The 115,343-nt window shown below is 57.1% G+C and carries 112 protein-coding genes, 1 other RNA gene, 1 pseudogene and 1 other annotated feature (2 of these 115 running past the window's edge); of the genes and pseudogenes, 91 read left to right on the top strand and 23 right to left on the bottom strand.

Annotation, left to right across the window (positions count from 1 at the left end):
* From H8709_RS04845 to H8709_RS04815, 7 genes are all read left to right on the top strand, one after another.
* Positions 1-1,119, top strand: partial view of a V-type ATP synthase subunit I gene (locus H8709_RS04845; RefSeq protein WP_262397236.1) — the 3' portion only. It extends 813 nt beyond the left edge of the window; 1,119 of the gene's 1,932 nt are visible here — the last part of the coding sequence; its start codon lies off the left edge, out of view; the stop codon is at positions 1,117-1,119.
* A gap of 71 nt (positions 1,120-1,190) precedes the next feature.
* Positions 1,191-1,628 (top strand): ATP synthase subunit C, encoded by a 438-nt coding sequence (locus tag H8709_RS04840; protein ID WP_262397322.1) that lies wholly within the window; start codon positions 1,191-1,193, stop codon positions 1,626-1,628.
* A 34-nt stretch (positions 1,629-1,662) separates the two neighbouring features.
* A complete protein-coding gene (locus H8709_RS04835) occupies positions 1,663-1,971 on the top strand; it encodes a V-type ATP synthase subunit F (protein ID WP_262397235.1) in 309 nt (102 codons plus the stop codon).
* Between the two features lie 113 nt (positions 1,972-2,084).
* Positions 2,085-2,681, top strand: coding sequence for a V-type ATP synthase subunit E (locus H8709_RS04830; RefSeq protein WP_262397234.1), 597 nt, complete (start codon positions 2,085-2,087; stop codon positions 2,679-2,681).
* 24 nt (positions 2,682-2,705) lie between these two features.
* Positions 2,706-4,454, top strand: a complete 1,749-nt coding sequence (locus tag H8709_RS04825) for a V-type ATP synthase subunit A (protein ID WP_262397233.1) — start codon at positions 2,706-2,708, stop codon at positions 4,452-4,454.
* A 21-nt stretch (positions 4,455-4,475) separates the two neighbouring features.
* A complete protein-coding gene (locus tag H8709_RS04820; RefSeq protein ID WP_262397232.1) occupies positions 4,476-5,870 on the top strand; it encodes a V-type ATP synthase subunit B in 1,395 nt (464 codons plus the stop codon).
* A gap of 30 nt (positions 5,871-5,900) precedes the next feature.
* On the top strand, positions 5,901-6,530 hold the full coding sequence (locus H8709_RS04815; protein ID WP_392391656.1) for a V-type ATP synthase subunit D: 630 nt from the start codon (positions 5,901-5,903) through the stop codon (positions 6,528-6,530).
* A 243-nt stretch (positions 6,531-6,773) separates the two neighbouring features.
* Here the strand turns inward: H8709_RS04815 and H8709_RS04810 are convergent, their stop codons facing one another.
* The 3 genes from H8709_RS04810 to H8709_RS04800 form a co-directional block, all read right to left on the bottom strand.
* Positions 6,774-7,235 carry a GNAT family N-acetyltransferase gene (locus tag H8709_RS04810; RefSeq protein ID WP_262397230.1) on the bottom strand — a complete coding sequence of 154 codons (462 nt, stop codon included), beginning with the start codon at positions 7,233-7,235 and terminating at the stop codon, positions 6,774-6,776.
* Positions 7,236-7,266: 31 nt separating this feature from the next.
* Positions 7,267-8,622, bottom strand: coding sequence for a PFL family protein (locus H8709_RS04805; RefSeq protein WP_262397229.1), 1,356 nt, complete (start codon positions 8,620-8,622; stop codon positions 7,267-7,269).
* Between the two features lie 372 nt (positions 8,623-8,994).
* Positions 8,995-9,264, bottom strand: a complete 270-nt coding sequence (locus tag H8709_RS04800; RefSeq protein ID WP_262397228.1) for an ACT domain-containing protein — start codon at positions 9,262-9,264, stop codon at positions 8,995-8,997.
* Positions 9,265-9,533: 269 nt separating this feature from the next.
* On the opposite strand from H8709_RS04800, the gene H8709_RS04795 reads away from it, so the two are divergent.
* The 5 genes from H8709_RS04795 (at position 9,534) to ispE (ending at position 14,260) form a co-directional block, all read left to right on the top strand.
* Positions 9,534-10,355, top strand: coding sequence for a histidinol-phosphatase HisJ family protein (locus H8709_RS04795; protein WP_262397227.1), 822 nt, complete (start codon positions 9,534-9,536; stop codon positions 10,353-10,355).
* Between the two features lie 150 nt (positions 10,356-10,505).
* Positions 10,506-10,985, top strand: coding sequence for an Lrp/AsnC family transcriptional regulator (locus tag H8709_RS04790; RefSeq protein WP_262397226.1), 480 nt, complete (start codon positions 10,506-10,508; stop codon positions 10,983-10,985).
* The gene (locus H8709_RS04785; protein WP_262397225.1) at positions 10,982-12,154 is read left to right on the top strand and encodes an aminotransferase class I/II-fold pyridoxal phosphate-dependent enzyme; all 1,173 of its coding nucleotides are present in this window, start codon (positions 10,982-10,984) and stop codon (positions 12,152-12,154) included. The genes H8709_RS04790 and H8709_RS04785 overlap by 4 nt, the downstream gene beginning before the upstream one ends.
* A gap of 27 nt (positions 12,155-12,181) precedes the next feature.
* Positions 12,182-13,354: a DUF362 domain-containing protein gene (locus tag H8709_RS04780; RefSeq protein ID WP_262397224.1), complete on the top strand. Its 1,173-nt coding sequence runs from the start codon at positions 12,182-12,184 to the stop codon at positions 13,352-13,354.
* Positions 13,355-13,384: 30 nt separating this feature from the next.
* A complete protein-coding gene (ispE, locus tag H8709_RS04775) occupies positions 13,385-14,260 on the top strand; it encodes a 4-(cytidine 5'-diphospho)-2-C-methyl-D-erythritol kinase (RefSeq protein WP_262397223.1) in 876 nt (291 codons plus the stop codon).
* Between the two features lie 212 nt (positions 14,261-14,472).
* Here the strand turns inward: ispE and H8709_RS04770 are convergent, their stop codons facing one another.
* Positions 14,473-15,357 carry a mechanosensitive ion channel family protein gene (locus H8709_RS04770; protein WP_262397222.1) on the bottom strand — a complete coding sequence of 295 codons (885 nt, stop codon included), beginning with the start codon at positions 15,355-15,357 and terminating at the stop codon, positions 14,473-14,475.
* A 395-nt stretch (positions 15,358-15,752) separates the two neighbouring features.
* Between H8709_RS04770 and H8709_RS04765 the strand changes: the two genes are divergently transcribed.
* From H8709_RS04765 to H8709_RS04755, 3 genes are all read left to right on the top strand, one after another.
* Positions 15,753-17,072: a galactokinase gene (locus H8709_RS04765; protein ID WP_262397221.1), complete on the top strand. Its 1,320-nt coding sequence runs from the start codon at positions 15,753-15,755 to the stop codon at positions 17,070-17,072.
* Between the two features lie 181 nt (positions 17,073-17,253).
* Complete coding sequence (locus tag H8709_RS04760) at positions 17,254-17,625, top strand: OadG family protein (protein ID WP_262397220.1); 372 nt, start codon at positions 17,254-17,256, stop codon at positions 17,623-17,625.
* A 51-nt stretch (positions 17,626-17,676) separates the two neighbouring features.
* A complete protein-coding gene (locus tag H8709_RS04755) occupies positions 17,677-18,825 on the top strand; it encodes a sodium ion-translocating decarboxylase subunit beta (RefSeq protein ID WP_262397219.1) in 1,149 nt (382 codons plus the stop codon).
* 125 nt (positions 18,826-18,950) lie between these two features.
* Here the strand turns inward: H8709_RS04755 and nadA are convergent, their stop codons facing one another.
* Entirely contained in the window at positions 18,951-19,865 is a 915-nt protein-coding gene (gene nadA, locus H8709_RS04750) for a quinolinate synthase NadA (protein ID WP_262397218.1), read from the bottom strand.
* Between the two features lie 141 nt (positions 19,866-20,006).
* Between nadA and H8709_RS04745 the strand changes: the two genes are divergently transcribed.
* Positions 20,007-20,459, top strand: a complete 453-nt coding sequence (locus H8709_RS04745) for an RrF2 family transcriptional regulator (RefSeq protein ID WP_262397217.1) — start codon at positions 20,007-20,009, stop codon at positions 20,457-20,459.
* A gap of 185 nt (positions 20,460-20,644) precedes the next feature.
* Here H8709_RS04745 and H8709_RS04740 read toward each other — a convergent pair whose 3' ends face one another.
* Positions 20,645-21,241 (bottom strand): LptM family lipoprotein, encoded by a 597-nt coding sequence (locus H8709_RS04740; RefSeq protein ID WP_262397216.1) that lies wholly within the window; start codon positions 21,239-21,241, stop codon positions 20,645-20,647.
* A 265-nt stretch (positions 21,242-21,506) separates the two neighbouring features.
* Here H8709_RS04740 and ylxM point away from each other — a divergent pair, with 265 nt between their 5' ends.
* The 6 genes from ylxM to trmD all read left to right on the top strand — a co-directional run bounded on the left by ylxM (position 21,507) and on the right by trmD (position 25,270).
* The gene (gene ylxM, locus H8709_RS04735; protein WP_262397215.1) at positions 21,507-21,878 is read left to right on the top strand and encodes a YlxM family DNA-binding protein; all 372 of its coding nucleotides are present in this window, start codon (positions 21,507-21,509) and stop codon (positions 21,876-21,878) included.
* A gap of 28 nt (positions 21,879-21,906) precedes the next feature.
* Positions 21,907-23,259 carry a signal recognition particle protein gene (gene ffh / locus H8709_RS04730; RefSeq protein ID WP_262397214.1) on the top strand — a complete coding sequence of 451 codons (1,353 nt, stop codon included), beginning with the start codon at positions 21,907-21,909 and terminating at the stop codon, positions 23,257-23,259.
* 79 nt (positions 23,260-23,338) lie between these two features.
* The gene (gene rpsP, locus H8709_RS04725; RefSeq protein ID WP_262397213.1) at positions 23,339-23,581 is read left to right on the top strand and encodes a 30S ribosomal protein S16; all 243 of its coding nucleotides are present in this window, start codon (positions 23,339-23,341) and stop codon (positions 23,579-23,581) included.
* Between the two features lie 38 nt (positions 23,582-23,619).
* Entirely contained in the window at positions 23,620-23,853 is a 234-nt protein-coding gene (locus H8709_RS04720) for a KH domain-containing protein (RefSeq protein ID WP_262397212.1), read from the top strand.
* Positions 23,854-24,024: 171 nt separating this feature from the next.
* Positions 24,025-24,543: a ribosome maturation factor RimM gene (rimM, locus tag H8709_RS04715; RefSeq protein ID WP_262397211.1), complete on the top strand. Its 519-nt coding sequence runs from the start codon at positions 24,025-24,027 to the stop codon at positions 24,541-24,543.
* Positions 24,533-25,270, top strand: a complete 738-nt coding sequence (gene trmD, locus H8709_RS04710; protein WP_262397210.1) for a tRNA (guanosine(37)-N1)-methyltransferase TrmD — start codon at positions 24,533-24,535, stop codon at positions 25,268-25,270. The genes rimM and trmD overlap by 11 nt, the downstream gene beginning before the upstream one ends.
* Positions 25,271-25,275: 5 nt before the next feature.
* On the opposite strand, the gene H8709_RS04705 is transcribed toward trmD, so the two are convergent.
* Positions 25,276-25,596, bottom strand: a complete 321-nt coding sequence (locus H8709_RS04705) for a hypothetical protein (RefSeq protein ID WP_262397209.1) — start codon at positions 25,594-25,596, stop codon at positions 25,276-25,278.
* 97 nt (positions 25,597-25,693) lie between these two features.
* Here H8709_RS04705 and H8709_RS04700 point away from each other — a divergent pair, with 97 nt between their 5' ends.
* The 22 genes from H8709_RS04700 (at position 25,694) to H8709_RS04595 (ending at position 49,024) form a co-directional block, all read left to right on the top strand.
* Entirely contained in the window at positions 25,694-25,957 is a 264-nt protein-coding gene (locus H8709_RS04700) for an HPr family phosphocarrier protein (protein WP_191481716.1), read from the top strand.
* 171 nt (positions 25,958-26,128) lie between these two features.
* Complete coding sequence (gene uvrC, locus H8709_RS04695; RefSeq protein WP_262397208.1) at positions 26,129-27,952, top strand: excinuclease ABC subunit UvrC; 1,824 nt, start codon at positions 26,129-26,131, stop codon at positions 27,950-27,952.
* 238 nt (positions 27,953-28,190) lie between these two features.
* Entirely contained in the window at positions 28,191-28,760 is a 570-nt protein-coding gene (gene rsmD, locus H8709_RS04690; protein WP_262397207.1) for a 16S rRNA (guanine(966)-N(2))-methyltransferase RsmD, read from the top strand.
* A gap of 55 nt (positions 28,761-28,815) precedes the next feature.
* Entirely contained in the window at positions 28,816-29,307 is a 492-nt protein-coding gene (gene coaD / locus H8709_RS04685; protein ID WP_262397206.1) for a pantetheine-phosphate adenylyltransferase, read from the top strand.
* A 90-nt stretch (positions 29,308-29,397) separates the two neighbouring features.
* A complete protein-coding gene (locus tag H8709_RS04680) occupies positions 29,398-29,850 on the top strand; it encodes an ATPase (protein WP_262397205.1) in 453 nt (150 codons plus the stop codon).
* 212 nt (positions 29,851-30,062) lie between these two features.
* A complete protein-coding gene (gene mraZ, locus H8709_RS04675; protein WP_262397204.1) occupies positions 30,063-30,482 on the top strand; it encodes a division/cell wall cluster transcriptional repressor MraZ in 420 nt (139 codons plus the stop codon).
* Between the two features lie 16 nt (positions 30,483-30,498).
* Positions 30,499-31,428: a 16S rRNA (cytosine(1402)-N(4))-methyltransferase RsmH gene (gene rsmH / locus H8709_RS04670; RefSeq protein WP_262397203.1), complete on the top strand. Its 930-nt coding sequence runs from the start codon at positions 30,499-30,501 to the stop codon at positions 31,426-31,428.
* A gap of 28 nt (positions 31,429-31,456) precedes the next feature.
* Positions 31,457-31,939 (top strand): hypothetical protein, encoded by a 483-nt coding sequence (locus H8709_RS04665; protein ID WP_262397202.1) that lies wholly within the window; start codon positions 31,457-31,459, stop codon positions 31,937-31,939.
* A 113-nt stretch (positions 31,940-32,052) separates the two neighbouring features.
* Positions 32,053-34,269, top strand: a complete 2,217-nt coding sequence (locus H8709_RS04660) for a penicillin-binding transpeptidase domain-containing protein (protein WP_262397201.1) — start codon at positions 32,053-32,055, stop codon at positions 34,267-34,269.
* 138 nt (positions 34,270-34,407) lie between these two features.
* Positions 34,408-35,877 carry a UDP-N-acetylmuramoyl-L-alanyl-D-glutamate--2,6-diaminopimelate ligase gene (locus tag H8709_RS04655; protein WP_262397200.1) on the top strand — a complete coding sequence of 490 codons (1,470 nt, stop codon included), beginning with the start codon at positions 34,408-34,410 and terminating at the stop codon, positions 35,875-35,877.
* Between the two features lie 12 nt (positions 35,878-35,889).
* On the top strand, positions 35,890-37,302 hold the full coding sequence (locus H8709_RS04650) for a UDP-N-acetylmuramoyl-tripeptide--D-alanyl-D-alanine ligase (RefSeq protein WP_262397199.1): 1,413 nt from the start codon (positions 35,890-35,892) through the stop codon (positions 37,300-37,302).
* Positions 37,296-38,309, top strand: coding sequence for a phospho-N-acetylmuramoyl-pentapeptide-transferase (mraY, locus tag H8709_RS04645; RefSeq protein ID WP_262397198.1), 1,014 nt, complete (start codon positions 37,296-37,298; stop codon positions 38,307-38,309). Before H8709_RS04650 ends, mraY begins: the two co-directional genes overlap by 7 nt.
* 52 nt (positions 38,310-38,361) lie before the next feature.
* Positions 38,362-39,489 carry a putative lipid II flippase FtsW gene (gene ftsW / locus H8709_RS04640; protein ID WP_262397197.1) on the top strand — a complete coding sequence of 376 codons (1,128 nt, stop codon included), beginning with the start codon at positions 38,362-38,364 and terminating at the stop codon, positions 39,487-39,489.
* Positions 39,490-39,543: 54 nt separating this feature from the next.
* A complete protein-coding gene (gene murG / locus H8709_RS04635) occupies positions 39,544-40,674 on the top strand; it encodes an undecaprenyldiphospho-muramoylpentapeptide beta-N-acetylglucosaminyltransferase (RefSeq protein WP_262397196.1) in 1,131 nt (376 codons plus the stop codon).
* A gap of 437 nt (positions 40,675-41,111) precedes the next feature.
* A complete protein-coding gene (gene murA, locus H8709_RS04630; protein ID WP_262397195.1) occupies positions 41,112-42,365 on the top strand; it encodes a UDP-N-acetylglucosamine 1-carboxyvinyltransferase in 1,254 nt (417 codons plus the stop codon).
* Between the two features lie 51 nt (positions 42,366-42,416).
* Entirely contained in the window at positions 42,417-43,376 is a 960-nt protein-coding gene (locus H8709_RS04625; protein WP_262397194.1) for a cell division protein FtsQ/DivIB, read from the top strand.
* Positions 43,377-43,583: 207 nt separating this feature from the next.
* The gene (ftsZ, locus tag H8709_RS04620) at positions 43,584-44,669 is read left to right on the top strand and encodes a cell division protein FtsZ (protein ID WP_262397321.1); all 1,086 of its coding nucleotides are present in this window, start codon (positions 43,584-43,586) and stop codon (positions 44,667-44,669) included.
* Positions 44,670-45,058: 389 nt separating this feature from the next.
* Positions 45,059-45,988 carry a magnesium transporter CorA family protein gene (locus H8709_RS04615; protein WP_262397193.1) on the top strand — a complete coding sequence of 310 codons (930 nt, stop codon included), beginning with the start codon at positions 45,059-45,061 and terminating at the stop codon, positions 45,986-45,988.
* 58 nt (positions 45,989-46,046) lie between these two features.
* Positions 46,047-46,475, top strand: coding sequence for a hypothetical protein (locus H8709_RS04610; RefSeq protein ID WP_262397192.1), 429 nt, complete (start codon positions 46,047-46,049; stop codon positions 46,473-46,475).
* Positions 46,476-46,638: 163 nt separating this feature from the next.
* Positions 46,639-47,397, top strand: a complete 759-nt coding sequence (locus H8709_RS04605) for a hypothetical protein (RefSeq protein ID WP_262397191.1) — start codon at positions 46,639-46,641, stop codon at positions 47,395-47,397.
* Between the two features lie 270 nt (positions 47,398-47,667).
* The gene (locus tag H8709_RS04600; RefSeq protein ID WP_262397190.1) at positions 47,668-48,234 is read left to right on the top strand and encodes a FumA C-terminus/TtdB family hydratase beta subunit; all 567 of its coding nucleotides are present in this window, start codon (positions 47,668-47,670) and stop codon (positions 48,232-48,234) included.
* A 178-nt stretch (positions 48,235-48,412) separates the two neighbouring features.
* Positions 48,413-49,024, top strand: a complete 612-nt coding sequence (locus H8709_RS04595) for a hypothetical protein (protein ID WP_262397189.1) — start codon at positions 48,413-48,415, stop codon at positions 49,022-49,024.
* Between the two features lie 65 nt (positions 49,025-49,089).
* On the opposite strand, the gene H8709_RS04590 is transcribed toward H8709_RS04595, so the two are convergent.
* Positions 49,090-49,281 (bottom strand): alpha/beta-type small acid-soluble spore protein, encoded by a 192-nt coding sequence (locus H8709_RS04590; protein WP_262397188.1) that lies wholly within the window; start codon positions 49,279-49,281, stop codon positions 49,090-49,092.
* Positions 49,282-49,434: 153 nt separating this feature from the next.
* Positions 49,435-49,974: a hypothetical protein gene (locus H8709_RS04585; protein ID WP_262397187.1), complete on the bottom strand. Its 540-nt coding sequence runs from the start codon at positions 49,972-49,974 to the stop codon at positions 49,435-49,437.
* A gap of 120 nt (positions 49,975-50,094) precedes the next feature.
* On the opposite strand from H8709_RS04585, the gene H8709_RS04580 reads away from it, so the two are divergent.
* Positions 50,095-50,262: a hypothetical protein gene (locus H8709_RS04580; protein WP_262397186.1), complete on the top strand. Its 168-nt coding sequence runs from the start codon at positions 50,095-50,097 to the stop codon at positions 50,260-50,262.
* On the opposite strand, the gene H8709_RS04575 is transcribed toward H8709_RS04580, so the two are convergent.
* The 5 genes from H8709_RS04575 to pheS all read right to left on the bottom strand — a co-directional run bounded on the left by H8709_RS04575 (position 50,259) and on the right by pheS (position 55,817).
* Complete coding sequence (locus H8709_RS04575; protein ID WP_262397185.1) at positions 50,259-51,461, bottom strand: amidohydrolase family protein; 1,203 nt, start codon at positions 51,459-51,461, stop codon at positions 50,259-50,261. The two genes, H8709_RS04580 and H8709_RS04575, sit on opposite strands and share 4 nt — an antisense overlap.
* Positions 51,462-51,469: 8 nt before the next feature.
* On the bottom strand, positions 51,470-51,778 hold the full coding sequence (locus H8709_RS04570) for a hypothetical protein (RefSeq protein WP_262397184.1): 309 nt from the start codon (positions 51,776-51,778) through the stop codon (positions 51,470-51,472).
* 192 nt (positions 51,779-51,970) lie between these two features.
* On the bottom strand, positions 51,971-52,216 hold the full coding sequence (locus H8709_RS04565) for an IreB family regulatory phosphoprotein (RefSeq protein ID WP_191481739.1): 246 nt from the start codon (positions 52,214-52,216) through the stop codon (positions 51,971-51,973).
* A 115-nt stretch (positions 52,217-52,331) separates the two neighbouring features.
* Positions 52,332-54,707 (bottom strand): phenylalanine--tRNA ligase subunit beta, encoded by a 2,376-nt coding sequence (pheT, locus tag H8709_RS04560; protein ID WP_262397183.1) that lies wholly within the window; start codon positions 54,705-54,707, stop codon positions 52,332-52,334.
* A 90-nt stretch (positions 54,708-54,797) separates the two neighbouring features.
* Positions 54,798-55,817, bottom strand: coding sequence for a phenylalanine--tRNA ligase subunit alpha (pheS, locus tag H8709_RS04555; protein ID WP_262397182.1), 1,020 nt, complete (start codon positions 55,815-55,817; stop codon positions 54,798-54,800).
* 386 nt (positions 55,818-56,203) lie between these two features.
* Positions 56,204-56,441 (bottom strand) — a binding site (T-box leader).
* 134 nt (positions 56,442-56,575) lie between these two features.
* Between pheS and acpS the strand changes: the two genes are divergently transcribed.
* From acpS to H8709_RS04535, 4 genes are all read left to right on the top strand, one after another.
* The gene (gene acpS, locus H8709_RS04550; protein WP_262397181.1) at positions 56,576-56,965 is read left to right on the top strand and encodes a holo-ACP synthase; all 390 of its coding nucleotides are present in this window, start codon (positions 56,576-56,578) and stop codon (positions 56,963-56,965) included.
* A 1-nt stretch (position 56,966) separates the two neighbouring features.
* Complete coding sequence (locus H8709_RS04545) at positions 56,967-58,502, top strand: NAD(P)H-hydrate dehydratase (protein ID WP_262397180.1); 1,536 nt, start codon at positions 56,967-56,969, stop codon at positions 58,500-58,502.
* Positions 58,503-58,819: 317 nt separating this feature from the next.
* Entirely contained in the window at positions 58,820-59,368 is a 549-nt protein-coding gene (locus tag H8709_RS04540) for a hypothetical protein (RefSeq protein WP_262397179.1), read from the top strand.
* 206 nt (positions 59,369-59,574) lie between these two features.
* Complete coding sequence (locus tag H8709_RS04535; protein ID WP_262397178.1) at positions 59,575-59,937, top strand: type II toxin-antitoxin system PemK/MazF family toxin; 363 nt, start codon at positions 59,575-59,577, stop codon at positions 59,935-59,937.
* 224 nt (positions 59,938-60,161) lie between these two features.
* Here H8709_RS04535 and H8709_RS04530 read toward each other — a convergent pair whose 3' ends face one another.
* On the bottom strand, positions 60,162-60,395 hold the full coding sequence (locus H8709_RS04530; RefSeq protein ID WP_262397177.1) for a helix-turn-helix domain-containing protein: 234 nt from the start codon (positions 60,393-60,395) through the stop codon (positions 60,162-60,164).
* A 170-nt stretch (positions 60,396-60,565) separates the two neighbouring features.
* Entirely contained in the window at positions 60,566-61,945 is a 1,380-nt protein-coding gene (gene murC, locus H8709_RS04525; protein ID WP_262397176.1) for a UDP-N-acetylmuramate--L-alanine ligase, read from the bottom strand.
* Between the two features lie 263 nt (positions 61,946-62,208).
* On the opposite strand from murC, the gene spoVG reads away from it, so the two are divergent.
* The 9 genes from spoVG (at position 62,209) to H8709_RS04480 (ending at position 71,511) form a co-directional block, all read left to right on the top strand.
* A complete protein-coding gene (spoVG, locus tag H8709_RS04520; RefSeq protein WP_262397175.1) occupies positions 62,209-62,505 on the top strand; it encodes a septation regulator SpoVG in 297 nt (98 codons plus the stop codon).
* Positions 62,506-63,347: 842 nt separating this feature from the next.
* Entirely contained in the window at positions 63,348-64,232 is an 885-nt protein-coding gene (dpsA, locus tag H8709_RS04515) for a dipicolinate synthase subunit DpsA (protein WP_262397320.1), read from the top strand.
* The gene (locus H8709_RS04510; RefSeq protein WP_262397174.1) at positions 64,219-64,791 is read left to right on the top strand and encodes a dipicolinate synthase subunit B; all 573 of its coding nucleotides are present in this window, start codon (positions 64,219-64,221) and stop codon (positions 64,789-64,791) included. Before dpsA ends, H8709_RS04510 begins: the two co-directional genes overlap by 14 nt.
* Before the next feature lie 211 nt (positions 64,792-65,002).
* Positions 65,003-65,893 carry a MurR/RpiR family transcriptional regulator gene (locus H8709_RS04505; protein ID WP_262397173.1) on the top strand — a complete coding sequence of 297 codons (891 nt, stop codon included), beginning with the start codon at positions 65,003-65,005 and terminating at the stop codon, positions 65,891-65,893.
* Positions 65,894-65,908: 15 nt separating this feature from the next.
* Positions 65,909-67,132: a BaiN/RdsA family NAD(P)/FAD-dependent oxidoreductase gene (locus H8709_RS04500; protein ID WP_262397172.1), complete on the top strand. Its 1,224-nt coding sequence runs from the start codon at positions 65,909-65,911 to the stop codon at positions 67,130-67,132.
* A gap of 84 nt (positions 67,133-67,216) precedes the next feature.
* The gene (gene cmk, locus H8709_RS04495; RefSeq protein WP_262397171.1) at positions 67,217-67,891 is read left to right on the top strand and encodes a (d)CMP kinase; all 675 of its coding nucleotides are present in this window, start codon (positions 67,217-67,219) and stop codon (positions 67,889-67,891) included.
* 40 nt (positions 67,892-67,931) lie between these two features.
* Positions 67,932-68,528 (top strand): lysophospholipid acyltransferase family protein, encoded by a 597-nt coding sequence (locus H8709_RS04490; RefSeq protein ID WP_262397170.1) that lies wholly within the window; start codon positions 67,932-67,934, stop codon positions 68,526-68,528.
* A gap of 158 nt (positions 68,529-68,686) precedes the next feature.
* Positions 68,687-70,720, top strand: a complete 2,034-nt coding sequence (locus H8709_RS04485; RefSeq protein WP_262397169.1) for a bifunctional 4-hydroxy-3-methylbut-2-enyl diphosphate reductase/30S ribosomal protein S1 — start codon at positions 68,687-68,689, stop codon at positions 70,718-70,720.
* A 275-nt stretch (positions 70,721-70,995) separates the two neighbouring features.
* The gene (locus tag H8709_RS04480; RefSeq protein ID WP_262397168.1) at positions 70,996-71,511 is read left to right on the top strand and encodes a DUF1648 domain-containing protein; all 516 of its coding nucleotides are present in this window, start codon (positions 70,996-70,998) and stop codon (positions 71,509-71,511) included.
* A gap of 171 nt (positions 71,512-71,682) precedes the next feature.
* Here the strand turns inward: H8709_RS04480 and mnmA are convergent, their stop codons facing one another.
* The 4 genes from mnmA to rnhA all read right to left on the bottom strand — a co-directional run bounded on the left by mnmA (position 71,683) and on the right by rnhA (position 74,988).
* On the bottom strand, positions 71,683-72,723 hold the full coding sequence (mnmA, locus tag H8709_RS04475; protein ID WP_262397167.1) for a tRNA 2-thiouridine(34) synthase MnmA: 1,041 nt from the start codon (positions 72,721-72,723) through the stop codon (positions 71,683-71,685).
* Positions 72,716-73,141, bottom strand: coding sequence for a Fe-S cluster assembly scaffold protein NifU (gene nifU / locus H8709_RS04470; RefSeq protein WP_262397319.1), 426 nt, complete (start codon positions 73,139-73,141; stop codon positions 72,716-72,718). The genes mnmA and nifU overlap by 8 nt, the downstream gene beginning before the upstream one ends.
* Positions 73,142-73,200: 59 nt before the next feature.
* Positions 73,201-74,382 (bottom strand): cysteine desulfurase NifS, encoded by a 1,182-nt coding sequence (gene nifS / locus H8709_RS04465; RefSeq protein ID WP_262397166.1) that lies wholly within the window; start codon positions 74,380-74,382, stop codon positions 73,201-73,203.
* A 156-nt stretch (positions 74,383-74,538) separates the two neighbouring features.
* Entirely contained in the window at positions 74,539-74,988 is a 450-nt protein-coding gene (rnhA, locus tag H8709_RS04460) for a ribonuclease HI (protein WP_262397165.1), read from the bottom strand.
* Between the two features lie 275 nt (positions 74,989-75,263).
* Between rnhA and H8709_RS04455 the strand changes: the two genes are divergently transcribed.
* The 11 genes from H8709_RS04455 to secG all read left to right on the top strand — a co-directional run bounded on the left by H8709_RS04455 (position 75,264) and on the right by secG (position 93,482).
* Positions 75,264-77,615, top strand: a complete 2,352-nt coding sequence (locus tag H8709_RS04455) for a sugar phosphate nucleotidyltransferase (RefSeq protein ID WP_262397164.1) — start codon at positions 75,264-75,266, stop codon at positions 77,613-77,615.
* 395 nt (positions 77,616-78,010) lie between these two features.
* The gene (locus tag H8709_RS04450; RefSeq protein WP_262397163.1) at positions 78,011-79,993 is read left to right on the top strand and encodes a ribonuclease J; all 1,983 of its coding nucleotides are present in this window, start codon (positions 78,011-78,013) and stop codon (positions 79,991-79,993) included.
* Between the two features lie 46 nt (positions 79,994-80,039).
* Positions 80,040-82,016, top strand: coding sequence for a DHH family phosphoesterase (locus tag H8709_RS04445; RefSeq protein WP_262397162.1), 1,977 nt, complete (start codon positions 80,040-80,042; stop codon positions 82,014-82,016).
* Between the two features lie 201 nt (positions 82,017-82,217).
* A complete protein-coding gene (gene rplI, locus H8709_RS04440; protein WP_262397161.1) occupies positions 82,218-82,667 on the top strand; it encodes a 50S ribosomal protein L9 in 450 nt (149 codons plus the stop codon).
* A 159-nt stretch (positions 82,668-82,826) separates the two neighbouring features.
* Complete coding sequence (gene dnaB, locus H8709_RS04435; RefSeq protein ID WP_262397318.1) at positions 82,827-84,164, top strand: replicative DNA helicase; 1,338 nt, start codon at positions 82,827-82,829, stop codon at positions 84,162-84,164.
* Positions 84,154-85,737, top strand: a complete 1,584-nt coding sequence (tilS, locus tag H8709_RS04430; protein WP_262397160.1) for a tRNA lysidine(34) synthetase TilS — start codon at positions 84,154-84,156, stop codon at positions 85,735-85,737. The genes dnaB and tilS overlap by 11 nt, the downstream gene beginning before the upstream one ends.
* A complete protein-coding gene (gene hpt, locus H8709_RS04425; protein WP_262397159.1) occupies positions 85,734-86,270 on the top strand; it encodes a hypoxanthine phosphoribosyltransferase in 537 nt (178 codons plus the stop codon). Before tilS ends, hpt begins: the two co-directional genes overlap by 4 nt.
* 190 nt (positions 86,271-86,460) lie before the next feature.
* On the top strand, positions 86,461-88,362 hold the full coding sequence (gene ftsH / locus H8709_RS04420) for an ATP-dependent zinc metalloprotease FtsH (protein ID WP_392391661.1): 1,902 nt from the start codon (positions 86,461-86,463) through the stop codon (positions 88,360-88,362).
* 282 nt (positions 88,363-88,644) lie between these two features.
* Complete coding sequence (locus tag H8709_RS04415) at positions 88,645-90,627, top strand: DNA gyrase/topoisomerase IV subunit B (protein WP_262397157.1); 1,983 nt, start codon at positions 88,645-88,647, stop codon at positions 90,625-90,627.
* 22 nt (positions 90,628-90,649) lie between these two features.
* Positions 90,650-92,881, top strand: a complete 2,232-nt coding sequence (locus H8709_RS04410) for a DNA gyrase/topoisomerase IV subunit A (protein WP_262397156.1) — start codon at positions 90,650-90,652, stop codon at positions 92,879-92,881.
* A gap of 352 nt (positions 92,882-93,233) precedes the next feature.
* Positions 93,234-93,482, top strand: coding sequence for a preprotein translocase subunit SecG (gene secG / locus H8709_RS11870; RefSeq protein ID WP_392391655.1), 249 nt, complete (start codon positions 93,234-93,236; stop codon positions 93,480-93,482).
* Here the strand turns inward: secG and H8709_RS04405 are convergent.
* A complete protein-coding gene (locus H8709_RS04405) occupies positions 93,386-93,685 on the bottom strand; it encodes a hypothetical protein (RefSeq protein ID WP_262397155.1) in 300 nt (99 codons plus the stop codon). The genes secG and H8709_RS04405 overlap by 97 nt on opposite strands.
* Before the next feature lie 41 nt (positions 93,686-93,726).
* Here H8709_RS04405 and rnr point away from each other — a divergent pair, with 41 nt between their 5' ends.
* The 5 genes from rnr to H8709_RS04380 all read left to right on the top strand — a co-directional run bounded on the left by rnr (position 93,727) and on the right by H8709_RS04380 (position 97,694).
* Positions 93,727-95,850 (top strand): ribonuclease R, encoded by a 2,124-nt coding sequence (gene rnr / locus H8709_RS04400; protein ID WP_262397154.1) that lies wholly within the window; start codon positions 93,727-93,729, stop codon positions 95,848-95,850.
* 167 nt (positions 95,851-96,017) lie between these two features.
* The gene (locus H8709_RS04395) at positions 96,018-96,317 is read left to right on the top strand and encodes a YaaL family protein (protein ID WP_262397153.1); all 300 of its coding nucleotides are present in this window, start codon (positions 96,018-96,020) and stop codon (positions 96,315-96,317) included.
* A gap of 43 nt (positions 96,318-96,360) precedes the next feature.
* Positions 96,361-96,573, top strand: coding sequence for a pro-sigmaK processing inhibitor BofA family protein (locus tag H8709_RS04390; protein WP_262397317.1), 213 nt, complete (start codon positions 96,361-96,363; stop codon positions 96,571-96,573).
* A 50-nt stretch (positions 96,574-96,623) separates the two neighbouring features.
* Positions 96,624-97,049, top strand: coding sequence for a GNAT family N-acetyltransferase (locus H8709_RS04385; protein ID WP_262397152.1), 426 nt, complete (start codon positions 96,624-96,626; stop codon positions 97,047-97,049).
* Between the two features lie 222 nt (positions 97,050-97,271).
* Positions 97,272-97,694, top strand: coding sequence for an Hsp20/alpha crystallin family protein (locus tag H8709_RS04380; RefSeq protein ID WP_262397151.1), 423 nt, complete (start codon positions 97,272-97,274; stop codon positions 97,692-97,694).
* Between the two features lie 105 nt (positions 97,695-97,799).
* Here the strand turns inward: H8709_RS04380 and rnpB are convergent.
* Positions 97,800-98,158, bottom strand: an RNA gene (gene rnpB / locus H8709_RS04375) — RNase P RNA component class A.
* 308 nt (positions 98,159-98,466) lie between these two features.
* On the opposite strand from rnpB, the gene gdhA reads away from it, so the two are divergent.
* The 17 genes and pseudogenes from gdhA to H8709_RS04290 all read left to right on the top strand — a co-directional run.
* Positions 98,467-99,819, top strand: coding sequence for an NADP-specific glutamate dehydrogenase (gdhA, locus tag H8709_RS04370; protein ID WP_262397150.1), 1,353 nt, complete (start codon positions 98,467-98,469; stop codon positions 99,817-99,819).
* 195 nt (positions 99,820-100,014) lie between these two features.
* Entirely contained in the window at positions 100,015-101,085 is a 1,071-nt protein-coding gene (locus tag H8709_RS04365) for a branched-chain amino acid aminotransferase (protein ID WP_262397149.1), read from the top strand.
* Positions 101,086-101,349: 264 nt separating this feature from the next.
* Complete coding sequence (locus H8709_RS04360; RefSeq protein ID WP_262397148.1) at positions 101,350-102,240, top strand: RluA family pseudouridine synthase; 891 nt, start codon at positions 101,350-101,352, stop codon at positions 102,238-102,240.
* Between the two features lie 115 nt (positions 102,241-102,355).
* Positions 102,356-103,117: a transporter substrate-binding domain-containing protein gene (locus H8709_RS04355; RefSeq protein ID WP_262397147.1), complete on the top strand. Its 762-nt coding sequence runs from the start codon at positions 102,356-102,358 to the stop codon at positions 103,115-103,117.
* Between the two features lie 173 nt (positions 103,118-103,290).
* A complete protein-coding gene (locus H8709_RS04350) occupies positions 103,291-104,001 on the top strand; it encodes an amino acid ABC transporter permease (RefSeq protein ID WP_262397146.1) in 711 nt (236 codons plus the stop codon).
* Complete coding sequence (locus H8709_RS04345) at positions 103,988-104,710, top strand: amino acid ABC transporter ATP-binding protein (RefSeq protein WP_262397145.1); 723 nt, start codon at positions 103,988-103,990, stop codon at positions 104,708-104,710. Before H8709_RS04350 ends, H8709_RS04345 begins: the two co-directional genes overlap by 14 nt.
* Before the next feature lie 707 nt (positions 104,711-105,417).
* Positions 105,418-106,968 carry a LysM peptidoglycan-binding domain-containing M23 family metallopeptidase gene (locus H8709_RS04340; RefSeq protein ID WP_262397144.1) on the top strand — a complete coding sequence of 517 codons (1,551 nt, stop codon included), beginning with the start codon at positions 105,418-105,420 and terminating at the stop codon, positions 106,966-106,968.
* A 212-nt stretch (positions 106,969-107,180) separates the two neighbouring features.
* Positions 107,181-108,017: an amino acid ABC transporter substrate-binding protein gene (locus H8709_RS04335; RefSeq protein WP_262397143.1), complete on the top strand. Its 837-nt coding sequence runs from the start codon at positions 107,181-107,183 to the stop codon at positions 108,015-108,017.
* A gap of 196 nt (positions 108,018-108,213) precedes the next feature.
* Positions 108,214-108,873, top strand: coding sequence for an amino acid ABC transporter permease (locus tag H8709_RS04330; protein WP_262397142.1), 660 nt, complete (start codon positions 108,214-108,216; stop codon positions 108,871-108,873).
* Between the two features lie 42 nt (positions 108,874-108,915).
* The gene (locus H8709_RS04325; protein ID WP_316248744.1) at positions 108,916-109,659 is read left to right on the top strand and encodes an amino acid ABC transporter ATP-binding protein; all 744 of its coding nucleotides are present in this window, start codon (positions 108,916-108,918) and stop codon (positions 109,657-109,659) included.
* A gap of 203 nt (positions 109,660-109,862) precedes the next feature.
* Entirely contained in the window at positions 109,863-110,621 is a 759-nt protein-coding gene (locus H8709_RS04320) for a GntR family transcriptional regulator (protein ID WP_262397141.1), read from the top strand.
* 218 nt (positions 110,622-110,839) lie between these two features.
* Complete coding sequence (locus H8709_RS04315; RefSeq protein ID WP_262397140.1) at positions 110,840-111,166, top strand: PadR family transcriptional regulator; 327 nt, start codon at positions 110,840-110,842, stop codon at positions 111,164-111,166.
* Positions 111,153-111,710 (top strand): DUF1700 domain-containing protein, encoded by a 558-nt coding sequence (locus H8709_RS04310; protein WP_262397139.1) that lies wholly within the window; start codon positions 111,153-111,155, stop codon positions 111,708-111,710. The genes H8709_RS04315 and H8709_RS04310 overlap by 14 nt, the downstream gene beginning before the upstream one ends.
* Positions 111,707-112,747: a DUF4097 domain-containing protein gene (locus tag H8709_RS04305; protein ID WP_262397138.1), complete on the top strand. Its 1,041-nt coding sequence runs from the start codon at positions 111,707-111,709 to the stop codon at positions 112,745-112,747. Before H8709_RS04310 ends, H8709_RS04305 begins: the two co-directional genes overlap by 4 nt.
* Positions 112,748-113,041: 294 nt before the next feature.
* On the top strand, positions 113,042-113,260 hold the full coding sequence (locus H8709_RS11825; protein ID WP_316248743.1) for a spore coat associated protein CotJA: 219 nt from the start codon (positions 113,042-113,044) through the stop codon (positions 113,258-113,260).
* The gene (locus H8709_RS04295; protein ID WP_262397137.1) at positions 113,253-113,510 is read left to right on the top strand and encodes a spore coat protein CotJB; all 258 of its coding nucleotides are present in this window, start codon (positions 113,253-113,255) and stop codon (positions 113,508-113,510) included. The genes H8709_RS11825 and H8709_RS04295 overlap by 8 nt, the downstream gene beginning before the upstream one ends.
* 5 nt (positions 113,511-113,515) lie before the next feature.
* Positions 113,516-113,704, top strand: a pseudogene (locus H8709_RS04290) (manganese catalase family protein); the annotation flags it as partial.
* Between the two features lie 169 nt (positions 113,705-113,873).
* On the opposite strand, the gene htpG reads toward H8709_RS04290, so the two are convergent.
* Positions 113,874-115,343, bottom strand: the 3' portion of a protein-coding gene (gene htpG, locus H8709_RS04285) for a molecular chaperone HtpG (RefSeq protein WP_262397136.1). Its footprint extends 444 nt past the window's final position; only the last 1,470 of its 1,914 coding nucleotides appear in the window; its start codon lies off the right edge, out of view; its stop codon occupies positions 113,874-113,876.

Below are 115,343 nucleotides of genomic sequence, written 5' to 3'. Positions count from 1 at the left end.
CTCCGGGGCAAGTTCCACATCCTGGGCTTTATCCCCGAGAAGGAGTACGACGAGTTCATGCTCTCCTTCCTCGACCTGTACAAGGTGGAGGTGCAGAGCCGGCCACTGGACCAGACGGCCCAGGTCAACGTGCCGGTAAAGCTCAAGAACAATCGCTTTGTCCGGCCCTTTGAAATGTTCGTCACCATGTACGGATTGCCGGGCTATCACGACATTGACCCGACGCCCTTCGTGGCCTTTACCTATACCTTCCTCTTCGGCCTGATGTTCGGAGATTTGGGCCAGGGCTTGGTCATCTCCTTGGTGGGATGGCTGATGTGGAAGCTCAAAAAGATGATGCTCGGACGGATCATGATGCGCATCGGCGTCTCCTCCGCGGTCTTCGGCTGTGTATATGGCTCGGTGTTCGGCTTTGAGCACCTGTTAGACCCGGTGTACAAGATGCTGGGATTCGCGGAAAAGCCTATTGAAGTCATGGCGCCCGCCACTACCACCAACATTTTGCTGGTGGCCATCGGCCTAGGTATCTTCATCATCCTGCTCTCCATGGTGTTTAACATCATCTTGGGGCTCAAGCAGAAGAACCTGGAACGGGCCCTCTTCTCGCAAAACGGCCTGGCGGGCTTCATCTTCTACGGCGCCGTGATCTACGCCGCCGTGGGGACCCTCACCGGCATGAACGTGATGAATCCCATCTACGTCATCTTCCTGATTGTCATCCCGCTGCTCGTCATCTTCCTCAAGGAACCTTTGGGCAAGATGGCCGCCAAACGCAAGGGACTCTTCGAGGAGGGAGTCGGCAACTTCATTGTGGTCGGCTTCTTCGAGATGTTTGAGATCCTGCTTAGCTTTATCAGTAACACCATGTCCTTCCTCAGAGTGGGCGGGTTCATCCTCAGCCACGCGGGCATGATGGCCGTGGTATTGACCCTGGCCGAGATGGTCGGCGCGGGGGCGAGCCCCTTGGTCATTGTCATCGGCAACGTCTTTGTCATGTGCATGGAGGGACTCATCGTGGGCATCCAGGTCCTGCGTCTGGAATTCTACGAGATGTTCAGCCGCTTCTTCGAGGCCGAGGGCGATCCCTATGAGCCCATGAAGGTCAGCTACCAGGCATAGAAGCATAAGCCTTCCGCGCCTGTACTTCACATAAATAGAACATTATATTTGGAGGAATTATGATGAGTAAAATGGTAATGTTTTTAATTCCCGCAGCCATCGTCGCCCTTGCAGCTATGGTCATGATGCCCATGTGCAAGCGCTCCATTGATAAGAAAAGTGCCAAACGCCGCGTCGTCATCAACCTTTCCGTCTTTTTCGGCGCCATCGCTTTGTTTGCCGCGACCCCCATCGGCGGCATGATCGCCTCCGCCGCTGAGCCCGCCGCCGCGGCAGCCGCCACCGGCCTCACCGTCGGTTCCGGTCTCGGACTGCTGGCCGCCGCCCTGGTAACGGGACTGTCCTGCGTGGGCGCCGGTATCGCCGTCGCCGCCGCCGCTCCCGCCGCCATCGGCGCAGTCAGCGAGGACCCGAAGGCCTTTGGTAAATCCATGATCTTCGTGGTTCTGGGCGAAGGCGTCGCCCTGTACGGCCTGCTTATCTCCATCCTGATCATCAATAAGCTCTAATGCCTGCGCATCCCGGGAAAGGGGAAAAGGTCCTATGAAATTCTTTCTCATCAGCGACAACGTGGATACCAGCGTGGGCATGCGCCTGTGCGGTATCGAGGGCGTTGTCGTCCACGAGGCACAGGAAGTGGAGGAGGCGCTACAACAGGCCTCCCAGGACGAAGAGGTGGGCATTATACTCATCACCTCCAAGCTCATGGAGCTGTGCCCCGACACCATCTACGACATGAAGCTATACAGCAAACGACCGCTGATCGTGGAAATTGGAGACCGCCACGGTTCCCAACAGATTTCCGACGCGATCACGCAATACGTACGGGAGGCCATCGGCATCAAGATTTAAGCCGGGCTTTCCATGTCCGCCAGGACCCAGGGCACAGGCAAACTGTCTGCGGCCGGGGAAGGCGAAAGAAATTCCGCCTGCATCGGGCAGGCAGACCATTGGAGGTGGTATAGATGGCTTCCCTGCAAGAAAGAGCCAAAAAAATCGAAGCGGATATCATGGAACATGCCAATGAAGAAAAGGCGAAATACCTCCAGGAAGCGGAAGCTTATAAACGCAGCGAATTGGAAAAGGCTGAAAACGAAGTCCTCAATGAGTCCTATGAGAGAATCCAGGAGGCCGTGGCGGACATCCGCGTGCGGACCGCCCATTTGATTGCCAAAAGGGACTACGACGCCAAGCGCGAATTGTTCATCAAACGCCAGCAGCTCGGAGACCAAGTCTTTGACGCGGTCAAGGGGCGGCTGCGCTCCTATACAAAGACCCCTGATTACGAAAAAAAGCTCGTGGAGACTGCGGCAAAGCTGGGGCGGGAATACCCCCTGGCCCAGAGCGAACTGCGCTTTGCCCCAGGGGATGCAGCGCTCATGGCAAAGGCCGCCCAGGCCTTCGGCCAGCCCTGCGCCACCGCCGCCGACCCGAATATTGAAATCGGCGGCGTGGTCCTTGTCAACCTCGAAAAGGGAATCTATGTAGACGAGACGCTGGACAATACCTTGGAGGAACAGAAGGACTGGTTCTATCAGCATTCCGGCTTGTCCATCGACTAGTTTTCCGTCAGAGAGGTGAAAAAATTGAGCAACACTGTATATTCGATCAATGGACCGGTTGTCACCGTCAAGGAGACCAAGGACTTTTCCATGATGGAAATGGTCTATGTGGGGAACAAAAGGCTCATCGGAGAGGTCATTTCCATCACCGACGCCTTCACCACCATCCAGGTCTATGAGGTGACCACAGGCCTTCAGCCCGGCGAGCCGGTCTATTCAACCGGCAGCCCCATGTGCGCGACCCTGGGCCCCGGCATCCTGTCCAATATTTTCGACGGCATTGAGCGTCCGCTTAAACAGCTGGAACAGATGTCCGGCGCCTTTATTGGGAAAGGGTGCAACGTGGACGCCCTGGACGATGAGAAACTCTGGGATGTCAAGATCACCGTCAAGAAGGGCGACGCCCTCTCCGGCGGCCAGATCTACGGCACCACCCAGGAGACTCCCCTCATCGAGCACCGCTTTTTGGTCCCGCCCTCCCTGTCGGGAGAGGTGGTGGATACGGCCGAGAACGGAAAATATAAACTGAGCGACTGCATTGTCAAGCTAAAAGACAAAAAGGGCGCCATCCACGAGTTGACCCTCTGCCAGAAGTGGCCCATCCGGATTCCCCGTCCGGTGGATAACCGCCTGCCCATCGCCATGCCCCTCATCACCGGCCAGCGTGTCATCGACACTCTGTTTCCCATCGCCAAGGGCGGCACGGCGGCGGTCCCCGGGGGCTTTGGCACCGGCAAGACCATGACCCAGCATCAGCTGGCCAAGTGGTGTGACGCGGACTTAATCGTCTACATCGGATGCGGGGAGCGCGGCAACGAGATGACCCAGGTCCTCGAGGAGTTCTCCGAGCTCATCGACCCGAAATCCGGCAAGGCCCTCACCGACCGGACGGTCCTCATCGCCAACACCTCCAACATGCCGGTGGCGGCCCGTGAGGCCTCCATCTACACCGGCATCACCTTGGCCGAGTATTACCGAGACATGGGGTATCATGTGGCCATCATGGCCGACTCCACCTCCCGCTGGGCCGAGGCGCTCCGCGAAATCTCCGGACGATTGGAGGAGATGCCCGCGGAGGAGGGCTTCCCGGCTTACCTGCCCAGCCGCCTGTCCGAATTCTACGAGCGCGCGGGCTTCATGGAGACCCTTTCCGGCAACGACGGCTCGGTGTCCATCATCGGCGCCGTTTCCCCCCAGGGCTCCGACTTTTCGGAGCCTGTCACCCAGAATACCAAGCGCTTTGTCCGCTGCTTCTGGGCGCTGGATAAGTCGCTGGCCTACGCCCGTCACTATCCCGCCATCAACTGGACGTCCAGTTACAGCGAATATATCGACGATTTGTCCAAGTGGTACAAGGAAAACATCGACCCCACTTTCCTCAGAAAGCGACAGGAGCTTTCCAGCATCCTGCAAGAGGAAAGCAAGCTCATGGAAATCGTCAAGCTCATCGGTTCCGATGTGCTGCCCGACGACCAGAAGCTGGTAATTGAAACGGCCCGGGTCATCCGCGTGGGCTTTTTGCAGCAAAACGCTTACCACAAGGACGACACCTATGTCCCGCTGCAAAAGCAGTTAAAAATGATGGAGGTCATCCTCCACCTCTATAACCGCTCCAAGGAGATTGTGGCCACCGGGCTGCCGCTGTCGAGCATCCTGCAGACGGGACTCTTTGAAAAAGTTTCCAAGATGAAATATGATATCCCCAACGACCAGCCGGAACTGTTTGACGAGTACATGGCGGATATTGATAAACAGCTCAGTGAAGTACACTAAGACAAGAGGAGGAATAACAAGATGAGCCTTCAATTTGTTGGACTCAAAGAGATTAACGGCCCCCTTGTCGTGCTGGATCATGTGCCACAAGTCAGTTTCGAGGAAATGGTGGAGCTGACCCTGGAAGACGGCAGCAGCAGAATGGGCCGCGTCGTCCAAATCCAGGGGGACCGGGCCATCATCCAGGTGTTCGAGGGAACCAGAGGTCTTTCATTAAAGAATACACGCACCCGCTTCTTAGCCCATCCTATGGAGATGCCGCTGGCCAAGGAAATTTTGGGCCGCGTCTTCAACGGCTCTGGCCGTCCCATCGACGGGCTGGGGGAGGTCTATCCGGAGAAGTTCGCGGACATCAACGGCAAGCCCATCAACCCCGTGGCCCGCAGCTATCCGAGAAACTATATTAACACCGGCATCTCGTCCATCGACTGCCTGATGACCCTGATCCGCGGCCAGAAGCTGCCCATCTTCTCGGGCTCGGGCATGCAGCACAACAAGCTGGCGGTCCAGATCGTCCGCCAGGCCCAGATCGCCAAGGACTCCGGCCAGGAGTTCGGCATCGTCTTTGCCGCCATGGGCGTCAACAACGACGTGGCCGATTACTTCCGGGCGTCCTTCCAGGAGTCGGGGGTTATGAAGAACGTCACCATGTTCTTAAACCTTTCCAACGACCCCATCATCGAGAGAATCCTGACCCCCCGCTGCGCCCTGACCGTGGCGGAGTATCTGGCGTTTGAGCAGAACATGCACATCCTGGTCATCCTCACCGATATGACCTCCTATTCCGAGGCCCTGCGGGAGTTCTCCTCCTCCAAGGGCGAAATCCCCGGAAGAAAGGGCTACCCCGGCTACCTCTACTCCGACCTTGCCTCCCTGTATGAGCGGGCCGGCGTTATCGAGGGATCCCAGGGCTCGGTGACCCAGATCCCCATCCTCACCATGCCCAACGACGACATCACCCACCCGGTGCCCGACCTGACCGGCTACATCACCGAGGGACAGATCGTTCTGGACAGAAGCCTCGACCAGATGGGCGTCTATCCGCCGGTTTCGGTGCTGCCCAGCCTGTCGCGTCTGATGAAGGACGGCATCGGCGAGGGCTATACCCGGGCCGACCATCCGGCCGTTTCCAACCAGCTCTTTGCCGCCTACGCCAAGGTGCAGGACGCCAGAAGCCTGGCGTCGGTCATCGGCGAGGATGAGCTTTCGCCGCTGGACAAAAAGTACATGGAGTTCGGCAAGATGTTCGAAAAGCATTTTGTGGGTCAGTCCTTCGACGACAACCGGACCATCGACCAGACCCTGGACCTGGGCTGGACGCTCCTGTCCATGCTGCCGGTAGAGGCATTGGACCGCTTGGATCAGGCCGATATCGACAAATACTACGACCCGGCCAAAGCGGAAAACCTCAAATAAGGAGCGCCACATTCCATAGAAAGGGGGCCTATGATGAGAAACAATGTATTTCCCACCAAGGGAAACCTACTCAGCACCAAAAAATCGATGGCCCTTGCCAAGATGGGCTTCGAACTGCTCGACCGCAAACGCAATATCCTGGTGCGGGAGATGATGCAGCTCATTGACAAAGCAAACTCGCTCCGCAGTGAGATTAATGACGTTTACAATCAGGCATACAAGGCGCTGCAGATGGCCAACATCACCTTGGGCATCTGCGAGGACATTGCCAAGTCCGTGCCGGTGGAGCAGGGGGTGCAGATCACTTACCGCAGCGTCATGGGGGTGGAGATTCCCACCGTGACCATCGACACCAGCGAGCTGCAAATGCCCTATGGCTTTTTAGGTTCCAACTCCCAGCTCGACAAGGCCTATATTTCTTTTTATAAGGCGAAGCTTGTCACGGTGGAGCTGGCGGAAATTGAGAACAGCGTCTACCGTCTGGCCAACGCCATCAAGAAGACTCAAAGCCGCGCCAATGCCCTCAAAAACATCATCATTCCCAATTTCGAGGAGACGACCAAGTTTATCACCGACGCCCTCGAGGAAAAGGAGCGGGAGGAATTTTCCCGGCTCAAGGTCATCAAGAGCAGCAAAGAGCGGAAAAAAGTCGAACAATAAGTATTATTTGAAGAAAGAAATACAATTTGTATTTCTTTCTTCTTGCTTTTTGACGAAAAGTAAAAGAAGAAGGGCCTCCCCTTGCCGGGGAAGCCCTTCTTTTTATGGTAGGGGAGGCAGGCAAGGCGTATCCCTGTTGCCCAATACCGCGCGCTCAAAATGGGGCGCGCGCCCCGCTTTGTGCGCAAAAAAACAGCCGCTGAAAGCGGCTGTTAGAAGTATCGAAGTGGAAAGGCTTTGTCTTTACAGCCCCAGCCGCATCCGGTGCATGGTGGGGGAGAAGCCGGCGCGCTCATAGAGGCGGATGGCGCCTTTGTTTTCATCCAGCACATTGAGTTCCACATAATCGAGCCCCCGGGTCCTGGCCCAGTCTTTCACGGCGGAAAGGAGGCTGGAGCCGAGGCCCCGGCCCCGGGCCTCGGGATGGACGCACAGGTCCATGAGATAGGCAAATCGGTGGGGGACGATGCAGCAAAAGTCGGGGGTCTCCTGCTCTTGGAGCAGTGCAAAGCCCAGGACTTGCCCCTCCTCTTCGGCCACCAGAACCGCGGCGGTGCCGTCGGACAGGGCCACTTCCAGGAAGTGGCGGTCGGGTCCCGCGGCCCGGCAGCTCTCGGGCTGAAGACGCGCCATTTCGGCAAAGAGCAGCTGATAGAGGGTATCGATGGCGTCCAGGTCGCCGGGCGCGGCAGGTCGAATGGGCATGGAGTCCTCCTAAAGATACCGGCGGACCGGCTTAGTTTTTTAAGCTGTGGATGGGGGCGGGAATCTGTCCGCCGCGGGAAATAAATTTGAGGGGGGAAGCGGCATTGACCTTCATGACCGGTCCGCCGCCCAGCAGTCCGCCGAAGGAGAGTTCCTCGCCCACCGTCTTCCCGATGGCGGGGATGAGGCGGACGGCGGTGGTCTTCTGGTTGATCATACCGATGGCGGCCTCATCGGCGATGATGGCCGATATGGTCTCGTCGGGGATGTCGCCGGGGACCACGATCATGTCGAGTCCCACCGAGCAGACGGCGGTCATAGCTTCCAGCTTTTCGATGGTCAGCGCGCCGGAGCGGGCGGCGCTAATCATGCCCGCGTCCTCGGTGACTGGGATAAAGGCGCCGGACAGTCCGCCCACATGGGAGGAGGCCATGACGCCGCCCTTTTTGACCGCGTCGTTTAAAAGGGCCAGGCAGGCCGTGGTGCCGTGGGCGCCGCAGCTCTCCAGACCCATCTCCTCCAGAATGTGGGCCACGCTGTCGCCGATGGCCGGAGTGGGGGCCAAAGAGAGGTCCACGATGCCGAAGGGGACGCCCAAGCGGCGGGAGGCCTCAAAGGCCACCAGCTGGCCGATGCGGGTGATCTTGAAGGCGGTCTTCTTAACGATGTCAGCCACCTCGGTGATGTCACAGTCCCCAGCCTTTGCGAGGGCCGCGCGGACCACGCCGGGTCCGGAGACGCCCACGTTGATGACGCAGTCCGGCTCGCCCGCGCCGTGGAAAGCGCCGGCCATGAAGGGATTGTCCTCGGGGGCGTTGCAGAAGACCACCAGCTTGGCGCTGCCGATGCAGTCCCGGTCGGCGGTGAGGAGGGAAGCCTCCTTGACCTTGTGGCCCATGAGGGCGACAGCGTCCAGGTTGATGCCGGTCTTGGTGGAGCCGATGTTGACCGAGCTGCAGACATGCTCGGTCCGGGCCAGCGCCTCCGGGATGGAGTTGATGAGTTCTAAGTCGCCGGCGGCAAAGCCCTTGTGGACCAGCGCCGAGTAGCCGCCGATGAAGTTGACGCCCACGGCGTTGGCGGCCCGCTCCAGTGTCAGGGCATACTTGACCGGGTCGCCCTTGGAGGCGGCGGCCAGCATGGCGATGGGGGTGACGGCGATGCGCTTGTGGATGATGGGCACGCCGTACTGGGTTTCCAGATCGCACCCCACCTTGACCAGGTTTTGGGCGCAGCGGGTGATCTTTTCGTAAACCTTGCGGCAAGAGGTGTCGATGTCCCCGTCGCAGCAGTCGAGCAGGGAGATCCCCATGGTGATGGTGCGGATGTCCAGGTTCTCGTCCTGGATCATGGTGATGGTTTCCAGTATATCACTGACATTTAACATCAAAGAATTCGTCCTTTCCCTTTGCGATAAAACTCTAGGCGCGGAAAAGATTTCCTGCGCGGCGCCGGTCTCTTGCGGCGAGAGTGTTCCCGCGCGCAGCGGCGTTTTGGCATGGCCCAGGCCCTTTTTGAGAAGCGGCCCACCTGCACTGTGAGAAGGCCTTTCCGGGAAGCGGTGTCCTCTGCATGCCGCGGGACCCGCGCGGAGCATTGGGCGCGCCGCTATGGCCCCGTATGGTATCTAGGAGCGAGAGCCCACTTCGTTGCGATGCGGGGCTTGTGATGGCGCTTGCCCCATCCTTAAGGGGATTCACTTTCCGAGAAACAGGATCCGTAATGGGCCTTACCTGTCTTTGGTGCGCGGGCCAAAGCGCTAGATGCGGTGCATGGTGTTGAAGATGTCCTCATGCATGACGTGGATGGACAGGTTGAGGCTTCCGCCCAGCTCGTTCATCGAGTCGACCAGATGGGTGAAGCTGCCGGTGAGCCCGGTGATGTCCACGAGCATAATCATGGCGAACATGTCCTGCAGGACGGACTGGGTCACCTCGATGACATTGGCGTTTTGTTCGGCGCAGATGTTGCTGACTTTGGCGAGAATTCCGACCATATCTTTACCGATGACTGTGATAACAGCGCGCATAAATCATTCCTCCATTGTTTTTCCTCTTAACCGCGGCCTCCGATTTAGGACCGGCGGACATTTGTTTCTATTTTAACATATCTGGGCAGGAGATAACAGGGCGCAGGGGATAAATTTTTGCGCGGGTGAGTTTTCATTTTTTGTGTTCTATGTTATGATAAGGCTATCGGGCGAGGCGGAAATTCCGCCCCGCCCAAAGGGATTGCCCAGCGGCATACCGAGTGAAGGAGAAGAATTCGCGTAGTGACGGCGAAGAAAGAGGGAATATGATGGCCACCAAGATTTACGACAGCCACACCCACAGTGATAACTCCCCGGATGGTTACCATTCGGTCACGTTTTTGTGCGAGAACGCCATCCGCAAGGAAATGGCGGGTTTTGCCCTGACCGATCACTGTGACATCAATGTCTATTTCCAGGATAAATACGACAAGACCATCCGCCAGTCCAATTTCGAGATGCTCAAAGCAAAGTCCATCTTTTCCGACCGGTTGGAGCTCTCCGCCGGGGTGGAGCTGGGGCAGCCCTTGCAGGCGCTGGAAAACGCCGAGCATGTGCTCTCCTCCTACGACTTTGACTTTGTCATCTGCTCGCTGCACAATAACCTCAACCAACAGGACTATTACTTCATCAACTATAACGACCCGGATTTGGACATCAAGGCCCTCTTCGACCGCTATTTTGAGGAGCTCATGGAAACCATCGCCTGGGGCAAGTTCGACGTGCTGGGCCATCTGACCTACCCGCTGCGATATATGAACGGCATTTATAAAAAGAATTACAGCTTCCTCGACCACTACTACGACGAAGTGGTGGCTGTCCTCAAAGGCCTCATCGAGCGGGGGAAGGGCATCGAAATCAACACCTCCGGGCTGCGCCAGCCGGTGGGAGTGACTCTGCCCGACCTGCCCTATCTGAAGCTCTACAAGGAGCTGGGCGGCGAAATTCTCACCATCGGTTCCGATTCCCACACGGCCCAGGATATTGGCGCGGGCATCAGGGAGGGCATTTTGCTTGCGAAAGAGGCGGGATTTACGCACTATACCTTCTTCCACGAGAGAAAGCCCAAGATGATCAAAATAGAAGATTAACCGGAAAACACCGGCGCTTGGAAGGCAAGCGTCCGGTGTTTTTTGCAGGAAACAGAGGGGCTCCCTTGCGTTTCCTGTTAAAAATTGATATAATATGAGCCAAAATCTTCGTGCTAAGCGCGGAGGAAAAAAGAAAGAGGAGTGGTATGCATGGATAAGCTGCTGAAAATTTTAAACGAGAACGCCAGGCTCTCCAACGCGCAGATCGCCGCGATGTTGGGCCGTACGGAGAGTGATGTGGCAGCCGCCATCGATCGCTATGAAAAAGAGGGCATCATCCGTGGATACCGCGCCGTAGTCGATTGGGACAAGACCGACCGCCAGTTTGTGACCGCCCGCATCGAGATCAAGGTCACCCCGAAAAAGGGGCAGGGCTTTGAGGAAATCGCCGAGGCCATCACCCAGTTCGACGAGGTGGAGACGGTCTACCTCATGTCCGGCGGCTATGACATCGCCGCCACCGTCACCGGAAAGACGTTCCAGGAAGTGGCCATGTTTGTGGCCCACCGTCTGGCTCCACTGGACTCGGTCCAGTCCACCGCCACCCATTTTGTCCTGCGCCGGTATAAAGAGCGGGGTATCATGATCAAGGATGAGCCGGTGGACGAGAGGGGGATGGGTTCGCTGTGAGGGACTACAAGGACATTCTTTCCCCCAAAATCCAGGCGCTCAAACCCTCGGGCATCCGACGGTTTTTCGACATCGCCAACGAGATGGAGGGGGTCATTTCCCTGGGCGTGGGGGAGCCCGATTTTAAAACGCCCTGGGCCATCCGGGAAGCGGGCATCCGCTCTCTGGAGCAGTCCAAGACCTGGTACACGGCCAACGCCGGGCTCCAGGAGCTAAAATCCGAAATCTGCCGGTATCTGGAGCGCCGGTTTCATTTGTCCTACGACGACCGCCGGGAGATCATGATCACCGTGGGCGGCTCGGAGGCCATCGACGCGTGCATCCGCGCTTTTGTAGAGGAGGGGGACGAGGTCCTCATCCCAGAGCCCAGTTTTGTGGCCTATCACCCCATCACCGTCCTGGCGGGCGGCGTGCCGGTGGCCATCCCAACTAAACAGGAGGACCATTTCCGGCTGACACCGGAGGACCTCAAAGCCCACATCACCGAGAAGACCAAACTCTTGGTCCTACCCTATCCCAACAATCCCACCGGCGGGGTCATGCGCCGGGAGCACCTGGAGGCCATCGCCGAGGTGCTGCGGGACACCGATATCATGGTGCTCTCGGATGAAATTTACGCGGAGCTGACCTACGGCTCCCGCCATGTGTCCATCGCCAATATCGAGGGGATGAAGGAGCGCACCGTGGTGGTCAACGGCTTTTCCAAGACCTACGCCATGACCGGCTGGCGGCTGGGCTACGCCGTGGGCCCGGCGCCGGTGATGGAACAAATGCTCAAAATCCACCAGTACGCCATCATGTGCGCCCCCACTACCAGCCAGTACGCGGCGGTGGAAGCGGCGAGAAACTGCGACGACGCCATCGCCAGCATGGCCGACGAATACGACATGCGCCGGCGGCTGATTGTGGACGGTTTCAACCGGATCGGGCTGCCCTGCTTTGAGCCGGAGGGGGCGTTTTATGTCTTCCCCAGCATCCAGTCCACCGGTATGACTTCCGAAGAGTTCTGCGAGAGCCTTCTCTACCACGAGAAGGTGGCGGTGGTGCCGGGAACGGCCTTCGGCGAAAGCGGGGAAGGATTCTTTAGAGCCTCCTATTGTTACAGTGTCAACCATATCGTAGAAGCCCTGAGGCGCATCGAACATTTTTTACAGGGCCTTCAAAAATAACCGCGAAGCGCTCCGGCCGGACGCCGGGTGAGCTTTGCGAAAGGCGGGGAACGCAAGTTGGAAAAGGTCAGCGTCATCGAAACGCCCTCCTATGACCAGACGGTGGTGAACGCCGCGGTGGCGCGCCACTTTCAGCTGCACGGCATGGAGGAAAAGCTCCATCCCGGCATGAAAGTGCTCGTCAAGCCGAACCTTCTGCTTAAACGGCGGCCGGAGGAATTCACCACCACCCATCCGACGGTGGTCGAGGCGGTGATCGAGGCGCTCAAGGGGTACGGCGTCACCGATATTGTCATAGCGGATAGCCCCGGCGGGCTCTATACGCGGGTCCAGCTTGCCGCCATCTATCGGGCGTCCGGCATGGAGGACGTGGCCCGGCGCCAGGGCGTGGCCCTCAACCTGGAGACAGGCTCCGGGGAGGTGAGCGCGCCGGGGGCCAGATGCTGCGCCCGTTTTACCCTCATCGACCCGGTGCGCCGGGCGGACATGGTCGTCAGCGTGGGCAAGGTGAAAACCCACGGGATGACGGGCCTCTCCGGCGGCGTCAAGAACCTGTTCGGCTGTATTCCGGGGCTGATGAAGCCGGAGCTCCACTGCCAGTTTCCGGAAAAAGGATCTTTTGGCCATATGCTCGTGGACCTGTGCGAGTGCGTGCGTCCCGGCTTTACCGTCATGGACGGGGTGGAGGCCATGGAGGGGGACGGCCCCTCCGGCGGCACCATGCGGCGGGTGGGGCTGACTTTCGCGGCCGAAAATCCCTATGCGCTGGACTTAGGGCTCTGCCGGCTGATGGGGCTCGATGAAAGCAGCGTCCCCACCATCGCGGCGGCCAAAGAGCGGGGGCTCTCGGGCGGCTACGGCGAGGGAATGGAGATCGTGGGGGATTTTACCGACATCGCCCCCATCCCCGGCTACCAAAAACCCCGGAGCGCTTCGGTGGACTTTTCCGCCCATGTGCCCAGGATGTTTCGGCGCCCGGTGGCGTGGCTGGAAAAGAAGGCCTCGCCCAAGCCCGTCATCCGCAGGCAGGGCTGTATCGGCTGCGGCAAATGCGCCGAGAGCTGTCCGCAGAAGACCATTGCCATCGTGGAGAAGAAGGCGCGCATCGATTATAGCCGATGCATCAAATGTTTCTGCTGCCACGAGATGTGCCCGGTTAAAACTATCGACATCAAACGAAATCTCATTTTGCACCGCTAAAGGCGAGGGAAGGAAAGGAGTTCAAAGCACTTGGACGCAATCAAAATCAAAGCGCCGGCCAAGATCAATCTGTCCATCGACGTGGTGGGGAAGCGCTATGACGGCTACCACCTGCTCAGGATGATCAACCAATCCATCGACCTGATGGACACCGTGACGGTTTCCTTGGGGGAATTTGACGGCGTGGTCATCGAATGTGAGGACGAGCGGGTGCCCAAGGACGAGCGCAACACCGTTTACAAAGCCTGTCGCGCCTTTTTTGCCCATACGGGCAGGGAGCCGGTGGGGGTCAGGGTGGAAATCGAGAAGGAAATCCCCATCGAAGCGGGCCTCGCGGGCGGGAGCGCCGACGCTGCGGCCGTACTGGTGGCCCTCAATCACCTATTGGAAACGGGGCTTTCGGTGGAGGAGCTTTGCGGCATCGGTGAAAAGGTGGGCGCCGACGTGCCCTTCTGCATCCAGGGCGGCACCGCCTTCGTGGAGGGGATCGGCGAGGTGCTCAGCCCCCTGCCGCCCCTGCCCAAGTGCTATTTCGTCGTTTCCAAGCCCGACCTCTCCATCCGCACGGCGGACTGTTTCCGGGCCTTTGATGGGGAGGGCATCTCCCGCCGGCCCGACATCGACAAGATCACCGCGGCGGTCATCGCCGGGGAGATCGGGGAGATGGCGTCGAGCATGTGCAATGTGCTGGAAGAGGTGGGCCATTACGAGCAGATTGAGAGCCTCAAGGCCCTCATGCTCCGGGAGGACGCGCTGGGCGCCGTCATGAGCGGCAGCGGCAGCGCCGTGGTGTCCGTCTTCGAGGACAAGGGCGACGCCAAGCGCTGTGTGCGGGAGCTGGAGGCAGCCGGATATGCGGATACCTTTCTGTGTAAGCCTGTGGAGTACGGCTGTACCATTAAATAAAAGAAATCAAAAAAGCAGTCGCAAAAGCGGCTGCTTTTTTGTGGCGGGCGAAGGCCCGGAAGCCCTTTGCATGGAGATTTGCGAGTGAAACAATGCAAAGCCGCCCCTTTAACGAAGGGGCAGCTTTTTTGCACATGGGGGCGAAGTCCGGCTTTCCAGTTGTAAGCATCCATCCGGCCAATGCCGGATGGATGCTTTTGGCCTGCGGGGGCTCAGGACGATTTTTCCAAATCGTCCTTTTTGACGTGCAGGTCGATCTGGTTAAACGGGATCTCAATGTGGTTTTTGTCAAACTCCTTTTTGACCGCCTCATAGAGGTCGAAGTTTAAATCCCAATACTTGTCGCTGTCCACCCAGACCCGGCAGGCAATGTCGATGGAGCTGGCCGAATGGGCGCAGACCCGGATGACAGGCTCGGGTTCTTTGAGGGCCAGGGGATTTTCCTCCACCACCCGGCGCAGGATGTCCTTGGCCTTTTCCAAATCGCAGTCGTAGCCGATGGAAAAGGTCAGATCCAGCCGCCGGTGGTCCTCGGCGGAATAGTTGATGATCTTGGCGTTGGAAATCTGGCCGTTGGGGACAAAGATGCGCTTGTTGTCCGGGGTATTGAGCCGGGTGTAAACAAGCCCGATCTCACACACGGTGCCCGAGACGCCCTGTGCCTCCACCTCCACATAGTCGCCGATGGTGAAGGGACGGGTGAAGAGGATGAGCATGCCGCCCGCCAGGTTTTTTAAGCTGTCCTGGAGGGCCAGGGAGACGGCCAGTCCGGCGGCGCCTAAGATGGTAACGAAGGTGGTCACGGGGATGCCCAGGGTGCTGGCCACCGTGATGAGCAGCAGGGTCAGCAGCGTGACGTGGAGGATGGAGCGGATAAAGCCGTGGAGGGTGATGTCCAGCCGGCTCTTTTTGAGGCCTCTGGCGATGAGCTTCATGAGAATTTTGACGATGATGTAGCCTACGATGAAGACGATGACCGCATAGATCAGGGTGGGGAGATAGTCCACCACTTTATTGGAAAATGCTTTCCACATGGCGGAGAATTTGGACGTGTTTTCCGCCATGGTTTCCATAATGTTTTCCGCTGTGCTTTCCATGGGGGAGCCTCCTTTTCATGGATATAGGTCCGGTTTCCCGGCGCGATTTCATTATAATGGTTTTCGTTTTGAATTGCAATGAGCGCAGCCACCCGAAAAGTAGGGAAGTGGCACTAGTGCTATTTATAAAAAGTGTTGATTTTATTGGTTATCCGTATTACTCTATAAGAAAGGGTATGTCCATAATGGCGGATATTTCGGTGAGAGTTTGGCAATTTTCGCTAATTGCCGCCGTTGCGGGGGCATGTACATCACCATGATCTAAGGGAAAATTGGTGACGGCCCTGTGAATCTATGTGCGAGGAACGCTGTTTCCGCCGATAAAATTGGACGGCCCGAAGGCCATTGCAAGTTTGGTGACAGGGAGGGAATCCCAAAATAAAGGAGGACGCCTGATGCCATCTTTTTATAAGGTAAAAGATCAACTGCAAAAGGGGAAATATGCTTCCCAATTTGCTCGTCTTTACGCCCCCGACGCGGTGGGGAAGCAGGTACAGCGGTACTTGGCCGCTCTGGACCGCTTTGCCAGCCTTTTCGGGGACAACGGGGAGGTCTACCTCTTCAGCGCGCCCGGCCGCACCGAAATCGGCGGCAATCACACCGACCATCAGTGCGGACGGGTGCTGGCCGCCGCGGTAAATCTGGATATGATTGCGGTGGTATCCCCCAACATGAGCCGCACGGTGCGGATTAAATCCCACGGTTTTAATATGGACGTCATCGACATCGACCAGTTGGAATTCCAGCAGATCGAGTCGGGCACCTCGGCCTCCATCGTCCGGGGCATCCTGGCCCGCTGCAAGGAGCTGGGCTACCAGATTGGCGGCTTCGACGCCTACACCATCTCCGACGTTATCAAGGGATCGGGGCTCTCCTCCTCCGCGGCCTTTGAGGTGATGGTGGGCACCATTGTCAGCGAGCTCTATAACGGCGGCCGGATTCCGCCGGTGGAGGTGGCCAAAATCGGCCAGTATGCCGAGAACACCTACTTTAAAAAGCCTTGCGGCCTTATGGATCAGATTGCCTGCGCCCTGGGCGGATTTGTGGTCATCGACTTCGAGGACATGCAAAACCCGAAAATTCAGCGCATTCAATGCGATTTTTCCCGCTATGAACACGATCTGTTCATCGTGGATACCGGAGGCAGCCACGCCAACCTGACGACGGAATACGCGTCGGTAGCCCGAGAGATGTGGGCGGTGGCCCACGTCTTTGGAAAAAAGGTGCTCCGGGAAATAAAGCCGGAAGACTTTGTCAATTCCCTCTATGACGACCGCATCAATCTGCGCCGAAAGGTCAGCGACCGGGCCATTCTGCGGGCCATGCATTTCTTTGATGAAAACGAGCGGGTGCTCGACGAAGTGAAGGCGCTGCAAAATGGCGACTTCGAGCGATTCAAAGAGCTGGTCATCGCGTCGGGACGCTCCTCCTCCATGCTGCTGCAAAATATTTATGTGAGCCGGGAACCTGAGCGGCAGGGGCTGAGCCTCGGCCTTGCCATCACCGAGCAGGTGCTCCGGGGAAGGGGCGCCTGGCGGGTCCACGGCGGCGGCTTCGCGGGAACCATGCAGGCCTTGGTCCCCTATGATCTCTCCAAGCACTACAAGGTGACCATGCAACAGGCCATGGGGACGGGGAGCTGTCACGTCCTTTCGGTGCGAAAGGAAGGGGCGATTCGCCTCTCCCTACCGGAGGAAGAGGGGATCCATACGTGATTTTGGTAATAATTTAACAAAGATCTGCTCATAATTCGTATAAAAATAATGGGTTTCGTCGTTGAAAAAAAATGCAATCTATTGTATAATAAGACCCGATATCGTTTTAAAGCGGACAGGTAAACAAACCATTTTTCCTGGTTCTGTTTTAAAGAGAATTTTAGCCGAGGAGATAAAGAGTATGGATTGGAATTTAGCTTTATCAGTCATTTTGAGCGGCATTGTCATCGTTTTTCTCGCGCTGGTCATCTTGATTGCGGCGGTGCTGATCGTTGGTAAGATTATGACCTCCATCCAGGGCGGGGACAAAAAACCCAAAGCGCCCAAAACGGAGAAAAAAGCGGAGGAAGCAAAACCTGCCGCCAGCGCACCCCAAGCGGCAATGAAGGTAGAAAGAGGTATCCCCGGCGAGGTGGTCGCAGCGATTTCCGCAGCGGTGGCCAGTATCATGGGTTCCTCCTCCAACTTCACCATCCGCAGCGTCAAACGGGCGCGGGAAGCCCGTCCTGTCTGGAGCCTGGCAGGAATGATGAAAAACACAAAACCATTCTAAGGCCAAGGCGAAGATTTGACTGCATCATTAGAAAGGACGGGAATGTAATTCATGGAAGTTTTTGCAACATTTTGGGATTCGCTGCAAACAATGGCGGCGACCTCCGGTTTCGCCCAGTTCTTTGTGGGCGACGGCTGGAAATACGCGGTGATGATCGGCATTGCCTGCGTTCTTCTCTATCTGGCGATTGTCAAAAAGTTTGAGCCCCTGCTCTTATTGCCTATCGCATTCGGCATCTTGCTTGCCAACCTGCCTCTGGCAGCGCTGGGCGCACACGACGAGGGCGGCTTGCTTTACTATTTGTACTTCGGCGTCAAGAACGTCATCTATCCGCCGCTCATCTTCCTGGGCGTCGGCGCTATGACCGATTTCGGTCCCCTGATCGCCAACCCCAAGAGCTTCCTGCTGGGAGCCGCGGCACAGGTCGGCATCTTCTTGACCTTCTTGGGCGCACTGCTCATCGGCTTTACTCCCGCTGAGGCCGGCGCCATCGGCATCATCGGCGGCGCGGACGGCCCGACCGCCATTTACGTCACCTCAAAGCTGGCGTCCCACCTCTTAGGGCCCATCGCCATCGCGGCTTACTCGTATATGGCCCTGGTGCCCATCATTCAGCCCCCGATCATGAAGCTACTCACCACCAAGAAAGAGCGCATGGTCGTCATGGAGCAGCTCCGCCCGGTATCCAAGACCGAGAAGATTCTCTTCCCGATCCTGGTCACCCTGGTTGTCTCCTTGATGGTTCCCATGGCGGCTCCACTGCTGGGTATGCTGATGCTTGGTAACCTCTTTAGAGAGTCCGGCGTCTGCCAGCGTCTCTCCAGCACGGCGCAGAACGAGCTGATGAACATCGTCACCATCTTCCTTGGTATTTCTGTCGGTTCCACCGCTTCGGCGGACACCTTCCTCAACCTGCAGACACTGGGTATCATTGTCCTGGGTCTGGTGGCGTTCAGCGTGGGTACCGGCTGCGGCGTCCTGTTCGGTAAGATTATGTATAAAGTCACCGGCGGCAAGGTCAACCCCCTCATCGGTTCCGCGGGCGTTTCCGCCGTTCCCATGGCGGCCCGTGTTTCCCAGAAGGTGGGCCAGGAGGCCAACCCCGGCAACTTCCTGCTCATGCACGCTATGGGCCCCAACGTGGCCGGCGTCATCGGTTCCGCTGTGGCGGCAGGCGTTCTGCTGAGCATCCTTTCCTAGTCTCTTTTCGGCAAAATAACGGCGCGGAAATTTCCGCGCCGTTTTTGTTTACCGATCAACGAAGGCCCTGCGCCTCCATGAAAAAAGGACCGCCCTTCCGGGACGGTCCTTTTTTCATTGTATCGTTACTTACCCAGGCGGATCATTTCGTCAATGGCCCGACGGGCTTTGCGCCGCAGGCTTTCCTCAATCTCGATGACCTCGCCGCCGGTGCCCAAAAGGGCTTTGTAGACGTGAGCCAGGGTAGTCAGGCGCATGTCGGGGCAGATGAGCTTTTTGGAGAGCAGATGGAAGTTCCGCTTCGGGTGGCACAGGGAGAGGTAATCCCCCACGCTTTTTTCCGTGCCGATGATGACGTCGTCCTGGGTGCTCTCACAGTCGCGGATGATGTCCGCCGTGGAACCGATGAGATCAGCGTGGCGCAAGGCAGCCGCGGGACACTCGGGGTGCATCAGTACCCGGCAGCCGGGGTGGAGCGCCTTAGCGTCCAGTACGTCGTCCTCGGTGATCTGGTTATGGACCGGGCAGTAGCCGTCCCAAAGGATCACTTGCTTGGAGGGCACCTTCTCCCGAATGTAAGCGCCCAGGTTTTGATCGGGAAGGAAGAGGATGGTGTCGGCGTCCAGCCGCTCCACAATCTTCTGGGCGCTGGAGGAGGTGACACAGACATCGCTGACCGCCTTGAGCTCGGTGGTGGTGTTGACATAGGCCACCACCCTATGATCCGGGTGCTCTTTTTTATAGGCGATGACCCGCTCGGGCGGAATCTGCTCCGCCATGGGGCAGGTGGCCTCAGGGCAGGGGAGAATCACCTTTTTTTCCGGGGAGAGGATTTTTACCGTGTCCGCCATAAAGCGCACACCGCACAAGATCACGGTGTCGTAAGGGAGGTCCCGAGCTTTTTCGCTCAGGGCGAAGGAATCGCCCCGCAGATCGGCGATCTCCAGAATATCGGAGGACTGGTAGCTGTGTGCCAGAATCCCCACATTCTTTTCTTTTTTTAATTTCAGGATTTCTTCCTGCAATTGACGCACGCTCATGTTGTCACGCCTCTTCCCCATAAATTTAGAATTCCTAGAAAATTCATATGATTTTATTGATGTGCAAATTATTATATGATATAATGGGCCAAAAGTCAAGAAACGGGCCAGATTGGCCCTTCGATATATGAAGGTGAAAAAATGAAAATATCGACCAAAGGGCGCTATGGACTGCGCCTCATGCTGGACCTAGCCCTCTCCTATGAAAAGGGGCTGGTTTCTTTGCGGGACGTGGCGGCCCGGCAGGAAATTAGCGAAAAATATTTGGAACAGATCATCATGCCCCTGGGCCGGGCGGGCCTTGTCAAAAGTACCCGGGGAGCCCAGGGGGGCTACCGTCTCCAACTGCCGCCGGAGGAAATCTCGGTGGGGGATGTGCTCCGGGTGACCGAGGGAAGTTTGACGCCAGTGGGCTGTCTGGACGACACCCCCTGTGCCCGGAAGGACCAATGCGTCACTTATTCGGTATGGGGCCGGGTGCAGGAGGCCATCACCGACGTGGTGGACCACATCACCCTGCAGGACCTGGTGGAGGACTATCACCGCAAAAACGACCCGGAAGAAAAGGCTTCCGCCGCCGGTCAACAGGGATAGGGGATCAGGCTAGCCGCTTGCAATGCACGAGGATGCCCCTCGATGGGTCCGGCCGCGCGGCTATCGTCCGATGGGCGGCAATTTTGCGCATGGGTAATGCCAAGGCGCGCTATAATCCATCGCTGAGGCTTTAATGGGAGGCAATAAAAAACACGCGGCTCATTGAGCCGCGTGTTTTTTTAAGGTCAGTCTAAAAACTCCACGTTTCCGATGCGCCAGCCGTCTTCGGTGGCGGACAGGGTCATCCTGCAGGGATTCTTTCCGCCGTAGCCGTCGGCATGGGTGATGTTCACGACGATGCTGTCCGCCTCCTGGCTGACGATCTCGGCGGTGTCCGTGAGCCAGTCGTTGCTGCCACCGCCCCCCTGGTTGACGTCTTCATAGAGGACGCCGTCCACGTCTTTGAAGCGGGCGTAGGTGCCGTCAAAGACATACTGATAATAGGCTTGCTGCAAATAATCGACAGTGAAGACCTGCTCCGCCGCATCCTTGATGTCCTGGACCGAATGGTAGGTATCGCTCTGTACCGGGACAAAGATCTGGCCGTTTTCGTCCTCTGTCGCGGCGTCTGCGGCGCCGGGGTCCACAGGCAGGCCGTCGACGCTGAAGATGCCGATGACCTCCACCGCTTTGGGAATCATAGCGTCCAGATAGTCCTTGACCTGCTCGATGGTGGCTTTCTTTCCGTCGGAGGGAAGATCGCCTTTTTCCACCTTTTCGCCGCATCCGGCCAGGGAGCAAAGCATAAACGCGGCCAAAAGCCCCGCAATCCAGCGTTTCATTTCGCGCACCCTTCTTTCCTTGTTAGTTGTCTTTATTATACAGGACTTGGGCAGAAAAATCTATGGAAGAAGGGACCTTTAATGGGCGCGGCGAAAAATTGCGTCCTTTGGAGGGTCAAACGGCGGGGCAGGACCGAGGCGAAAGGGGAAAAAGGGCGAAGAGTGTAAAGAAAAAAGCCTTGACACAGTGAGCGCGATTGGCTATAATAAGAAAGCATTCTTGTAAAGAAAGTAGCTTTACAGATTGGGGCAGAGGAGAGCGGATATGAGCAAGGATCTTTCAGTTTCCATATTGCTGGATATTTACGGCGACATGCTCACCGAAAAACAGAAAGAGGTCATCGAGCTCTATTATAATGAAGATCTGTCCCTGGGCGAGATCTCCGAGCTTTCCGGCATCACCCGGCAGGGAGTGCGGGATTCCATCAAAAGGGGCGAAGCCTTTTTGATGGAGATGGAGGACAAGCTCCACTTCGCGCAAAAGCAAAAAGAGATGGCTGAGCTGCTGGGGAAGATCAAGGAAATGGCCGAGCAGATGGCCGAACACAACAAGCGTTTTTGCTTTTCCAGAGAGATTGCGCAGATGGCGGCACAGGTGTATAACGCCGCCGAGAAGCTGGAAGAGGATGTATTATAATTTTAGATAGGGAAGGGAGGCGAACCCCATGGCATTTGAAGGACTTTCTGAAAAATTGTCGGCGGCTTTCAAAAGGCTCAAGTCCAAAGGAAAGCTCAGCGAAGCCGATATCAAAGAGGCCATGCGGGAAGTGCGGCTGGCCCTTTTGGAAGCGGACGTCAGCTACAAGGTCACCAAGGACTTTGTCTCCAAGGTGTCCGAGCGGGCCGTGGGCGCCCAGGTGCTGGAAAGCCTGACGCCGGCCCAACAGGTCATTAAAATCGTCAACGAAGAGCTGACCGCCCTCATGGGCAATGAGAGCGCCCGGCTCAATTCTCCCGCAAAACCTCCGGCCGTCATCATGATGTGCGGCTTACAGGGAAGCGGTAAAACTACCCATAGCGCCAAGCTCGCCCGCATGCTCAAGGGCCAGGGCCGGCGCCCGCTGCTGGTTGCCTGCGACGTCTACCGTCCGGCGGCCATCAAGCAGTTGCAGGTGGTGGGCGAGAAGGCCGGGGTCCCGGTCTTTGAAATGGGCAACGACAACCCCATCAAGATCGCCAAAAAGGCGGTCAGCCACGCCAGGGACTACGGCAACGACGTGGTCATTCTGGACACCGCCGGACGCCTGCACATCGACGAGACGCTCATGGGAGAGCTCCAGGGCATCAAAAAAGAAGTGGAGCCCACCGACATTCTGTTGGTCATCGACTCTATGACCGGCCAGGACGCGGTCAATGTGGCCAAATCCTTTGACGACGCGCTGGGCATCGACGGCGTCATCCTGACCAAGCTCGACGGCGACACCCGCGGCGGCGCGGCGCTCTCGGTCAAGGCGGTGACGGGCAAACCCATCAAATTCGTGGGTATGGGCGAAAAGTTAGAGGACTTGGAGCCGTTTCATCCGGCCCGGATGGCTTCCCGGATTCTGGGGATGGGCGACGTCCTCTCTTTAATTGAAAAGGCACAGGAGCATATCGATGAGAAAAACGCCGAGGAAATGGCCAAAAAGCTCAAAGAGAACTCCTTTGACTTAAACGACCTGCTGGCGCAAATGCAGCAGATCAAAAAAATGGGACCCCTCCAGCAGGTCATGTCCATGCTGCCGGGGGCGGCCAAGGCCATCAAGGACGAGGACGCTGAAAAGGGAGAGCAGCAGCTCAAGCAGATGGAATCCATTATCTGCTCCATGACCCCCCGGGAGCGGGAGCGTCCCCAGATCATCAACCCCTCCCGGAAGCGGAGGATCGCCGCCGGCTCCGGCACCGAGGTGCCCGACGTCAACCGCCTGCTCAAACAGTTTGAGCAGATGCAGAAGATGATGAAACAGCTGGGCGGTATGGGCAAAAAGGGCAAGCGCAGAAGAATGCCCATGATGCCCCCGGGCGGCATGCCCTTTTAATGCGTTATTTTAGAGGCGGCCCATGGCGCTGCCGGTAAAATAAAAGATTTCTTATATCAAATCATAGGAGGTGACTGGAATGGCTGTTAAAATTAGACTGCGCAGAATCGGTGCGAAAAAGGCCCCGTTCTACCGCATCGTTGTCGCTGACTCTCGGTATCCCCGTGACGGCAGATTCATCGAGGAGGTCGGTTATTACGATCCCACCAAGGATCCGGTCGTTGTGAAGATCGACGGCGAGAAAGTGACGAAATGGATGTCCAACGGCGCTCAGCCCACAGACACTGTGAAAGCACTGCTCAAGAAAAACGGTGTGCTTTAATTTTCGTAGGAAACTGATCAGGTTCTGGAGGACTACTTATGGATCAACTACTTGTATCCATTGCGCGAGGCCTGGTGGATGACAAGGACGCGGTCAACGTGACCGTCGACGAACCCAACGAAGAGGGGCTCATCGTCTACCACCTGCATGTCGCGCCGGATGATATGGGTCGTGTCATCGGCAAACAAGGCAGAATTGCCAAGGCCATCCGCACCGTCATGCGTGCGGCCGCCAACCGGCAGGAAACCAAAATTGCCGTGGAAATCGACTAAAAAAGGAAAAGCGGGGGAAGCAGGAAATGCTTTCCCTTTTTCTTTCCCCCGCGGGACCGGAGGGTTGGGCTTTATCCAGGCGGCCGGCCCTGGGCGGGAGAGAAAAATATCGATTCGTTTTGTTTCAAAGCAAAGGACGCTTCGTCAGCAAAAACAAGAGGAGAGTGGCCCATGGCAGGAAAAAAGTATTTGGAGACTGGAAAAATCGTCACCACCCACGGTATTAAGGGGGAAGTCAAAGTCTACCCCTGGTGCGACGCCCCGGAATTTTTACTGGACTTTGACCGGCTCTATCTGGATAAGGGCAAACGGGCCGTGGAGGTGGAGGAGTGCCGCATCCACAAAAACATGGCGATACTCAAGCTCAAGGGCGTGGACACGGTGGAACAGGCCGTCTCCTACCGGGGGAAGGTGCTCTATGTGGATCGGGACGAGATTGAGCTCGCCGAGGGGGAATATTTTGTCCAGGACCTCATCGGTCTCACCGTGCGGGATGCCGATTCGGGGAAAGAATACGGCAAGATTACCGACGTCACCGAAACCGGCGCCAACGACGTCTACCACGTCGCCTTCCCCGATGGCAGCGTGAAGCTCATTCCCGCCATCAAGGACGTGGTCATCCGCACGAATATCGACGAAGGCGTCATGGAAATCCGGCCGCTCAGGGGGTTATTCGACGATGAGGATTGATATTGCCACCCTATTTCCCGAGATGTGCGACCGGGTGCTCAACGAGAGCATCATCGGCAGAGCCCGCCGTCAGGGGCTCTTTGAAGTCCACTGCCACAACATCCGGGACTACACCCTCTCAAAGCAGAAGCGGGTGGACGACGCCCCCTACGGCGGGGGCATGGGAATGGTCATGCAGGCCGACCCCATCTACCGCTGCTATGAGGCCATCTGGAAACAGGTGGGGATGCATCCCCACGTGATCTATCTCACCCCCCAGGGGAAGACTTTTACCCAGCAGAAAGCGGTGGAGCTCAAGGAGATGGACAACCTCCTGCTTTTGTGCGGCCACTACGAGGGAGTGGACGAGCGGGTGCTCCAGGAGATCGTGGACGAAGAGATTTCCGCCGGGGACTTTGTCCTCACCGGCGGCGAACTGCCCGCGCTGATGGTGGCCGACTCCATTTTGCGGATGCTCCCCGGCGTCCTTTCCGACGAGGAGTGTTATACCGAGGAAAGCCACTATAACGGGCTGCTTGAATATCCTCAGTATTCCCGACCCGCCGTCTGGCACGGTCGGGAGGTGCCGGGGGTGCTCCTGACCGGCCACCACGCCAACATTGCCAAGTGGCGGCGGGAGCGGTCCCTGGAGAGAACCTTCCAAAAGCGCCCGGACATGCTGGAGCGCGCGCCGCTTGATAAAAAGGACCGGGCGTATCTGAAAAAACTGCGGGAGGAAGCGGAGTAGTCCGGTCACAGCCGATGCACTTTTTTCGCGCTGTGGCATAGAATTAAGAGTGGGATGCGCGAAGAAACTTTTTCGGGAAAAGGGCGCCGTTGTATGAACGCTCTTTTTACGGGCAAAATAACAAAGCAGTTGGTTGCATTTGTCAGGTGTACAGGCATTTTCAGCAAAAACTTGAGGTAAAAATTGGATGTTTGCACAGCTTTTCCACAGGCAAAGTGTGTAATGTGCTGTTGTTGTTGAAAAAATGTGGTGAGAATAAACAAATCCAGGGGTGAAATTTCGGCTGCAACTGGAAAACAAGCAGAAATTCCCTGAAAAAAGTTCAAAAAGCGATTTTTTGTCGTTGACGAAGGTTGTACATATGTTATAATAAAGACTGTGACTACGAGACTATATTAATTCATACATTGGGAGAGTAAGAATATGTTTGTAAAAGATGTTACTGTTCAGAATCAAGTCGGCCTGCATGCGCGTCCCGCCACCTTCTTCATCCAGAAGGCCAACGAGTTCAAATCCTCCATCTGGGTAGAAAAAGAAGAGCGCCGGGTCAATGCCAAGAGCCTGCTGGGTGTTCTTTCCCTGGGTATTGTCGGCGGCACCACCATCCGCATCATCGCTGACGGCGCTGACGAGGAGCAGGCGGTAGACGGCCTGGTCAAACTGGTGGAATCCGGTTTCGCCGAGTAGTTTTTCGTGATTTCGCAAGATGAGGTACGGCGCGTTGTGTGATGCAGCGCGCCTTTCTTTTTGCATGAAAACGGCCGCGCCCACATGGTTAGGCCGGATGATTTAGAAAAATAGTTCCGATCAGCAACCCTGCTCAGGGGTCGGAACCGCAGAATAAAGGAGGTGAGCGGCGTGCAGGACGAAATCCTGGAACGGCTTAAAAAGAAGGTCAGCGGCCTGCCCCTGGCTCCGGGGGTGTACATGATGAAGGACAAGACCGGGCATATTATCTATGTGGGCAAGGCCAAGGCCCTCAAAAACCGGGTGTCCAGCTATTTCCGCGCCATCGAGAACCACCATCCCAAGGTCTATCAGATGGTGCAGAACGTCTACGATTTCGACTACATCGTGGTGGACAGCGAATATGAGGCCCTGGTTTTAGAATGCAGCCTCATCAAGCAGCATGCCCCCAAATATAATATCCTGTTAAAAGACGACAAGGGCTACCATTATATCAAGGTGGAGAAGAAGCCCTGGGGCCGGATTTCGGAGGTCAAGCAGTTTTTAAACGACGGGGACGAGTACATCGGCCCCTATGTCAGCGGCTTCATCGTCAAGCAGATGGTGGACGAGACCAACAAGGCTTTCAAGCTCCCCACCTGCTCCCGGCGTTTTCCCGCCGAAATCGGGAAGGGGAGGCCCTGTCTCAACCGGCACATCGACCTGTGCATCGCCCCCTGCACCGGCCGGGTGAGCGAGGCGGAGTACGGGGAGATTCTGGCCCAGGCGGTGGACTTTATCAAAGGGGGGAGTGAAAACTCCCTCAAAAGCCTGCGGAAGATGATGGAGGAGGCCGCCGAGGCACTGGACTTCGAGCGGGCGGCCCGGCTGCGGGACCGCATCAAGGCCATCGAGAAGATTTCCGAGCACCAGAAGGTGGTCCTCTCCAAGGTGCCCGAACAGGACGTCATCGCCCTGTCCCAGCTCGGACGCACCGTCTGCGCGGTGGTGCTCAAGTTCCGTGGCTCCAAGCTCATCGACAAAAAGGACTTCCTCCTGGGGGAAGTGGAGAGCATCGACAGCGCCCGCAGCGAGTTTCTCATGCGCTACTACGACACGGGCGGGGACATCCCGCCCCAGATCGAGCTGGACGCCCCCTGTGAGGACCAGGACCTGTTCGAAGAATACCTCACTGAAAAGGCGGGCCGCCGGGTTCATATCCACGTGCCCCAGCGGGGAGAGCAGCACGACCTGGTGCTCATGGCCAAGGAGAACGCCTCCCAGCGCCTCTCCCACGAGACGGCCCGCACCGGCCGGGAGATCGCGGCCCTCGACGAGCTGGCCAGGCTCCTGGGCCTGCCCCATCCGCCCCATTACATTGAGGCCTACGACATCTCCAACATCGGGGAATCCACCATCGTGGGGGGCATGGTGGTCTTCGAGGAGGGGCGGCCCCTCAAGCAGGCCTACCGCAAGTTTGCCATCAAGGAGCAGCAGGGACCCGACGACTACGCCGCCATGACCGAGGTGATCACCCGGCGTCTGAGCCGCTATCGGGAGGGGGACCCCCATTTCTCCGTCCTGCCCGACCTCATCCTTCTCGACGGCGGAAAAGGGCATGTGAGCACCATCCTGCCGGTGGTGCGGGCCATGGGCTTTGACATCCCGGTCTTCGGCATGGTCAAGGACGACCGGCACAGGACCCGGGCCATCGCGGTGGACGGAGGAGAAATCTCCATCAATTCCAATCGGTCGGCCTTCTCCCTGGTCACCGCCATCCAGGACGAGGTTCACCGCTTTAGCATCCGGTACAGCCGCCAGAAGCATCAGAGCGGCGGCTTCCAGCTCATGCTGACCCGCTGTGAAGGCATCGGCCAGACCCGGGCGGTGGCGCTGCTCAAGCACTTTAAGACCGTCAAGGCCATCCGGGCGGCGACGGTGGAGGAGCTGTGCGAGGTCAAGGGGATGACCCGGACGGCGGCGGAAAACCTCCACGCCTTTTTGCAGGAAAACTGAGACGGAAAAAGACAACTTGACAATTGACGGACGCTGTCTGATAATGTATAGTAATGACGAAGTATCCGTTTCCCGGCGTTTTTCCCGGGAAATGTTTGAGTTTAGCGAAAAATAGCTTGCGGCGAGTCGATCACTGCCGGCCCCAAAGGGTGAAGACTGCCGCAGTTTGGAAAAAGTGAGCCGATGCCGGCCGGCGGATCCGTTTGGGGAAACCGCGGAGGCCCGGCGCAGCGGCGGAATGGAGAAACCCATGAGAGTAATCACCGGTTCGGCCCGGGGGAGAAAGCTCGCCACCCTGGAGGGGCGGGACGTCCGGCCGACAACGGATATGGTGAAGGAAGCTATGTTCAGCATCCTTCATTTTGAAATGGAGCAGGCCATGGTGCTGGACCTGTTCGCGGGCTCGGGACAGCTTGGCATCGAGGCCCTCAGCCGGGGCGCCCGATGCTGCATCTTTGTGGACCAGAGCACGAAAGCCCAGAGCGTCATCAAGCAAAACCTGGCCGCCACCCAACTTAGTTCCAAAGCGCGGGTAGCCGCCATGGACGCGAAGGCTTTCCTCAAAACAACCAATGAAACTTTCGACGTTGTGCTCTTAGACCCGCCCTATGACAGCGGCATCCTGCCCGAGATCCTGCCCCTGGCGGCGGCCAGGATGAGCGACGGCGGGGCCATCCTCTGCGAGACCAGGCTTCACGAGGAGTTGCCGGAGGAATGCGGCCCATTTGTCCTCAAAAAGAAATACCGGTACGGCAAGATCGCCCTGACCCTTTACAGAAAGAGAGAAGAGGACGGGGAAGAGGAATAAAGGAGAGCATGACCGGCGCGCCGGGAGGCGGGACCGGGGAAAGCGGGGGGAGCAAATGAAAATTGGCATCTGTCCGGGGAGCTTTGACCCCATCACCAAAGGGCATCTGGACATCATCAAGCGGGCGTCGGCCCTCTTTGACAAGGTGATTGTCCTGGTGGTCCACAACCCGGCCAAGCATCCGGCCTTTACGCCGGAGGAGCGGGTGGATCTCATCGAGCGGAGCATCGCGGAGCTCAGTAACGTGGAGGTGGACGTCTACGGCGGACTGCTGGCCGATTACTGCCGCATCAAAAACGCCAATGCCATCATCAAGGGCTTGCGGGCCGTCTCCGATTTTGAGTACGAGTTTCAGATGGCACTGACCAACAAAAAGTTAAACCCCAGCTGTGAAACTGTTTTCCTCACCACCAGTGCGGAAAACATGTACTTATCTTCCAGTATCGTCAAGCAGGTGGCCCAGTTCGGGGGCGACATCGGCGACTTCGTACCCCGCCAGGTGCTCTACGACATCGAGCAGCGCCTGATGAACAAAGACGCGTTTTAGCGGAGTTGATCCGGCCGGCACCCGGAATACCAATAAACAGGCGTTTCGGAGGAACTTTTGGGTTCTTCGGGATGCGGATGGGAGGCATTTATGAATATCGAAGAAATTTTGGATGTACTCGACGAGATGCTGGACAAGGCCTGGAGCCTGCCGCTGACCGGCGGACGCTGTGTGGTGGACGCCGAGCGGGTCAGGGAGCTCATCGACGACATCCGGCTGAATATGCCCACGGAGATCAAACAGGCCAAGGCCATTGTCTCCGACCGCAGCGACATCATCCTCACCGCCAAGAAGGAGGCCGACGCCCTCATTAAAAAGGCGGAGGACCGGGCCCGCGCCCTCATCGCCCAGGAGGAAGTGGTCAAGCAGTCCCAGGCCAAGTCCGCGGAACTGGTGAGCCAGGCCCAGTATAAGGCCCGGGAAATCCGGCAGGCGGCCAATCAGTTTGCCGACAACGTGCTCAAAGAGGCGGAGGAAGTGCTCAATACTTCCCTTGGTCAGGTGAAAACGACACGGTATGCGTTAAAGAACCCAAAACGCTAGGAAAATTGTGGAAAGTAACAAAAACACCCTTCCAATTTTTGTTGGAGGGGTGTTTTTTTGCCAAATTTTAGATTGTAAATTCTGGAGAAATCTCCAAATCTCTATTGCAATTTAAAAAGTCAACCGTTATAATTAGAGAAAAGTGGTGAATAGTGGTTAAAAGTGGTTAACTAAACCTGGTTCCCAGGTGGATTTTGGAGGAGGTGGGGAAAATGCTCATCGGCGAATATTCGCACAGTCTCGATGCCAAGGGCAGAGTGAACTTTCCCGCCCGTCTCCGGGAAGATCTGGGGGACCGGTTTGTCATCACCAAGGGGCTCGACGACTGCCTGTTTGTCTATTCCTTGGAGGAATGGTCCAAACTGGAGGAGAAGCTCTCCGAGCTGCCCCTCTCCAAATCCCGGATGCTCAAGCGCTTTTTCTACGCGGGGGCCGTGGAGGTGGAAGGGGACAAGCAGGGCCGCGTCATCATCCCCCAAAACCTCAGAGAATACGCGGGGCTTTCCAAAGATGTGACCGTGGTGGGCGCTTCCACCCGGGCGGAGATTTGGGACAGCGCCAGGTGGACAAGCTACTGCGACGGCATCTCCTCCGATATGGTGGCAGAGGCCATGGACGAGCTTGGATTCTAAATGAGGGAGTAACGCTTTGGAATTTCGTCATTATTCGGTGATGTTACATGAATGCATCGACGCTTTGGCCATCCGACCCGGCGGCATTTATGTCGACGGCACGGCGGGAGGCGCCGGTCATTCCAGCTTGATTGCGTCCAGACTCAGCGAAGGCGGGCGCCTTATCGCGCTGGACAAGGACCCCGACGCGGTGGCCGTCGCCACTGAGCGGCTGCGCCCCTATCCCGGCGCGCAGGTGGTCCAGTCCGACTTCGCCCAGATGGACCAGGTTCTCGACAGCCTGGGCATCGGCCAGGTGGACGGGGTGCTCCTCGATCTAGGGGTTTCCTCCTTCCAGCTGGACACGGGGGAGCGGGGCTTTTCCTATAATTATGACGCCCCGCTGGACATGCGCATGAGCAAACAGGGCATGAGCGCCTACGACATTGTCAACACCTATTCCGTCCAGGACCTCACCCGGATTCTGCGGGAGTATTCCGAAGAGAAATTTGCCTTTCCCATCGCTAAAAATATAGACAGGGCCCGGCGTCAAAAGCCGGTGGAGACCACCTTCGAGCTTTGCGAGATCGTCAAGTCCTCCATCCCAGCCGCCGCCCGCCGCACCGGCGGACATCCCGCCAAACGTACTTTCCAGGCGCTGCGCATCGCCGTCAACGCGGAGCTCGAAAGCCTATCTCTGGGCGTGGACGCGGCCTTTGCGCGCCTTTCCCCCGGCGGCCGGCTGGCCGTCATCACCTTCCATTCGTTGGAAGACCGGATGGTCAAGCAGAAATTCGCCGCCCTATGCCGGGGCTGCACCTGCCCGCCCGACTTTCCCGTGTGCGTGTGTGGCAATACGCCTAAGGGAAAACTTCTTTCCCGCAAGCCCATCGAGCCCTCCGCCAAGGAACTGGAGGAAAACCACCGGAGCCATTCGGCCAAGCTCCGCGTGATTGAAAAACTGTAGGCCGAAGAAACCGACAAGGGGTGATTTGATGCAATACAGCCGCGAAAGCACTGCCTATGATCTTTCCAAATTTGAACGCAAGCCGGAGAGAAAGCCTCAGATGCAGGTGATCAAGGGACGCAAGGAAAAGAAAAAATCCAACGCCGTGCCCATCATCAAGGCCTTCTTCGCCGCGGTGATCGTCATCGGCATCACCTCCCTGATGATTATTAACCGCATCACCCTCACCGAAATCGGCGAGGACATCAACGACGCCAACGCCAATTTGGAGATTCTCCAAAGCGAGAATACCCGGCTCAATGTGGAGCTGGAAGGGAAGATGTCCTTAAAGAACATCGAGGATAAGGCCAAAAATGAACTGGGGCTGACTAAAATGAACAACTACCAGGTCCAGTACCTGAGCCTGACCGAGGGGGATAAGATCGAAATCACGGAGCCAAAATCCGGAGGAGGTATCCTCAGCACCATCACCGGCTGGTTCGACAAAATAAAGGAATACCTGGGTTCGTGACAAAATAAGTATGTAAAAGAAACATCAAGAGTTAAGCGGAAGTCTTGACTCTTAATTTTTTAGAGAGACTGAGATCGGAGGCGGCCAATTTGTCCAAAGGACCGACGAGCAAAATGAGAAAGAGGATGATGGTCATCCTGTGCGGCCTGGCCATTGTCGGCTTTGCCACCCTGATTGTCAGGCTGTGCATCATCCAGCTGGTGGAAAGCGACATCTATCAGAGCAAAGCGGAAAAACAGCAGATGCGCGTCACCACCATCAGCCCCAAGCGGGGTACCATTTACGACCGCAACATGAACGTGCTGGCCCAGAGCGCCACGGTGTGGACCGTGTTTATTTCCCCGGTCGACATCAAGGACGCCGCCCAAAAGGAGCTCATCGCCACCGGCCTTTCGGAGCTATTAGAGGTGGACAAAGAAAAGATCCTGGAAAAGTGCGAAAAGAAAAACTACTACGAAGTCATCAAGAAGCGGATCGAAAAGCCGCTGGCAGACAAGGTGACCCAGTTTGCCACCGACAATAAGATTTCCGCCATCAATATAGAGGAAGACAACAAGCGCTACTATCCCTACGGCAACTTCGCCGCCAACATCTTAGGCTTTGTGGGCGAAGACAACCAGGGCCTCAACGGCATCGAGAGCTACTATGACGAGGAGCTCAGCGGGACGCCGGGCCGGGTGGTCTCGGCCAAAAACGCCTGGGGCAGCGACATGCCCTACAAGTACGACCAGATGATCGACCCCAAGGACGGCAACTCCGTCGTCCTGACCATCGACGAAACCATCCAGCACTACCTGGAAAAGGCATTGGAGACGGCCGTCGTGGAAAATAACGTCAAGAACCGGGCGGCGGGCGTCGTCATGAACGTCAAGACTGGGGAAATCCTGGCCATGGCCAACAAGACCGACTTTGACCCCAACGACCCGTTTACCGTCACCGACACCTACGCCTTGGAGCGGCTTAAAGCCGTGGAAGGGGACGAGGAGGCCTATAAAAAGCAGCTGCAAATTGAGCAGACGGCCCAATGGAAGAACAAATCCATCACCGAGCCCTATGAGCCCGGTTCCGTCTTTAAGATTCTCACCGCGTCCAGCGCCCTGGACCTGGGCACCAGCAAATTGACCGATTCCTTCACCTGCACCGGCCACTACCAGATCGGCGGCCGGACCATCGGCTGCTGGAAGTTGGCGGGGCACGGTACCCAGGACTTCGCGGGCATTGTCAAGCACTCCTGCAACCCGGGCTTCATCATGGTGGGTACCCGGATGGGCGGGGAAAACTTCTATAAGTACTTTGAGGCTTGGGGCCTGACGGAAAAGACCGGCATCGACCTCCCCGGTGAGGAGGGAGGCTCCTCCAGCCTGTACCACAGCGAGGCGACTTTGGTCAAGAGCCCCCACACCTTGGCCGTCAGCGCCTTTGGCCAGACCTTCAAGGTTACCCCCATTCAGCTGATCACCGCCGTGTCCGCTGCCATCAACGGCGGCAACCTGATGAGTCCCTATGTAGTCAAGAACATCGTGGACGCCGACGGCAACATCGTCAAGTCCACCGAGCCCACCGTCAAGCGCCAGGTCATCAGCAGCGAAGTGTCCTCCACCATCTCCTCCATCTTAGAGCGGGTGGTCTCCGACCCGGACGGCAGCGGTAAGAGCGCCTACATCGCCGGCTACCACGTAGGTGGTAAGACCGGTACCTCCGAAAAGATCGATAAAAAGGACGAAAACGGCAACGAGCCCCATATCGCGTCCTTCCTGGGCTTTGCGCCCGCCAACGACCCGCAGATCGCGGTACTGGTTATGCTCGACGAGCCCTTCATGCAAAACGTCTACGGCTCCGTCATCGCGGCCCCTGTGGTCAAAGAAGTGCTGGAGGAAGCGCTGCCCTACCTGGGCGTCGAGCCCCAGTACACGGCCGAGGAGCTTGCCAATATGGACATTTCCGTCCCCTCCGTCCTTAAGATGGAGGTGGAGAAGGCGAAAGCCGCCATCACTGAAAAGAGTCTGAAAGTGGAAGTGGTGGGAAGCGGCGCCACCGTCATCAAGCAGGTGCCTTTGGCCGGCCAGCCCATCCCACGGGATGGCAAGGTCATCCTCTACACCGAGGAGGGCAACGTGAGCAACCAGGTGAAGATGCCTAACGTCAAGGGCATGACGGCGCTCCAGGTCAACCAGACGCTGACGAACTTAGGGCTCAATGTGAAGCTCTCCGGCATCGACCTCAACGGCAGCACCACCATCTCCTCCAAGCAGTCCATTCCGGAAGGCACCATGGTGGAAGTGGGTACCGTCGTCGAGGTGAGCTTCGTCAACAACGACCCGGTAGAGTAACACAAAAAGAAATTGAACCGAGGAAAAACGCTATATTTGCGACAACATATGCTCATAATAGGGATGCCGGATCGGTAGGGTCCTGCGTCCCAAACGCGCCGAAACGACAAAATCCGGCGCGCAGACAGGAGGGTTATCATGAGACTGCGTCAATTGCTCCAAGCAATCGGCTATGGGGGGGAACCGACCGACTGCGAGGTCGCGTCGGTCACCTGTGACTCCCGCCGGGTGGAGCCGGGCAGCGTCTTCGTGTGTATCAAAGGACTCAAATTCGACGGCCACGACCACGCCCAAAAGGCGGTGGAGGCCGGCGCCTGCGCCGTGGTGGCGGAGCATCCGCTCACCCTGAACGGATGCGAGAATGTCATTGTGACAAAGGATACCCGGGAGGCTTACGCCCTGCTTTCCGCCGCCATCTGCGGTTTTCCGGCCAAAGGCCTCAAGCTCATCGGCGTCACCGGCACCAACGGCAAGACCACCATCACCAACCTCATCAAACATATTCTGGAAAGCGCCGGAAAGCGGGTGGGCCTCATCGGCACCATCCACAACCAGATCGGCGATATGCTCATCCCCGCCAAACATACCACCCCCGACCCCGGGGAACTGCACGTCCTCTTCAAACGGATGGCGGCCGCCGGGTGCGAGTATGTGGTGATGGAGGCTTCCTCCCACGCCATGGACCAAAAGCGGCTCTTTGGCTGTGAGTTCGAGGCGGCGGTATTCACAAATCTCACCCAGGACCATCTGGACTATCACGGCACCATGGAAAACTACTTCGAGGCCAAGGCCAAACTCTTCGCTCAGGCCAAAAACCTGGTCATCAACTACGACGACCCCTATGGGCAGCGCCTCATCGAGCGCTATCAAGGCAAAAAGAACATGATCACCTACGCCGTCGAGGACGACCGGGCCGACTATGTGGCCAAGAATATCAAGTTTGCGCTTTCCTCCAACAAATTTGCCCTGGTGGGTAGCGGCGTCATCGCCCGGGTCAATTTCTGCATGCCCGGCCGATTCTCGGTGGAGAACGCCCTGGCCGCCGCCTGCGCCTGCATGGCGCTGGGGCTCAGCTTTGAGGAGGCGGTGGAGGGGCTCAACACCTGCACCGGCGTCCGGGGCCGCACCGAGGTGCTGGATACCGGCGACGCGGGCTTCACCGTCATCTGCGACTACGCCCACTCCCCGGATGGGCTGGAAAAGGTGATGGGAGCGCTCAAAGAATTGCACCCCAAGCGCCTGGTGGCCCTCTTTGGCTGCGCGGGCAACCGGGACCGGACCAAACGCCCCAAGATGACGGCGGCGGTGGCCAAATACGCCGACTTTGCCATCTTTACCTCCGACAACCCCCGGGACGAGGACCCGATGCAGATCATCGAGGACGGGTTGCCCGGTTTTGAGGAATATAAGATTCCCTATAAGGTCATCGTGGACCGGTACCAGGCCATTCAGTGGGCGCTGGACCACGCCCAGCCCGGCGACCTGCTGGTGCTGGCGGGCAAGGGACACGAGGACTATCAGGTGCTTGACTTCGGGACCATCGGCTTCGATGAACACGAGATTGTGAAGGACCTGCTGCAAAAGAAGAAAAACAAAGCAAAATCTTAGCATAGAGAGAATATGGCAGCGACGGAGGGAGCGGGGAAGAGCATGATAGAGCTTTTAGTCAGTGAGATTGCCCAGGCGCTGGGCGTCCCCTTTGAAGGCGGCGGCACGGTCAGGGAAGTGAGCACCGATTCGCGGACCATCGGCCCGGGGAGCTTGTTTGTGGCCCTGCCCGGCGAGCGGTTCGACGGCCACGACTACATCGCCAAGGCCTTCGCGGCGGGCGCCGCGGCCTGTGTGGCCGAGCGGAAAGTGTCCACCGGGAACCCGGTGTGGGATGAGAGAATCCTCGTGGTGCCCGACAGCCAGCGCTCCCTGTTACAGATTGCGGCCTACTACCGGCAGAAGTTTTCCTTCCTGTCGGTGGGAGTCACCGGCAGCGTGGGGAAAACCACCACCAAGGACATGATCGCCGCCGTACTCTCCAGCCGCTTTGCCACCCTCAAGACCCTGGGCAACGAGAATAACGAAATCGGCCTGCCCCGCACGGTCATGCGTCTGATGCCCGACACCCAAGCCGCCGTCTTCGAGATGGGCATGAGCGGCTTCGGGGAAATCCATGACCTGACCCTCTGCGTGCGCCCGGACATCGGCGTTATCACCACCATCGGCGTCTCCCACATGCTGCAACTGGGCTCGCGGGAAAACATCCTGAAAGCGAAAACGGAAATCTGCGACGGGATGGCCGACGGAGCGACACTTCTCCTAAACGGCGATAATGATCTGCTTCAAAACTACCAAAATCGACGGCTCAATGTGGTAAAATATGGAATTGATGGCCTCGATTGCGCCATCTCCGCGAAAAATATCCGAGAGGCGGGGGAGGATACCCACTTTTCCATCTCCTATGAAGGCAATGCTTACCCCTGCACCCTGCCCTGTATCGGGCGGCACAATGTGTTAAACGCCCTGGCCGCCTTCGGCGTGGGCGTCTTTGCCGGCATCCCGCCCCAAAGCTGCGCCGACGCCCTAAACGGCTACCAGCCGTCGGGAATGCGTCAGCGGATGCGGGAGTGCCGGGGCGTTCGGATAGTAGAAGACTGCTACAACGCCAGCCCCGATTCCATGCGTGCGGCCATTGAGACCCTTTCGACGATGGCATGCGCGGGTAAGAAGCGGATGGTGCTGGCGGATATGCTGGAGCTGGGGGAGATTTCCCAAGATTCCCACCGGCAGATCGGCGTCTTCGCCGCCCAAAAGGGCGTCGACGCGCTTTACTGTTACGGCGGGGAAGCCCGGCGCCTGTACGAAGGCGCCAGAGAGGCAGGGCTTAAGGACTGCCGCTGGTTCCCCGACAAGGAGACTTTAACCGAAACGCTGTGCCGGGAGGCGGTGGAGGGGGACATTCTCTGGTTCAAGGGGAGCCGGGGAATGAAGCTGGAAGAAGTAATCACAAGGTTCTGCGAGGAGTGTAAAGACAAATGTTAAGTTCTCTGTCAACGATTGTCGCTGCGGTCATCGGCTTTGGGCTGACAGCGGTCATGGGATTCTGGTTCATTCCTTTTCTCAAAAGGGTCCACTATGGACAGACCATCAACGACATCGGCCCCACTTGGCACAAGAATAAACAGGGAACCCCCACCATGGGCGGCATCATGTTCATCATCGGCGTGGTGGTCGCGGTGGCGGTGGGTTTCGGCATCCTCACCGCACAGACAGGCGTGATGACAAACCCCAGTTACAAGGTGCAGAACACCCGTCTCATCGCGGGGCTCATCATGGCGCTTTGTTTCGGCTTCGTGGGCTTTGTGGACGATTACATCAAGGTGGTCAAAAAGCGCAATTTGGGACTGACCGCCCGGCAGAAGCTGGTCATGCAGTTTCTCATCGCCATCCTCTATCTCTTCACCCTCTACCTGAGCGGCGACACCAGCACGGAGCTTTGGTTCCCGCTGATCGGCTACCTCAATTTCGGCATTTTCTACTACCCGCTGATGGTGCTCTTTATCGTCTTTATCACCAATGCCGTCAACTTGACCGACGGCATTGACGGACTGGCAAGCTCGGTCACCTTTGTGGCCGCCATCGGCTTTATGCTCATCACCATGATTATGGGCTTTACCGGCATGGGCATCCTGGCCACCGCTTTGGCGGGGGCCTGCATCGGGTTCCTCGTCTGGAACTTCCATCCGGCGAAGGTCTTCATGGGGGATACCGGCTCCATGTTCTTAGGGGGCATGGTGGTGGCCCTGGCCTTCGGGGTGGGACTGCCGGTCATCCTGATCTTGGTGGGCATTTTGTATATCATCGAGGCGCTCAGCGTGATCATCCAGGTGACTAGCTTCAAGCTCACCGGCAAGCGCGTCTTCAAGATGAGCCCCATCCACCACCATTTTGAGATGTCGGGGTATAGCGAAGTGAAGATCGTGGCGCTCTTCTCCCTCATCACAGCCATCGGCTGCGCGTTGGCAGTGTGGGCGGTCATGAGCATCTGAGCACCCCATCCGTGTACGAAACAAGCGAACCATATTGGGAGGTCGTAAGGCTTTGAAAGAAAAAAAACTCGTCAAACTGAAAAAAGGCCCCATAGACCTGACCTTTTTGATCTTGGTGCTGATTTTAGTCATCTTTGGCCTGATCATGCTCTTTTCGGCCAGCTATGCCTATGCCTATTACCACGACGGCGACAGCTTTTTTTACATCAAAAAGCAGCTGATGTGGGCGGCGTTGGGCATTTTGGCCATGATCTTCTTTTGTAACTTCGACTACCACTTCTTCCACCGGCTGGCCTTCCCGATCTACGCGGTGGCCATCCTGCTCTTAGTAGTGGTGCTCTTCATGGAGCCCCTCAACGGCGCTCGACGATGGATTAACTTCGGCATCGGCACCTTCCAGCCTTCGGAGATCGCAAAGTTTGCCATCATCGTCACCTTCGCCCAGCTCATCGCCATCAACGGCAACAAGATGAGCACCTTTAAATACGGCACGTTGCCTTTCGTTTTATTGCTGTGCGCCATCGCCGGACTCATGGTTTTGGAGCCCCACCTTTCGGGCACCATCCTGATTCTCTCCATCGGCTGTATCATGATGATCGCCGGCGGCACCAACCTGAAGTGGTTCGCCATCGCCGGCGGGGTGCTCCTTGCCATTGTGTTGGTGGCCATCTTCGTTCCGGGTGTAGTGGACTACGCCATGAGCCGTATCCACCACTGGCTTGACCCGTTCTCCGACCCCCAGGGCAAGGGCTTCCAGACCATCCAGTCCCTGCTTGCCATTGGCTCCGGCGGGCTTATGGGCCTGGGGCTGGGCAACTCCCGGCAGAAGTACCTCTATATCCCCGAGCCGCAAAACGACTTCGTCTTCGCCATCGTTTGCGAGGAGTTGGGCTTTATCGGCGCCACCATCATCGTCATCCTCTTTGCGCTGTTGGTGTGGCGGGGCTACGTCATCGCCATGCGCTCCCCGGACAAATTCGGCTCCATGATTGCGCTGGGCTGCACCACCCAGGTGGGCATCCAGGCCATCCTCAATATCGCGGTGGTCACCAACACCATCCCCAACACCGGCATCAGCCTCCCGTTTTTCAGCTACGGAGGCACGGCGCTGTGTATGCTGCTGGCGGAGATGGGCATTATCCTCTCGGTGAGCCGATACAGTGCCTTGGAGAAAACCTAACAGGAAAGAACAGCCGGCTAAGCCGGAATTCTAATAGTAAAGGGTGCATGGATTATGAAAATTTTGTTTGCAGGCGGCGGGACGGCGGGCCACATCAATCCCGCCATTGCCGTGGCATCCTATATCAAACAGCGCCAGCCCGACGCCTCCATCCTCTTTTGCGGCAACCCCCACGGCATGGAGGCCTCCCTGGTGCCCAAGGCCGGCTTTGACTTTGCACCCATCAAAGTCAAGGGCTTTCAGCGGCAGCTGAGCCTTCGCAACATCAAAAATAACGCCATGGCGGTGGCTTATCTCGCCACTGCCGGGGCCAGAGCCCGCCAGATCATCAAGGACTTTCAGCCCGACGTGGTCATGGGGACCGGCGGCTATGTCAGCGGTCCGGTGGTACGCAAGGCCGCCCAGATGGGGGTTAAGACCATCACCCACGAGCAAAACGCCTTCCCCGGCGTGACCACCAAGCTCCTTTCGGGCTACGTGGACAAAATCCTGTTGGCGGTGCCGGAAGCGAAAAAGTATCTGGGGGAGTGTGATGACAAATGCGTCATCACCGGCAACCCCATCCGGGGCAGCGTCCTCAAGGCGGACCGGGACGTCTCCCGCATTGAGCTCGGCATCCCGGACGACAAGGTGTGCATCCTCTCCTTTGGGGGCAGCCTGGGGGCCAGGAGAATCAACGAGGCCATTGCGGATCTCATCGCCTGGCACTATAAGCGGGGCAAGATCTGGCACATCCATGCCACCGGCTCCTATGGAGTGGATTTGCTGCCCGAGCTGCTCAAAGAAAAGGGCGTGGACCTGACCGGCTGCAAGCATATCTCCATCCGGGAGTATATCGACGACATGCCCCGGTGTCTGGCGGCGGCCGACCTGGTCATCTCCCGGGCGGGGGCCATCACCCTCTCCGAAATCGAGGCGGCGGGCCGGGCCTCCATCCTCATTCCCTCCCCCAATGTGGCGGAGAACCACCAATACCACAACGCCATGGCGCTGTATAACCGCAACGCCGCGGTGGTCATCGAGGAAAAGGATTTAACCGGGGAACACCTGTGCAAGCAGGTGGAGGAGCTTATCTCCGACCCGTTTACCCTGCGCCACCTGGGCAACAATGCCCGCTCTATGGCTATTATCGATTCCAACGAGCGCATCTACCGGGAGATTCTATCTCTGGTGGAGAAAAAATAGCGCAGCTATTTTTTTGCGCGAGAGGGGCGGAGCGCAAAGCGCGGATGCCCCAGCGCATTAGATTTGATAGCGTAGCTAGAAAATAGCGCAGCTATTTTTTTGCGCAAGAGGGACGGAGCGCAAAGCGCGGATGCCCCAGCGCATTAGATTTGATAGCGCAGCTAGAAAATAGAAAGGCCGCTTGTCCCGGGTGAGGACAGCTTTGCCGGGATTTCATAGAATAATCGAGAGACAAGAATCCGAAAAAAAGAGGGAAACGGCATTTTTCATTCCTCAAACCAGGCGTTGCAGCCCGAAAGTGCCATGCACAAAGATTTGCACCCCCGCATAAGATGAGGTTGCAAGGGTGATCGTCCGATGTGCCTACAAATCTGCTCTCACTGAGAACAGGACGGATCCACCCTGCCTTTGTATTTGGGCGAAAGGGTGCGTGAAAAATGTCGAGATTAATTGTAGAGGGCGGCACTCCCATCCAGGGGGAAATCTGGGTGCAGGGAGCCAAGAACAGCGTCCTGCCGATTCTTGCCGCCACATTGCTCTGCGAGGGGCCCAGCGTCCTACATAACTGCCCCCGGCTCTCCGATGTGGACGCCGCCGTGCAGATTTTAGAATATCTGGGCTGTCAGGTAAAAAGGGCGGGGGACACCCTGACGGTATTGCCGGATACGGCCTGCCGCTATGACATCCCCGACGATCTGATGCGGGAGATGCGTTCTTCCATCGTCTTTTTGGGTGCGATCATCGCGCGCTGCCAGAAGGCGGCGATTTCTTACCCCGGCGGCTGTGAGCTGGGTCCTAGGCCCATCGACCTCCACTTGCAGGCGCTGCGCAAGCTTGGCACCGAGATTGTGGAGGAACACGGCTTTTTGGACTGTCAGAGCCATGGAAGGCTAAGGGGCGCAAAGATCGTCCTGTCCTTCCCCAGCGTCGGCGCTACCGAAAATATTATGCTGGCGGCCTGTACCGCCAAAGGAACCACCGAAATTATCAACGCGGCCAGAGAGCCCGAAATTGTGGACCTGGCCGATTTTCTCACCAAATGCGGCGCCAAGATCAAAGGCGCAGGGGAGGGGACCATCGAGATCACCGGCGTGGAAGAAATCCACGGCGCGGAGCATCACGTCATCCCCGACCGGATTGCGGCGGCCACCTATCTCAGTTGCGCTGCCATCACCGGAGGCGACCTCACTTTGCGCGGATGCAGCCCCGACCAGATGAAATCGGTACTGCCCCTGTTTGAAGAGGCAGGCTGCCGGCTCGATTACGAGGGGGAGAACATCCACATTTGGGGAACTGTACCCCTCAAACCCCTCAAACTCGTGCGGACCATGCCCTATCCGGGATTCCCCACTGATGCCCAGGCGCCACTCATGGCCATGACGACCCTGGCCAAAGGGGCCACCATCTTTGTGGAGAATATCTTTGAAAACCGGTATAAACACGCCTATGAGCTGATGCGCATGGGTGCGGACATCAAGATTGAGGGCCGGGTCGCGGTGGTGGAAGGGGTGGACGCCCTCCACGGCGCGCAGGTCTGCGCCACCGACCTGCGGGGCGGGGCGGCGCTGATCACGGCGGCGCTTGCGGCCCAGGGGGAAACAGTGATCACAGGGGTTCATCATATCGACAGAGGATACGAGACAATTGAGAAAATTTTGACAGCAGTTGGAGCTAGAGTGAAACGGGAATGAATACAGCTTGCGGAGGTCAAAATGGGAAGTGCAAACGACAAACGAAAAAGAATGGCGAACACGCCGGAAAACGCAAGGGCATCCAACGGACGCAGACATCGCAAAAAGCACAAGAAGAACAACACCATCCTCTATGTGCTGCTGATGATCTTCGTCCTTGGTGCGGGAATTTATCTGACCTTCAACGTTTTCTTCAAGGTGGAGAGCTTTGCCGTGAGCGGCAGCGACAAATACTCCACCAATCAGGTGCTGCAGGCAACCCAGGTGAATTTGGGGGACAACCTGTTTAAAATCGATACCAAAGTGGTGGCCGGCCGGATTACGGCGGCCCTGCCTTACATAGAATCGGCTAAGGTCAGCCGAAAGCTCCCGTCGGAGCTCACCATCGAGCTCACTGAGGCCACCGTCATCGGTGCGGTCAAGACCGGGGATACCTACTGCCTCATCAGCCACGGCGGCAAAATCTTAGAAACCGGCGCCAAGGACCCGCCCGCGGGGGCCGCGGTGGTCAGCGGATTGGAACTAACTTCCCCCGAAGTGGGCAAGTATCTCAACGAGGGGGAAGATTCCACCCGGATTCAGATTCTCAATCAGCTCATCGCCTCCCTGACTCAGTTTGAGATGGTGGATGACGTCACCCTCATCGACGTCTCCGACGCGCTCAACCTCTACCTGACCTACAAAAACGCCATCAAGATCGAGCTGGGCTCCAAGGCGGAGATCCCTTATAAGATCAGCTTTGTGAAGAAGGTGCTGGAGCAGGAGAACATCGAGAACCAGGAGGGCCTCATCGACGCCAGCGGCGCGGTGGACGAGGACAAGCCCAATGTCCGCTTCCGGGCGGGGGACTTCGACGAGATCATGGGCTATGTGACTACGCCGCCGGTGACCACTTCCGCGCCCCCGGCTTCCTCAGGGGAGGGGAGCACCGGTTCGGGCGGCCCGGAGGGCGATTCCAATACGCCGGAACCCCAAGCGCCGGCAGAAACGCCCTCCACCCCCCAGCAGTAGGGCGGTTTTACCGTTTGTGTGCAGTGAAACCGGCTTTTTTATGAAAAAAATACAGTTTTTCCTGTCCGGTTCTTGAAATTATGCGTAGGATCTGTTAAATTATAAGGTATATAGAATGTATCAACATCTTGTGCATATTTGAGATTGACATAGAAAATACATAAACCATCTTGTATTTGGTTTTTAGGAGGAAAGCATCCCATGCCTATGAATTTTGACTTGGCGAATGATTTTGAAAAAGTAGTAAAGATACAAGTCGCCGGTATTGGCGGCGGCGGCGGAAATGCTGTCAACCGGATGATTAACGCAGGCATACAGCACGTGGAGTTTTTGGCGGTGAATACGGACCAGCAGGCGCTGGATGCTTCCCTTTCCCCTTATAAAATTCTCATCGGCGAAAAGCTGACCAAGCGCAAGGGCGCGGGCGGCAAGCCGGAAATTGGACAGAAGGCCGCGGAGGAGAGCCGGGAGGAAATCGCGGCGGTCCTCAAAGGCACCGATATGATCTTTATCACCGCGGGCATGGGCGGCGGCACCGGTACCGGCGCGGCTCCCATTGTAGCGGAAGTGGCCAGGGATTTGGGCATCCTCACCGTAGGCATTGTGACCAAGCCCTTCGCGTTTGAGGGCAAAAAGCGGATGGAACAGGCCGAGTCGGGCATCGTCGCCCTCAGAGAGCATGTTGACTCCCTGCTTGTCATCCCCAATGAGCGGCTCAAACTGATTTCGGAGCAGAGAATCACGCTGGCCAACGCCTTTGAGGCGGCCGACGACGTGCTGCGCCAGGGCGTGCAGAGCATCTCCGATTTGGTACATACCAACGGTCTCGTCAACCTGGACTTCGCCGACGTCACCTCCATCATGAAGGACGCCGGATACGCGCACATGGGCGTGGGACATGCCCAGGGCAAGGACAAAGCCGAGCAGGCGGCGGCCATGGCCATTTCCAGCCCGCTGCTGGAGACCTCCATCGACGGCGCCAAGGGCGTCCTGGTCAACATCACCTCTTCCTCCGATATCGGCATGGACGAGGTGGACATCGCTTCCTCTATGATCACCCAGGCCTCCCATCCCGACGCCAACATCATCTGGGGCGTCACCTTCGACGAGAAGCTCAACGACGAGATGCAGGTCACTGTCATCGCCACCGGCTTCGATGCCGACCGGATGGACGCGGCTGTCAACTACAACTTTAAAAGCGGCGTGACGGCGGCTGCCGAGGACGGCAAAGGCGGCCCGGCTGGGGACGACGACGATTACTTTGACATCATGAAGATTTTTAATCAGAGATAGTGCTTTCAAAGCGCGAGAACATAGAAGGACAGGGGCTTTCGGCTCCTGTCCTTTTTGCGTGGATGATTCTTCCAGGGGCATTTGAGGCCAAATTGACGCGAATTGTTTAAAAATAGCCCATGAGGAACAAGGAGAATCAAATACTTCCACAAATCGCTGTTTATCGCTTGCAATCGCCGGTTATTGTGCTATAATGGAACAGGATTGCGGCCGTTTGGCCGGAGATTCTTCGACGACTGATGATTTGGGTAAAATGCGGCAGAATAATAGGAAGGCCGCGTGTTGGAGGTGAAAGTTGTGAACCCTGACCCTAGCGGAAACGACCGAAGTTTAACTACATAGGGGCAGGAGCAGCATCTGCGTGCTTCTGCCGCAAAGGAGGAAGCAAGATGCTCAGCTTTTACAAGACGGTGAACAACCGTATCCAGCAGATTCCTCAGGCGGAGGATGGCTGCTGGATCAGCGCCATCAGCCCCACCGAGGAAGAGGTGGCGTTCTTAGTGGGCGACCTGGGCGTAGACCAGGAGTTTGTCCGGGCGGCGCTGGACGAGGAGGAGACCTCCCGTATCGAGAAGGAAGAGGAACAGACCCTGGTGATCGTGGACTACCCGACCCAGCAGACCGAGACGGAGAACACCATCCTCTACTCCACCATGCCTATGGGCATCATCATCACGGAAAAGATGGTGATCACGGTGTGCCTCAGAGAAAACCCCGTCATCAGCGAGATGGCAAACGGCCTGGTCAAGAATGTGCAGACCCATCTGAAGACCCGGTTTTTGCTCACATGCCTATTGCGCATCGCCGTGCGTTACCTTCAATACTTAAAGCAGATTGATAAAATTTCCCACTATGTGGAGCAGCAGCTGCACAAATCTATGCGAAACAAGGAGCTCATTCAACTGTTGGGCCTGGAAAAATCGCTGGTTTACTTCTCCACTTCCCTCAAATCCAACGAGATGACGCTGGAAAAGGTGATGCGGGGCAGGATTATCAAGCTCTACGAGGAGGATGAGGATCTGCTCGAAGACGTCCTCATCGAAATCAGACAGGCCATTGAGATGTGTAATATCTATTCCAGCATCCTATCGGGGACCATGGACGCCTTTGCCTCCATTATCTCCAATAACCTCAACATCGTCATGAAGGTCCTCACCTGTATTACCATCGTCATGGCGGTCCCCACCATCGTGTCCAGCTTCTACGGCATGAATGTGCCCAATATTCCCTTCCCCAACTTTTGGTTCCCCATCGCCGTTTCCATCGTGCTCATGCTGATTGTGACGGTGATCCTCATCAAAAAGGACATGTTCCACTAAATGAGAGGAGACAGGGCGCTTTTGGCGTCCTGCTTGCAAGCGGAAGGGGAGGATGCAGATGAAAAAGAACCCGATTCTGCCGGTGTTGCTCGCCGGCATATTAGCGCTTAGCATTGTCTACGGCTGCTCCTGGATTCCCATGGGGGTATCTCATACCATGTCCGCCATCGCCTATGCCGAGGGGGGCGAGGGCGCACAATCTGCCGTCTTCGCGGTGGAGGGGTCCCTCACCCGGCCCTTGTTTCATTCCACCATCTTCCGCGGCTCCATGGAAGTTGTCATCGCGGGGGATCGGTGGCGGCAGGACCAGGACATCCGCTTTAAAGAAAGCGGCAAGGTGGAGTCCGGCGTTCTGAGCGTGGGGGACGGCAGGGAAGCGGTCCTCAAAATGCTGGGCAACTTCGAGGAAATCACCGTCACCGGTTTTTTCGATGGCCAGGGGAGGGAGTGGACCCTCCACGCCCCGGTGGACACCCTGCAACCGTGATAGACACCCGGCCATCGGACGGCCGGGTTTTTTGTTCTCCAAGACTTGGAGGGCGGGTGAGATGAAAAGTTATTGAGTTTCGACAAGAACATGTTATAATAAAAGAAATGAACGGTTTGAGAGAAGAAAGAGAAAACTTTGAGGGCCGAAAGGGGTGCGTGCCATGGATAAGCAGGTGCTTTTTAAAACCAGCGTTATGGGTGGCTTTAACAAGACGGAAGTTCTTACATATATCGACGAGCTGAGCAGCTCCTCCAAGGAGATGGAAAAACGGCTGGGTGATAAGATCGCGGAGCTGGAGGCTTCCAACCAGCAGCTGGGGGAGGACATCGCCGCGGTCAATGAGAAGATGAACGAGGCGCAAAGCCGCTTGGAGATCGAGCAAGCGCGGGTGCGGGAACTGACGGTACAGCTGAGCGAAGCGAGCCTCGACATGGCCAAATATAAGCAGCTTTGCGAGGAAAAGGACCGGGAGATCAAGATTCAGCGGGAACAGAACCGCCAGCTCCAGTTTAAAGCGGAGAGCGCCGAATACAAGAGCAAGAAGTACGACGAGATGTCCCAGCAGATTGGGGACGCCCTCATCGACGCCAAGGAAAAGGCGGACCAGATTCTCGCCGACGCCAAGGTCCAGTCCAAAGGGATCCTCCACAGCGCCGCTGCCGCCATGGAGAGTTTTTCGGGCCAGATGGTCTACGTGAAGGAGGATGTGGCCCGTATCCGGGACACACTCCACGACACGGTGGAGCAGATGCATGCAAAACTCGACGCCCTCGACAGCATGATCGACAAGGCGGCGGCCCGCATCACCCTCACTTCCGCCAATGTGGAGGCGGAGGAGGCCGTTGGGGGGACACAAACGTCCGAGGAAATAAAGGAAGAAGAAAATCCTGCGTTTTTTCGTGACGCCGCCACCCTCTGAGGAAGAGAAAGGCGGCGCGCCTCATCAAACGAAAGCGGCTCTCCAGCCGGATGTTTTGCCTCGAGAGCACGTGGTAAAGCTGGAAACAAAGCTTCAGTGGCAGACACCGGCCGGCCGTCGGGAATACGGCATACACGGTCTTATTAAAAAGCTGTGGCAGATGCTCGGCGGACGATAATTACAAACAAAAGGGCAGGGAGGAAGGAAGCTTCCTTCCTGCTTTGTGCTGAGCGATGAAAAGCCCCATAGGGGAAACCAGGAGGAATCGGAATGAAAGAATGGAATCTCACGACACAACAGCTTCGCCAAACGGCGCCGGAGCTTCGGGTGTTTGACCGGGTGCTTTTGTCTGGCACCATCTATACGGCCCGTGATGCGGCTCATAAACGTTTTTTCGCCCTGCTCGACGAGGGCAGGCCTCTGCCGGTGGATTTGACCGACGCCGCTATCTACTATGCCGGTCCCACCCCCGCGCCCGAAGGAAGACCCATCGGCTCGTGTGGGCCCACCACCTCCTCCCGGATGGACCCCTATGCGCCTCGGCTGATGGACCTGGGGCTGGTCTGTATGATCGGCAAGGGCCCCCGCAGTCAGGCGGTTTATGATGCGGTGGTGCGCAACCGGGGTGTGTACCTCTGCGCGCTGGGAGGTGCCGGGGCGCTGGCCGCAGCCTCCATCGAAGCAAGCGAGGTGGTAGCCTTCGACGACCTGGGCTGCGAATCGGTCAAAAGGCTCACAGTCCGGGACTTTCCGCTGGTGGTGGCGGCCGACTGCGGCGGAGGCAATATCTTCGCAGCGGGCCGCGCCGGTTATCTGGCTTCCCACCCGGCGGTGTGAAATCATATTTAAAGGTTGCAGAAGGACGGCGTCTGTGGCGCCGTCCTTTTTTGCCTATGTTGCCAAAGATCATTGGAAAATTTTGTTGGGTTTTGTCGATTAATTGCTTGTGGACAGATGGGTTCAAGAGGTATAATTAATAGAAAGTATGGATGTTTTTGTAAGGGAGGAAAAGACAATGCTCAAAAAAATCATGTCCATTATCACGGCTCTCATCGGCATTGCCACCATCGCGCTGGGCGTCATGCTCATGAACGAGAAACCGATCTCCTATGTGGTACCCGCCAGCAATCTGCAGTATACACCGGGACGGTACAGTGCTAATCCGGCAGCCTTTGGCGGGGATTTTTATACCTATGTCTATGATGGGGTAAAGACCGCAGTGGAAGAGCTCAACGAGATCAATCATGCCATGGGCGTGGTCGTACAGTCGGAGAACGCTCTTCACCAGGCCATGTCCATCCAGGTGAACGCCACCAACGATCTGATTCAGAAAACCGCCAAGGTGGGCGGCGCCGTCGTTCTCGCCATCGGCTTGGCAGTGCTTGCCTTTTCCGCTTTTTCCATCGGAAGCGCCTTCACACGCGGCCCGAAAGCCAAACCGGCTTCGGCCACAGGAAAGAAGGCGCCCGCCTATGCACCCTATGCCCAGAAAGAGGCAGCGGTGCCAGTGGCGCCCCAGGCGCCCGCCTCAGAGCCGCCAGCTTACTCCTATGATGCGCCAGCGGCGCCGGACGCGCCGCAAGCTCGTACGCCAGAACCGCCGGAAGGGCCTGCCGATTACCGTTAGCAGAACAAACGAATATGTAAAAACGGGACGCCGATTGGCGTCCCGCTTTTATTTAGAGGGGAAAGTTATTTCACGGAGTTCTCGTAAGCTTCGATCATCTTTTTGACCATCTGGCCGCCAACGCTACCAGCCTGTTTGGAGGTCAGGTCGCCGTTGTAACCCTGTTTCAGGTTCACGCCAACTTCGTTTGCAGCTTCCATTTTGAAACGATCCATAGCCTCTCTGGCCTGGGGAACAACAATTTTGTTACTAGACATAATTAATTACACTCCTGTTCAATGTTTTGGGGATTCATTACTTGATTGCGTTTGCAGTATTATTGTAGTCCGAAGGGCTTCATATATGAGTGGTAAATTCCGCCTCGCTTTTTTGATGTTTTTGGGGAAACAAGTTGGAATTCCTTGCCCGGCTCATGTCAGTTCTTCGATAAAATGGGTGTGTCCTGAGAGGGCGAGGATACAGCACACCACCAGCGTCAGATAGCGGTCAAAGGGATTGCCCATATCGGTGGGTAGCTCAAAGGGTTCGATCTGCCGCCCACAGAAAGGGATAGAGCGCTGCAAACAGACGACGGAGCTATCGGAAGTAAAGCTGGAATAGGTAAAGGTGTCTTTCGAGGACAGCCCGCAAGTGATGACCATGAGCCCCAGCTTTTGGACCAGGCTGGCCGCGTCCTCGTCGTCGGAGTCCACCACGGCGTAGCATCCGTCAAAGGGGCCGTGGGTTTCCACCGGCGCCGCGTGGCTTTTGAAAATAATGAGCGAATTTTCGCAGTCCACGGGGATGAGCTTTTCCGTTTCGTAAATCAGAAAGTCGTAGTGTCCGCCGGGATCGCCGGTCACCTTGTCCCCGTCTAGAAAGAGCAGGGAAAACTTGGGGGAAAGGGCGTGCATGAGGAACCTGACCGTCTTTTTGTCGGATTTTTTTCCTACAATCACAATGGTGAACAATCCATACCCTCATTTCAAAAAATGAAATTTGTATTATTGTATCCGAAAAAGTGAATTTCATAAAAAATTGCCAAAGGCTATTTTTTGTGAAAGAGGAGGAGCGTGGAGTGCACGGATGCCTTGCGCAATGATTTTTTATGGCGCGGCAATAAAACGATAGGCCAAAGGCTATCGTTTGCGCAAGGGGGGGAAGAGCGCGATGGGGATTTCATGGGTATGGCTTTATCGGTACGAACAAACGCAAAAAAGCGGCCGGAATCTTCCGGCCGCTTTTTCAGTGTTTTTTAAAATCCATAAATTTTCTTGGCGTTATAATACAGGATGTCGCTAATGAGACCTTTGGCCTCTTCCTCGGTCATGCAGCCTTCGCTTACCTTGCGGGCAAAGAGCTTGGCAAAGACATGGCGGGCCGCCAGCAATGCGCCGAAGCTGTCCTCCGCCATCCAGGTGTCGCAGCCCCAGCAGATCTTGGAGGCGTTGCCCACTTCCAGCAGTTCCTCTAAGAAGCGCTCGGTGGCGCTGGGGGAGAGGATGGGCATCCAGCACAGGTCGGGGTAAACGTTGGGGTAGTTGTGGACGAGCGCCAACACGTCGTCCATCCAGGGATAGCTGCCGTGGAAGATGACAAAGCGGGTGTCCGGATTCTGGTCGATGACGGGTTTGAGCCACATGGCGTTGGACTTATTGAGCCGGGCAAGCCCGGTATGGCACTGGACCGGCACGTCCCGCTCCGCCGCGTATTTGCAGATTTGGTCAAAGATATAGTCCTGAAACGCCTTGATTTCCTCCGGGGTGGCATTGGGGTTTTGATAGCCCCGCGCGGCCTCCTCCTTGGTTGTGGGCATGAAATCCAGGCCCCGGTCGTAGGCGCAGCCCGCCTTGATGGCGACGCAGCCCTCGTCCAGTTTAAGCCCGATCTGCCGGCGCATGAGGGCCACGTAGTCGTCCAGGGTGGGGGCGTCGGGCCAGCCGTAGACTTGAAAGGGATTCTTTCCCTTGTGGTCCACCGCGGTCTTGTTGTAGCCGAAAAGATACATATTGATGCGGTAGGCCGCCGTCATCATGCCACCGAAGCCCTGGATTTCACCGGGGTTCCAATAGGAGTCCACAATGACCTTTTCATAGCGGCACACCTTCCGCAGCACATCGGTGCGGTGATGCTCATTTCCGTAGGCCTGGGCGATTTTATCGCTAAAAAGCTCCCAGGTGGCGCCGGAGAGAGGCGCGTCAATGTCGTAGAGGGTTTGGAGGGATTTTTGAAAATAGGTAAAATAGGAATTAAACCGCACATCCCGTACAAAGGCGTCCTTGTCGGCGTAGTTTGCCGCGCACAGTGCCTTCCAACCCATATAGGTGGAGGTGAGCATGGCATCCAGCGTCATGTCGCTTCCGTCGACGGTGGGCAGGCTGTGGGAATGGGTGTTGATGACGGGATGGTCCTGCATGTGCTCCATGAGGCGCGCGTAGATGTCATTCACGATGCTCATCCTTTCCGTTATTCACTCTGGGCCGCGTTTTGTTTGTCCAGACGGTCCAGCCAGATGCTGGCGATGTCCAACGCGTTATAGAGTCCGTCCTGCTCGCTCTTTTTGAGAATGCGCTCGGCCGGGCTTTTGGTGGTGTCGGTGCTGATCATCTGCACCGAAACGCGGCTGGCCATGTCCATGCCTTCCTCCTCTTTGGTGGAGAGAATTTGAAGCATAACGACGCTCTCGTCGGACATGCTGCCGTAATAGAGGGTTTTTCCGCTGCGCACCAGCGGCCGCCCTTTGTATGTCAGAAACTGCTGTTTGTCTTGCGCCATAATATATACCTCCTCAGGTCGTTTCTATCTTTGTAATACGCATCTGCGTCAAAAGTATACGGTGAAATCTTCGTTAGATTCATATTTTACCATATTTTTGGGGGCAAGTAAAGGAAGGGTCTCAGAGGATCGGACGAAATAAACCGCAGCCGGGAAAACCTCGGCTGCGGTTTTATCTCATATCGTTTGCGTTTAATCATTCAAGTAGGATTTGACCAAAAGCTGCAACAGTTCGTCCCGGTCCACCCGGCGGATGAGGCTCCGCGCGTTGTTGTGGGTCGTGATATAGGTCGGGTCCTCGGAGAGAATATATCCCACAATCTGATTGATGGGATTATAGCCCTTTTGGCGCAAAGCATCGTACACAGACGTCAGTATCTGTTTGATTTCCTTTTCCTTATCCTCATGAATTGAAAACGATATTGTCGGTTCGTGCATGATACCACCTCTTTGTAAACTAGCATACACCATTCTTGGGTAATTATCAAGTCGAAGTTCATAAATCCTATTTCAAATTTTGTGGTGACCGGTGGCGGCGGATAGGTTTCGGACCTCAGGCACGCAGGGTGGCGCCCAACTCGTCGAGTGCTTTGAGGACCTTCTTCATGGCCCGGTCGGTCTCCTCGTCGGTGAGGGTGCGGTCGGCCGCCCGGAAGGAGAGGCTCCACGCCACGCTCTTCTTGCCCTCGGGGACTTGTTTGCCCTTATAGACGTCGAAAAGGGAAACCTGCTCTAAAATGCGGCCCGCGGCTTTCTGGATAGCCTTTTTCATGGTGAGCACCGGCAGCGCGTCGTCGCACAGGACCGCGATGTCCCGGGCCGTGGCCGGATACTTGGGCAGGGGAGTGAAGTGCTTGTCGGCACAGCGCAGATCAAACAGGGCGCCGGCGCTCAGCTTGGCGGCATAGGCCTTGACGCCGATGCCGTAGTTTTGCAGTACGAGCGGATGCACCTCGCCCAGCACGCCGATTTCCCGGCCGTCCTTGGAGATTTTGGCGCAGCGCCCGGGGTGGAAGGTGGGGTTGTCGCTGACAGCCTCCACGTCGTAGTCCTCGATGTCCAGGACATGCAGAAGTTCTTCCACCACGCCCTTGAGGGAGAAGAAGTCATAGGCTTCTCCATACATCCCCAGGGTCACCTGGGAGTTTTCGTCCGGCAGGGGGCCGTCGGTGGGGATATACTCGGGGGAAATCTCGAAGAAGGCGGCGCTTTCGTTGCGGTTATTATAGTTTTTCGCCAGAATTTCCAGCATAGAAGGCAGGGTGGTGGTGCGCATGACGCTGGTGTCCTCACCCAAGGGGTTTTGGATGGTGACGCATTGGCGCAGGGGACTCTCCGCCGGGAGCCTGATTTTGTCGTAGTACTTGGGACTGATGAAGGAATAGGTCATGATCTCATAGAGACCCTGAGCCAGCAGGGTGTCGCTCACCGTGCGCTCGAACTTCTGCAGGTCGGTCAGATGGCCCTGGGCCGTGCCGCGGATGGCGGTGACGGGGATTTTGTCGTAGCCGTAGAACCGGGCGATCTCCTCGGAGATGTCGGCCTTGTGCTCCAAATCGGGGCGGAAGCTGGGGATGACGATGTCGTCGCCCTCCATGACACAGCCGATCTTCTCGAGAATCTGCACCATCCGCTCCCGGGAGATTTCGATGCCGAGGAAACGGTTGATCCAGTCGGGTTCCAGGGGGATGCGGCGGAGCGCTTTGTCGGAGTTGTCCACGTCGATAACGCCGTCCACCACTTCACCGGCGCCCAGCAGCTCCACGAGTTCGCAGGCCCGCTCCACCGCCGGCAGGGTGTTATAGGGATCGAGGCCCTTTTCATAACGCCCCGAGCTTTCAGTGCGAAGGGCCAGCTTCTTGGAGGTCAGGCGGACGCTGACGCCGTTAAAACAGGCGGACTCGAAGACGATGGTGTCGGTGTCGTCCATGATGCCGGAGTATTCCCCGCCCATGACGCCGGCCACGGCCACCGGGCCCTTCTCGTCGGCGATGACCAGCATGCTTTCGTCGAGACCACGCTCCACGTCGTCCAGGGTGGTGATCTTCTCGCCGTTTTGGGCGGTGCGGACGGTGATCTTTTTGCCGTTTACATATTTGTAGTCAAAGGCGTGCATGGGTTGGCCGTATTCGAGCATGACGTAGTTGGTGATGTCCACGATGTTGTTGATGGGACGCACACCGCAGGCCCGAAGACGCTCCCGCATCCAACGGGGCGAGGGCTCAATTTTCACGTTTTTGACCATCCGGGCCATGTAGCGCATGCACAGCTCCGGATTTTTGACCTCTACGTCGAGCAGCTCGTGGATGTCGCCGCCGCTTCCCTTGACTACCGGTGTGTGGAGCTTGAGGGGTTTGTCATAGGTGGCAGCCGCCTCCCGGGCCAAGCCGATGATGGAGAAGCAGTCGGGGCGGTTGGAGGTGATCTCAAACTCTACGCAGGTGTCATTGAGGCCGATGGCCTCCCGGATGTCCTGGCCCAGACGGAGGTTCTCCTCGTCCAGGACCATGATGCCGTCCTCCACGGCATTCGGGAAGTCGTGCTGGGTGAGTCCCAATTCCCCCAGGGAGCAGAGCATGCCGTTGGAGAGGACGCCGCGCAGCTTGCCCTTGCGGATTTTCTTGCCGCCGGGCAGGGTGGAGTTGTCCATGGCCACGGGGACCACGTCGCCCTCCACCAAATTGGTGGCGCCGGTGACGATCTGGATGGGCTCGCCGGCCCCCACATCCACCTGGCAGACCACCAGCTTGTCCGCGTCGGGGTGTTTTTCAATGGAGAGAATCTTGCCGACGATCACATTGTCAATGTCACTGCCCTCGATGAAATAGCCCTCCACCTTGGAACCGGACATGGTGATCGCCTCGCAGAAATCATGGGGTTTTGCGTCAATATCGACAAAGTCGGATAACCATCTCATGGATAAATTCATGTGTGCATCATTCCCGCCGCTACCGCAAGCGGCTGTTATATTACCTTGACCCCAGCGGATGAATTTGGGGCCGTAGGGGAAAGTCACTTATTAGAACTGGTTGAGGAAGCGCAGGTCGTTTTCATAGAACAGCCGCAGGTCGTCGATGCCGAAGCGGCGCATAACGATGCGCTCGAGGCCCATGCCAAAGGCAAAGCCGCTATACTCCTCCGGGTCGATGCCGCAGATGGAGAGCACCTTGGGGTGCACCATGCCGCAGCCCAACAACTCAATCCAGCCCTCGCCCTTACACAGCCGGCAGCCCTCGCCATGGCAGGCAAAGCACTGGACGTCCAGTTCCGCCGACGGCTCGGTGAAGGGGAAGTGGTGGGGACGAAAACGCACCACGCTGTCCTCCCCGTAGAGGCGCTTGACAAAGACTTCCAGTGTGCCCTTGAGGTCGGCCATGGTCACGTCCTTATCGACGACGAGTCCCTCGATCTGATGGAAGAGAGGGGAGTGGGTGGCGTCCACCGCGTCGGAGCGGTAGACCCGTCCGGGGGCGATGACGCGGATGGGGGGCTTCTGCTTCTCCATCACACGCACCTGCACCGGGGAAGTCTGGGTGCGCAGCACCGTGTTCTCGTCGATGTAGAAGGTGTCCTGGGTGTCCCGGGCCGGATGGTTCTTCGGGATGTTGAGGGCTTCAAAGTTGTAGTAGTCAAGCTCCACCTCCGGGCCCTGGGCCACGTCAAAGCCCATGCCTAAGAAGATCTCCTTAACCTCGTCGAGAACCAGGGTCAGGGGGTGCTTTTTGCCCAGGGGATGCCGTTTGCCCGGCATGGTGACGTCCAGCTTTTCGCTTTCGAGCTGGCGGTCGAGCTGGGAGGCCTTGAGCTCCTCGTTCCGGGCCGCGATGGCCCCCTCGATTTTGGCGCGGACGTCGTTGGCCAGCTGCCCGATGACCGGGCGCTCCTCGGCGGAAAGCTTGCCCATCTGTTTGAGGATGGCGGTCAGCTCCCCCTTCTTGCCCAGAAACCGGACGCGCAGGGCGTCGATTTCTTTCATATCCTGCGCGGCGTGGAGAAGCTCCTCCGCCTGCTGCCGGATGGATTGTAACGCTTCTTTCATTTGTTTCACCTCATCTATATTTTTCATTGTCTGCCTTGTGTGGCGGGTCATGACTCTCGCTTTTTGCGGCTGGTTGCGGGGCACGCGCTTGATCGGAACGCCAGCGCGTGCCAGAGAGGCTGCGGCGCGGCGTAAGCCGGGAGCGCGATGTCCTCCAGCGGCAGCTGGAACGCGCGCGATGTCCCGTCTGTACGCCAGCGCGTGCCAAAGCGGTCAGCGGTTCGGAGTAGGCCGAGGGCGCGTTTACCTCCAGCGGCAGCTGGAACGCGCGCGATGTCCCGTCTGTACGCCAGCGCGTGCCAAAGCGGTCAGCGGTTCGGAGTAGGTCGAGGGCGTGTTTACCTCCAGCGGCAGCTGGAATAAAAAAACGCCTTCATCCCCATAGAAACAGGGACGAAAGCGCACAAAGCGATTCCGCGGTACCACCCGGATTTTTGCATAAGAGCAAACACTCAGCCGCCTTGTAACGGAGCATAACCCGTCGGCGCCTACTTACCCGATGGTTTCAGCGCCGCCGCTCGTGAGTGAACTTCGGTTCCCCGATTCCGATGGACCGGCTTTCAGCCGATGGCCAGCCCTCTCTGCTCCGGCAAAGGAACGTACTCTCTCAGTCATTGCGTTTGAGTTTCATCTTAGCACAACTTTTTCCCCTTTGCAAGGGCTTTTTTCTGGATTTTGCGGGGAAAACAGCGGGTTTCCCGGATAAAGCGGGAAAAAGATGTGGTATAATAATACCAGTGAAAAAGGAGGGTGCGGCTATGCTTTGTTCCGGCATTGATCTGATAGAAATCAAACGAATGGGGCGGTGTTCCCACCGGGAGCACTTCATGGAGCGGGTCTTTTCTTCGGAGGAGCGGGCCCTCTTTGCGGGGAAGAAAGAGCCGCTCCCCACCATCGCCGCCAACTTCGCGGCCAAGGAGGCCTTTGCCAAGGCGCTGGGTACCGGCGTGCGGGGCTTTGCTTTGCGGGAGGTGTCCGCCCTGCGGGACACGTTAGGGCGGCCCTACCTTCATCTCACCGGCCGGGCGGAGGCCCTCGCCCGCCGAATGGGGCTGCGCTTTTCCGTCTCCATGAGCCACACGAAGGCCTACGCGGTTTGCGTCGTCATCGCCTACACTGAAGAATCATCCAATCAGGAGGAAAAATAACATGGCCATTGCCACATCACAGGAAATGAAACAAATTGAGGCGGGTTCCATCCCCTATGGACAGACCTACCTGAGTCTGATGCAAAACGCCGGGGATGGCGTCACCCGGGTTATATTGGATCGAATGGACGTCAAAAGAAAACGGTGCCTGATTCTCTGCGGTAGGGGCAACAACGGCGGCGACGGCTTTGTGGTGGCAAAGAACCTCAAGGACGCTGGGGCGGAGCTGTTGGTGGCATTGCTTCACGGGGAGCCGGCCACCCCCGACGCCATCACTATGTACGAGCGGGCCAGGGAGGACGGCGTAGGGATCGTACGGTATGAAGAGAACCGGGAGCTTATCGAGCAATGGGCCCGGGACTGCGACTTGGCGGTGGACGCCGTCTACGGCACCGGCTTTCACGGGGAGCTGGACCCGGAGACCCAAAAGCTCTCCGGACTGCTGCGGGAAGGAAAGGGGAGGGTCTTCGCGGTGGATATCCCCAGTGGCGTGGCGGCCAATACCGGCCGGGTAGCGTCGGACGCGGTGTGGGCCGACTGTACCGTCACCTTTGACTGTTATAAGCCCGCCCACTTCCTGATGGAAGCGGCGTCTTACTGCGGCGAGGTGGTACTCACCGACATCGGCATTGACCCGCGGGTCCACGGGGAAGTGAGTCTCAGCCATGTTCATTTGACCAAGGAATTTGTCTTTTCCCACCTCAAAAAGCGGCCTCCCAACTCCCACAAGGGGACCTATGGGCGGCTGCTCAACCTCTGCGGCAGCGTGGGGATGTGCGGGGCCGCCATCATGTCCGCCCTAAGCGCCCTTAGGTGCGGTACGGGTCTCGTCACCCTGGGCACGGTGGGGGAATTGACCATCCCGGTTTCCGTCCGGCTGACCGAGTCCCTCTTCCTGCCCCTGTGCCAGAACGCCGACGGCCGGATTTCCGCCCAGAATCTGCCCATCGTCCTGGAGCGCCTTTCCAAAAGCGACGCCTGCCTCATTGGGTGCGGCTTGGGCCTCGATGAGGACACGGTCGAACTGACCCGGGGCGTCATCATAAAAGCGGATTGTCCCATGGTTGTGGACGCGGATGGTATAAATGCGCTGGCAAAAGACATAGATATAATAAAGAAAGCCAAAGCGCCCCTCATCCTGACGCCCCATCCGGGGGAGATGTCCCGCCTTTGCGGCCGCAGCGTGTCCGAAATCGCAGCGAACCGCATGGAGATCGGCGCCGCCTTTGCCAAGGAGTACGGCGTCACCCTGGTGCTCAAGGGCCACAACACCCTGGTCTTTTCGCCGGAAGGAAAGGTCTATATCAATACCACCGGAAACCCCGGGCTCTCCAAGGGCGGCAGCGGGGACATCCTGGCCGGTATGATCGCCTCCTTCTTGGCCCAGGGCCTGCCCGCCGACGTCGCCGCGGCCTGCGGCGTATTCCTCCACGGCTATGCGGCGGACCGCTGTGCAGCGCGCCTCTCCCAGTACGCCATGCTCCCCACCGATATCCTAAACGACTTGGCCGCCATCTTTGCGGAAAACGGGAGATAGCGTCCGGGGGGAGCTGAAAATCCGAAACGAGAGAGTGTGCTTCTCGAGAGCGGGGACGACTGTGTCCACTGAGAAAGCGGGAGACAGTTTCTACCGGGAGCGGCAATACCGGTGTCTCCGAATAACGGGACTCCTTCCGCTGAGAATGGGGACTCCGAAGCGAGAGACAGCGGCCATCGGGAATGGGAACGCCGGTGCCCTCCGAAAAATGGGGGCCACCGTCCAACAAATCCCCGGCGGGAGGAAGCGAATGGTGAGCAAAGCGGCTTTCGTCAAATTTGTTGCCGAGGTGAAGGCGAAAGGAAGATTTGTGCACAATGAAGCGGATTGCTTGTTTGCTTTTGAGCCTCTTGCTCATGACGTCAATGCTCGCAGGATGTGGAAAATCGCCGGCGGAGGGGGGCGGCTCCCGGCTCAGTGAGGAGCAGGTGAGTGAAAAGCTCCAAACCGACTTTGCCTCCACGGCTAAAATCAAATACAAAGGCATCGAGGCCGAGGCTCAGGTCAAGAAGGCCGACGGCACCTGTGTGCTGGACTTTACGGCCCCTGAAAACTTAAATGGCATGCAGTTTAGCCTCTCCGGCGAAAAGCTGGGCATCGGGTACAAGGGCTTCCACGTGGATTTGGACCCCAATTCCGCGGTGGGCGGCGCGGCGGTCAAGATGCTGGTCAAGGCCATCCAGACGGCGGCGGAGAAAAACGGGGTGGATATCGCGGTGGAAAAAGATGCGGTGCAAATCACCTCCACCCAGCAGAGCTTTCAGTTCACCATGCGGTTGGATGCGAAGAGCGGAAATATTTTAAATATCCAGGTTCCGGGGGAGGAACTGGATATCAGCTTTGAAAACTTTACCTTTTTGCAGTAAAGAAAAGCCCCGACGTCCTAACGCCGGGGCTTTTTCGCGGTCAAAAAGACACGCTTCACAATATGATAAGAACGGGACCCCGAGCGAAGGCCAAAGCGGACGTGCCGGAGAAAAATTTTTCCATGCCGTGATTAAGGCGCTTTGCTCGGGGGAACAATAGACTCAGGATGCATCCGAGTAAATCATAGGCGGAGCGTGAGTGTAGCGTGACTGTCAAACGAGGCGATATCTACTATGCGGACCTGAGTCCTGTGGTCGGTTCCGAGCAGGGCGGCATGCGTCCGGTACTCATCGTACAAAACGACGTGGGGAACCGTTACAGCCCCACCGTTATCGCAGCCGCCATCACCAGCCAGAAGGAAAAATCAAAACTTCCCACCCATATCGACGTCAGAGGCGATCAATGCGGGCTATCCCGTGATTCGGTCGTACTTCTGGAACAGATCAGAACCATCGATAAAAGACGGCTCAAGGAAAAAATGGGGAGGCTGGATGACGGTGCGATGGAACCGATCAACAAGGCTCTTTCTATCAGTTTTGGCTTGCCAGACGATCAGCGGCGCTACTGAGGATACATAAAGCGTCGGACGTAAAATGAGACCCCTTTCGGGCCGCCGTGCGGCTAATAACACGCCGGCGCGGCCGCGTAAGTCCCTGACGCTTTACTGTAAACTTCACAGTGCCCTCAACGGCGCCCGGAAATTCCGGGCGCTTGTTTTTTCCACCTACCGGTGGGGGCCATAAAAAGCCAGCCGCATTTGCGGCTGGCTTTTTGGACTGACAAGGGGTGCCCTCATTTTTTCTCCGGTGGAATGTATTCGAGCAAATCGGCAATGGAGCAGTCGAGGACGTAACACAGGCGGGACAGTATGGCCATATCCAAACGCTGAATATCGCCATTGCCATAGCTTTTTAGCTGTGCACTTTGCAATTCTGCTCGCTGCATGACTTTGTTTTTGCTCAGGCCTTTGCGTTTAATAATTTCATTGAGCCTGATCTCGATATGTCCATAGGATTGATCGTTCATTGTATTTTGCTCCTTTAGTCTCCGCGATAACTAAATGATACAATGATAATATTGGCATTGACAGACGTATATATCTAATGTTATAAATATAATGGTAGATATATATGATCAATCGGAAGGCAAAAGGAAAAGCCGCGGGTCCTTTGACCCGCGGCTCACAGCATTCGATTTTACATTTCCAGCATCATCTTGGCGCATTTGTTGACGTCGCCGCACCCCAGCGTGATGACCAGGTCGCCTTCCTCGGCGTGGCTCATGACGTACTCGGCAATTTCGGGGAACTCCGGGAACCACACGCACCCGTCGATCTTGTCGGCCAGGTCCTTGGCAAAGATGTTGTAGGTGTTTTTCTCACGGGACCCCATGATCTCAGAGAGCACCACCCGATCGGCGATGGCGAGGGTGGAGGCAAAGTCGTCTAAGAGCATCTTGGTGCGGGAGTACGTGAAGGGCTGGAACACCGCCCACACCTTTTTGTAGTGCATTCCCTTGGCGGCTTCCAAGGTCACTTTGATTTCGGCGGGGTGGTGGGCGTAATCGTCGGCGATGGTGACGCCCCGCACCTGGCCGAGAATCTCAAACCGGCGCTTGGCACCGCCGAAGTGGGAGAGCCCCCCGGCGGCCTGGGCGGGGGAGGCTCCGGCCAAGAAGGAGGCGGCGGCCGCCGCCGTGGCATTGAGGATATTGTGCTCGCCGGGCACGGCCAGGGTGATGCGGGTGAGGAAACCCTCCTCCTTACTCCACAGCTCGAACTCGGTGTGCCGCTCCGAGATGATGCGGCTGTTTTTGGCGATGTAATCGTTGTGCTCTCCTCGGCCAAAGGTGATGACTGTTTTGTCGAGGCCCTCCAAGGCTTTGAGGGAGTTGGCATCGTCGCCGTTGACCAAGATCGCCTTGGTGGCGTTGGAGGCAAACTTGTGGAAGGACTTGATGATATTTTCCAACGTGCCGAAATAGTCCAGATGGTCGGCGTCCACATTGAGGATGACGGCGATGTCGGGATAGAGCTTTAAGAAGGTGTCCACGAACTCGCAGGCCTCGCACACCATGGTATCGCTGCCGCCCACCCGTCCGCTGCCGCCGATAAGGGGAAGCTTACCGCCGATGACGGCAGTAGGATCGAGGTTTGCCTCCACCAGAATCTGGGTAATCATGGAGGTAGTGGTGGTCTTGCCGTGGGTGCCGCTGACGCAGATTGCGTTGTCATACTGGCCGGTGACGATGCCAAGGAGCACCGAGCGCTCGATGGCGGGTACGTCGGAGGCCATGGCGGCGATGAGCTCGGGGTTGTCGGCCATGATGGCCGCCGTGTAGACAATCAGGTCCGCGCCCTCGATATTTTGAGCTCTCTGTCCCATGAAGACCGGGATGCCCAGCGCCCGCTCGGCGGCCAGGGTGTCGGTCTCGTTGTTGTCGGAGCCGGTGATATAATAGCCCTTGCTGTGGAGAATCTGCACCAGCGGATACATGCCGGAGCCGCCGATGCCGATGAAATGCAGATGTTTTTTTCCTTTTAATATGTGAATATCCGCGTGGGTCACTTTTGCCATAATTTCATCCAAGCCTTTCTTGTGGATAGATAGCGGAACGAGTTTCCGCGCCTTTCCTATTATATTGTTTTTTGGCAGTAAAATAAACACTTTTCTGCACTTTTTTGGAATTGCCCGTCTTTCGAATAGAATTGAATGAGGATGCGGCTGTGTGTGATACATTTTTCCAGAAAACCTTCCGTAAAAATGCATAAGGGGGGCGCAAATGCCGCATATTAACTTTGTAAATGCACGCAAGACTTGACAAAGGAAGGAAAATTGCCATGAATATCACAGACATTCGCATCCGCAGAATTTACCAGGATACCCGGCTCAAAGCCCTGGTCTCCATTACGGTGGACAACGATCTGGCTGTCCACGATATCAAGGTGATCGAGGGCCCGGAACGGCTCTTCGTCGCCATGCCCAGCCGCCGCGAGGAGAGCGGGACCTTCCGGGACATCGTCCATCCCATCACCCCCGAGGCCCGTCAACTGCTGGAGGGCATGATCCTGCAAAAGTATGAGGAGCATTTGGCGCTACTGGAAGAGGAAGCTGAACAGGAGCACCGCCAGTCCTAGCCCGCCGCCCCTCTCATAAATAAGTAGAATAAAAAGCAGCCGCTAGGAAGCGGCTGCTTTTTTGCGCGCTTGTTGCGTCGGCCGCAACGGTAGAGCGTGCGACGCAACACTGCCGCGTTGCAGACCGAGCGCGCGCCAAGCTGACCTTTAGGTTCACATCATCCCTCAGCGGAAGCTGGACCCCCACCGGCATGCGGCGCGGGTGCCGCCACGATGATGCGGAGCAAACCAAAGTCGCGTCATCCCCCAGCGGAAGCTGGCCCCCGCCGGCAGGCGGCGTGGGTGTTGTACCGATGATGCGGAGCAAACCAAAGTCGCGTCATCCCCCAGCGGAAGCTGGCCCCCGCCGGCAGGCGGCGTGGGTGTTGTACCGATGATGCGAAGCAGTCCAAAGTCGCGTCATCCCTCAGCGGAAGCTGGCCCCCGCCGGCAGGCGGCGCACCACGACATCGTTCGCGACAAAAACGCAGGTGTCGCGCCGATGTCGCAGAGCAAACCAAATTCGCGTAGCCCTCCACCGGCAGGTGGGGGAAAAAGTGGGAACTCGTTGAGCCTGGACTTCATAGGATATAGAAGAAAATCTCGGGAAGGCTTTTGCTCGGAAAGATCCGTCGCGGCGGGGTGATGTGTACCACAATATCCCAGCCGGGTCCGGAAGGCTTGCCGCCGTAGGTCCCGCCGCTTTTGCGGGGCCGGACCACAAGCGAATGACCATGGGGCACTTGTCCCGTTACTGAGAAGTCCCAGCCCAGCCCGTTTGAGACGGCGCCCAGGCCGGGACGGATTTTCTATGGAAGCAAACATGACTGAATGAGCGGCTGGAGGTTTCCCCTGTGAAAGAGATGAAGACAATTACGGTGGTGGGAGGCGACCTGAGGCAGGTATATCTGGCCCAAGCATTTGTACAGAGCGGATATACCGTGTATGCTGTGGGGTTCGACGCCGGCGTGGAGCTGCCTGAGGGCATCATCGCGGCCGACCGGGCGGACATCGCACTGCTGCTTTGCGACGCGGTCGTATTCCCGCTGCCCATGACACTCGATGGAAAAACAGTGAACACGCCCCTCTCCGAACACACTTTGGAGCTGACCCAATGCGCCAAAATGCTGCCGGCGGAGTGCCTGGTTTTTGGCGGGCGGGTGGATGAAAATACACAGGCTGTCTTTGAAAGAACGGGCCATCCCGTGGAGGACTATTTCAAACGGGAGGAATTCGCGGTACATAACGCCCAAGCGACTGCGGAGGGCGCGGTGGAAATTATTTTGCGGGAACTACCCACCACCATCTATGGCCGTAATATTCTGGTGACCGGATTTGGCCGGATTTCCAAGGCACTGGTGAGAATCCTCACCGCCATGGGCGCCAAGGTGACGGTATCGGCGAGAAAGTATGGGGATTTGGCCTGGGCCGAGATCTACGGCTGCGAAGGGGTCCATATCTCCGATTTGGGGCTTGTCATCGGCAAGCAGGACGTGGTGGTCAACACTGTGCCCGCCGTGGTGCTGCCCCGGAAGATGCTCTCCCGCCTGGATCCCGGATGCCTGGTGGTGGATTTAGCCTCCAAGCCCGGAGGCGTTGACTTTGACACCGCCAAACAATTGGGGCTCAAAACCATCTGGGCGCTGTCCCTGCCCGGCAAGGCCGCTCCTGTGACGGCCGGCGAAATTATCAAAAACACAATTGTCAACATGATTGCCGAGAGGAGGGAAACAGATGGAAAAGATTAGAACAGGATTCGCTATCTGCGGGTCGTTTTGCACCTTCTCCAAGGTGCTGCCCCAGATGAAAGCTTTGGTGGACGCGGGCTATGACGTGGTTCCCATTATGTCGGAGTTTTCCTACGCCACCGATACCCGCTTTGGTAAGGCTGCCGACTTTATCGCCCAGATCGAGAAGATGACGGGGAAGAAGATTATCCACACCATCGACGGGGCGGAGCCCATCGGACCGAAAAAGCTGCTGGATGTGCTGGTCATCGCTCCATGCACCGGGAATACCTTGGGAAAACTTGCCTGCGGTATCACCGATTCCAGCGTCACCATGGCGGCCAAAGCCCATATCCGCAACGCCCGGCCGGTGGTCATCGCCGTGTCCACCAACGACGGCTTGGGCGCCTCGGCTAAGAATATCGGCATGCTGCAAAATGCCAAATACATCTACTTTGTGCCCTATGAACAGGACGATCACATCCACAAGCCGTCCTCCTTGGTGGCGGACTTTAGCCAAATCGCGTCCACCATTGAAATGGCGCTTAAAAACGTGCAGATTCAGCCTCTCCTCAAATGATCGGGATGGCTGTTTCGTTCCCCTTTCCTTAAAAATGCAGGAGACTTTTTGTTTCCTGCATTTTTTGCGGAGAAATGTCCGGGATGGTCTTGCTTTTTGCAGTGTGAGCCGCTAAAATGAGAGGGAACGGCAGAGCGCAAGAGAATGGCTCCCAGCTAGATGCAGGGAGGACGTCTTGCGTGATGCATACCGGAAAGGATGAAGGAACACCATGAGCGTAGATTTACTGGCGATGATCGAGAGCAAAATGTCCAGCTTTTCCAAGGGACAGAAGCTCATCGCCCGCTATATTATAGAGCATTACGACAAAGCCGCTTTTATGACGGCATCCAAGCTGGGGCAGACGGTGGGAGTCAGCGAATCCACCGTGGTCCGCTTCGCCTCCGAGGTGGGCTTTGAAGGGTACCCGCAGTTGCAGCGCAACATCCAGGAGATGATCCGCAACAAGCTGACGGCGGTCCAGCGCATGGAGGTCACCAACGAGCAGATTGGAAACTCCGATGTGTTGGAAAAGGTGTTGGGTTTCGACATTGAAAAAATCCGCCGCACCTTGGAGGAAACGTCCAAGGAGGACTTCGCCGCCGCGGTGGAGGACATTGCCAAGGCCAAGAATATCTACATCTTAGGCATCCGCAGCTCCGCCACCCTGGCGGGCTTTTTGAGCTTTTATTTTAACCACCTGTTTGAAAACGTGCGGCTGGTCAACACTTCCAGCACCAGCGAAATGTTCGAGCAGATGCTGCGCATCGGCAAAGGGGACATTTTTATCGGCATCAGCTTCCCCCGCTACTCCAAGCGGACGGTCAAGGCACTCAAATACGCCTCCGACATGGGCGCCACTGTGGTTTCCATCACCGATAGCCCCATGTCCCCTATCGCCCAGGGGGCGGACCACCTGCTGCTGGCCCGCAGCGATATGGCCTCCTTTGTGGACAGCCTGGTGGCCCCTTTAAGCCTCATCAACGCCCTCATCGTGGCGGTGGGGCTTAAAAAGAAAGAAGAAATTTCCAACACCTTCTCCAAGCTGGAGCGGATTTGGGACGAATACAACGTCTACGAGAAGATCGACGATGAGGACGGCCAGGACGAAAACCTGGAATAGAAAGCGGGGAAGCCCATGAAGCAAAAAGTAGTGGTGATCGGCGCGGGCGCCGCGGGTCTCATGGCGGCCGGACAAGCTGCCATGCGGGGAAAAGACGTGCTGCTCATCGACAAAAACGCCCGGCCCGCCCGCAAGGTGATGATCACCGGCAAGGGCCGGTGCAATGTGACCAACGACTGCGACAACGAGACCTTTCTTAAAAACGTGCGCTCCAATCCCCGGTTTCTCTACTCCGCCATCGCCGGATTTTCCACCGCCGACACCATGGCCTTCTTTGAGGGCCGGGGCGTCCCCCTCAAGACCGAGCGGGGGGGCAGGGTCTTCCCGGTGTCGGACAGCGCCGCCGATATTGTGGACGCGCTGTCCTCCTTCGCGTCGGACGCAGGTGTGCCATACCGCACCGGGCGGGTGGCACGCATCCAGGCGGGAGAAGACGGGGTGGAAGGCGTGGTGCTGGAAGACGGGGAGCGCATCCCCTGTACGGATGTAATTCTCGCCACCGGCGGCCAGAGCTATCCGGGCACCGGTTCCTCCGGAGACGGATACAAGCTCAGTAAAATGCTGGGCCACACCGTCGCCCGCATTCGGCCCTCCCTCATCCCCATCGAGACCAAAGAGGAATTTTGCAAAGAGATGCAGGGGCTTTCCCTTAAAAATGTGACCCTTTCGGTGACAAAGGGAAAGAAAAAGGTGTACAGTGAACTGGGGGAGATGCTTTTTACCCACTTCGGTGTGTCGGGGCCGCTGGTCCTCTCCGCCTCCTCCCATATCGACGACGAGAAGATGGACGAGTATCGCCTGCACATCGACTTAAAACCGGGACTGAGCCCCGAGCAACTGGACGCCCGGTTGCTGCGGGACTTTGAAAAATATAAAAATAAGGACTTTTTTAATTCCCTGGGGGATCTTTTGCCCCGGAAGATGATACCCGTTGTGGTCCGCCTTTCCGGTGTGGAAGGGACTCGCAAGGTGCATCAGATCACCCGGGAGGAGCGGCGGGGACTGGTGGAGCTCATCAAAGGCTTCGCCATCACCCCCAAGGCATTCCGGCCTCTCAACGAGGCCATCGTGACGGCGGGCGGGGTGAGCGTCCGGGAGGTGGACCCCAAGAGCATGCAGTCGAAGCTCTGCCGGGGGCTCTACTTTGCCGGCGAGGTGCTGGACCTTGACGCCTACACCGGCGGTTTTAATTTGCAAATCGCGTTTTCCACCGGCTTTGCCGCCGGGACCCATGTCTGAAAAGAGGGGACGGCCCTCCGCCTTTCCCCGCCTTTAGCGGAGAGACATCCAAGGGGATAAAATTGAGCTTGGGGGAGTAAATATATGAAAGCGATTGCCATTGACGGGCCCGCCGGAGCGGGCAAGAGCACCATCGCTCGGGCGGTGGCCCAGGAATTACAGTTTATTTATGTGGACACCGGCGCCCTCTACCGCTCCATTGGGCTCTATGCCGTGCGAAAGGGCAAGGACTACACCGACGGGGCCCAGGTGACGCCGCTGCTGCCCGGCATTCGGCTGGAACTTAAGTTTGTGGAGGGGACCCAGCGGGTCTTCCTCAATGGGGAGGATGTGAGCGATCTCATCCGCACCCCGGAGATCGCGATGGCGGCGTCGGGGGTGTCGGCCATCCCGGCCGTGCGGGATTTCCTCTTTGACTTGCAGCGCGACATGGCAAAAGAGCACAATGTGGTCATGGACGGGCGGGACATCGGTACGGTGGTGCTGCCCGACGCCGACGTCAAAATTTTTCTCACCGCGTCGCCGGAGGCCAGGGCACGCCGCCGCTTTGACGAGCATGCGGCCAAGGGGGAGAAAGTCTCCTACGACGACATTTTGCGGGACGTCATCACCCGGGACTACAACGATTCCCACCGGGCGGTGGCGCCTCTCAAGCAGGCCTCCGACGCCCTGCTCCTGGACACCACCGACATGGATTTAAAAGAGAGTATCCAGGCGGTTAAGGACCTGGTGGCCGGACATCTGGCCGCAAGAAAATAGAGAAGGGGAGAGCGGGGCCGAAGTCCCGCGGAAGAGCATCATGAGCTTTTATACCTTTGCGAGGGCGCTTGCCTGTACGACGCTGGGCTGGTTTTATAAGGTAAGAACTGAGGGAAAGGAGAATATACCGCCCAAAGGCGGTTATCTCCTGTGCGCCAACCACCGCACCAATGCCGACCCCGTATTTGTAGGCGGGGCGACACCGCACCAGCTCCACTTCATGGCCAAGGCGGAGCTGTTTCGCAACCCATTGTTCGGTTTGGTCATCCGGCACCTGGGGGCCTTCCCCATCGAGCGGGGCAAGGGGGACACAGCGGCCATCGATACGGCCATCTCCATCCTCAAGGGGGGCAACGCCATGGTCATGTTCCCGGAGGGGACCCGCTCGAAAGACGGCAAGCCCCTGCGGCCGAAGTCCGGCGCGGCCATGCTGGCCTTCCAGACGGGGGCGGACATCCTACCCGTGAGTATCAGCTTTGGAAAGAAGCTTAGCTTCCGGTGCGGGGTAACCATTCGCATCGGGAAGGTGATCAAAAACGAGGAGCTGGGCATCACGGCCCTAGTGCCCTCCCAGCTCAAACACGCGAGCGCCCTCATCATGGAACGGATTGTGGAGAATTTGGACCCGGTGGAATAAAGCCGGATTGCGCCGTTTCTCCCCCGCGCCGTGGGCGGAATTTCCGGCGGCCGGCAGGCGGGCGATAAAACCAGAGGGCGTGTTTTCTCCCAACGGAGGACGGGGACAAACGCCGGCGGACAAGTTTACCATGAAGAAGAGAAACAGGAGGGGAACGCATGCCAATCACAGTGGCGCAGACCGCGGGCTTTTGCTTTGGCGTCAAGCGGGCGGTAGATATGGTCTATGAGGCCCTGGACGCGGGAAAACAGGTCTGCACGTTGGGACCGATCATCCACAATCCCCAGATGGTGGAGGAACTCTCCCAAAAGGGTGTGAGGATCGCCGGTAGGGTGGAGGACGCGCCCCGGGACGCGACGCTCATCATCCGCTCCCACGGGGTCGCCGGGGAGGTCTACGAGCAGATTGAGAAGGCGGGGCTCGGTATGGCCGACGCCACCTGCCCCTTTGTGGCAAAAATCCACCAGATCGTTGCCGAACACTCGAAAGAGGGCGCTGTCATCCTGGTGGCAGGTGACCCGGAGCACCCCGAGGTCCAGGGCATCTGCGGGCATTGCCGGGGACCGGTTTACGTCTTCAAAACACCGGAAAAATTGCAGGAAATAGCCGAAAATGTGCCTGAACTTTGTGAAAAACCCGTCATTTTGGTTTCCCAGACCACGTTTAACAAAAAGGTGTGGGAAAAATCCGTAGAAATGGCGAAAAAAGTATATACAAACCTCAAGATTTTTGATACAATATGTAGTGCTACGGCTAGACGGCAGGAGGAAGCGGTTTCCCTGGCCGAAAAGTCGGACTTAATGATAGTTGTCGGTGGACGTCACAGCTCTAACACGTTAAAGCTGTTTGATATATGCAGCTCGATCTGCGATACCGTTTTGATAGAGACGGCGAAGGAACTGTATGCGTATGATTTCGGCGGCAAGATCAAGGTTGGCGTTACTGCCGGAGCATCAACACCGGCTTTTATAATTAAGGAGGTACAATTAACCATGAGTGAGATTCTGAACAACAATAACATCGAAGAAGATGTGAATTTTGAGGAGGCTCTCGAACAGTCCCTCAAAAGTACATATAATGGAGAGAAGGTAACCGGTATTGTCACTGGCATTGCGCCCAATGAGATTTCGGTGGACATCGGCACCAAGCACGCCGGCTATGTGCCGCTGCATGAGCTGACCGACGACCCCACCGCCAAGCCGGAAGACATCGTCAAAAAGGGCGATGAGATCAACCTGATCGTTGTCCGCGTCAACGACGTGGAAGGCACTGTCATGATGTCCAAACGCCGCTATGATGCTATCGCGGGGTTTGAGAAGATCTGCGAGGCCGCCGAGACCGGCGAAATCCTGGAGGGTGTCGTCGTCGAAGTGGTCAAGGGCGGCGTCATCGCCACCACGGGCGGCGTGCGCGTCTTCATTCCCGCCTCCCAGGCCACTGCCAGCAGAAACGACAGCCTGGAAGACCTGCTGAGAAAGCCGGTCAGCTTTAAGATTCTGGAAGTCAAACCTGAGCGCCGCCGCGCCATCGGTTCTATCCGCGCCGTCCTGAGAGAGCAGAGAAAAGCTTTGGAAGAGAAATTCTGGAGCGAAGTCGAGGTGGGCAAAGTCTACCACGGCGCCGTCAAATCCCTGACCTCCTATGGTGCATTCGTCGATCTTGGCGGTGTGGACGGCATGGTTCATATTTCCGAACTGTCCTGGAGCCGGATTAAACATCCCTCCGAGGTCTGCAATGTGGGCGACGTTCTGGAAGTCTACATTAAGGACATCGACGCTGAGAACAAGAAGATCTCCCTGGGCTTCAAGAAGGCCGAGGACAATCCTTGGGAAATCCTCAAGAGAGATTACCCGGTGGGCACTGTCTGCAAGGTGAAGATCGTCTCCATGACCGCCTTTGGCGCCTTTGCCCAGATCATCCCGGGCATCGACGGCCTCATCCATATCTCCCAGATCTCCAACGAGAGAATCAATAAGCCTCAGGATGTGCTCTCCATCGGCCAGGAGGTCGACGTCAAGATCACGGACATCGACTTCGAAAAGAAGAGAATCAGCCTGTCCATGCGTGCGCTGATCGAGGAGCAGGAGGTTGCCGCTCAGGAAGCCGCCGCCCAAGAGGACATGCAGTCCATGTTGGAATTCGCGCAGCAGGCCGCCGAGACTGAGGAGCCCGCTCCCGAAACCGCTGAATAAGGAAAACGTAAACAAAGCGATGCAGCCGCTTGGCCGCATCGCTTTTTTATTTGCCCTTTGTCATCGGCGCCACCGTTAGGCCATATAGGATAACTGCCTGCGTCCGAGCGCCGCCGCGTTTTGCGGCTCCTTCAAATGTGCGCGCGTATCGCGCTTGTGTGTACCTTTTCCCCAAAAAGGCGGCAGACAATTTTATGGAAAAGATCTTGCATTTTTTATAAAAGCGCCGTATGATGGAGAAAATTTAAATAAGCGAGCGGAGAGGAGAGGGAGCCATGAAAGAAAAGCTCACCTATACCACCGGACAGAAGGTCATGGAAATTTTGTCGCTTGCGGTCGTGGTACTGACCGCCCTGTGGATGCTCATCAGCTGGAGTGGCATCCCGGACAAAATTCCCACCCATTTTGGCTTTTCGGGGGAGGTTGATTCCTGGGGCAGCAAAAGCTCTCTGCTCGTATTTCTCGCCATCGAGGCGGGCGTCTATCTGCTGCTAACGATGGTCAACCGTTTCCCGAAGATTTGGAACATGCCGGTGGAAGTGACACAGAAAAATCGTGACTTTGTCTACCGGACGACCCTGACCATGCTCTGCGTCGTCAAGCTGGTGATCGTCAGTTGGTTTGCCTGGATTTTAAGGGTCAGCATGGCCCAGAAAAATTTGAGCGGCTGGGCGTTGCCGGTTTTCCTGCTGGCACTGTTCGGGCCCCTCATCTACTATTTGGTCAAGTGCGTCAAAGGGGCCAAGCTGCTGGACGCCATGGAGGAGAGCGGCCAGGACAGGGGCGCATAGGAACAAAAAACAGCCCCGCAGAAAGCGGCTGTTTTTTAGCGCATGAGGGGCGGAGCGCGTCGAGCGCGGATGCCCTGCGCATTGGTTTCCTTCGGAAGAATAAAAGCCGCCGTAACGAAACGGCGGCCTATTGCAAGCGGTCTGGACCATGGTCCAGACCGCTTTTTGCTCTCAGAGGGAAGCGTCAATAAAGCCGCCGCCCACCACCATATCCCCGTCGTAGAAGACACAGGACTGTCCCGGCGCCGGGGCTCTCTGGGGAGAATCAAAGTCCACACGGAGGCGGCCGTCATCCAGAGGCGTCAGGAGGGCGGGGGCCTCTTTGGCCACCGACCGGATTTTAACGCCGGCCCGCAGAGGGGCGTCCAGGGAATCAAAGGGCACAAAGCGCAGTCCTGAGAGAAGGACGCCGCTCGCAAACTCACCGCCGGCGTCGGCCAGACGGACGACGTTCTCCACGGGATCGATCTCTTTGACGAAGACCGGCCGTCCCAGCGCGATGCCCAGGCCCTTGCGCTGGCCCACGGTGTAGTGGAGCAGCCCCTTGTGCCGCCCGCAGATGTTTCCTTCGGGGGAGATAAAGTCCCCCGCCGGCATGGGGCCGGTGCGTGCCTCCACATAGGAAGCGTAGTCGTTGTCGGGGATAAAGCAGATCTCCTGACTGTCCGGCTTGGAGGCGCAGGAAAGCCCCGCCTCTCCGGCGATCTGACGGACCTGCTCCTTGGGCAGATGGCTCAGCGGCAGCACGAGCCGGGACAGGACGTCCTGTCCCAGTCGGTAGAGCATATAGGACTGATCCCGCTCCAGACAGCCCGCCTTTTTGAGGAGGAAACGGCCGTTTCGCTCCTCGATGTCGGCGTAATGGCCAGTGGCAATCTCCCGGATGCCCAGTTCGTCCGCCTTTTGGCAGAGGCTGCGGAATTTGACGGTGGGATTGCAGATCACGCAGGGGTTGGGGGTCCGCCCGGACCGGTAATCGGCCATAAATGGAGCGATCACATTTTTTTCAAAGCCCTCGTGGTTTCGCACCACGTGCAGCTCCACCCCCAGCGCCTGGGCGCTCTCCCTTGCGGCTTCCACCGCCTGGGCGTGAGGGGCGGAGAGGTCGAGGACCACGGCGGACACGTCGTACCCCGCTTTTTGCAGCAGATAAACGCAAGCGGAGGAGTCGACTCCTCCGCTGAGCGCCACTAGTATTTTTTTCTTAGACATGGCAGGCTTCACACTCGCCGATGTCGCCCACGATGGGGGTGGGGTCGATGCCCTGCCGCCGGTAGTAATCGGCCAGCGCCGCCTTCACCGCCTGTTCGGCCAGCACCGAGCAGTGAATTTTTGCCGGGGGCAGGCCGTCCAGCGCTTCCACCACCGCCTTGTTGGTCAGCTTCAGGGCGTCCTCGATGGTCTGGCCCTTGATCATGTCGGTGGCGATGGAGCTGGTGGCGATGGCCGCGCCGCAGCCGAAGGTCTTGAATTTGATGTCGGTGATTTTACCGCCGTCAATTTTCAAATACATCTTCATGATGTCGCCGCATTTGGCGTTGCCCACCTCGCCGATGCCGTCGGCGTCGGGCAGTTCGCCCACGTTGTGGGGGTTGGTGAAATGTTCCATCACTTTATCGGAATAGAGCATCGTATTCATCCTTTCTATGGGTTTCGGTCGGGTTTTCTATCGGTGACGCCTGGGGCGTCCTATTTTTCATTGGCGATGATGCGCTCCCAGAGGGGGGACATGGCCCGCAGGCGCTCGATGACGCCGGGGACCACGCTGAGAATGTAATCCACGTCCTCGACGGTGTTAAAATCGCCCAGGGTCAGCCGCAGGGAGCCGTGGGCCACCTCGTGGGGCAGCCCGAGCGAGATGAGCACATGGCTCGGGTCCAGGGAACCGGAGGTGCAGGCAGAGCCGGAGGATGCGCAGATGCCGTTCTGGTCAAGCCACAGCAGGAGCGCTTCCCCCTCCACCCCCTCAAAGGAGATGTTGACATTGCCGGGGAGCCGATGTTCCCGGTCGCCGTTAAGGCAGCAGCGGGGGATGGGGAGGAGGCCGTCGATGAGCCGGTCCCGAAGCTTCTTGACCCGGGCGGCCCTGCCCTCGATGTCGGTACAGGCGGTGCGGATGGCCTCGGCCAGCCCCACGATGCCCGCCACGTTCTCGGTGCCCGCCCGTTTGGACTTCTCCTGGGCGCCGCCGTCGATGAGGTTGGGCAGGACGATGCCTCTGCGGATATACAGAGCGCCCACCCCTTTGGGGGCGTGGAGCTTGTGTCCGGAGAGGGAGAGCAGGTCGATGTTCTGCTCTTTCACGTCGATGGGGACGTTGCCCACCGCCTGGACCGCGTCGGTATGGAAGAGCACGCCCTTTTCGCGGCAAAGTTTCCCGATTTCGGGGATGGGCTGGATGGTGCCGATCTCGTTGTTGGCGTACATGATGGAGACAAGCGCCGTGTCCTCCCGGATGGCGGCCGCCACGTCCTCCACCCGGACGAGCCCCTTGTCGGTGACGGGGAGGAGGGTGATTTCAAAACCCTCCTTGCGCAGGGAGTCCATGGTGTGTAGTACCGCGTGGTGCTCGAAGACGCTGGTGATTAGGTGCCGCTTGCCCTTTTTGGCCAGGGTGTGGGCCACCCCTTTGATGGCCCAGTTGTCCGCCTCCGAGCCGCCGGAGGTAAAGTAAATTTCCCCCGCCTGGGCCCCCAGGGCGGCGGCTACCGTCTCCCGGGCTTCGTTGAGGGCTCTCAGCGCCTCCCGGCCCTTGGAGTAGATGCTCGACGCGTTGCCGTAGCCCTCGGTCAGCCAGGGCATCATGGCGTCGAGAACATTGGGTGTTATTTTGGTGGTCGCGGCATTGTCCGCGTACACAAATCTGCTCATAGAATCGCCGTTCCTTTCACACCGCCGTGCTGCGGTGAAACTTCTTATTCCCTCGGCGGAAATCCGCCGGAATTCCTTGTTTTTTCTTACAATCTTAATATATACCAATTTGGTAGAGATTACAATACCCCCGGCAAAATTTTTTGCCGGATGCTGTCAGCGGTGCTTCTGACTCTGGGCGACGGCCAGCTGGTCGCACCGCTCGTTCATGGGGTGGCCGGCGTGGCCCTTGACCCAGACGATCTCCACCTGGTGGACTTCGAGGAGGGAGAGCAGCTTGTCCCACAGATCGGGGTTGAGGGCGGGCTGGTTTCCACTGCGCATCCAGCCGTTTTGCTTCCACTTTTTGGCCCAGCCCTTGTCGATGCCGTTTTTTAAGTACTGGGAATCGGTGGTGAGAACCACCCGGCAGGGGCGTTTGAGGGCCGATAGAGCCTCAATGGCGGCCATGAGCTCCATGCGGTTGTTGGTTGTTTGGTGTTCGCCGCCGGAAAGCTCCTTGACGTTGCCGTCACATTCCAGGATAGCGCCCCAGCCGCCGGGGCCGGGGTTGCCGGAGCAGGCGCCGTCGGTATAGATATGAACTTGGGTCAGTTTTTGGTTCATGGATACACTCCCATAGCATCAGTAGTAGACGTGTAAAATTATACCTCTTCGGGCGGTTTTTCACAAGGGGGAAGGGCACGGTTTTTATAATTCCCAGTAGAATTCTATGGATACAGGGAAAAGAAACGGAGTTCCTCTTTTTTTATGGGGGCGAAAGAGGGCGAAGGCTCGTTTTTTGGAGGGTTCGATATAAACGAAGGGGCCGCTGTCAATACTAGTAAAACGAACTGCACAAAAATTGGGTGCAGCACACGCTTTACGAGAGGAGCAGCAATATGAATGCAGTGATTATGGCAGGCGGAGAGGGCAGCAGGCTCAGACCCCTGACCTGCAATTTGCCCAAACCCATGGCGCGGCTGTGCGGGAAGCCCGCCATCGTGTATATGATGGATTTATTGGTGGAGCACGGCGTTAAAGAGTCGGTCATCACCTTAAGGTATCTGCCGGAAGTGATCGAGGACTATTTTTATACCCGCCGCTACCGGGGGCTGCAGATCGACTTTTCCAGGGAGGACGCGCCGCTGGGTACGGCGGGCAGCGTCAAGCTGGCGGCAGGAAAAATGAAGCTGGAAGCGGGGGAGCCGCTGCTGGTCGTCAGCGGCGACGCGGTGTGCGACTTCGATTTGCAGGCGGCGGCCCGGTTTCACAAGGAGCGGGGGGCCGACATCACCATCGTCGCCAAGGCGGTGGACAACCCCTGCGAGTACGGCCTCATCGACGCCGACGAGGACGGTCAGGTCCGGGGCTTTTTGGAAAAGCCCAGCTTTGCCCAGGCGGTGACTGATCTTGCCAACACCGGCGTGTACCTTTTAAACCCTGCCTGTCTCGACCTCATCCCCGAGGGGGAGAGTTACGACTTTGCCAAGGATCTGTTCCCTCAAATGCTTGAGCGGGGGGACAAGATCATGGTGTGCGAGGACAAGGGCTATTGGTGCGACATCGGGGAGATTGGCGCCTTTATCAAGTGCCAGAAGGACATTCTGCTCGGACGGGTCCGGTGCCGGTTGGACGGGGACCGGGATGAGGAGGGAAATATCTTCGCCAGAGCCCGCCCCATCGGGGAGTATCACCTGACACCGCCCTGCTATATCGGCGAAGGGGTGCATATTGCCGACGGCGCGGTCATCGAGGGGCTGTCGGTCCTGGATCACGGCTGCACCGTGGGGAAAAACTGCCGCATCACCGGCGGCGTGCTGATGCAGGAGAGCTTCGTGGACCGGAAAGCCGTAGTGGCCGGCGGCGTGGTGTGCGACGGCGCGTCGGTCAAAAAGCGGGCCATGATCTTTGAAAACGCGGTGGTGGGCGCCGGGGCCGTAGTCGGGGAAGGGGCGGTGCTCCATCCCGACGCCAAGGTCTGGCCCCTCAAATGGGTGGAGGACGGCGCCCATCTGGAGGGCGCGCTCAAGACCGGCGCCGCCCACCGGGCCTACTTCGACGACGAGGGCATCGTCGGGGACGTGGGGGTGGAGATCACGCCGGAATTCTGCGCCCGGCTGGGTGCGGCGGCCGCCACGGTGGAACAGGGGGGCAAAATTGCGGTGGGCACCGACGGCAGCCGTTGTGCCGAGGCCCTCAAGGGGGCCCTTTGCGCGGGCATCCTGGGCGCCGGGGGACAGCCCTGCGATTTCGGCACCTGTTTTGGGCCCCAGTTTGACTTTTGCTGCGCATTCTCCTCCCTCAAAATGGGTTTCTTTGTCCAGGTTGGGGAGAAGGCGGTCCTGCGCATGGTGGCCGACGGCGGCATCACCGCTCCCCGGCAGACCGAGCGGGCGGTGGAGCAGTGCCTGCGGGGCGGGGACTTCAGCCGCGCCCCCGCCGAAGAATACCAGGAAGTCATGGATATGACGGGGGTCAAGGCCATCTATAAAAACGAGCTCTACCGCTTCGCTCCCTATGGGCTGATGGGGCTGGAAATAAACCTCATCTGCGAGAACACGGCGCTGCACCAGATGGTGTGGGACGTGCTGCGCAAGCTGGGCGCCCAGCACAGTGAGAACGACGGCGCGGTGGTGTTGGAAATCTCTGAAGACGGGGAAAAGGCTACCGTGAGAGCGGGCGGCATCGAGTTTGACAGCGTGCACCTGCTTTGCGTGTGCGCCGCTTTCGAGATGCAGCAGGGCCGGGACATCGCCGTGGGCTTTGACGCGCCCCGGATTCTCGACGAGGTGGCCCGCCGGCAGGGTGGGAGCATCCAGCGGTATCTCAGCTGTCCGGCGGATAAAAGCGACGAGGAGGCAAGGGAGCTCGCCTATTCCCAGCACTGGACGAGGGACCCGTTGATGACGGCGATCAAGTTCCTTTCCCTCCTCCACATCCAGCGGATCAGCCCGGCGGCGGCCGCCGCCAGTGTGCCAGAGTTTTCCCAGGCGTCGGTACAGGTCCCCTGTGAGAGCAACCCCGGGGCGCTTCTCAAGGAGCTGCGGGAGGAAGCGGAAGAGCTGGGGGAGGGCATCGTCCTCCACCGCCCGGAGGGCGTGGTGCTGCTGCGCCCGAGCAAGATGGGCAACCGCATCAAGATCATGGCGGAGGCCGCCAGCAGCGAGACGGCCAAGGAGCTGTGCGCCGGTTTTGAGGAGCTTCTGGGAAAGAAGAAACTTGACAGTGGAAAGGATTCAGTTTACAATTGAAAAGAGTATATTGAGATTTGACAAAGGACTTTTATAGAAAATGACGATTTTCAGGAAGATTCTCTCATAAATCGGGGAGAGAAGCCCCTTGGTCAAATGAACGGTTAGCTTTTTGGGGATGGTTTTGTGTGGAACGCCGGAAGAAAACGGCGGTAAACTCTTCCCCCATGGATTGTGAACGGAAAATATACCAAAGAACGATGAAACAGCCGAAAAATTGACGGCTGGAAAGTACGCTTTGGCAAAGAGTAACAACAGTGTTTAGATAGATATAGGATCTATAGGGTCCATCGCTTCAGATCCCTTTTCGGCCGGTTTGGTTCCGGCCGCGGAAAGGGCCTGATGATGGCGCGTGTTTGCTCAAAGCGGCTTTGAGACAATGGAGGTTACAAAGCGTGAACGAACAGAACAACAAGACTGGGCGCAGACCCTTTTTCAAGTCCGGTGGAGCGGCAAAAAAACCGGCCAAGGCGTCTGCGGCAAAACCGGCGGTGACTTCCGCCAAGAGCGCGCCCGCGCCCAAGACAAAGGCGCAGAACCGGCCCGCAAAATCCGCGCAGAACGCCCCGAAAGCCAAGGACGCGGGGCTCTATGCCAAGCTGGACACCGCCAAGACCGAGGTGCTCGAGGTGTTGGAAGAAAGCATCCTGGGCCGCCCGAAAAAACAAAATTCCGGCCGCGCCAAGGGTGGGGCCAAAAAGGAACCCCGGGAATCCCGCCGCACGCCGCTGCGGATTATCCCGCTGGGAGGACTATTGGAAATCGGCAAGAATATGACCATGTATGAATGCGGCAACGACGCGTTCATCGTCGACTGCGGCTTAGCTTTCCCCGACGAGGAGATGCCCGGCGTCGATGTGGTCATCCCCGACTTTACCTATGTGGAAAGAAATAAAGATAAAATCCGCGGCGTCATGATCACCCACGGACACGAGGACCACATCGGCGGCATCCCCTACCTGCTCAAGACGGTCAACCTGCCCATCTACGGCACCAAGCTGACCCTGGGACTGGTGGAAGGCAAGCTCAAGGAGCATGGCCTGCTGGGTAAAGCCAAACTCAATGTGGTCAAACCCCGGGATGTGGTCAAGGTGGGCTGCATGTCGGTGGAATTTATCCACGTCAACCACTCCATCGCCGACGCCTGCGCGCTGGCCATCCACACCCCGGCGGGCGTGGTGGTACAGACCGGCGACTTCAAGGTGGACTACACCCCCATCGAAAACGAAATCATCGACCTGGCCCGCTTCGGGGAGCTGGGAAGCCGGGGCGTCTTGGCGCTGCTGGCCGACTCCACCAACTCCGAGCGTCCGGGCAGCTCCGAGACCGAGAGCAAGGTGGGCGAGTCCTTTGACCCGCTGTTTAAGCGCGCGGAGAAGCAGAGAATCATCATCGCCACCTTCGCGTCCAACATTCACCGGGTCCAGCAGATCGTCAACGCCGCCGTGCGCTACCAGCGCAAGATCGCCGTCTCCGGACGCAGCATGATTAACGTGGTGGGTAAGGCCGTGGAGCTGGGGTATCTCACCATCCCCGAGGGCATCCTTATCGATATCGATATGCTCCCCCGCTACCGGGACGACCAGATCGTGCTCATCACCACCGGCAGCCAGGGCGAGCCTATGTCGGCGCTAAGCCGGATGGCCATGGGCGACCACCGCAAGGTCTCCATCAGCTCCCGGGACTTTATTATCATCTCCGCCAACCCCATCCCGGGCAATGAGAAGACGGTCAACCGGGTGGTCAACGAGCTGATGCGTCTGGGAGCCGACGTCATCTATGAGAAAATGTACGAGGTCCACGTTTCGGGCCACGCCTGCCAGGATGAACAGAAATTGATGATGGCGCTCACCCGCCCGAAATTTTTCATCCCGGTCCACGGAGAATATAAGCATCTGAAAAAACACGCGGAAACGGCCCTGAGCATGGGTATCCCTAAGGACCACATCATCCTGCCAGAGCTGGGTAAAATCATCGAGCTCGACGGGGTGGACGCCAAGTTTGCCGGCAGCGTGCCCGCGGGCAAGGTCATGGTGGACGGTCTGGGCGTGGGCGACGTCGGCTCCATTGTGCTCAGAGACCGCCGCCATCTGTCCGAGGACGGCCTGCTCGTCATCGTCGCCACCATCGACCGGGCCACCGGCCAGGTGGTCTCCGGACCCGACGTGGTTTCCCGAGGCTTTGTCTATGTCAGAGAGGCCGAGGACATGATGAACGAGGTGCGCAAGATTGCAAGCGACGTTCTCGATTCCTGCCGGGAGCGCAACATCAAGGAGTGGGGCACCATTAAGACCAAAGTCAAGGACGCGGTTTCCGACTTCTTGTTCCACAAGACCAAACGCAGTCCGATGATTCTCCCGGTTATTCAAGAAATCTGACAGTATTCGGAAGTTTCAAGCGGGGTAACAGAAGAGGGGTGATGGCATGAAAGAAAAGATGGGGCTGTACCGCCCGCTGCTTTATGTGCTGATGGGGTTGTGCGCCGCCATGGTCATTGCGACCTTTTTTGTGAATATCCGGCTCTTTTATGTGGAGCTTGCCGTGGTTGTGGTGGCTTTCATCTTTATCGCGGTGCGAGTGATCGGCATACAAAAGGACATCCATCTCTATCTCCAGCAGCTGGGCCACACCCTGACCACCGCGCAGAAAAGCTCGCTGGTGGAGTTCCCCGTTCCGGTGATGGTTTCCATGCAGGGCAATGAGATCGCATGGTACAACAATGTCTTCCGGGATAAAGTGGCCAAGGGCAAGGACATGATCGGCCTTGCCGTCACCGACGTCGTCAAGGACCCGGACAATCCAAAATTGTCGACGGATGACGGCGTGTACTTAAACGTGGACGGGCGCAGCTACCGGGTCTTCCGCTCCCAGTCGGAGGAGGACGGCCACAAGCTCAACATGTACTATTTTGTGGACCAGACGACGCTCATCAATATCGCCAAGGAATACGAGCTGACCCGGCCGTCGGTGCTCCTCATCGTCATCGACAACTACGAGGAGCTTTTGCAAAACGCCAAGGACAGTGAAAAGGTCCAGGTGATCAGCGAGATCGAGCGGGCCATCGAGAACTTCGTCGGGGATACGGCGGGGCTTTTGCGCAAGCTGGAAAAGGACAAATTCGTGGCGGTGGTGGAGGAGCGCTACATGCGCCGCATCATCGACAGCAAGTTTGATATTCTCGATAAGGTGCGCTCTATCGTGGCCGGGGACCGAATGCCCGCGACGTTGAGCATTGGTATCGGGCGGGACGGCGCGAGCCTTTCGGAGGCCGAAAACATGGCCAAACAGGCGCTGGATATGGCGCTGGGCCGGGGCGGCGACCAGGCCGCGGTCAAGACCCAGAAGGGCTTTGAGTTTTACGGCGGCGTCTCCAAGGGCATTGAAAAGCGAACCAAGGTCAAGACGAGAATCGTGGCCTCGGCCCTCTCGGAGCTCATTGAAAACAGCGACAACGTCATCATCATGGGCCACCAGTTCTCCGATTTGGACTGCGTGGGCGCCAGCATCGGCCTGTGCCGGGTGGTGCGCAACATGGGCAAGCACGCGGTGGTGGCCATCCAGCGCTCCAAATCGCTGGCGGCGCCGCTGGTGGAGCGGATGATCGAAAAGGGCAGCGGCGACATGTTTGCCGAACCGATGACCCTGCTGCCCAATGTCACCCGCAAGACCCTGCTCATCGTGGTGGACACCCACATCCAGCATTTCCTGGAATCCAGAGAGCTCTATGCGGCTTGCAAGTCGGTGGTCGTCATCGACCATCACCGCAAGATGGTGGACCACATCGACAACGCCGTCATTTTTTATCACGAGCCCTATTCCTCCTCCGCTTCCGAGATGGTGGCGGAGCTCATCCAATACCTGGGCGACCAAAACGGCATCGGCCGTCTGGAAGCGGAAGCTCTGCTCTCCGGCATCATGCTGGACACCAAGAACTTTGTCATGAAGACCGGGGTGCGCACCTTTGAGGCGGCGGCCTATCTCAAGAGGCTGGGCGCCGACACGGTGGAGGTGCGTAAGCTCTTCTCCGACTCCATGGAGGCGTACCAGAAGAAATCCAGAGTGGTGGCAGGCGCGGAAATTTACCGCAACTGTGCCATCGCCTGCATCGGCGGTACCTACGACGAGGACATGCGCATCGTGGCGCCCCAGGCGGCCGACGAGCTGCTGGGCATCAACGATGTCATCGCCTCCTTCGTCGCCTACGAGACCGACAAGGGCATCTCTTTCTCCGCCCGGAGCATGGGCGGCATGAACGTACAGCTGGTGATGGAGCGTCTGGGCGGAGGCGGGCATTTGACCATGGCCGGGGCCCAGATCAACGCCACCTCCATGGAGGACGCGCGCCAAATGCTTCTGGAGGCCATCGACGCCTACTTTACATCGGCGCCGACGCTGCCTTAAAGGGCGGGAGGAACACAATGGAACTCGAAAAAGTCATCGCCCAGAGAAGAAGCATCCGCAAGTTTTTATCCCAGGACGTGGAACGTGAAAAAATCGACCAGCGACCGCGCAAGGAGAAAGCGCAGATTCTATTATAGAAAGAACCATATATTTGTTTGGATATAGAACAGTCAAATCTTTTGCCGGAAAGGGACGAACACTATGAAAGTCATTTTAACCCAGGACGTACAGGGCAGCGGAAAGAAGGGCCAGGTGGTCAATGTTTCCGACGGTTACGCGAAAAACTTCCTGCTCAAAAAGGGCATGGCCATCGAAGCCACCACCCAGAACATGAACGTGCTCAAAACCAAACAGGCGGCGCAGGACCACAAGATCGCCATGGAGAAAAAGGCCTGTGAGGAAGCGGCGCAGAAGATTAACGGCAAGACCGTCAAGCTCACCGCCAAGGCGGGCGCGGGCGGTAAGCTCTTCGGCTCGGTGACGGCCAAGGAAATTGCCGAAGCCATCCAGAAGCAGTACGGCGCCCAGGTGGAAAAGCGCAAGATCGCGCTGGACGCAGACATCAAAGCCTTTGGTACTTATGAATTTGAAGTGAAGCTCTATCAGGGCATTTCCGCCAAGATGTACGCTCAGGTTTCCGACGAGCAGTAGCTTTGGGAGTCCTGCGCAGACCCAGCAGAACATAGAAAGAAAGCCGCCTTCCGCCCCATGGGAGCGGAAGGCGGCTTGTGTCCAGGCCCTACTTCATTCGCCGGTCATCCGGTGGAAATTTTGATCGCGCAAAGCGGGAGGTGAAGCCCATTGGACGAGATGTCGGCCCTCTATGGCCAGGAGCTGCCCTACAATTTGGAGGCGGAGCAGTCGGTGCTCGGCGCCATCCTCATCGACCCGGCCTGTATTTCGGCGGTGCTCGAATATATCACGCCCGACTGCTTTTACCGGCCCCAGAACCGGGAGATTTTTTCTACCATCCTGCGGATGTTCACCGCCGGACAGATCATCGACTTTGTCACCCTCTTGGAAGCGGTCAAGTCCGACGAAATCTTTGAAAGCGACGAGGACGCCAAGGTCTATTTAGTTTCCCTGGCACAGATCGTGCCCACCTCCACCAACGTGGAGGCCTACGCCAAGATCGTGGCGGAAAAATACTACCTGCGCCGCCTCATCTCGGCCTCCCAGGAGATCATCGAGAACTCCCAGACCGGCCACGGCGACGCCTCCAACCTGCTCGATTACGCCGAACAGAAGATCTTCGACATCCGCCAGGGCCGGGACTCCCAGGGCTTGCAGCGGATTGACGAGATCATCATCGAGACCTACGACCGGCTTCAGAAGCTGTCGGGGGACGACAAATCGGAATTTATGGGCGTGCCCTCCGGATTTACGGGTCTTGACAACATCACGGTGGGCCTCAATAAATCCGACCTCATCCTACTGGCCGCCCGCCCGGCCATGGGTAAGACCAGCTTCGCTTTAAATATCGCGGCCAATGTGGCCATCAAGGCCAAGAAGAAAGTGGCTATCTTTTCCCTGGAAATGACAAAGGAACAGCTGGTGTCCCGGATGCTCTCCTCCGAGGCGTCCATTTCCAGCATGTCCCTGCGCACCGGCAACATGTCCAGCGAGGAGTGGGTGCGCCTGGCCATGACGGCCCAGACCTTAGCCAAGGCCCAAATTTACATCGACGATACCTCCGGCACCACCGTGGCCCAGATGAAGGCGAAGCTGCGCCGGGTCAAGGACCTGGGGCTGGTGGTCATCGACTATTTGCAGCTGATGAGCTCGGGGCGGCGCAACGACAACCGGGTGGTGGAGATTTCCGAGATCACCCGAAACCTCAAAATCATGGCCAAGGAGCTGGACGTGCCCGTCATCACCCTGTCCCAGCTCTCCCGCGGCCCGGAGGCGCGGACCGACCACCGGCCTATCCTGGCCGACCTGCGTGAGTCCGGCTCCATCGAGCAGGACTCGGACATCGTGCTCTTCCTCTACCGGGACGCCTACTACAACCGGGAGTCGGAGGAACAGAACGTGGCGGAGTGCATCGTCTCTAAAAACCGCCACGGCGAGACCGGCATCATCAAGCTCAGCTGGGACGGCCAATACACCCGTTTTGGAAATTTGGAGTTGTTTAGAAGTGAACCGTGAGGTAATTGACCAGCTCAAAGCAAAGGTGCGGCTATCAGAGAGGGACGCCATCATCGTGGCCCTGTCGGGAGGCGCTGATTCGGTGTGCCTGGCGCATCTTCTGTGGAGCGGCCGGGAGGAGATGGGCCTACCGGTCATGGCCTGCCACCTCAACCACCGCATCCGCGGGGAGGAGGCCAAACGGGACGAGGACTTTGTCCGGAATTTTTGTTCGCGGCTGGGCTTACCGCTCTTTGTCAAAGACGTGGACGTGGTTTCCAAAGCAAAGGAGCAGGGCATTTCCCTGGAACTGTGCGGCAGAAACGAGCGCTACGCCTTTTTTTCGTCCCTGGCCCGTGAGCACCGCGCCTGGATAGCCACCGCCCACACCCTCTCCGACAGCATCGAAACCACCCTCTTCCACCTGGCGCGGGGGACGGGGCTCAAAGGACTGTGCGGGATTCCTGAGCGCCGGGACGAATTTCTCCGGCCGCTGCTTCCCTATACCCGCCGGGACATCGAGGACTACTGCCGGGAGTGGAATCTTTCCTATGTCACCGACAGCACCAATTTATCCGATGACTATACGCGCAACTTTATCCGCAATCATCTGGTGCCCGATTTCGAGCGGGTACACCCGGGATTTGCGGTCACTTTTTCCGAGACCCAGCGGCTATTGCGTCAGGACGAGGAATTTTTAAGCGCCTTGGCAAAGGAGGCGGTGGCGGCCGCCCGGCTGCCAGAACAGGGAGTCGCGAAATCAGACAGCCGTCTCGAAGCGGAGAAGGCCGCCCGGCCATCAGATGGGAAAATTGGAGTTGCAGGGGCGACCTCCCCATGGAATGGGGAGGGAAAAACGCCAAAGCCCGCCCGGCTGTCTGACGGGGACCCGGAACCGAAGGAGACTGCCCACCGGACGCCGTGCGGCGTCCAGTGGTTCTGGGAAACGGAGAAGGCTTCCGGTTTTGACGCGAAAAAGCTGGCGGATCTCCCATCCGCCCTCCGAGGCCGGGCTTTGCGCCTCATTCTCGAGGGGGAGGGCGCTCCCTGCACGGGGCGGCAGCTGCGGCTCATCGAGGCGTGTCTGTCCGCCGGCGGCGCGGTGGAACTCGATCCCGTCCACTTTTGCCAGGTGCGGGGCGGGGTGCTCCGGGTGTTGCGGGAGACGCCGCCTCCCCTGCCCACGAGCTTGCCGGCGGAGGCCGGTATCCATCCGTTTTTGGAGGGCGTGGATTTGCATTTGGAAATCCTTGACCGTGAGAAATGGGAGAATTTAAAAAAATTTCATCAAAAGGTATTAAAAAATACCTTGGACTATGATAAAATAGGCGTTACTGCCCGCATTAGAAATAGAAAGCCGGGAGACAGCATCCGGCTTATGGGCAGAGGCGTCACCAAGACGTTAAAAAAATTGCTGCAAGAGGCGGGAATCCCGGCGCAAGTCAGGGATAGAATCCCCGTTTTGACAGATGATAACAAGGTGCTGTGGGTTTTTGGCTTTGGCTGCGACGAAAGTGTGGCGGTCACGGAGGAGACCCAGCGCATCCTCTGGGTGAAAATGGAAGAGAAAGATCATGGGGAGGATTTGACATGAAGGAAGACATTTTGAAAGTGCTGTTAAGCGAAGAGGAAATCGCCGCCAAGGTCAGCGAGATCGGCGCGAAGATCAGTCGGGATTATCACGACAAGAACTTGCTGCTCGTCAGCGTACTCAAGGGCTCGGTGGTGTTTATGGCCGATTTGATGCGGGCCATCGACGTCAACGCGGCCATCGACTTCATGTCGGTTTCCAGCTACGGCTCGGGGACCAAAACATCCGGCGAAGTGAAGATCATCAAGGACCTGGACCGCTCCCTGGAAGGGGTGGATCTGCTGTTGGTGGAGGATATCTTAGACAGCGGCAAGACCTTACATTATCTGCGGGACATGCTCTCCAAGCGGGGTCCCAAGAGCATCCGCATCGCCACCCTCCTCGATAAACCCGCCCGCCGGGAGGCCGACATCAAGCCCGACTACGTCTGCTTTGAGGTGCCCGACGAATTTGTGGTGGGCTACGGCCTCGACTACGCGGAAAAATATCGCAATCTTCCCTATGTGGGCATCCTCAAGCCCTCGGTCTACGAATAAAACAGAAATTCCGGCCCGGCGCCTGGGGGCGCCGCGGCCTGCTTGCATATGCGCCCCCTAAGCGGCATAAGCTAAAGCGGCGGGAGCGCGGATACCCCAACTGAAACAAAAGGAGTGACGCTGTTTGGCAACCAAAAAATCCAGGAATATCGGGCTGTATGTGGCCCTGCTGGTTTTGCTGATTCTAGGCATGTCCCTGTTCTATGCCATGAAGCCCACCTCGCAGATGAAATACAGCGAGGTCCTCAGCTATTTTGAAACGGGGAAGGTGACCGACTATACCCTCGATTTCGGAACGGGAGAGCTGACGCTCAAGGTAGCGGGACAGGAAAAGCCTGTGGTCTACAAAGTTGCCAACGTGGGCGTGTTCCTCGACGATATCAAAGAGTCGGTGAAATCCTATAACGAGGCCCATCCCGACGCCAAGATGACTTTTGACCAGATTCCCGCCACCGAGATTCCCTGGTGGCTCTCCATGCTGCCCTCCCTGCTCTTGGTGGGCGCGCTGGTGGTCTTCTGGGTCATGATGATGCGCCAGGCCGGAGGCGGCGGCGCCGGTAAGATGAACACCTTCTCCAAGGCCAAGGTCAAGCAGCCCCCCGATGGGCCCAAGACCACCTTCGCCGACGTGGCGGGGGCCGAGGAGGAAAAGGCGGAATTACAGGAGATCGTGGAATTCCTCAAAAACCCACGGAAATTTAACGAGCTGGGCGCCCGCATTCCCAAGGGCGTGCTGCTGATGGGACCTCCGGGAACCGGTAAAACCCTGCTCGCCCGGGCGGTGGCGGGGGAGGCCGGCGTGCCGTTTTTCTCCATCTCCGGCTCCGACTTTGTGGAAATGTTTGTCGGCGTGGGCGCGTCCCGCGTCCGTGACCTCTTTGAAAACGCCAAGAAAAACGCCCCCAGCATCGTCTTCATCGACGAGATCGACGCGGTGGGCCGGCACAGGGGCGCGGGCCTCGGCGGCGGCCACGACGAGCGGGAGCAGACTTTAAACCAGCTTCTGGTCGAGATGGACGGCTTCGGTATGAACACCGGCGTCATCGTCATCGCGGCCACCAACCGGCGGGACATTCTGGACCCGGCGCTGATGCGTCCGGGGCGCTTCGACCGCCAGATCGTGGTGGGCTACCCCGACGTCAAGGGCCGGGAGGACATCCTCAAGGTCCACACCCGCAACAAGCCCATCGGCCCGGATGTGGAGCTGTCCGTCATTGCCAAGTCCACGGCGGGCTTCACCGGCGCGGATCTGGAAAACCTGGTCAACGAGGCGGCGCTCTTGGCCGCTCGGAAGAACCTGAAAGCCATCACCATGGAGCAGATCGAGGAGGCCACCATCAAGGTGGTGGCGGGCCCCGAGAAGCGTTCCCATAAAGTCACCGACAAGGACAAAAAGCTTACCGCCTATCACGAGGCGGGCCACGCCGTCTGTACCTACTATTCCAAGACCCAGGACCCGGTCCATCAGATTTCCATCATACCCCGGGGCATGGCGGGCGGATTTACCATGAGCCTGCCTTCGGAGGACAAGAGCTACGTAGGCAAAAAGGAAATGATGGAGCAGATTGTCACGCTGCTCGGCGGACGAGTGGCGGAAAAGCTGGTGCTCGACGACATATCCACCGGCGCTTCCAACGACATCGAGCGGGCCACCGGCATCGCCAGAAGCATGGTCACCCGCTACGGCTTCAGCGAAAAGCTGGGCCCCATCGTCTACGGCCAGGACCAGGGCGAGGTCTTCCTGGGGATGGACATCGGCCACAACCGGGATTATTCGGAAAATGTGGCGGCGGAGATCGACTCGGAGATCCGTGAGATCATCGACACCGCCTACGAGTCCACCAAGGATATCCTCAATACCCATATGGATAAGCTCCACAAGGTGGCGGTCTACCTCTTCGAGCACGAGAAGGTCGACGGCGACGAGTTTAGAAAGCTGATGGAGGACTCCCTCTTCGGCGCGCTCGTCGGCGATCCGGAGAGCTACTTCACCTCCGGCGCTTCCCAGTCCGCCGGCTCCGCCCCCCAGGAGGGAACCGACGCGGGCGAGGTCCTCGGACAGCCGTCCGGGGAGGATTCCCCCACCATCTAGGCGAAGCGGCAACGAAACACAAACGGAAAACCGGATGTTTGTAAAAACAGCCGGTTTTTGTTTGCGCGTTTGGCCCCGCTCATCGGATGATTTGACGTTGGGCGAACTTTGGGTTACAATTTAGACTGGATGAAACTTCCAAAGGAATGCTTCCCGGCAGCTTTTTCAGTGGAGGCAAGCGGGAAGAAGCGTCCGTTGACATTTTATTTTGAGACAAAATGGGTATCCTTTCAAATGATAGACTGTTCCGGATGCTGTCCGGGGCGGGGAGGTTAAAAACGAATGGCAAAAAAATCACAAGAGTATGGCAACGACAGTATCCAGTCCCTCAAAGGCGCCGACCGGGTGCGCAAACGCCCCGGCGTCATCTTCGGCTCCGACGGCATCGAGGGCTGCGAGCACTCCATCTTTGAAATACTCTCCAACTCCATCGACGAGGCCAGGGAGGGCCACGGCGACCGGATCGTCATCACCAAATACGCGGACCACTCGGTGGAGGTGGAGGACTTCGGCCGGGGCATCCCGGTGGACTACAACAATAACGAAAAGAAATATAACTGGGAGCTTGTCTTCTGCGAGCTCTACGCGGGCGGCAAATACCGCACCAACGAGGGCGAGAGCTACGAGTTCTCTCTGGGGCTCAACGGCCTGGGCCTGTGCGCCACCCAGTACGCCTCCGAATACATGGACGTGGAGATCTTCCGGGACGGTTTCCAGTACAATCTGCGCTTTGAAAAGGGCGAGAACGTGGGGGGGCTCCAAAAGCAGGAAGTCAAGAAGAAGCGCACCGGCACCCGCATCCGCTGGAAGCCGGACCTGGACGTCTTCACCGACGTGGACGTCCCCGACGAATATTATACCGAAATTCTCAAGCGTCAGGCCGTGGTCAACGCGGGGCTTCGCTTTGTGCTCAGGATTCAAAACGGCGGTGGCTTCGACGAGCAGGAGTTCCTCTACGAAGAGGGCATCGTCGACTATGTCAAGGAGATCGCACAGGACACCTTCCTGACCCCGATTCAAAACTGGAGCGGGGAGCGTAAGGGCCGGGACCGGCAGGACAAGCCCGAATACAAGGTGAAGCTCCAGGTGGCCTGCTGCTTCTCCAACCGGGTCAAGCTCATCGAATATTACCACAACTCCAGCCACCTAGAACACGGCGGCTCCCCCGAGCGGGCCGTCAAGCAGGCCTTTGTCAGCCAGATCGACGCCTATCTCAAACAGACCGGCAAGTATCTCAAAAACGAGAGCAAAATCTCCTTTGTGGACGTGGAGGAGTGCCTGATCCTGGTGTCCTCCTCCTTCTCCACCCAGACCTCCTACGAAAACCAGACCAAGAAGGCCATCACCAATAAATTCATCTATGAGTGCATGACGGAATTTCTCAAGCACCAGTTGGAAATCTACTTCATCGAGAACCCCGACGACGCGGCCAAGGTGGCCGAGCAGGTGCTCATCAACAAGCGCAGCCGGGAAAACGCGGAGAAGACGAGGCTCAACATCAAAAAGAAGCTGGCGGGCACCATTGACCTTGCCAACCGCGTGCAGAAGTTCGTCGACTGTCGGACCCGGGACACCTCCCGGCGGGAAATCTACATCGTGGAGGGCGACTCGGCCCTGGGCTCCTGCAAGATGGGCCGGGACGCCGAGTTTCAGGCCATCATCCCGGTTCGGGGTAAGATTCTCAACTGCTTAAAGGCCGAGTACGGGAAAATCTTTAAAAACGACATCATCACCGACATCATCAAGGTCCTCGGCTGCGGGGTGGAGGTCAAGAGCAAGGCCAACAAGGACCTGGCTTCCTTCGACCTGGAGGGGCTCAGGTGGAACAAGATCGTCATCTGTACCGATGCGGACGTGGACGGCTTCCAAATCCGGACCCTTATTCTGACGATGCTCTACACCCTGACCCCCACCCTCATCGAGCAGGGCTACGTTTTTATTGCGGAATCGCCGCTGTATGAAATTAACTCCAAGGGGGAGACCTACTTTGCCTACACCGAGGCGGAGAAGGCCGCCATTTTGGAGAAGATCGGCAAGAACAAATACAGCATCCAGCGCTCCAAGGGCCTGGGAGAGAACGAGCCAGACATGATGTGGCTGACCACTATGAACCCCGAGACCAGACGCCTGATCAAGGTCACCCCCGACGACGCCAAGGCCACCAGCGAGATGTTCGACCTGCTGCTGGGGGAAAATCTCCCCGGCAGAAAAGAATTTATCGCCCAAAACGGCTACCTCTACCTAGACGCCGCGGACGTCTCTTAAATTAACCGGACGGAGGAACGACATGGCTCCCAAGAAGAAAATCCCACAGCGGCCTAAAACAAACCAGACCGCTCACTTTGAAAACGCGGGCGTGGTGATCGAGCAGCCCATCACCGACACCCTGGAAAAAAACTATATGCCCTATGCGATGAGCGTCATCCTCTCCCGCGCCATCCCGGAAATCGACGGATTCAAGCCCTCCCACCGGAAACTTCTATACACTATGTATAAAATGGGGCTTTTAAACGGCGCGAGGACCAAATCCGCCAACGTGGTGGGCCAGACCATGAAGCTTAACCCCCACGGCGACCAGGCCATCTACGAGACCATGGTCCGTATGACCCGGGGGTGCGAAGCGCTGCTGCATCCCTATGTGGATTCCAAGGGCAACTTCGGCAAGGCCTATTCCCGGGACATGGCCTACGCGGCCTCCCGTTACACAGAGGTTAAGCTCGCCCCCATCGCCGCCGAACTCTTTGCCGACATCGACAAAGACACGGTGGACTTTGTGGACAACTACGACAACTCCATGAAAGAGCCCACCCTCCTGCCGGTGACCTTTCCCACCATTTTGGTCAACGCCAACGTGGGCATCGCCGTGGGCATGGCCAGCGCCATCTGCCCGTTTAACTTGGGCGAGGTGTGCGACAGCACCATCGCCTTAATGAAAAACCCGGACCACGACTTAAGCGATACCCTCAAGGGCCCGGACTTTCCGGGCGGCGGCTTCATGCGCTACGACGAGAAGGAGCTCGAGCGGATGTACCGCACCGGCCGCGGCTCGGTCAAAATCCGGGCCCGGTACAACTTCGATAAAGCGGGCAACCGCATCGAGATCACCCAGATTCCGCCCACCACCACGGTGGAGGCCATCATGGACAAGGTGGTCGACCTCATCAAGTCCGGCAAAATCCGGGAAATTTCCGACATGCGGGATGAGACGGACCTGTCCGGCCTCAAGCTCACCATCGACCTCAAACGGGGGGTGGACGCGGAAAAGCTGATGCAAAAGCTCTTTCGTATGACGCCCATGGAGGACAGCTTTTCGGCCAATTTTAACGTCCTCATCGGCGGCGCGCCCCGGGTGATGGGGGTCTATGAGCTCATCGAGGAGTGGACGGCCTTCCGGCTCGAGTGCGTCAAACGCCGGCTCTACTTTGAGCTGAAAAAGAAAAAGGACAAGCTCCATCTGCTGCTGGGACTCTCTAAAATTCTTCTCGACATCGACAAGGCGGTGAAAATCGTCCGGGAGACCGAGGAGGAGGAAGAAGTCGTTCCCAACCTGATGATCGGCTTTGGCATCGACGAAATCCAGGCCGAGTTTGTGGCGGAGATCAAGCTGCGACACCTCAACCGGGAGTACATCCTCAAACGCACCTCCGAGGTGGAGGACCTTAAAGCCGACATCCAGCAGGTTGAAAGCATCCTCGCAGACAAGCGGAAGATTCAGGGCGTCATCATCGAGGAGCTCAAAGCCGTCAAGAAGAAATACGCCCAGCCCAGAAAGACCATGATCATCTATGTGGACGAGACCGAAGAGGTGGACGAGGAGGACGAAATCCCCGATTACCCGGTCAACCTCTTCTTGACGAGGGAAGGCTACTTTAAGAAGATTACCCCGCTCTCCCTGCGCATGGGCGGTGACCAGAAGCTCAAGGAGGGCGACGAGATAAGCCAGATGGTGGAGAGCACCAATTTAGCGGAGCTGCTTTTCTTCACCGACCGCCAGCAGGTCTATAAGACCCGCGCCTGCGAGTTCGACGACCAGAAGGCCAGCGTCCTGGGCGAATACATCCCGGCCAGACTGGGGATGGACGAGGGGGAAAACGTGGTGTCCATGGTGGTCACCGCCGATTACAGCGGCCATGTGGTCTTCGTCTTCCAAAACGGCAAGGCGGCCAAGGTGCCCCTCTCCGCCTATGAGACCAAAACCCGCCGCAAAAAGCTCACCGGCGCTTACAGCGATAAATCGCCGCTGACGGCGGTCTTCGCTTTCCAGGAGGAGTGCGAGCTGCTTCTCAAGGCATCGAGCCAGCGGATGCTCCTTGTCAGCACCGCCCTCATCCCCGTCAAGACCACCAAGAACACCCAGGGCGTCCAGGTGATGACCCTGCGCAAAAACGCCTTGGTGGAGCAGGCGGCGGTCTACCGGGACGATATGCTTGCAAGCCCTCACCGGTACCGGGCCAAGAACTACCCGGCGGCGGGCGCCCTACCGCGGCCGGAGGACTTGGTGGAGCAGCTGAGCTTTTAGGGGCGCCGCCGCCCAGTCTGCGCCTGGAGCGCATCGGTAACGGGGAAGGGGAGCGCCGGAAAAGTTTCCGGCGCTCCCCTTCCACCCCATGGGCAAAAAAATATCGGACGGCCCCGCCCAAAAGGGGGAGCGCGTCCGATGATAGCTTTACATATCGTGCAAACGCAAAGAGATGATCTGTAAAGCCAATGATAGTTTGTGTTGTTTGGAAGGATTTAACCTAGTCAATTAATCCCAAATCCAAGGTGGAGAAATCCGGCAAAAAACGAGAAAATCTCTTGCAAAAGCCAAAAGATTATGCTATTATATTACAAGTTAGCTCTCGGTAGCTTTAGGATTCGGAGGTGATACAATGGGACCTTTTCAGATAGCCGGTGGCATACTGCTTATTCTAACCAGCATTATTTTGATTATCGTTGTATTGCTCCAGGAGAGTAATTCCGATGGAATGAACGCGATGACGGGTGCGACGGATTCTTATCTGGGCAAGAACAGCTCGAGAACCTACGATGCAATGCTCAAGCGCATGACAAGAATTGTGGCAATCATCTTTGTTGTTGTGACGATCGCAGTCAATGCAATTGCTGTTTTTGTGAAGTAAATGCTGTTTTCAAAAAACCCTGCGAATTTCGCAGGGTTTTTTTCAGCTTGCAGGCGCAAATTTACATGGGATGCCGAATACGGACTCGAAAGGGCAAAAGCCAATGCGTTTTTCTCCTTTCCAAGCAATGGTGTCATGAACGGATAAAATTCTGGGAAAACTAAAACAATCGGATGCGGCAGGAAAGCCATCATCAGTGACAACAACGCGAAAGACAAGGCCGGAGGTCCGGCATGGAGGAACTATGGTAAAAATAGCAGAACAAGAAAATTTTGATGAGAAGATCCTTGGCATTGTGGCCAAGGGCAAGCGCAATCCGGTGGGAGTGGAAGAGCTCAGCCGGAAGCTCAAGGTGGCCAAGGGGGATCAGGACGCCTTTGAAAAGAGGCTCACCCGGCTGGTGGAGGCCGGGGAACTCTACTATAAACGGCGGGGCTTTGTCCTGCCCAAAAACGAGGGGCTGACCGCCGCCGAAATTGTGCGGGTCAACAGCACCTATGGATTTGCCCGGCCGGTGGGCGCCGACGGGGACCTGTTTATCCCCGGACGGGGGCTGATGGGCTCCCTGCCCGGCGACATGGTGCTGCTCAAGACCTATCCCTCCCGGAAGGAGGGCTCTCTGGGGGAAGGGGAGGTGGTCTCCATTGCCAAGGCGGCGGCCTGCCGCTTCACCGGCGTCGTCAGCCGCAACCAGGACTTCTTTGAAGTGGTGCCCGACAAAATGCTGGGCTTCCCGGTCCGGCTCGTTTCAGGAAAAGCGAACCGCTATAAGGAGGGGGACAAGGTCCTGTGCGAAATCGTCTCCCGGGGTCCCCGCCACTATAACCACAAGGCCCGGGTCATCGAGGTCTTCGGCAGTTCCTTAAAGGCCGATAACTGCGCCCAGTCCCTCATCCGCTTAAGCGACGTAAACGTGGACTTCCCCGCAGTGGTCAGTGAAGCCGCAGAGCACATCAACGCTTCCGGCATCCATCCCAAGGAGAGGGAAAACCGTCTGGATCTGCGGGAGGAAGTGATCTTCACCATCGACTCGGCCGACAGCAAGGACTTGGACGACGCCGTCTCGGTGAAAAAGACGGCGGAAGGCTGGGAACTGGGGGTCCACATTGCGGATGTCAGCTATTACGTCCATCCTCAGAGCCCCCTGGACAACGAGGCCTATGAGCGGGGCACCTCCATCTACTACGCCGACCGGGTTATCCCCATGCTCCCCAAGGCCCTCTCCAACGGCATCTGCTCCCTCAACGAGGGGGAGGACCGGCTGGCTTTCTCCTGCCTGATGAAGCTCGACCCCACCGGTACGCTCATCAGCTATGATTTTCAAAAGACCCTCATCCGCTCCAAGGTCAAGGGCGTTTACAGCGAGATTAACGCCATCTTGGCCGGGGAGGCCTCCCCGGAGATCATGGAAAAATACAGTGCGGTGATGGAATCCATCCATCTCATCGACGAGCTGTGCGACCTGCGCCTGCAAAAGAAGCGGGAGCGGGGGTCATTGGAGCTTGTCACCTGTGAGTCTAAGATCATTCTGGATGAAAACCGCGACGTCAAGGAGATCGTCCCCCGGGGCACCGGCCGCAGCGAGAACATCATCGAGGAGCTCATGCTTTTGGCCAACGAGTCGGCGGCCACCTTCGCCCTGGATAAGCACCTGCCGTTTTGCTTCCGGGTCCACGAGCCGCCCTCTCCGGAGAAGCTCCAGAACCTGTCGGAACTTTTGGGCGCCATCGGCCAGGACAAGCGGGGGATACAGCCCGGCGTCAGCTCTCTGCGCCTCGACGAGATTTTGCAGAAGGTGCGGGGCACCAAATACCAGATGATCGTCAACAGCCAGATGCTCCGGACCATGTCCAAGGCCAAGTACAGCGAGAAAAACATCGGACACTTCGGCCTGGTGCTACAAAATTACGCCCACTTTACCTCCCCCATCCGCCGGTATCCGGACCTGTTTATCCACCGGGTCATGTCGGCCTATCTGGCGGGCTCCGGGGTGGAGCGGCTGAGTAAGCGCTTCGGTAAGGTGGCAGGGCCCACCGCCAACCAGTCCAGCGAGCGGGAAGTGGTGGCCATGACCATCGAGCGGGACTGCGAGGACTGCTACAAGGCCGAATACATCCTGCACCACCTGGGTGAAGAGATGGAGGGGGTCGTCTCCTCCACCACCAACTTCGGCATCTATGTCATGCTGCCCAACACCGTGGAGGGCCTGGTCCGCGCCCAGACGCTGGGGGACTCCTTCCAGTACGACGGCCGCATGGAGTATAAGGACATGCTCTCCCCCCGCCGGTACCGCATCGGCGACACCGTCACCGTCAAGGTGATGGGGGCGGACGTCTCCGCCGGAAAGATCGATTTTGAATTTGTCTAGCTTTTATGAGAGGCCCGGAGTATCTGCTCCGGGCCCTTTTTGCGCGCCGCGCTACCGCCCATTTCCCACCAGTCTTAAGATGGAATTTTTTACCTAACCTCCTGCATATTTTCCGCATATCCGCCAAGGCTACCCACATACAATGAAATTGAAGGGTGGGCTTGTTCATGGAAGGAATACTCCGATCGAAATTCTTGCCCCGGGTGAGGGAGACGTCCGCGGCTCCGGTACAGGAGACCGACCGCATCATCGAGGACATCAAGGCGGTCTTGGAGCTGATGGACTACGCGGAGCGCCGCTTTAACCTGGAGCAGGATGAGGACCTGCTGGAGGCGTGCATCTACGAAAACAAGGCGCTTTCGGCGCGGTACCGGTATCTCATCAAGATGGCAAAACGCAAGGGTATCTCCTACGACCCCGCCCACGGAATTCAAATGGAAGGGGTGTACGGCTCTTGGGATAAGTGAAATTATTCTCATCGCGGCGATCTTTCTTTCGGCGGGGGTGTTGGTGGCCCTCTATGCCAAACGGACCAATCCGGTGTCCACCTATGTGACCCACGCGCTGTGTGGGTTTCTGGGGCTGGCGGCGGTCAACCTGACCACCGGCTATACCGGCATCGTGATGGGGGTCAACCTTTTCACCTGCCTTGTCACCGCGCTGCTGGGGCTGCCGGGGGTGGCCACCATGTCCGCGCTGCATTTTATCTGGGCAATTGGATAAATATTTGCTATAATGTGTCTGAATGAAAACGGACACAAGGATGTGACAAGATGATTAAAGTCAAATGGTACGAGGACCTGCGCCTGCCCGAGGACGCCCGGATGATCCGGGACACCGTCTTTGTCAAGGAGCAGCAGTTTAAAGACGAGTTCGACGACATGGAGGTCAAAGCCCTCCATTTGGTGCTCTACGACGAGGCCGGCGCTCCCATGGCCACGGCCCGAATGTTCCCCGGGGAGGACGGCGCCTACCATTATGGGCGCATCGCGGTGCTCAAAGAATACCGCGGACAGGGCCTGGGCCGTACGCTCCTCGACGAGCTGGAAAAGAAGACCCGTCAGCTGGGCGGGAAGTGGGGCGAGCTGGGCGCGCAGTGCAGAGCCCGCGGCTTTTATGAAAAGTGCGGATACATAGCCTGCGGGGACGAGTACTACGAAGAGTACTGCCCCCATGTCCCCATGAGAAAGAAGCTCTAAAAAAGGATGGAAGCGAGCGCTTCCATCCTTTTTTCTTTTGTTTCCAGCCGATTCTTTTAATTTTAGCACTCTATTTATACGAGTGCTAAAATTAAAAGTTTGTTCGCAATTTTTGTGTGGTTTTGTAACATCTGCCCCCTATAATAAAAACTGTCAAAAGGATACGGATATCCGAGGACACAAACCAAAACCAAATCATTCAAATAAATGGAGGCATGTATGATGTTTGATCTGTTACCGTTTGAACGCAGAAGAAACGACCTGATGCATTACTTTAACGACTGGGGCAAGGATTTCTTCGGGGAGATGGGGGACCAAATCTCCGCCTTCCGCACCGACATCCGGGACAAAGGCGATCACTATCTGCTGGAGGCCGAGCTGCCGGGCTTCGATAAGAAGGACATCGGCATCAATTTGGAGGGCGACACCCTGACCATCAGTGCCAAGCACGAGACCCAGAACGAGGAAAAGAAGGATAACTACATCCGCCGGGAGCGCAGCTACGGTTCCTTTGTCAGAAGCTTTGACGTCTCCGGCATCGACACCGGGAGCATCAAGGCCGAGTACAAAAACGGCGTGCTGGAGCTTATCCTCCCCAAAGTGGTGGAGACCAAACCCCAGTCCCGTCAAATCGACATCGGCTAACTTCGAAAGACTGGCGACAGCACCCCAACTCGATGTGCAAAAGGAAAACATTCGGTGTTTTTCTCCAAAAGAGAAAAGGCGTCCGCGTGAAGCGGACGCCTTTTTCTTGTGACTAAGCAGATAAGCCGAGTTCTGTTTTCGACAACGATCTATCTAGGCCTTACGTCGCCATAAGGCTCCAGCCACCTTCTCGAGAACACGCCGGGCCGGCGCTTTGCGTTCTCCCAATGGTGTTGCTCCGGATAGGGTTTACATAGCCGTCCAGTCTCCTGGACGCTGGTGAGCTCTTACCTCGCCTTTCCACCCTTGCCAGCGTGGAAATCAACGCTTCGGCGGTATCTCTCTGTTGCACTGTCCCTAGAGTCGCCTCCGGCTGCCGTTAGCAGCTATCCTGCCCTTTGGAGCTCGGACTTTCCTCGGAAACGGCCTTACGGCACTGTTCCCGCCGCTGTCCTGCTTACTCACAAGGCATCCTCAACCGGGGACGCCGTCAATTTTGACAGGTTTCATCATACCACAAAAAGCGATTTTACACAAGACGAAGGGGCCCGACCCGCTCCATTTTAAGCATTATAGACGAAAAAAACAGGAAAAAGTGAAATACAAAAAATAAATCTTGCAAAGCTAAGCCGTGAAGATCGGAATTTTCGGGATAAAACCGTGAAATTCACAAAAAATTTGCATGAATCAGAAAAAAAGTTGCAGTAAGTTCTTGCATGATCGCGCTAAAGTGGGTATAATAGAACCAAATTCGATAAAGGGGAGCGAAACCATGGCCTTTAAAAGCGAATACCTCAATCAAGTATACGAGACCGTCTGCAAAAGAAACAGCGGCGAACCTGAATTTCTCCAGGCCGTCAAGGAAGTGCTGGAATCTTTTGAGCCGGTCGTAGAAAAACGCCCCGACATTGTAAAGTCCGGCGTTATTGACCGCATTGTCGAGCCCGAGCGGTTCATTCAGTTTCGGGTATCCTGGGTCGACGACAACGGCAAGGTCCAAGTCAACCGCGGCTTCCGCGTACAGTTTAATTCCGCCATTGGCCCGTACAAGGGCGGCCTTCGTTTCCACCCGTCCGTATGCGCATCCATCATCAAATTCTTAGGCTTTGAGCAGATCTTCAAAAACTCTTTGACCGGCCTGCCCATGGGCGGCGGCAAGGGCGGCTCCGATTTCGACCCCAAGGGCAAATCCGACGGCGAAATCATGCGCTTCTGCCAGAGCTTTATGACCGAGCTTGCCAAACACATCGGCGCCGACACCGACGTCCCCGCCGGCGACATCGGCGTGGGAGCCAGAGAGATCGGCTTTATGTACGGCCAGTACAAACGCCTGCGCAATGAGTTTACCGGCGTTCTCACCGGCAAGGGGCTGACCTATGGCGGTTCCCTCGTCCGCACCCAGGCCACCGGTTACGGCCTGCTCTACTTCACAAAAGAGATGCTCAGCGTCATGAAAAACACCGACTTAAAGGATAAGACCGTCGTCATCTCCGGTTCCGGCAACGTGGCCATTTACGCCACCGAGAAGGCCCAGCAGTTCGGCGCCAAGGTGGTTGCCCTGTCCGATTCCTCCGGCTATGTCTACGATCCCAACGGCATCCAGCTCGACGTGGTCAAGCAGATCAAAGAGGTGGAGCGGGGAAGAATCAGCGAGTACGCCAAACGGGTTTCCGGCGCCACCTACACCGAGGGCTGCCGCGGTATCTGGAGCGTCAAGTGCGATGTGGCTCTGCCCTGCGCGACCCAGAATGAAATTAACGGCGAAGAGGCCCAGATGCTGGTCAATAACGGCGTCATGGCGGTGGCGGAGGGCGCCAACATGCCCTCCACCCCCGAAGCAGTGGAAGTCTTCCAGAAAAACGGCGTGCTCTTTGGGCCGGCGAAAGCGGCCAATGCCGGCGGCGTGGCCACCAGCGGCTTAGAGATGAGCCAGAACTCCATGCGTTACAGCTGGACCGCCCAGGAAGTGGACGAAAAGCTGCACGGCATCATGGTCAACATCTTCCACAACGCCTACAATGCCTCTGTTGAGTACGGCGCACAGGGCAACCTGGTTATGGGCGCCAATATCGCGGGCTTTATCAAGGTGGCCGAGGCCATGATGGCCCAGGGTGTTGCCTATTAATGAGGAGGGACCGCCCTAGAGCGGAGCCTGCCTTTTGCTCGACTGCAAATCCCCGGCCGTTGGCTGGGGATTTTGCGCACCCCCAAAGGAAGGTCTTGCTTTCCTTCGGGGTGGTTGCTATACTGGTAACATGAAATGAATGAAAGATTTGGGAAATGCCCGGCGGGCAGACCTAAAGGAAAGAGGGATACGATCATGAACAACTTGAGAATCGAGCTTGCGAAAAATCTCAAGCCGAAGCCCCAGGACGAGACAAAATTGGGCTTTGGGGATATCTTTACCGACCACATGTTTTTGATGGACTACGACGAGGGCCAGGGCTGGCACGACGCCCGCATCGTCCCCTACGGTCCGCTGCCGCTGGATCCGGCCGCCATGGCGCTGCATTACAGCCAGGAGGTCTTTGAGGGCATGAAGGCCTACCGCGCAGAGGACGGCAGAATCCTGCTGTTTAGACCCCAGGAGAACTTCGCGCGCCTCAACCGCTCCAACGACCGGGTCTGCATCCCCCAGATCGACGAGGAGTTTGCGCTCCAGGCCCTCATCGAGCTACTCAAAATCGAAAAGGACTGGGTGCCCCATCTCAAGGACACCTCCCTGTACATCCGTCCCTTCATCATCGCCTCCGACGCCCACCTGGGCGTTCGTCCGGCCAACAGCTATCTCTTCGTGATCATCCTGTCTCCCTCCGGCCCTTACTACAAGGAGGGCCTCAACCCCGTCAAGCTGTACGTGGAGAATAACTACGTACGCACCGTCCGGGGCGGCACCGGCATGGCCAAGACCGGCGGCAACTACGCCGCTTCCCTCAAGGCCCAGGTGGAGGCCCATGAGCAGAACTATTCCCAGGTGCTCTGGCTCGACGGCGTGGAGAAGAAATACATCGAGGAAGTCGGCGCCATGAACGTCTTCTTCGTCATCGACGGCGAGGTCATCACCCCGGAGCTGGTGGGCTCCATCCTGCCCGGCATCACCAGAAAGTCCTGCATTGAGATGCTCCGCGGCATGGGCTACAAGGTCACCGAGCGCCGCCTCTCCATCCAGGAGGTGGCCGAAGCCTACAAGGCCGGCAAGCTGGACGAGGCCTTCGGCACCGGCACCGCCGCCGTCATTTCCCCCATCGGCCACATCAAATGGGGGGATCTTATCATGGACATCAACAACAATGAGATCGGCGACATCTCCATGAAGCTCTATAACGAGCTGACCGGCCTCCAGTGGGGCAGAATCCCCGATCCCTACGGCTGGGTTGTGGAAGTAAAATAAGCTGCAGATCAGTTCCCGCCACCGGTTTCCGGGGGCGCATTGGGTAGCGGCCCGGCTTGTGCCGCCGGTTCCGGCGGAGTGCGCGGAAAGGACCGGGCAGGAGCGGCACATGGGGCAGAGCGCCAAGTGGTTTGACGGCGCGGCCCTGGAAATGCGCCAGAAAGCCCGTCCGCGTTCATCCGGTAGACTCAAACGCCTAGCGATCTTCAATCCGGCGGAAAACCTTATGGTTTCCGCCGGATTTTTGCGAAAGGAGGAAAGGACATGCGCGTTATAGAGTGGCTTATTACCCCTGAGCAGGAGGGGAGGAGGCTCGACGACCTGCTCAAAAGGGAATACGGCCTTTCCTCCACGGTGGTCAAGTGCCTCAAGCGCGCCCCGGACGGCATCACCCTGGACGGGGAGCCCGCTCGGGTTATCGACCGGGTGCGGGCGGGGCAGAGCCTCTGCCTGCGCCTGCCGGATGAGCGCCGGGAGATGACGCCCTGTTTCCTCCCGGTCCCCATCCCCTATGAAGACGAGGACTTCCTCGTCTTCGATAAGCCGCCCCATATGCCGGTCCACCAGGCCCATGAGCACCAGGAGGAGACGCTGGCCAACGTCTGGGCCGGGGTCATGGGGAAGCGGCTGGGTTATGTTCCCGTCTTTCATCCCATCAACCGCCTGGATAAGGACACCTCTGGGCTGGTGCTGTGCGCCAAAAACGCCCTGTGCGCCTCCCTCGACCCAAGGCAGGTGGAGAAGCGGTACACCGCCATCGTCACCGGCGTCCTTTCGGGAACCGGCGTCATCGACGCTCCCATCGGCATGCTGCCCGGGAGCAAGGTGTTGCGCTGTGTGCGCCCCGATGGGAGCCGCGCCCGGACCCATTATGAAAGTTTATGCACAAACGGCGTATATACCTTAGTCCAGTGCCGGTTGGAAACGGGGAGGACCCACCAAATCCGAGTGCATATGGTCCATTTGGGCCACCCGCTGGCCGGGGACGAGCTCTACGGCGGCAGCCGGGACCACATCGGCCGCCAGGCGCTCCACTGCGGATGGATGCGCTTTTGCCATCCCCTCACCCGCCGGTGGGTGGAGGTGAGCGCTCCCTTGGACACACCGATGCAAAAATTGGCCGATCAGGTATGTTTATACAGTCAATATGAATAAAAAACGGTGAATACTGAATTTTTTCTCATTTAGGCCTTGATTTTTCCGGCGGGGCTTGTATAATAATAAACATCGAGCAAATTTGAACATTTCGTAACTTTTGGAGGGGTATTTTATGAAGAAGTTTGTTGCCATCCTGCTTGCGACGCTGATGGTTGTGTCGCTGGCCGGATGCAAAAAGACACCGACATTAGAACAGGTCAAAAAAGACGGCGAGCTGGTCATGCTGACAAACGCGGCGTTCCCGCCCTTTGAGTATGTGGAGAACAACGAGTTTGTGGGCGTGGACGTGGACATCGCCAACGAGATCGCCAAGGACCTGGGCGTAAAAGTGAAAGTCGTCAACATGGACTTTGACGGCATCGTCGACGCGGTCAAATCGGGCAAGGGCTCCTTTGGCGCGGCCGGCATCACCATCAAGCCCGACCGTCTGGACAAGGTGGACTTTTCCATCGAGTATGTCAAATCTTCCCAGTATCTGATCATTAAGAAGGGCAGCGGCGTCACCGCCGACCAGATCCCCAACCTGACCATCGGCGTGCAGGCCGGCACCACCGGTGAATTCTTCTGCGTCGACGACAACGCCATGGCGGAAGATCAGGTCAAGAAATATAAAACCGCGCTGGAAGCGGCCAACGACCTGAAAAACGGCCGTCTGGATGGCGTCATCGTCGACCAGCTGCCCGCCGAGAGCATCGTGGCGAAGAACTCCGACCTGGAGCTCATCCCCGAGGCGCTGACTGAGGAAAGCTACGCCATCGCTGTGCAAAAGGGCAACACCACCCTGCTCGACGCCATCAACACCACCCTGCAGCGGCTAATGGACGAGGGTAAGATCGACGAGTACGTCCTCAAGCACATGGGCGCAGCTGCATAACGAGCTTTAAAAATCAATCGAATATCCACGGCAGCGGCATCTTTTTGCCGCTGCCGTAGATTGTTTCCCGCCTGGGTTGGGCGGTATCCGGCGGTTTTCTGCATGGACAGGGGAGGGAAGAGGCCCTCTTCGGCGTCTGGGGAAACTGGCGAGAAAAATCTGAGGAGGACGTCATGGTTCCAGGACTAGCCAATATATTTACCTCCATGGGAGACTATCTGTACGAGGGACTCATCGAGCAGGACCGGTGGTTATTGCTACTCAAGGGCCTGGGCAACACGGTGATCATCGCCTTGTTCGCCACCTTGATCGGTGTCGTCATCGGCATTTTGGTAGCGGTTGCCAAGGTGGCGGCGTCCCAAAACCGGAAGCTGCGGTGGTTGGGGATGCTCTGCGACCTGTATCTCACCGTCATCCGCGGGACCCCCATCGTGGTCCAGTTGCTCATTATGTACTTTTCACTTTTTGCGTTTATCACGAATGCCATTCCTGTGGCTATCATCACCTTCGGCATCAACTCCGGCGCTTATGTGGCCGAGATCGTCCGCTCGGGTATTATGGCGGTGGACAAAGGCCAGACCGAGGCGGGCCGTTCCCTGGGACTGACCCAGAGCATGACCATGCGCTACATCGTCATGCCCCAGGCCATTAAAAACATCCTGCCCGCCCTGGGCAACGAGTTTATCGCCCTGCTCAAGGAGACGTCGGTGGCCGGCTACATCGCGCTGATGGATATCACATCGGCGTCCAACCTCATCCGCGGGCGTACCTACAATAACGCGCCGCTCTATGTGACGGCACTTACCTACTTGGTATTGGTCATCGGCATGACCAAGGCCCTGGGATACTTTGAGAGGAGGATGGCGAAGAATGATCAGCGTTAAAGGCTTAGAAAAGGCGTTCGGAACCAACCTGGTCCTCAAAGGTATCAACGAGGAAATCGAGAAGGGGGAAAAGGTGGTCATTGTCGGGCCCTCCGGCTCGGGAAAAAGCACCTTCCTGCGCTGCCTGAATCTGCTGGAGACCCCCACCAAGGGAGAAATCTGGTTTGAAGGGCAGGAGATCACCGCCCCCAAATGTGACATCAATAAGCTGCGCCAGAAGATGGGCATGGTGTTCCAGCACTTTAACCTCTTCCCCCATCTGACGGTGGCGGAGAATATTACCCTGGCTCCCATCAAGCTGGGGCTGCAAAAAGCGGAGCAGGCCCAGGAAACGGCGCTCCGGCTGTTAAACCGCATCGGGCTCAGCGACAAGGCCGATGCCTACCCGCCCCAGCTCTCCGGCGGACAAAAGCAGCGTATCGCCATCGTGCGGGCGCTGGCCATGAATCCGGACGTGATGCTCTTCGACGAGCCCACTTCCGCCCTGGACCCCGAGATGGTGGGCGAGGTGCTGGAGCTGATGAAAGAATTGGCGCTGGAAGGCATGACCATGGTGGTGGTCACCCACGAGATGGGCTTTGCCAGAGAGGTGGGAACCCGGGTGCTCTTCATGGACGAAGGCATGATTTTGGAGCAACAAAAGCCGGATGCCTTCTTTGCGAACCCCCAGAACCCCAGATTACAGGATTTCCTCTCCAAAGTGCTGTAAATATTGCTGTTTCAAAAGGACAGGACGCATGGGCGGCCTGTCCTTTTTCGCACTCTTTTTGCCTTCTCATCATAAAACTGTTACATTGGGATGTTATCCTAATTCCTGCCGGAATCCTTCCGGACAACCCCGGGAAAGGCAGGCGGCGGTGATGTAATGGGGAAGAGGGAAGGCAGGGTGAAGTTCAGTAGGCTTAAAAATGATCCATCTTTTCGGGAATTTTTCCAAAAAATGTCGATCTTTATCTGTCTATAATTTGTACACATACTTTGTTGGATTCCAATAAATAATATCCACTTCATTTTTTAAATATTATTGAATATAGTGTATAAAAGGTTTCAAAATGGCTAAAAACCTTGCAATTCTTAAGAAATTATGTATAATGAGAAGTAATCGTTCACAGATGAGTGAATGAAAAAGTGCGAACCGATGGGTTCCCCGGCGAAGGTGCAGGCTTCGCAGCACATAAGAAAGGAGCGATGCTTGTGATACGCAAAGACTGTGAGCGCGATGAGAAAAAGACAGAAAGCGCGCGCAACAGAAAAAGCGTAGCAAAAAAGAAGACAGCTTCGGTATTATCTGCATTATTTTCGACACTTTTTCAAAATTTGTATAAACTGTCCTATGTTGTTGGCTGTCAGTTCTTCCGGCTGCTTCGGCGGCTGAAGAGCCGTTATCACGAGGGCTTCCTACGGGCGGTCTTCGCGGTGAGAGATTTCTTTGTGGGCTTTAAAGACAATTCCAAGGCCCGCGCCAAGAGACTCTGGCGAAACTTTACCTTCCCATTTAAGAAGGTGGCGGCCTCCTGTGTCCTGATCAAAAACCGTGTGTCCGGCGCTTACCGGAACAAGGGGCTGATTGGCGCGGTAGGAGAATTCTTCTACGTGCTCTTTGGCGGCATCAGAGCCAACCTGCATTTAATCAAGGGATTTTTAAACTACGCGGCGCCGATCTGCGCGGCATTCCTGTTAGTGTACACCGTCTCTTATTTCGCCAATCTGGACTACGCCATCAGCGTGGAATACCAGGGTGTAAACATGGGTTACATCGAGAACGAGGATGCCTTTGATCAAGCAGAGAAGATGATGCAGGGACGTATTGTCTATGAGGAAAACCAGAAACCAGTCAATACGACCCCCAGCTTCACACTGGAAGTGGTGGAACCCGCACAGCTTTTGTCTGTGGATAAGATGTGCGACAATATCATCCGTGCTTCCGGCAGTGTGATTAATGAGGCGACAGGCCTTTATATCGACAACAAATTCATGGGCGCGACCAAAAACGGCGATGAGCTGGAGAATGTCCTCGACGGCATGCTGGCCCAGTACCGCACCGGCTCCGAAAACGAGCAGGTGGATTTTATTCGCGACGTACAGGTCAAACAGGGCCTGTATCCCGAGTCGAGTATTGTAGACCTGTCCAGTATCGAAACAGTCCTCACCTCCGAAGTGGAGGGTGAAAAGGTTTATACCGTGGTTTCCGGCGACGACCCCTGGGGCATCGCCGAAAAGAATGACCTCTCCCTGACAGAACTAACCCGGATGAATCCGGGGATTGAGGATTCCCTCCTCATCGGCCAGGAAGTGCTCATTTCCCGCTCCGAACCTTTCCTCGGCGTCCAGGTGACCCGCACGGAAACCTATACCGAGGATATCCCCTATCAGACGGAGAAGACCACGGATAACCGCTACTATAAGGGTTACTCCGAAGTGAAGACCAAGGGCCAGAACGGCGTGGCGGAAGTCACCGCCGACATCACTTATGTCGACGGCGTGGAAACCGAGCGGGTGATTCTGGCGTCCACCACCATCAAGGAACCGGTGACGGAGAAGGTGGTCGTGGGCAGCGCCAGCAACCTGACCTCCTACGGCAAGAGCTCCGGTTCGGCGGGCATCAGCGGCTTTTTGTGGCCGGCGGCCGGCGGATATATCAGCTGCGGCTACGGCGGCTACGCGGGACACTACGCCATCGATATCGCGGGCACCGGCAACGGCCCGGTATATGCCAGTATGTCAGGAACCGTCGTCTACGCCAAGAACCAGTCTTCCGGCTACGGCCGCCATATCCTGATTAACCACGGCAACGGCGTCTATACCCTCTACGCCCATTGTAACGCCCTGTATGTCACAGCGGGACAGCGCGTCAACCAGGGCGACGTCATCGGCCAGGTCGGCCAGACCGGCAACGCCTACGGACGGCATCTCCACTTTGAAATCCGTGTCAACGGGCGGTATATGAACCCTGCTCAATATTTCTAATTTGTACTGAAAAAGGAACGCATCCGCGTTCCTTTTTATTTTGTGCTGGTATGCGAAATCCTGCGAGAACCGGAGAAAAAACGAGAAAGGCAGAATTAATCTCGGAAAATCGTGGATAATGACAAATTGACGAGGTAGCATTTTACTACGGTGAAGCGTATAATGTTCCCATAGGCTCGGAGAGAAACTTCGAGATGGAAGGGGAAAAGAAAATGAAAAAATTACTTGCACTTTTGATGGCGCTGGTTCTTTGCGCCACTGTATTTGCCGGCTGCGCCGCCAAGGAGGAGAGTTCCTCTCAGAGCGGCTCCCAGTCCCAGAGCGATTCCAGCAGCGCCTCCACCCCCGCGGGCGGAGAGAAGACCGACTTCATCGTCGGCCTGGATGTATCCTTCCCGCCCATGGGCTTCATGAGCGAGGACAACGAGATCGTCGGCTTCGACATCGACATGGCGAGAGCCGTAGCTGAGAAGCTGGGATTGGAGCTCAAATTGCAGCCCATCGAGTGGTCCGCCAAGGACATGGAGCTCAACAACGGCAACATCGACTGCATCTGGAACGGCATGACCATCACCGAGGAGCGCCAGGAGAATATGCTCCTGCTGCGTCCCTACATGGCCAACAACCAGTTCATCGTGGTGGCGAAAGATTCCGCTATCAAAACAAAGAGCGATCTGGCCGGCAAAATTGTGGCGGTCCAGACCGATTCCTCCGGTGAGGAAGCCCTCAACGACGACCCCATCAAAGACGAGGTGGCTGAGGTCGTCTCCATGGCCGACTATGTCTCCGCCCTCAACGATCTGAAGATCGGCAGAATCGACGCCGTCGTCATCGACGAGGTCGTCGCCCGCTACTATGTGGAGAAGGAACCGGATAACTTCACCATTATCGAGGAATCCCTGAAAAAAGAGCAGTACGCTGTCGGCTTTAAAAAGGGCAATACCGAATTCGCCCAGAAGGTCCAGGACGCCTTTGACGAATTGGTGGAGGACGGCACAGCCGCAGAGATCTCCAGCAAATGGTTCGGCAAGGACATCGTACTCAAATAACAACTTTCTTTTGAGAATGTGCATATTGTAAAAAACAAAACCGGTTTTTATGCAAAACCGGTTTTGTTTTTTTGTCATTTATGGTATGATATTGCCAGTAGCTTTTGCTGTTTAGCACGGTATTGTTGAGCTTTACTAGCAAAACAGCGAGAAAAAAGGGCACAGAGGAGAAAAGTGCCCGCAGGAGGGGAATCGTTTGAATTTAGAACACATATGGAAGCTGACCCAGCCGCTGCTCATGGGGGCGCAGACCACCATTTTGTTGTTTTTGATCGTCATTTTGCTGTCGTTGCCCCTGGGCTTCGTCTTCACCGCCATGGTGCGCAGCCGGTTTCGGGTGGTCCGTCTGATTGGTAACGCCTACATCAACCTGATGCGGGGCACGCCGCTGCTGTTACAGCTGTTCTTCATCTACTTCGGCCTGCCGATTTTGCCGGTCATCGGTCCCTATCTCAAATTCGGCCGTTTTACAGCGGCATGCATCGGCTTTGTGCTCAACTACGCAGCCTATTTTGCCGAGATCTATCGCGGCGGCCTGCTCGCTATTGACAAGGGCCAGTATGAGGCTTGCAAGGTGCTGGGGCTGAGCAAGGCCCAGACCACCCTCAAGGTGATCCTGCCCCAGATGATCCGGGTGGCGTTGCCCTCTTTGGCCAACGAGTCCATTACGCTGGTCAAGGACACCTCCTTACTCTACGCCGTGTCGGTGCCGGAAGTCCTCCACTACGCAAAGCTGGCTGTCAGCCGGGAAATGACCACGGTTCCCTTTATTTTGGCGGCGATTATTTACCTGCTGATGGTGCTGCTGCTGACCTTCTTCTTCCGCAAAGTGGAAAAGAAATTCAGCTTCAAATAGGGAAGAGCGACGTACCAAACGATGGAAAGGAATTTGTCATCCATGGCTATGATTGAAATACAGGGACTCAAAAAGTCCTTTGGAAAACTAGAGGTCCTTAAAAACATCAGCTTTACGGTGGAACGGGGCGACGTGGTGGCCATCATCGGCTCCAGCGGCTCGGGCAAGAGCACCATTCTGCGCTGCCTGATCAACCTCGAGCAGATCGACGGCGGCACCGTCACGGTGGACGGGGAGCCCATGATCGAGGACGGCCGCTATGTCCCGCCCGCCGAGGTCAAAAAAATTACGGCAAAGATGGGAATGGTGTTCCAGTCCTTCAATCTCTTCCCCCACATGACCGTGCGCCAAAACCTGATGATGCCGGCCATGACCGTCAAAAAGATGCCCAAGGGGGAGGCGCTCGAAGAGTGCATCAAGCTCCTCGACAAGGTGGGGCTGGCCGACAAGATAGACGCTTATCCCTCCAAGCTGTCCGGCGGGCAAAAGCAGCGGGTGGAGATCGCCCGGTCGCTGATGATGAAGCCGGAAATTATCCTCTTTGACGAGCCCACCTCGGCATTGGACCCGGAGCTGACCGGCGAGGTGCTGGCGGTCATGAAGCAGCTGGCCCAGGAGCACATGACCATGATTGTGGTTACCCACGAGATGGCCTTCGCCCGGGAGGTGGCCAACAAAGTGCTCTTCATGCACGATGGAGAAATTTTGGAAAGCGGCACGCCCGAGCAGATTTTCGGCAACCCCCAGGAAGTCCGGACCCGGGAATTTCTGCGCAGCATCTTTTAGCCTAAAAATCCCAACGAGATTTCGTTGGGATTTTGTATGGTCAAAATTAAGAAGAGAGAACAATTTGACAGTGAATTTATACAAGTGTTATAATTGTTTTAACGACACATCGACTAGATTTTTTAAACGACTTGTCTATATGGGGAAGCCGGTTGTCTAACATGGATGACTGTGTTCAAACTACAGCGGACGGAGGGATGGTTTTGATAGACTTTTTAAGACACCACATCGACAAAACAAGTCCGGTCCCCCTCTATTTTCAGATTAAGGAGATCATCCTCAATGAAATTCTTTCCGGGAATCTCCAGACCGGGGATTTGATTCCCACCGAGGTGGAATTTTCTCAGATGTACAAGGTCAGCCGCTCCACCGTGCGGCAGGCCATCCTGGAGCTGGTCAACGAGGGGTATCTCTGCCGCCTCAAGAGCAAGGGAACCTTTGTCTCTAAGCCGAAAATTTCCCAGGAGTTTGTCTATAAGCTGGACAATTTCCGCTCCCAGATGACCCGGGTGGGGCTGGAGCCCCGGACCGAAGTGCTGGAGTTCGCGGTGATCAATCCCACCGAAAGCATCATCAAAGCCTTGGAAACCACCGAGGACAGCAAGGTCATTAAGCTGTCCCGCCTGCGTTATGCGGGCGCCGACCCTATCGTCATTGTGGACACCTACCTCCATTATGAGCTGTGCGCCTCCATCCTCAAGATGGACATGTCGGTGCGCTCGCTCACCGAGTTTACGAGCCAGGACCCGCAGACGGCCGTAGTCCGGGCCAAGCGGACCATCGAGGCCATCAACGCCGGCCCCTTTGAATCGCGACATCTGCGCATCAAGCGGGGCCACGCCATTTTGCAGTTTCGCACCGTGGGTTATAATTGCTTTGACCGGCCGGTGGAATATTCCGTGGCCCGGTACCGCGGGGACCGGAATAAATTCACCGTTTCCACGGTGAGCACAGGGGAATAGTGGAAAGAAAGGGAGACACAGCTGAGGCTGTGCCTCCCTTGTTGTTTTTGGGGGAGGATAGGGGAACTCATGCCCCTGCGCTGTGGGCTTTGTACGGGCAACTAAGAGAGCAAGAGAACCAGCCAATTAAAAAGTGAGTTTAAAATTCATAATATATGTTGACAATCTATATTATATAGAATATAATATTGTTAACACGAAAGGATAGAGGTGAGAGCATGGCGTTTCAATTGGGCGCCTCCCTGCTGGAAGCGTGCGTTTTAGCGCTGCTGGAGAGGGAAGACACCTATGGCTACATCCTGACACAGAACATCCGCAGTGTCATCGAGATATCGGAATCCACCCTATATCCGGTGCTGCGGCGGCTGCAAAAAGAGGAGTGCCTGTCCACCTACGATATGCCCTGCCAAGGAAGGAACCGGCGATACTATCAGATCACCCCTACGGGCTTGGAACGGCTGGAACATTATCGGATGGATTGGACAGAATACAAGAACAAAGTTGATTTGGTTTTGAGTGGAGGAAAAGAACATGAATGCAAGTGACTTCTTAAGGCGGCTGGACGCACAGTTAGAACGTCTGCCGGTGGCGGAGAGGGAGAGCGCCCTTTCCTATTATAGGGATTACTTCGCAGACGCGGGGATGGAAAACGAACAGAAGGTGCTCGAAGAGCTGGGGTCCCCGGAGCGGCTGGGCGAGGAAATCGTCAATGACTATTATCTCAAAAACGGCATGACACCACCCCCTGCCCCGGAAAGAAGAGGGATGCCGCTGGCGGTGAAAATCATTCTTTGGATTTTTTTAGGGCCCATCGGGTTCGCGCTTTTAGCCGCCCTCTTCGCCGTTTTGCTGGGTCTGGCCGCGATTCCCGTGGTTCTCATCCTGGCAGGCGGACTTTATTGCATGGGCAGTATCATCGTCATGTTTTTCCACCTGCCCACCGGGACCATGACACTGGGCCTGGGATTTGTGGCGGCGGGCTTGGGGCTGTTGCTGTTTGTGCCGGTGAAAGCCTTGGTGCTTGTCACCTGCCGTTGGGTTTCGGACGTCTTTCGCAGACTGACGAGGAAGGGAGGTAGTGTACAATGAAAAAGACCAGCAAATGGATGCTCATCGTAGGCGGCGCCCTTGTATTTATGGGGCTGATTGTTGCAGGATTTTCCATCATGGTAGGGGCCAGAACCTCGATCACGCTGGGAAAAGGCGGTCTCCGTGTCAGCGAGATGCAGGTCAAGGACACCGGAAAGGGCGAGGTCTTTAAAGACAGCCAAACATTGGATGCGTTTCATAACATCGATGTGAAGGTGGGCATCAGCAACATTACCCTGATCCCCTCCGATCACTTTGGCTATGAGTATCAGATCAACCGCGCCGACAGCAAGCTGACGGTCTCCACCGAACTTGGCGTTCTCACCATCAGGACGGAGAACCGGGCGGGCTTTAATATGAACCTCTTCGGTATGGTCAACCGCCAAGAAAACTACCTGAAAATCTACTACCCCAAGGACACCAAATTCCGGACGGTGAAGATTTCCAATGATTTGGGGGAGCTCCATGTGAACGACCTTGAAGCCGATGAGGTGGAATTCGACCTGGACCTGGGCGCGGGAAGCTACCAAAACATTCAGGCCAACATCATCAAAATCGAGCACAGCAGCGGCGAAATCAAGGCGGAAAACTTGACGGCCGATGTGGTCGACATTGACAGCGACCTGGGCTCTACCTCCCTCAAGGGCGTTAAAGCCGGACAGCTTACCTTTGAAGGCGATCTGGGGCGGCTGGACTTGCAGGACAGCGTGATCACCAGCTCCGATATTTCCAGCAGTCTGGGCGAGGTGTCCATCGCCAACCTGGAGTCCGACGGCATCAAAATCGAAGCGGACAGCGGGGCTGTCCATCTCAGCGGCACCCTGCGGGGCCACACCGAGATTCACGCGGACTTGGGCAATGTGGACGTGGCCACGACGCTTAAGAAAAACGACTACAACTATAACATTCACAGCGACTTGGGCAGCATCTATTTTAATAAAAAGCAGCAGGATGGCCTGACCTTTGATACAGGCGCCGCCAACGATCTGATCATTCGGGTGGACAGCGGCAGTATCCATGTGAATGTGGCGGAATAACCCAGTGCAGGCAAAAGCGCCGTCCCCGTTTTTTGGGGACGGCGCTTTTGGCCTTCAAAGAGAAAAAATTTTTTTCTCCGTTCCATGGACGAAAGGGGAAGGGGAGGAAAACGAAAGGACCGGGAAATAGGACAAAGTGGAAAAAGCGGGACAAAGCCCGCTGAACGCCCCTGGTTGGACCTTCATAGAGTGTAACAGGGCGGTCAAACCGTCCGGTCACAACTCCCTGCCCGCAAGGGCCGGGGCAATCTTTTGCAAACCGATATAACGTCCGTCATTTGGCGGCGCTATCAAATGAGTGCAAATGGAGGGTTTACTTTGGTAGACATGAATCATGGAGCAAGGCAGCCGCAGGATCCCATTTTCTGCGAGAATGTAGCCTTGGCAATGGCATATGTGCCGATGCAGCCATGGGGAAACCTGTATGAGCCAGAGGTGGGCTTCAATCGAGGCACCATCTTCCGCGACTTGGATCTCCCCTTCATCGGAGAGGAGGCGCTGCCTCGTGGATGACAGAAAAGTATTGCTCAACCGGGTGCGGATCTGCGGTTTTGTCCTGCAGGAAATCGCCCTGTTTTTAGACAACAACCCCGACCATCAGGAAGCGCTGGACTGCTATAAGAAATACCTGGACATGGAAAGGGAAGCCAAAGACATGTACGTCAAAAAATACGGCCCCCTCAGCCACACCGATTTTGCCGGCGGCAACCGCTGGAATTGGGTGGATGGCCCATGGCCCTGGGAACTTGACGAGGAGGCGTAGCGTATATGTGGACTTATGATAAGAAATTACAGTATCCGGTAAAGATCGCAAGGCCGAATGCGGCCATGGCTAAGGTGATTATCACCCAGTTCGGCGGTCCGGATGGCGAGCTGGCAGCCAGCCAGCGCTATCTTTCCCAGCGCTATTCGGCCCCGTACGACGAGGCCAAGGCAATCCTAACCGATATCGGTACATCGGTGCCCAAATGACGCCCGCGAAGGCCGGATGGACTTGGCTCAGGCGGTGTAAAGGACGAACATTGGGCAATTACGGATGTGGGAACGGCATCTGTGCCATCGGAAGGCGGAAAAGCGCCCCTGCCCTAAGGCAGGGGCGCTTTCTCATGGATGCATGGAAGGTTATTTATTTGGAGAGCAGTTCGCATACCAGGTCGGCATAGGCGGTGGGGTCCTCCAAGGAGAAGCCCGCGATGAGTTGGGCTTGGCTAAAGAGCACCTGGCTCAGTTTCCCGGCCAGCTCCTTGTCGCCGCTGTCATAGGCCGATTTGAGGGCGGCAAACATGGGATGGGAAGCGCTCAACTCCAAAATGCGCTCGGCCTTGACGCCTTCCTCCCCCTTCATCATGGAGAAGTATTTCTCCATCTCCAGGGTGACGCCGCCGTCGCTGGACAGGCACACCGCGTGGCTGCCCGGCTTTGCGGAAACCCTGGCCTCTTTAATCTTGCCGTCCAAGCTTTCCTTCACAAAGTCTAAAAGCTCCTTGTTCTCCTTGGTTTGATCTTCGGCGGCCTTCTTTTCGCTTTCGTCGACGATGTCGTCGCTAGCTACCGATTTAATTTCCTTGCCGTCCACATCGTGGAGCATCTGCATGACGAAGTCGTCCACCTCGTCGGTCAGGTAGAGCACCTCATACCCCTTGGCTTTGATGGCCTCGGTCTGGGGAAGCCGGTCCACCTTGGCAACGGTCTCGCCACAGGCGTAGTAAATGTATTTCTGGTCCTCCTTCATCCGGGAGACATATTCGGCCAGGGTGCAGAGCTTTTCCTCGGTGGAGGAGTAGAAAAGGAGCAGGTCCTTGAGGGCATCCTTGTGGGCGCCGTAATCGCCCACCACGCCGTATTTAAGCTGGATGCCGAAGTTTTTGAAGAATGCTTCATACTGCTCCCGCTCGTTCTCCAGCATTTTGACAAGCTCCCGCTTGACCTTTTTTTCAATGCTGGACGCGATGACCTGGAGCTGGCGGTCTTGCTGGAGCATCTCGCGGGAAATGTTCAGCGACAGGTCCTGGGAGTCCACCACGCCGCGGACAAAGCGGAAATGCTCGGGAATCAGATCGGCGCATTTGTCCATGATGAGCACGCCGCTGGAATACAGCTGGAGTCCCCGCTCATAGTCTTTGGTAAAGTAATCCCTGGGCAGATGGGAGGGGATAAAGAGCAGTGCCTCGTAGGACACTACGCCCTCGGTGCTGATGTGGATGACCTTGGCGGGGTCGGTGAAGTCGAAGAAATGCTCTTTGTAGAACTGGTTGTAATCTTCGTCGGAGACTTCGCTTTTTTTCTTGTGCCAAATGGGCACCCTATCATTGATGGTCTCCAACTCTTGATAGCTCTCGTACTCCGGGGCCTTGTTCTCGTCGTCTACCTCTTTCTTCTCGATGGGGCGGCTCTTAGTGACCATCATCTGGATGGGGTAGCGGATGTAGTTGGAGTACTTTTTAATGAGCTCCCGCAGCGGCCACTCCTCCAGATACTGGGAGTAGTGCTCGTCCTCGGTGTCGGCTTTGAGTTTCATGATGATGTCGGTGCCCACCGTGTCCTTCTCGCACTCGGTGATGGTGTAGCCGTCCGCGCCGGAGGATACCCACTTATA

Source organism: Zongyangia hominis, assembly GCF_014385095.1.
Classification (GTDB): Bacteria; Bacillota; Clostridia; order Oscillospirales; family Ruminococcaceae; genus Zongyangia; species Zongyangia hominis.
This window is presented reverse-complemented; position numbering and strand designations above follow the sequence as displayed.

Coding starts and splice junctions, on each gene's coding strand:
- H8709_RS04840 (WP_262397322.1), top strand. CDS start 1,191: ATGGTAATGTTTTTAATTCCCGCAGCCATCGTCGCCCTTGCAGCTATG.
- H8709_RS04835 (WP_262397235.1), top strand. CDS start 1,663: ATGAAATTCTTTCTCATCAGCGACAACGTGGATACCAGCGTGGGCATG.
- H8709_RS04830 (WP_262397234.1), top strand. CDS start 2,085: ATGGCTTCCCTGCAAGAAAGAGCCAAAAAAATCGAAGCGGATATCATG.
- H8709_RS04820 (WP_262397232.1), top strand. CDS start 4,476: ATGAGCCTTCAATTTGTTGGACTCAAAGAGATTAACGGCCCCCTTGTC.
- H8709_RS04815 (WP_392391656.1), top strand. CDS start 5,901: ATGATGAGAAACAATGTATTTCCCACCAAGGGAAACCTACTCAGCACC.
- H8709_RS04810 (WP_262397230.1), bottom strand. CDS start 7,235: ATGCCCATTCGACCTGCCGCGCCCGGCGACCTGGACGCCATCGATACC.
- H8709_RS04805 (WP_262397229.1), bottom strand. CDS start 8,622: ATGTTAAATGTCAGTGATATACTGGAAACCATCACCATGATCCAGGAC.
- H8709_RS04800 (WP_262397228.1), bottom strand. CDS start 9,264: ATGCGCGCTGTTATCACAGTCATCGGTAAAGATATGGTCGGAATTCTC.
- H8709_RS04795 (WP_262397227.1), top strand. CDS start 9,534: ATGGCCACCAAGATTTACGACAGCCACACCCACAGTGATAACTCCCCG.
- H8709_RS04790 (WP_262397226.1), top strand. CDS start 10,506: ATGGATAAGCTGCTGAAAATTTTAAACGAGAACGCCAGGCTCTCCAAC.
- H8709_RS04770 (WP_262397222.1), bottom strand. CDS start 15,357: ATGGAAAGCACAGCGGAAAACATTATGGAAACCATGGCGGAAAACACG.
- H8709_RS04765 (WP_262397221.1), top strand. CDS start 15,753: ATGCCATCTTTTTATAAGGTAAAAGATCAACTGCAAAAGGGGAAATAT.
- H8709_RS04760 (WP_262397220.1), top strand. CDS start 17,254: ATGGATTGGAATTTAGCTTTATCAGTCATTTTGAGCGGCATTGTCATC.
- H8709_RS04755 (WP_262397219.1), top strand. CDS start 17,677: ATGGAAGTTTTTGCAACATTTTGGGATTCGCTGCAAACAATGGCGGCG.
- nadA (WP_262397218.1), bottom strand. CDS start 19,865: ATGAGCGTGCGTCAATTGCAGGAAGAAATCCTGAAATTAAAAAAAGAA.
- H8709_RS04745 (WP_262397217.1), top strand. CDS start 20,007: ATGAAAATATCGACCAAAGGGCGCTATGGACTGCGCCTCATGCTGGAC.
- H8709_RS04740 (WP_262397216.1), bottom strand. CDS start 21,241: ATGAAACGCTGGATTGCGGGGCTTTTGGCCGCGTTTATGCTTTGCTCC.
- ylxM (WP_262397215.1), top strand. CDS start 21,507: ATGAGCAAGGATCTTTCAGTTTCCATATTGCTGGATATTTACGGCGAC.
- ffh (WP_262397214.1), top strand. CDS start 21,907: ATGGCATTTGAAGGACTTTCTGAAAAATTGTCGGCGGCTTTCAAAAGG.
- rpsP (WP_262397213.1), top strand. CDS start 23,339: ATGGCTGTTAAAATTAGACTGCGCAGAATCGGTGCGAAAAAGGCCCCG.
- H8709_RS04720 (WP_262397212.1), top strand. CDS start 23,620: ATGGATCAACTACTTGTATCCATTGCGCGAGGCCTGGTGGATGACAAG.
- rimM (WP_262397211.1), top strand. CDS start 24,025: ATGGCAGGAAAAAAGTATTTGGAGACTGGAAAAATCGTCACCACCCAC.
- trmD (WP_262397210.1), top strand. CDS start 24,533: ATGAGGATTGATATTGCCACCCTATTTCCCGAGATGTGCGACCGGGTG.
- H8709_RS04700 (WP_191481716.1), top strand. CDS start 25,694: ATGTTTGTAAAAGATGTTACTGTTCAGAATCAAGTCGGCCTGCATGCG.
- rsmD (WP_262397207.1), top strand. CDS start 28,191: ATGGAGAAACCCATGAGAGTAATCACCGGTTCGGCCCGGGGGAGAAAG.
- coaD (WP_262397206.1), top strand. CDS start 28,816: ATGAAAATTGGCATCTGTCCGGGGAGCTTTGACCCCATCACCAAAGGG.
- H8709_RS04680 (WP_262397205.1), top strand. CDS start 29,398: ATGAATATCGAAGAAATTTTGGATGTACTCGACGAGATGCTGGACAAG.
- mraZ (WP_262397204.1), top strand. CDS start 30,063: ATGCTCATCGGCGAATATTCGCACAGTCTCGATGCCAAGGGCAGAGTG.
- H8709_RS04665 (WP_262397202.1), top strand. CDS start 31,457: ATGCAATACAGCCGCGAAAGCACTGCCTATGATCTTTCCAAATTTGAA.
- H8709_RS04660 (WP_262397201.1), top strand. CDS start 32,053: ATGAGAAAGAGGATGATGGTCATCCTGTGCGGCCTGGCCATTGTCGGC.
- H8709_RS04655 (WP_262397200.1), top strand. CDS start 34,408: ATGAGACTGCGTCAATTGCTCCAAGCAATCGGCTATGGGGGGGAACCG.
- H8709_RS04650 (WP_262397199.1), top strand. CDS start 35,890: ATGGCAGCGACGGAGGGAGCGGGGAAGAGCATGATAGAGCTTTTAGTC.
- mraY (WP_262397198.1), top strand. CDS start 37,296: ATGTTAAGTTCTCTGTCAACGATTGTCGCTGCGGTCATCGGCTTTGGG.
- murG (WP_262397196.1), top strand. CDS start 39,544: ATGAAAATTTTGTTTGCAGGCGGCGGGACGGCGGGCCACATCAATCCC.
- murA (WP_262397195.1), top strand. CDS start 41,112: ATGTCGAGATTAATTGTAGAGGGCGGCACTCCCATCCAGGGGGAAATC.
- H8709_RS04625 (WP_262397194.1), top strand. CDS start 42,417: ATGGCGAACACGCCGGAAAACGCAAGGGCATCCAACGGACGCAGACAT.
- ftsZ (WP_262397321.1), top strand. CDS start 43,584: ATGAATTTTGACTTGGCGAATGATTTTGAAAAAGTAGTAAAGATACAA.
- H8709_RS04615 (WP_262397193.1), top strand. CDS start 45,059: ATGCTCAGCTTTTACAAGACGGTGAACAACCGTATCCAGCAGATTCCT.
- H8709_RS04610 (WP_262397192.1), top strand. CDS start 46,047: ATGAAAAAGAACCCGATTCTGCCGGTGTTGCTCGCCGGCATATTAGCG.
- H8709_RS04605 (WP_262397191.1), top strand. CDS start 46,639: ATGGATAAGCAGGTGCTTTTTAAAACCAGCGTTATGGGTGGCTTTAAC.
- H8709_RS04600 (WP_262397190.1), top strand. CDS start 47,668: ATGAAAGAATGGAATCTCACGACACAACAGCTTCGCCAAACGGCGCCG.
- H8709_RS04595 (WP_262397189.1), top strand. CDS start 48,413: ATGCTCAAAAAAATCATGTCCATTATCACGGCTCTCATCGGCATTGCC.
- H8709_RS04590 (WP_262397188.1), bottom strand. CDS start 49,281: ATGTCTAGTAACAAAATTGTTGTTCCCCAGGCCAGAGAGGCTATGGAT.
- H8709_RS04575 (WP_262397185.1), bottom strand. CDS start 51,461: ATGAGCATCGTGAATGACATCTACGCGCGCCTCATGGAGCACATGCAG.
- H8709_RS04570 (WP_262397184.1), bottom strand. CDS start 51,778: ATGGCGCAAGACAAACAGCAGTTTCTGACATACAAAGGGCGGCCGCTG.
- H8709_RS04565 (WP_191481739.1), bottom strand. CDS start 52,216: ATGCACGAACCGACAATATCGTTTTCAATTCATGAGGATAAGGAAAAG.
- pheT (WP_262397183.1), bottom strand. CDS start 54,707: ATGAATTTATCCATGAGATGGTTATCCGACTTTGTCGATATTGACGCA.
- pheS (WP_262397182.1), bottom strand. CDS start 55,817: ATGAAAGAAGCGTTACAATCCATCCGGCAGCAGGCGGAGGAGCTTCTC.
- acpS (WP_262397181.1), top strand. CDS start 56,576: ATGCTTTGTTCCGGCATTGATCTGATAGAAATCAAACGAATGGGGCGG.
- H8709_RS04545 (WP_262397180.1), top strand. CDS start 56,967: ATGGCCATTGCCACATCACAGGAAATGAAACAAATTGAGGCGGGTTCC.
- H8709_RS04540 (WP_262397179.1), top strand. CDS start 58,820: ATGAAGCGGATTGCTTGTTTGCTTTTGAGCCTCTTGCTCATGACGTCA.
- H8709_RS04530 (WP_262397177.1), bottom strand. CDS start 60,395: ATGAACGATCAATCCTATGGACATATCGAGATCAGGCTCAATGAAATT.
- murC (WP_262397176.1), bottom strand. CDS start 61,945: ATGGCAAAAGTGACCCACGCGGATATTCACATATTAAAAGGAAAAAAA.
- spoVG (WP_262397175.1), top strand. CDS start 62,209: ATGAATATCACAGACATTCGCATCCGCAGAATTTACCAGGATACCCGG.
- dpsA (WP_262397320.1), top strand. CDS start 63,348: ATGAAGACAATTACGGTGGTGGGAGGCGACCTGAGGCAGGTATATCTG.
- H8709_RS04510 (WP_262397174.1), top strand. CDS start 64,219: ATGGAAAAGATTAGAACAGGATTCGCTATCTGCGGGTCGTTTTGCACC.
- H8709_RS04505 (WP_262397173.1), top strand. CDS start 65,003: ATGAGCGTAGATTTACTGGCGATGATCGAGAGCAAAATGTCCAGCTTT.
- H8709_RS04500 (WP_262397172.1), top strand. CDS start 65,909: ATGAAGCAAAAAGTAGTGGTGATCGGCGCGGGCGCCGCGGGTCTCATG.
- cmk (WP_262397171.1), top strand. CDS start 67,217: ATGAAAGCGATTGCCATTGACGGGCCCGCCGGAGCGGGCAAGAGCACC.
- H8709_RS04490 (WP_262397170.1), top strand. CDS start 67,932: ATGAGCTTTTATACCTTTGCGAGGGCGCTTGCCTGTACGACGCTGGGC.
- H8709_RS04485 (WP_262397169.1), top strand. CDS start 68,687: ATGCCAATCACAGTGGCGCAGACCGCGGGCTTTTGCTTTGGCGTCAAG.
- H8709_RS04480 (WP_262397168.1), top strand. CDS start 70,996: ATGAAAGAAAAGCTCACCTATACCACCGGACAGAAGGTCATGGAAATT.
- mnmA (WP_262397167.1), bottom strand. CDS start 72,723: ATGTCTAAGAAAAAAATACTAGTGGCGCTCAGCGGAGGAGTCGACTCC.
- nifU (WP_262397319.1), bottom strand. CDS start 73,141: ATGCTCTATTCCGATAAAGTGATGGAACATTTCACCAACCCCCACAAC.
- nifS (WP_262397166.1), bottom strand. CDS start 74,382: ATGAGCAGATTTGTGTACGCGGACAATGCCGCGACCACCAAAATAACA.
- rnhA (WP_262397165.1), bottom strand. CDS start 74,988: ATGAACCAAAAACTGACCCAAGTTCATATCTATACCGACGGCGCCTGC.
- H8709_RS04455 (WP_262397164.1), top strand. CDS start 75,264: ATGAATGCAGTGATTATGGCAGGCGGAGAGGGCAGCAGGCTCAGACCC.
- H8709_RS04445 (WP_262397162.1), top strand. CDS start 80,040: ATGAAAGAAAAGATGGGGCTGTACCGCCCGCTGCTTTATGTGCTGATG.
- rplI (WP_262397161.1), top strand. CDS start 82,218: ATGAAAGTCATTTTAACCCAGGACGTACAGGGCAGCGGAAAGAAGGGC.
- dnaB (WP_262397318.1), top strand. CDS start 82,827: ATGTCGGCCCTCTATGGCCAGGAGCTGCCCTACAATTTGGAGGCGGAG.
- hpt (WP_262397159.1), top strand. CDS start 85,734: ATGAAGGAAGACATTTTGAAAGTGCTGTTAAGCGAAGAGGAAATCGCC.
- ftsH (WP_392391661.1), top strand. CDS start 86,461: ATGTCCCTGTTCTATGCCATGAAGCCCACCTCGCAGATGAAATACAGC.
- H8709_RS04415 (WP_262397157.1), top strand. CDS start 88,645: ATGGCAAAAAAATCACAAGAGTATGGCAACGACAGTATCCAGTCCCTC.
- H8709_RS04410 (WP_262397156.1), top strand. CDS start 90,650: ATGGCTCCCAAGAAGAAAATCCCACAGCGGCCTAAAACAAACCAGACC.
- secG (WP_392391655.1), top strand. CDS start 93,234: ATGGGACCTTTTCAGATAGCCGGTGGCATACTGCTTATTCTAACCAGC.
- rnr (WP_262397154.1), top strand. CDS start 93,727: ATGGTAAAAATAGCAGAACAAGAAAATTTTGATGAGAAGATCCTTGGC.
- H8709_RS04395 (WP_262397153.1), top strand. CDS start 96,018: ATGGAAGGAATACTCCGATCGAAATTCTTGCCCCGGGTGAGGGAGACG.
- H8709_RS04385 (WP_262397152.1), top strand. CDS start 96,624: ATGATTAAAGTCAAATGGTACGAGGACCTGCGCCTGCCCGAGGACGCC.
- H8709_RS04380 (WP_262397151.1), top strand. CDS start 97,272: ATGTTTGATCTGTTACCGTTTGAACGCAGAAGAAACGACCTGATGCAT.
- gdhA (WP_262397150.1), top strand. CDS start 98,467: ATGGCCTTTAAAAGCGAATACCTCAATCAAGTATACGAGACCGTCTGC.
- H8709_RS04365 (WP_262397149.1), top strand. CDS start 100,015: ATGAACAACTTGAGAATCGAGCTTGCGAAAAATCTCAAGCCGAAGCCC.
- H8709_RS04360 (WP_262397148.1), top strand. CDS start 101,350: ATGCGCGTTATAGAGTGGCTTATTACCCCTGAGCAGGAGGGGAGGAGG.
- H8709_RS04355 (WP_262397147.1), top strand. CDS start 102,356: ATGAAGAAGTTTGTTGCCATCCTGCTTGCGACGCTGATGGTTGTGTCG.
- H8709_RS04350 (WP_262397146.1), top strand. CDS start 103,291: ATGGTTCCAGGACTAGCCAATATATTTACCTCCATGGGAGACTATCTG.
- H8709_RS04345 (WP_262397145.1), top strand. CDS start 103,988: ATGATCAGCGTTAAAGGCTTAGAAAAGGCGTTCGGAACCAACCTGGTC.
- H8709_RS04335 (WP_262397143.1), top strand. CDS start 107,181: ATGAAAAAATTACTTGCACTTTTGATGGCGCTGGTTCTTTGCGCCACT.
- H8709_RS04325 (WP_316248744.1), top strand. CDS start 108,916: ATGGCTATGATTGAAATACAGGGACTCAAAAAGTCCTTTGGAAAACTA.
- H8709_RS04315 (WP_262397140.1), top strand. CDS start 110,840: ATGGCGTTTCAATTGGGCGCCTCCCTGCTGGAAGCGTGCGTTTTAGCG.
- H8709_RS04310 (WP_262397139.1), top strand. CDS start 111,153: ATGAATGCAAGTGACTTCTTAAGGCGGCTGGACGCACAGTTAGAACGT.
- H8709_RS04305 (WP_262397138.1), top strand. CDS start 111,707: ATGAAAAAGACCAGCAAATGGATGCTCATCGTAGGCGGCGCCCTTGTA.
- H8709_RS11825 (WP_316248743.1), top strand. CDS start 113,042: ATGAGTGCAAATGGAGGGTTTACTTTGGTAGACATGAATCATGGAGCA.